This is a genomic window from Bacillus sp. OK048 (assembly GCF_900103525.1).
Classification (GTDB): domain Bacteria; phylum Bacillota; class Bacilli; order Bacillales; family Cytobacillaceae; genus Neobacillus.
On record NZ_FNHN01000004.1, the window covers coordinates 115343 to 230685 of the forward strand.

Consider the following 115343-nt stretch of genomic DNA (forward strand, 5'->3'; position numbering starts at 1 on the left):
GTGGAAATGTTTGATTTAGTTGGATTTTTATTGATTGATCTGTTTTCATATTGTTCTCACTCCAAATTTCGCTACCGTTTGATTTCACCGTATTATAGCATTATTTACAGAGAAAAGCCGAATTCATTCGAATCCGGCATCCCTTTTTATCATTTTTACTTTCTCCAGAAACTTGGAATGAGATGGGAAAGCCCTTTCTTTTTCTGGGGAAACTCATCAAGGCTTTTAAATTTATAGCCTTTCTTTTTCAAATCTATTATTACTTTTTCAAGGGCATCGGCATTATCCTTCGAAACGGTGTGCAGGAGTAAAATACACCCTGGGTGGATTTGTCTCATGATGTTGTCATAGGAATATTGCCACCCCCTTTGCGCATTGGTATTCCAATCCACAAATGCCAACGACCAGAAAACATGAGTATAACCTTCTTCTTTGGCAATCTGCATCGTGTGCTCACTAAAAACACCTCTTGGCGGACGCAAATAACTCATGTTCTTTTGACTGGTAATTTCTTTTGTTTTATCCTTCACTTTTTGAAGTTCTTCACGAATTCGCTCATCACTGATTTGTGTCATATTCGGATGGTGCCATGAATGGTTTCCGATGATATGTCCTTCATCGACCATTCGCTTCGACAATTCAGGTTGAGATTCTAAATAATGCCCAGTTACAAAAAAGGTTGCCGGTACTTTTTCCTTTTTTAGTACATCCAAAACTTTACCTGTATAGCCTGCCTCATACCCATTATCGAAGGTAAGATATAAGGTCTTTGAATTTGGATCGCCCTTATAAAAGGCTCCATATTTTTCAAGTGTTTTTTCATACTCTGCCCCTGCATCAGGCTGCTGTTCATTAACAGCTTTCTTAAATCCCCAGCTTATCGGCTTATTGGGAGCATTACCATATGTAACCTGTGGCACCATTAACAACAGCAAACTAAGGATGCATAGTAATTTTTTCATCCATGTTCCCCCTATTTGTTTTTTATAGTGTTTGTTTCAAGTTGGGAAACATGATTAGTATATTAAGGAAAAAGGATGGGCTGCACCTGATTCGGATACAACCCCCCCAACAAAAAAAGAACAGACCCCCAATTAAATGGAGCCTGCCCGCCAAACCTATTTATACACTCGATCTTTAAACTGTGTTAATTTTTCTAACGAGGATTTGTCCACATCTGCATGTAGGCTGTTTCCGTGTGAGTCCATGGTGACGACGGCTGTGAAGCCCTCCACTCGCAGGTGCCACATCGCTTCAGGAATACCAAATTGCATCAGGTCTACGCCTTCGACTCCCTTGATACAATCTGCATAATACTGTGCTGCTCCGCCGATCGCATTCAGATAAACGCCGCCGTGCTCTTTAAGAGCAGCTAATGTCTTAGGACCCATTCCGCCTTTTCCAATAACAGCACGAATACCAAATCTCTTCATAATGTCGCCTTGGTAAGGCTCCTCACGAATACTTGTTGTCGGACCGGCTGCTTTTACATGCCAGATGCCTTCCTTATCTTTTAACATAACAGGGCCGCAGTGGTAAATAACTTGGCCATTCAAATCAACGGGTGAATCGTGATCAGATAAGTATTTATGAATTGCATCACGGCCGGTATACATCATACCGTTAACTTGGACAACATCGCCGACCTTTAATTCACGAATTTGTTCTTCAGTGATTGGTGCTTGAAGGCTGATGACCTTCTCTGAAATAGCAGCTGCCGCTTCTTTTTCAGCTTCTGTTTGGGCAAAGTCAATGAACTCACCATCTTGGTACATCCACTCATTAATTTCTCCTGACACTGGATCCACACTTACGCCTAAACGACGGAAAGCCCAGCAATTGTACGCAACGGATACATAAAAGCTCGCTGGAATCCGGTTCATAACTCCAACCTTACATCCTAACAAAGTTGCTTCTCCACCAAAGCCCATTGTTCCAATACCCAATTTATTAGCATTTTCTAATACGTACTCTTCTAACTTGCGCAAGTCTTCGTTTGGATTCACGTCATCTAAAGAACGGAATAACTGCTCCTTTGCTAAATCATAGCCAGATGAACGGTCACCGCCAATACCTACGCCAATGAAGCCGGCACTACAGCCTTGTCCTTGAGCCTGGTAAACGGAGTGCATCACACATTTACGAATGCCGTCAAGGTCACGCCCTGCTCTGCCTAGTCCTTCTAGTTCACATGGCAAACTATACTGGATGTTTTTATTTTCACAGCCGCCGCCTTTTAAAATCAGACGAACGTCGATATAATCTTTTTCCCATTGATCAAATTTAATAACCGGTAAACCTGCTCCAAGATTGTCTCCACTGTTCTCTCCTGTAAGTGAATCTACAGAGTTAGGACGAAGTTTACCTTCTTTGGTTGCGATTACAATTGCATTTTTAATGGCTTCTTTTAATTCCAATTGATTCACACCAACAGGAGTTTTAATTTTAAATGTTGGTAATCCTGTGTCCTGACAAATAGGTGATACTTGATCATCTGCCATTTTTATATTATTGGTAATGGTAGCGAGGCTCATCGCTGCGCTTGTTCCTGCGTTTTCCTGCTCCTTTGCCGCTTTAACTGCACGGCGGACATCCTTTGGAAGCTTCGTAGACGTTTCCACGACTAACGTGTACATGCTCTCCTGAAATTTCTCGATATTCACCTAAAGTACCCCTTTCCCCTTGCCCGATTCGTAATCTATTTAAAAATTACAACTATTTGACAAATATTATTATACTCCTATAAACGACCGATTTAAAGTTAAAGGTTTCACTCATAAAAAAGAGCCTGTAGTTAAACAGACTCTGGCGTTTCACGATGGTTAAATTCCTTGCACTTTGATTCTAACTCATCAATCATTTTGATTAAGTTGTCGATATCATCAAGATCCGTATTCTCTGGATCAATTGCATCCAATACATCTAGAAACATGTTCAATCGTTGCTTTAAAAAATCTACTTGTGAATTTTTATCATGTGTCGGACTACCCAAATTGTATCTCCCCCTTCCATCCCAATATCCTAGCACTTTCCGCCAATCATTTCAAAAAAAGAACTCCCTATAAGGAGTTCTTTCCCCTAAATCATCTTGGTCTTTCTGAAGCAGCAAAGCCAAATGATACGTAATCTTGTACTGGAATCCAGGCACCGATTCCTTGTGAGGTTACATTTTTAATGACGATGATTTTCTTATTCCCCTTAAGCATTAAGTAAACTTCCCCATAGGTTACTTTGCCTTTTTCATTTACTGCAGGTGCGTATGCGTATAAGTATCCTAAGCGATTAACAGGGATATTGTAGACGTGATCATTCTTCGTTCCGCCGCCTATTATGGTATCAAAGGAAAGCGGGAGGCGTGTTTTTTCCATAGCCTTTAACAGCATCATTTTTTTAACATCTTCGGCGTTGGCAATTTTAGCCGTCAACCCGCCGCGAATAATCTTTTGTGCTTCTTGAACATAATGAATTTGGTAGGGAACGTTCCCACCGCGGTTGTCGTAATAATTGGTATTAATTTTTTGATATTCCCAGTTAGGAGATGTTTCTGTGGATTCATAATTTAATGGCCACTGACCTAGATAGACGATGGCTCGATAACCAAGTGCAAAAGGGGTGCTGTTGATGCTCGACTCATTTAGCATCCGGATTAAATCTGGGTTTTCAATTTTAACCTTTGACGAGTCAATCAGCTTCTTTGTTAGCTCACTTGGCTGCAGGGTCGGTAAGTCCTGTGTTGAATTGGGATAGGTATTTTCCTTGGTAATATTGCGAACCGAAGGAGGAACTTGATAGGTTGCAGGTTCCTTTTTAGCATTTGCATTTTCAGCCGATGCCGTAGGAAGAAACACGAACAGTAAAAGCAGTGTTGTGATCACAGGGATAAATTTTTTCACAAAGAAAAACTCCTTTCGCACTATAGCAGTAATAAGTCTGCTCATAGTGTTTTCGGAGTTGAAAATTTTTATCCATTTCAGTGAAAAGTTTCAAAATTTCTCCTGAAAAAATGAAAAAATCTTAAAACTTTTCCCGAAAAATTCATCTAATAATTTTCCTGATAACTGCTTTCGATTAGTTTTTTCAGTAATTTTTCAAAATAAGGAAAGCAAAGTTGGACAAATGGTCCAATCAAAAGGGTAATGATGATGGTACCAAATCCAATCGGGCCTTTAAGAAATAGGGCTGGAATTAAAGCGATGATTTCCGCTATAGTTTTTGCCGTCATTAAATTTACTCCAAGACGTGTCCTAATCGCCATCATAAAAGTATCAATTGGACTTGATGGGAACTTGGCCTGCAAGTATATAGCTGCTCCAACCCCAATTATGAAAAGCCCCACAATTAAGGTGACTAATTGTATAATAAATCCATTAAATTCCCATGATTCAAATACAATTAGAATCCAAAAGTCGACCAATGAACCAATAAAGATAATCGTTAGAAGCGATAATATTTCCGGTCTTTTTTTTAGCAAAAGAGCATTAACAAACAGTAAAACAGCTCCATCAATAATGACCCATGTTCCAATCGTTAAGCCAATCCATTCCGTCAAAGCCACATTCAAAGCATCCCAGGCACCAACTCCAAGCTCTGCTTTGATGGTTAAACATATACCAAAGGTCATAATAAATAATCCAAAAACAAAGAATAAAGAACGATAAAATAATGCCATTTTTTTCTCCTTAAAAAATAATAATCAGAACATTTACAAAATTGAAATAATAAGTTATACTAAACTTACCTTTAAAAAAGGAGGGCAGTAATCAATCGACCCACCATTTACCAGTAAGGAGGTTGGGATTCCACTCAGATATGATATTCAACACTCGTGTTTTTCATTTATAAAATAACATGAAGGTTGGTGATTGATGGTCCCAAGAAATGCGATTGGTTTTACCCATATAGAATAATGTTTACTATTATAGCACAGTTAAATGCCTTACTCTTACATCGAAAAAAATAATAAAAAAGACTCCGAGCCTATATTGGCTTAGAGTCTTTTTTTATCGTTCATAGTAGGAAGAATCCTATCCCCATTATGAAATAGGCAGCAAGTAACGTCAGTCCCTCAAACCAATTCGATTCACCGTCATTGGAGATAACCACTATGAGCAGGACTGAGGTTACCATTGCAATTAATTCAGGCATCGTAAATACGAGCGGCATCGTTTTGGTAAAGAAGAGTGACAGGAGAACTAGAACAGGTGCAACAAACATGGCTACTTGCAGAGTCGATCCTATCGCAATCTCAACCGCAATTTCCATTTTATTTTTAATGGCCATGAGAACCGCTGAAGCATGCTCGGCTGCATTACCAACTATCGCTACAATTATTACCCCAATAAACAACTCAGTCCATCCAAAGGATTCTGCTACGTATTCAAACGTATGAACAAGATTTTCAGAAATATAAGCAACGGCTAAAGTAGCAGCCAATAGAACGCCAATTGCCTTGCCCTTGCCCCATTCAGGTTCTTCCTCGTGATGTTTTTCTGCTTTCTCACTTTGATAGACTCCGCGATGGGTAACCAATTTAAAGAATAGCGCTGCAAGATAAAGCAGAATTAAAATAATGGAAATCCCAATACTTAGTGTTAATGTCTTGGACTCATTCATTTCCATCGAAAAAACTTCTGGAATGACAAATGCAACGATGACAGCGAACATGAGCAGACCCGAGTTATGCCGGGCATCATGTACGTTAAAAGTCTGCCTTTTAAATTTCAAGCCGCCGATAAAGAAAGATAATCCCGCAACAAGGAGCAGGTTACCAAGTACAGATCCCGTTAATGATGCAAGAACTACCCCTACTAATCCTTCTCGTAATGCAAAGATAGAAATGATAAGTTCCACTGCATTCCCAAAAGTAGCATTTAACAGTCCACCGACTCTTGGTCCTGCAACAATGGCAAGACTTTCAGTCGCTCTCCCCATATAACTGGCAAGGGCAATGATGGAAACACAATAAATGATAAAGAGTATCATGGTTGGCCAATGCATGAGCGTCCCAATAACGGAAAGTGGAACACCAATAATAGTAAGGAGCATAAATACTTTTCCCAAATTATTCCCTCCTAAAGATAAAAATTGTGAAAATATTAGGCTACGTTAAAGAGATTGTTGATTTTAAAACCTGTTGATTTGAGCGGAAGGCGCTCGACTCCTCGAAAATGCTACGCATTTTCTTCGTGCGGTGATTATTCGAGGGAGTAAATTCAAAGTCCTGCGGGAGGACGGGGCTGGGGAGACCCCGCAGGCGCTTCAGCGCCGAGGAGGCTCCCCGGACCGCCCGCGGAAAGCGTAGCGCCTGGAGCTCAAATCAACTGCCAAGTTTAAAAAAGAACAGATTTTTTTACTTGCAAATGCTTTGTTTTCTCGTTACCATCTTCAATGTAGCCATTTTATGGTGTTACCAATCAATAAATAACGAGGAATCTATTATGAATAAAAATAATTCTCGACTCTGGATTTTAGTAACGATTGTTGCCATTTCTGGTTTTTCACAAGGAATGCTTTTGCCCCTTATCGCGGTTATTTTTGAAAAAGGCGGAGTATCGTCATCCCTTAACGGGTTAAACGCAACTGCACTCTATATCGGGATTCTGCTTGTTTCACCTTTTATGGAAACACCTCTTCGAAAATATGGATATAAACCAACGATTATTCTTGGAGGCGGGCTTGTGGTCCTTGCCCTGGCAATGTTTCCTTTGTGGAAATCCTTTTGGTTTTGGTTCTGTTTACGGGCGCTGATTGGTATTGGTGACCACGCCTTGCACTTTGCCACTCAAACTTGGATTACTTCCTCCTCCCCAACTGAAAAAAGAGGCCGGAATATTTCACTGTATGGATTATTTTTTGGTATTGGCTTTGCGAGCGGACCATTGATGACACCTCTTGTAAACGTCAATGAATCACTGCCCTTTATTGTTTCTTCCATCTTCTGCTTAATCGGCTGGCTATTTGTTTTTGTACTTAAGAACGAGTTTCCAGAACAGGAAGTTGGGATTAATTCATTTTTCAACACCCTGAAGCGCTTTAGTAAAACGATGAAATATGGCTGGGTAGCCTTCCTCCCGCCTTTCTGCTACGGTTTCTTAGAATCCTCTTTAAATGGCAGTTTTCCGGTTTATGCGTTACGAATGGATATTGACGTAGCAAGTGTTTCACTCGTGTTAACAGCCTTTGCGGTTGGTGCTGTCATCACACAGCTGCCATTAGGTGTTTTAAGCGATCAATATGGACGAAGAAAAATCTTAATGATTATTCTTTTACTTGGATTCTTAACTTTTACGTCTGCAAGTATTTTTGAACATTCATTTATCGGGTTATTCGTTTCCTTCCTATTATCAGGAATGGTTGTAGGCTCCACCTTTTCACTCGGTATCAGCTATATGACGGATTTAGTACCACGGAATCTATTACCTACTGGGAATTTATTATGCGGAATCTTTTTTAGTTTAGGCAGCTTAAGCGGACCGATAATCGGTGGGGTATTTATACAGTTTTCCAAAGGAATCAGTTTCTTTTATATTATCAGTACCATGCTGCTACTTTTATCCATCGTTATTTATGTTTTTGGCAAAAAAACTTTCCCGATGGTAGAGCAGCATAACTCCTAAGCTTTTATGGAGAAAATTTATATTCTTAACATAAAATGTATGATAAAATTAAGGTAATAAAATAAACCTTTGAAAGTCCGCTGTCATCACTTTGATGATAGCTCCACAGTCTGTGCTGTCATCTCCTTGATGACAGCTTTCGTGTTTTTTAAGGGTAGTGAAGATGATTATTTTTCTCAATTAGAATAGTACACTTGTCTCTAGACATATCGATAATTCGGGGAGGGAACATAAAATGAGTGCGGATGCGAAGAGATTATCCAAAGGGCTACCAAATGTAGGTATATTTGAAAAAATAAAACCACATGCAGAACTAATTGCAGCTGGTTTAAGCGGAGTATTCATTGCAGCAGGTTGGATAACGGACAAAATGGGGGATCATGTTACTTCGATCATCTTTTATTTATTGGCTTTTGTAATCGGCGGATTCGCTAAAGCCAAGGAAGGAATTGAAGCCACTTACGAAAACAAAGAGCTAAACGTTGAAATGCTCATGATCTTTGCTGCCATAGGTTCTGCGATTATTGGCTACTGGACAGAAGGCGCGATTCTGATTTTTATCTTTGCTGTAAGTGGTGCATTAGAAACCTATACAATGAATAAAAGTCATAAAGAGATCTCCTCGTTAATGAAGCTGCAGCCTGAAGAAGCCCTGCTAATTAATAATGGGATTGAACGGCGCGTGCCTGTTTCCGAGCTAAAGGTAGGAAATCAAATCCTTGTAAAACCAGGGGAAAGAATTCCTTCAGATGGAGTCATTAAGAATGGCTATACAAACATTGACGAAGCTGCTATCACTGGAGAATCTATGCCTGTTTCGAAAGGGCTGGATACAGAAGTGTTTGCTGGTACTGTAAATTTAACAGGCGCCATCACCGTGCAAACAACCAAAGCAAGCAATGAAACACTCTTTCATAAAATTATTGAACTCGTCCAATCGGCTCAAAGTGAAAAATCTCCATCACAGCAGTTTATCGAACGTTTTGAAGGAACCTATGTGAAAACAGTATTAGCTGTTGTTGTTATGATGATGTTCTTACCCTATTTCTTACTTGATTGGAGCTGGAATGAGTCGTTTTATCGGGCAATGATATTGTTGGTTGTCGCCTCCCCTTGTGCCCTTGTTGCTTCCATCATGCCAGCAACACTCTCTACCATTTCAAATGGAGCAAAAAGAGGGATTTTAGTAAAAGGCGGTGTCCATTTAGAGAACCTAAGCCACTTAAAAGCAATCGCCTTTGACAAGACCGGGACACTTACAAAAGGGAAACCTGAAGTTACCGATGTCATTGTAGATGAAACATTCGATAAAGATGAGTTATTATGGAAAGCTGCTTCCATAGAAAATCAGTCGAATCATCCTTTAGCACAATCGATTGTTAAATATGTGAAAGAACATAATAAGCAGGACCTTATTCAACCAGAGAATTTAGAAGATGTAGCTGGTTGGGGTGTAAAAGCGGAAATAAACGGAGAGCAGTGGAAAATTGGAAAAGCGGATTTCGTCGGGAAAGAAGCTGCCGTAGCTTTTGCTGATGGAAAAGCCGCTGAACTTGCCAGCAAGGGGAATACTCTTGTTTATGTCCAAGTTAATGGTGTTCTTGCTGCAATGATGGCTTTAAAAGATGTTGTGAGAGAAGAAACAAAAACTGCGATCGAACATCTAAGAAAACAGGGAATTTACACGGTTATGCTGACTGGTGATAGTGAGAAAACAGCACAGGCAATTGCTGATGAAAGCCATGTAGATCAGTTCTTTGCTGAATGTCTCCCTGAAGAAAAAGTGGAGCAGCTTAAAAAGTTGATGGAAAAATACGAAACGATCGCAATGGTTGGAGATGGAATAAACGATGCACCCGCATTAGCGATTGCAAATGTAGGGATTGCAATGGGGGAAGGCACGGATGTTGCCCTTGAAACAGCAGATGTCGTGTTAATGAAAAATGATTTACCAAGGATTGCTGAAGCTATTAATCTTTCAAAACGGATGAATCGGATCATCAAACAAAATGTTATTTTCTCGATAACCGTGATCATGCTGTTAATTTCATCTAACTTTTTTCAATTGCTTGATTTACCATTTGGGGTAATTGGGCATGAAGGCAGTACTATCCTTGTGATTCTTAATAGCTTAAGACTACTTAAAAATTAACAAACCGGGCTGTAAAAGCCCGGTTTTATTTAATGGTATCCGTTACTGCCGTTTGCAGAACTAGAGGTTTTATTTCCTTTACTTCCTTTACCTTTTTGCTTAGTGCCGCCATCTTTTTTTGTATGTTTTGCCATGATGAACCCCCTAATGATTGTAGTGTTCCCCATCTATATTATTGGCAAATACCTTCATGAAAAAGTCGAGTCATTTTTTAACAATTTGATTTGTTCTTTTCACTATAAAAGGCGTTAATTTCGCCGCCAATGATGATGATAAAACCAGATATGTATAACCAAATCAATAAAACAATAATGGCTCCAATACTTCCGTATGTTAGTGAAAAGTTACCGAAATTGCCAACGTAGAAGGATAACGCATAGGATGAAAGAATCCAACCGATTGTTGCAAATGCTGCACCAGGAAAAGCACTTTTGCAGCGTAATTTTACATTTGGGGCAATCCAATATAAACCGGTGAAAATAACAAATAATATAAGGGCGCTAACCACCAATCTTAACATATCCCAAATCTGAAGAAATTCACTTTTAAACCCTAAATAAGAAAAGAGAAATACCCCAATCTCCCTTCCAAATATCGGTAGCAACACAGCGACGATAAATACTAAGATCATCCCAAATGTCAGCAGGATGGCCATCCCTCTAGAAACGATAAAGGAACGACTTTCTTTCACATTGTATGCCTTGTTAAAAGCCCTAACTAAGGCATGAATTCCATTAGAAGCCGACCACATCGTCCCAATAATCCCAATGGAAAGCAATCCGCCATTTCGATTATTCATCACATAATTTACATTCTTTTCAATTAATTCCATTGTCTGCGGGGGTGCAAACTCGCGAATACTCCCAAGAATGTCATGATAGGGAATCTGCAAATAGGGCATTAACGTAAAAATGAATATAAGGAGTGGGAATAAAGAAAGCAGAAAAAAATAGGCAAGTTGGGCAGATTGCCCTGAAATATCATCTTCTTCAATTCGGTGCCATAGCAATTTCACTAAAGATTTTCGAACATTCACGGCCTTCTCCATTTCTTTACCTCTCCTTTACATGGAAACGAATCATCGAACCTTACTTCACGGCTGGTTCGTCCTCTACTTCGACCTCTTTCAATAAATCTTCCTCGAGTGTTGTTTCGGGATGTTCATAAAAGGTGCTTTGCGTCTCTTTAACCATCTCTTTTACCTGTGGGGTTAACTCACGAAGTTCGTCCACTTTATCAGTAATAAAAGAAATATCCTCGCTCACTTGTTCAATTGTGTTCCTAATTTTTTCAGTCGTTTCTTTTACATTTTCCGTGATTTCTCCAGGGTGCTTAACAACATAAGAAACTTGCTCATATGCTTTTTTCACATTTACCTTCATTGCCTGACGGGTTTGTTTATCCATTAAGCTTATTGCCCCACCCGCAATTGCTCCATATACTATACCCTTTAAAAATAGATTTCTAACCATTTTTTTACCCTTTCCTTTCAATTTGTTTTTATCATTCATTTCACTATGAAAAAAATACCAACATCCGTTCCTTTATATTTTGCTTTAAGCATACTGGTAAATGCAAGTTTAGATTGACATCTATAAGGGAAAATGAAAAGATAAAGTTACCAATTGGGAAAGGGTGACGAGATGAATTTATCAGAAAAGACAACTGAAAATGTAGAATACATGATTGAGCAAATAAAAGAAAAATTAAAGGTATTAAATCTTGGAGCCATTAAACCTTCACATTTTGATGAAGAAATGTACGAGGAATTAAAAGAAATTTATGAAATGGTCATGAAAAAACCTTCTTTTAGTCCAAATGAAATGCAAGCCTTAGTAGAAGAGTTAGGGAACCTTCGCAAAAAATAAGTAAAACAGATCTCGAGGATCTGTTTTTTTTTATTTTACCTGGTCGGTTAGAATGATTGGACCTTCTTTGGTGATCGCAATGGTGTGTTCGTATTGGGCTGAGTATTTCCCATCAATGGTTCGTGCAGTCCAGCCATTATTGTCCATTTTCGTTTGATACTTGCCGACATTGACCATGGGCTCAATCGTAAATACCATCCCTTCTTTAATTCTAGGACCTTTTCCAGGCAGCCCATAATGGGGTACATCTGGTTTTTCATGAATAATAGCGCCAATTCCATGCCCAATAAAGTCACGGACTACCGAGAGGCCTTCGCCTTCGACATACGTTTGTATCGCGTGGCCGATATCTCCGATTCTATTGCCAGGGACAGCCTGTTCAATACCCTTATAGAGTGCTTCCTTGGTTACTTTTAATAAATGTTCTGTCTCCTTAGAAACATTTCCTACTGAATAAGACCAGGCGGAATCCGCCAAACCTCCATTATAATTGACAACCATGTCTACGGTGACAATATCGCCATCCTTTAAAGGTTCCTTTCGTGGAAACCCATGACATACTTCGTCATTAATACTTGCACATGTAGCATATTTATAGCCCTTATATCCCTTTTGCTGTGGGATTGCCTTGTGTTTACTTAGAAACTCATCAACAAATTGATCAATCTCCCAAGTGGTAATACCTGGTTTAATCATTTTTGCAATTTCTTTATGGCATGAGGCAAGAATTTCTCCTGCTTTTTTCATCGCATCTATCTCTCGCTGTGATTTAAGAACAATCATGAACTTCCCACCCTTTATTTTTCATTTTATGTATTCAAATTGGAAATACTCTTTTATATTATCGTTATAATAGCTTTTTTTCAAAAAATATTTGATATTGCTAAATATTTTTTATATAATAGGTCGTTCTTAATATGGAACTTTCCCATTATTTCTGATAAGATTATGATAGTAATTAATATTAGTAGGTGTGTGAGCCCAATGATAGGTGATCGTGTTAAAAAACTACGTTTAGAGAAAAAAATGTCATTATCAGAACTTGCTGAACAAGCAGGAGTTGCAAAATCTTATCTAAGTTCTCTTGAAAGAAACCTGCAAAGTAACCCCTCAATTCAGTTTCTTGAGAAAATTTCATCGGTATTACATGTTCCAGTAGATCATTTAATCAATGAACAGACGAATAAAGAGGAATTAGATAATGATTGGATGAGCATTGTAAAAGAAGCGATGGATTCTGGTGTCTCGAAAGAACAATTTCGTGATTTTCTTGAATTCAATAAATGGCGAATCAATCAAAATAATACCGACGAATAAGAAAAGCGCAAGCGCCCTGGTCAGCGGCGTATGGCCTGGAGCGCTCCAACCGAGATAAAGGAAACACCAAGAGCCGGAGGCGATTCGATGTTGACTTATCGTAGGGCGGAGAGCGAAGGACACTAGCCGTTAGGGCGCTGGAGCTAGACAGTAAACTAATTTCAAAAACTTATACTTTTTTGTCTTTTAAAAGAACAAAGCATACTACCGTTACTTTTGTAGTATGCTTTGTTTTTTTATGTATCTTAGAGATTCTTAACAAATTCAGCACTAATCTCATTTTGATGAAGAAAATCAAGGATTGTTTCCTTTGAAAGACCTAGTTCCTTTGCCTCTACTATAAGAGCAAACCATTCCGCGTCTATTCCATTCATCCTATTATCAGTCATTACCACTTTCCATCACCCCTAAAATACATAGTGTATTCCAGGTAACCCGGCCATCATAGTAAAATCTCATACCTTAGACCCTCGGCTTTGCGTCCCTATTTTTCAATAGGTTTGCCTTTTTCTGTATCCAATTACCCATAAATCATTGATTATTCAGTATATTTAATGGACTCATATTCCTATTTCCACTTTTTATTATATATAGTACTTATTTTAGAGCGTGTAGTTTTTTGTCAGATATTTTTATGTTTTGAACTCCTTTTTCACACAGTTTCTTCCAAAATCCTACAAAAAACTGTTTTCTGCTGTCTTTAATTACTAGGAATTTGGAAGTTAATTGGGTAATAAAGGAATATTTAGTCGAAAATGTATAATTTTACAACAGGCGAACTTTTGTAAAAAGGGATGAAAAATGAATAAAATTTGTTTGTTTTGTGAGAATTGACATATACTATATACAACATTACAATATACTAAAAATTAATAATATTCAAATAATGGTGGTGGACTCAAAATATGACATGGATTCATGTGTTGAATTACGCAATTCCTATTTCCTTTATGGTGTTTTTTGGATTTTTACTTGACCGTATGTGCACCCCAGCCAAATCTGAAGAAAAAATCAATGAAGAATAATCACTCTGCCCCCTACAAATAAATTTCTTTCATTAGGGGAATGATACATTCGTAGACGAAAGGAGTGTTTAATTTGGCACGTGGAGAACATTTTAATCATAAAAAGAAAGGTCATCCTGGAAATTTGCCAAAGGATAACCAAACTGAAAAACATTCAAAGAATGCTATTGGTGATGAAGAGTTCCTTGTAGTCCGTGAAGCATTTAAGAATAGAGTAGAAACCGAAGAAACTGAATGAAAGGTGTGATCATTCACGCCTCTGATTGTCGAGAAAGGGTGTTTCTCGGCAATTTTTTATTTTCTGAATGTATTTTTTGTTTCTGCGAATAGGCTTGTTGATTAGACGAGGAAAAATCACCGAACTGGTCATCATAACCTCAATGATGACCTAAACTCATGGAAAAATCACCGAAATGGTCATCATAACCTCGATGATGACCTAAACTCATGGAAAAATCACCGGAATGGTCATCATAATCTCGATGATGACCAAAGCTCATGGAAAAATTACCGAAATGGTCATCATAACCTCGATGATGACCAAAACTCATGGAAAAATCACCGAAATGGTCATCATAACCTCGATGATGACCACTACTCATGAAAAAATCACCGAAATGGTCATCATAACAACAAGGTGCATTACGCAATGCATTATTAAAAGATAAAAACTGTCGAGACTTTATCGACAGCCTAAGGCGTGATTATTGGCTACGAAAACAGCCCTTGTTTATTTTACAAAGTGTTTTATAAGTTTTTTTAAGTCCATCTCTTTTAGTCCTATTGCTGCTTTCTCGATATCTTTAGAAAAGATTCGATCTTTTTTTATGGAAGGGACAAGTTCTCTTCCTTTCTCATACAGTGCCCTCGTTTGGCCCGCCATTTTTTCGATCCCGCGAATTTCAACTGCTTGCATCGCACATATCAGTTCAATGGCTAGGACTCTGCGAGCATTTTGGATAATCTGGTAAGCATGCCTTGCTGCAATCGTTCCCATACTCACATGATCCTCCTGATTGGTTGATGAAGGAATGGAATCGACACTTGCTGGGTGGGCGAGCGTCTTGTTTTCCGAAACTAGTGACGCCGCAGCATACTGCATAATCATCGCCCCTGATTGTAACCCAGGTTCAGGGCTTAAGAACGGAGGCAAATCATTTAACTGTGGATTCACTAATCTTTCAATTCGTCTTTCAGAGATATTCGCAAGTTCTGCCACTGCAACTTTCATAAAATCCATTGCAAATGCAATCGGCTGACCGTGAAAATTCCCCCCTGATATAACCTTTTCACCATCGTCAAAGATTAATGGATTGTCTGTTGCGGCGTTCATTTCAATTTCTAATTTTTCCTTTACATAATCCAATACTTGCCAGGAAGCACCATGGACTTGGGGTATGCACCGAATCGAGTAAGCATCCTGAACACAGTATTCACCCTGCAACGTAGTTAATAAACTGTCACATAAATAATGACGAATCCTTGCTGCCGTATCAATCTGCTGCTGATAGCCCCTTGCTACATGAACCTCCTCTGCAAAGGCATCAATGATTCCGTTCAATCCTTCCATCGTCATCGCAGCGATGAGTTCACTTTCAAATGCCAACTGCTCAGCCTCTAGATAACCGACAACACCCATTGCTGTCATTGCTTGGGTACCATTTATCAGTGCAAGGCCCTCTTTTGCCTCTAATGTTATGGGATTAATCCCTTCTATTTGCAGTGCATGAATCGAATCCATTCGATTTCCCTTATAAAAAACCTCTCCTTCCCCAATCAACACTAACGCTAAATGGGAAAGTGGTGCTAAATCACCGCTTGCACCAAGTGAACCTTGCTGTGGGATGATCGGAGTGATTTCTTTATTGACCAGCTCTATTAATCGCTCAATAACTACTGGCCTGACTCCTGAATAACCTTTTAAAAGAGCATTTGCACGTAAAAGAACCATTGCTTTTGAAACAACTTCAGGAAAGGGGTCACCGACCCCACAAGCATGTGAGCGAATTAAATTAAGCTGTAGATCCCTAACATCTTCTTTATTTATTAACACATCACTGAACTTTCCAAAACCAGTATTGATACCATAGACTACCTTGTGCTCGGAAACGATTTTTTCAACGGCTTCGCGGCTCTTCTTTACAAGCTCCATGCTTTTTTCAGAAGCAAAAACCTTTTCTTTTCGATATAGAATCCCTTTCATTTGTTCCAATGTTAAACTTTGACCTGTTAGCATAATCACATTTCTCACCTCTACCACTTTATTAGAATAAAGAAAGAGGCTGGATTCCATATCAGATTAGATTTGGAGTCCAGCCTCTTTTATAAATAATTGATTGATTTTTTGATGTCTCATTGGTAATCATCCCATTCAAAAATTCTATTAATTTAATAATTATTGTATGTGATGAAAAGCTTGTTTGTCAATGAAATTATCAGAATTTTAACACAATAAAGCTTTAGCACAATAATAAAGAAGAGTGAGTCTGGTGTTTAAAAAACCTTACTTCAAGTTTAGCTTCTTTAAGGCATCTGCCAAAGCTGTGTTAATAGGCTCCTCTTCCTTGCTTTGGTTCTGCAGGTACTTTTGCACCGTACGTTTATCTACTTTACCACCAGATTCTTTTTTACGGCGTGCTTCGAAAGCAGATAGTTTCTCACGATACCCGCATTTACAAGCGAAAATTTGTCCTTCCCCTTCGCCGCGAAGCTCTAGCTTTTTTTTGCATTGCGGGCAGCGGGCATTGGTGACGCGCGAAACATTTTTGCGATATCCGCATTCACGGTCTTGGCACACAAGCATTTTACCCTTTTTCCCATTTACTTCAAGCATCGGTTTTCCACAGTCCGGACAATTTTTTGTAGAGATATTGTCGTGTTTATACTTCTTATTACTCGCTTTAATTTCAGCTACAATTTCTTTTGTATAGTTTTTCATTTCGCCGATAAACATATCTTTTTTTAACTTTCCTTGGGCAATTTGTTCAAGCTTTTGTTCCCACACTGCTGTTAAGGATGGTGATTTTAGTCCTTCAGGCACTAAATCCAGCACTTGACGTCCTTTCGAAGTAAGGTGAATGTCTTTGCCACGCTTTTCGAGTAAAAAGGAATTGAAAAGCTTGTCAATAATATCAGCTCGGGTAGCGACCGTTCCTAATCCACCAGTCGATTTTAATGTTTCTGCCAATTGTTTATTATTGGTTTCCATATACTTCGCAGGGTTTTCCATTGCTGACAGTAAGGTTGCCTCATTAAATCGGGCAGGCGGACTGGTTTGGCCAGATGTTTGGGCGATCAAATTCAAGGTAAGGGTATCGCCTTTTTCGATGCGAGGCAAAATCTGTTCCTTCAGGTCGTCTGCTGCTTCCTCGTCTTCAAAGCGATTCTCATATACTTCTTTCCACCCCGCGGATAGGATGGTTTTTCCTCTTGCAACAAAGTTCTCTTCACCGATTTTTGCACGGAGAGTTAACTGCTCATACTCAAATGCCGGGAATAACACGGCTAAGAATCGTTTCACCACTAAGTCATAAATTTTCCGCTCTTTATCTGTGAAGGCTGAGAAGTTTACATAACTTTCTGTTGGTATTATCGCGTGATGATCGGATACTTTGCTGTCATCTACAAATGCTTTTGATCCTTTTATCGGCTTACTTAAGATCTTATTGGTTAACGGACGATACTCTCCTACTCCACATGCTCGCAGTCGTTCAGGAAGCGTCCCTACAATATCTGATGAAAGGTAACGAGAGTCTGTACGAGGATAAGTTAGGACTTTATGCTGCTCATACAGTTTCTGCATAATATTTAATGTTTCCTTTGCAGAGTACCCAAAGATTTTATTCGCATCGCGCTGCAATTCGGTTAAATCATAAAGCCCAGGAGAAAAGGACTTTTTCTGTTTTTTCTCAATTTCCTTTACTACTGCATTTTGTTTACCTAGTTTTTTCACAATTACATCGATTTTTTCTTTATCAAAGCTGCGACTATTCCCTTTTGCATCCTGCCAGGTCAATTTTAGATTGCCTGAGGCTTGCGCTTCGATTCCGTAATAGGTTTGAGGTTTGAAGTTTTTAATTTCATCCTCCCGTGCTGCAATCATAGCAACTGTTGGGGTTTGAACCCGGCCACAGTTTAGCTGGGCGTTAAAACGGGTGGTTAATGCACGTGTTGCATTCAGACCGATGTACCAATCGGCTTCTGACCGTGCAACAGCAGAAGCAAATAAATTTTCATAGGCTTTACCTGGCTTCAAGTTCGCAAAGCCATCTTTAATGGCTTTATCCGTTACAGATGAAATCCATAGCCGTTTTGTAGGTTTATTAACCTTTGCCTTAAGTAGGATCCATCGTGCAACTAATTCCCCCTCACGACCACTGTCTGTTGCAATCACAATCTCCCCGACATCCGAGCGTTGCAGCTGGCTTTTCACAGCATGAAACTGCTTACTCGTTTGTTTAATAACCACGAGCTTTAACTCATTCGGCATCATTGGTAAATCTTCTAATTTCCACGTTTTATATTTATCGTCATACACTTCTGGGTCAGCAAGCGTAACTAAATGACCTAATGCCCATGTAACAATATATTTGTCACCCTCTAAAAAACCATTACCTTTTTTATTGCAATTCAGTACGCGGGCAATGTCTCGTGCAACAGATGGTTTTTCAGCTATTACAACACTTTTCTTCACTTTATAAACACCCTTTCTGTAAAACCATTGAATGATAAATATAGCATATAATCCGTTTAATTGCAGACTAGCAGGCAATATTGGTTTAATGGTTTTTCAACATATGTTATATTTCTCGGACCTCTCGGACTGCCCTATCTTTTTTCTTGTATTTTCCTATTTGAGGATAGTATGATGTATTAGCTATCATACATACTGGACTAGGAGGTACAACGTGAGGATTAGAGATTGGGATCCTAATTTAAAGGTTCGGCTATTCAGCGAAGCCATGATGAACATTACCTTTTGGATGTTCTTTCCGTTCTTAACGATCTATTTCGCAGACGCTTTTGGCAAAAATAAAGCTGGGTTTTTATTGGTGTTTTCACAGGTTTTTTCTGTCATCGCCAATCTAATGGGCGGATACTGTGCGGATCGCTTCGGGCGTAAACGAATGATGGTTCTATCAGCCATCGGTCAAGGACTTTCATTTTTACTTTTTGCTGCCGCAAGTTCACCTTGGCTTCAATCACCTTGGATAGGATTTATTGCTTTTGCCATTGCTGGCGTATTTGGTTCATTTTATTGGCCAGCCAGTCAAGCAATGGTTGCAGACGTTGTGGATGAAAAGGATAGAAACAGTGTATTTGCCATTTTTTACACCTCCATTAATATCGCTGTGGTAATTGGGCCTATTTTAGGTGCTATTTTTTATGTGAATTATCGTTTTCAACTATTGCTCGTGGCAGGGATTATTTGTATTTTGTTAGGTTTGATTCTTGCAAAATGGACCAGGGAAACTGCACCGATTCAAAAAGTTGAATCTGTGGAAGCGGATCGGAAATGGTATTATTTCTTACAAAATCAATTAAAGGACTATACATTGATTATTAAAGATAAGACCTTTCTACTTTTTATTATTGCAGGTATATTGGCTGGTCAGACATTTATGCAATTGGACTTATTATTCCCTGTGTATATGAAGGAAGTAATTGATCTTCAAACGCTTTTCTCAATTGGTGATTGGTCATTTACGATTAAAGGAGAGCAAGCCTTTGGAATTGTACTTGCAGAAAATGGACTACTTGTAGCTTTGTTAACGGTTGTGATAACCAAATGGATGGGGAACTTTAAAGAACGGAATGTATTTGTTCTTTCCTCTGTTGTATATGCCATCTCCATACTTATGTTCAGCCAAACCCATTGGATTTGGGGATTTATTATTGCAATGGCTGTCTTCACCTTTGCGGAGTTAATGGGGGCAGGAATTCAACAAAGCTTTGTTTCTAAGCTTGCCCCGGAACATATGAGAGGACAATATTTTGCTGCTGCGAGTCTTAGATTCACAATCAGTCGAACGATTGCCCCATTATCGATTCCGTTGACGGTTTGGATAGGGTATGAGTGGACATTTTTTGTACTATGCCTGCTTGCACTTGCTAGTGCTGGCTTATATTGGTTAATGTTTTATTCTTACGAAAAGGGAACGGCTGTAGGATCCTAAATAGGATCCTTTTTTATTGTCAAAAACTTTCGATTAATTGTACTAAAATGTTCACATTTACCTCTTTTACTATTATAATTAAGGTGTAAACGTTTCCAGCTTATAAGGATGGTGATTTTGGTGGAATTATCCCAATTTATGTCTCCTACTTCATGGTCTGGTATTATTACATTTTTAGTACTGTTTTCTGCAGGTGTTTATCTTAATATCAAAATATATGGAAGCAAATTACAGTAGAGATGAACATCCCTACTATTTTTTTGCCCTTCAACCTACACTGTTATCTGTTTCTTTTTCACAGTAGAAAAGTTAAACTATACATGGAAGATTTTGAAAAAGGGAGACGAAAATATGAGTGATTTTCAAACTAATCTTAAAAAATATGCCGAGCTTGCTGTTAAAGTAGGTGTAAATATTCAAAAAGGGCAAACTTTGGTTGTAATTGCAACACTAGATTCTGCTGAATTTGTTCGCCTAGTTGTAAAAAGCGCATATGAAACAGGTGCCCATAACGTAATTGTAAACTGGAATGACGATGTGGTATCTAGAACAAAATACGAACTTGCACCAGATGATGCATTTACTACATACCCCGTTTGGCGTGCAAAAGAAATGGAAGACTTAGTTGAGCAAGGTGCTGCGTTCATGTCGATTGTTTCTTCTAGTCCCGACTTATTAAAAGGAGTGAACCCTGAACGAATTGCTAACTTCCAAAAAGCTGCAGGAACGGCGTTGTCAAACTATCGCCAAGCGATTCAGTCTGATAAAGTCAGTTGGAGCGTTATTGCTGCTCCATCTCCAGCATGGGCTGCAATGGTTTTTCCAGATGCTCCAAGCGACCAACAAGTTTCATTACTTTGGGACGCCATCTTTAAGGCGGTTCGCGTAGATACGGAAAATCCAGTTGAAGCTTGGAAAAAGCATGATGCAACGTTGCATGAAAAGGTTAGCTACTTAAACGAACGGCGCTATCAAAAACTTCACTATACAGCACCTGGTACGGATTTAACAATCGAACTTCCGGGTAACCACATTTGGGTTGGAGCAGGCAGTGTCAATGAAAGCGGTTTTGAATTCATGGCAAATATGCCAACCGAGGAAGTATTCACTGTTCCACATCGACAAGGTGTAAATGGAACAGTTGCAAGTACTAAACCATTAAGCTACGGTGGAAATATTATTGACCGTTTCTCGATTACCTTTAAAAATGGAAGAATTGTTGATTATCAAGCTGAAGAAGGTGAAGAAGTTCTTAAGCGTCTAATCGAAACAGACGAAGGATCACATTATCTTGGTGAAGTTGCCCTGGTTCCTTTTAACTCACCGATTTCACAATCTAATGTATTGTTCTACAATACTTTGTTTGATGAAAATGCTTCAAACCACTTAGCAATCGGCAGTGCTTATGCTTTCTGTATTGAAGGCGGTAAGAAAATGTCACGTGAAGAACTTGATGCAAATGGCCTTAACGAAAGTATCACCCATGTTGATTTCATGATTGGTTCACAAGAAATGGATATTGACGGTATTACGGCTGATGGCGTAGCAGAACCAGTATTTAGAAAAGGTAATTGGGCCTTTTAAATGGTATAATAACGAGAGCGGCTCCGTTTCGGCAGCTGCTCTTTAGTGATTCTTTAGAATGAACAAGTGGAGGTTTTTTGTATGTTAAATGAATTTAAGAAGTTTGCGATGCGAGGGAACGTAATTGATCTCGCTGTCGGTGTTATTATTGGTGGGGCATTCGGAAAGATTGTTTCCTCCCTAGTGGCTGATATTATTATGCCTTTAATTACAATTCTCGTTGGAGCGGTTGATGTTAAAGATTTGGCATGGGGTCCATTAAAATATGGAGTGTTTTTTCAGTCAATTATCGATTTCTTAATCATTGCGTTTTCAATCTTTTTGTTTATTAAATTCCTAACTCGTTTTAAAAAGAAAGAAGAAGTCAAAGTAGAAGTTAAAATTGACAAGCAAGAAGAACTTCTAACTGAAATAAGAGATTTATTAAAAGCAGAAAAAGAATTTTCTAGAAAAAATGAAACATCTTGACCTTTTGTTCGTATATTCTAGATATAAATAAACTTTTGAGGTGAAGAAAATTGTACGCACAAACATCTACTGAATTTTTACCTTCTGTTATTAGGACGTTTGCTCTTTCACTTGCCATCGCCTTTGTCGGGACCATGGCAGGTACTTTTGTACCACCGGCATTATTTTTACCATTAGCGATCCTTGAATTTGTTATATTGATAATCGCCTTTTTCTTTAGACGTAAAAAAGCCATTTCCTATACTTTCCTGTATATTTTCACCTTTATTTCAGGGATTACCTTATATCCAATTGTTTCTTATTATGCACTGACGGCTGGAGCCAATGTGGTAATAATGGCTTTTGGTACTACCACTGTCGTATTTACGGGTGTAGCGATTTATGCAACCAAATCCAAACGTAATTTCTCCTTTTTAGGTGGATTCCTACTTGCAGCCCTGCTTGCTTTAGTTGTCATTTCCATTTGGAATATTTTCATGCCGTTAGGTTCTACAGCAATGTTGGCCTTCTCATTCATCGGAGTAGTGGTTTTCAGCGGATTTGTATTGTATGACTTTAATCGGATGAAGCATTACGGTGTAAGTGCCGAGGAAGTTCCATTGATGGCGTTGAATTTATACTTAGACTTTATTAACCTTTTTGTAAGTATTTTACGGATCTTTGGTATTCTTTCAAGTAAAGATTAAACAGCAAGCAAAGAGCCGGGCAATGGCTGCCCGGCTTTTTTTATGCCAAAGATTGAAGTTTCGGCCTTAGATGTTCCTTCCCCCTTTTCATTCTTGTTTTCACTGTAGAAATTGGGATATTATTTCTTTTTGATATTTCTATTAAAGTAAGGTCTTTAAAGTAATAGAGAAAAATAGCAGACTTATATATTTCCGGTAACAGCATGACGGTTTCTTCCATTTTCTCTGCTGTGTATTTATCTAATACTTCTTCTTCAGGGAGAGGGGAGGCTTCTACGATGGACGAATAGGAATACACCTCTTCCTTCCAAAATTGCTTTGCTTTATTTTCTTTACGCCAATAATCACGGCATTTATTTCCTGCTATGGTAAATAACCAGTTTTTTATCTTGGCTGGTTCCTTTATTGTGTGGAAAGCCGAATAAGCAGAAATTTGAACCTCTTGGTACAGGTCTTCAGCAAGTTCTTTATGTTTAACTAAAGAAAAAATATAATTAAAAATGGCTTTCCCATGTTCTCTAACTATTTCTTCAAACGAATCGATCATTCTGTCCCGCATCTTTTCCGACCTTCTTTCCTATTAACGCTTCTTACACTAATAGACGGAATATCATGCCTGAACCCCTACACTTGCCAACATTTTTTTAATTATTCTTTTGTATAACACCTTTCATAAAAATAGAAACGCCTATCTTTTTACAAATACTTAAATAATGCAGTAATGCCAGTAACACTGATCCTGTGTTCATGGCTATAATTACCCCTTCCATTCTCCATTCAGGGCGGGGTGCAAGGATAATGATAATAGAAAAGGTAACAATTGTTGACCAAATGCCATGTACAAACGTTTCCTTGATGAGACCTAATCCAATTAAAATAGCCTGCATCGGCATGACAAAAAAGTGAAATAGAAAAAACGGCCATAGCATTTGTAAATAAACGGCTGCTGTAGAAGATTCAAAAAATATCGATGTAAGCTGGGGAGCAAAAACATAGAAAGCAACTATTGCTGGAACCCCATAAAGAAAGGTAAGCATCATTACTTGTGAAAGCATTTTTTGCAAGGTGGGGTAATCTCTTAACGAATACGTCTTTGAAACAGCTGGTATTAGGACCGTCATTAAGGAATGAGCGATAAACGCCGGGAAAAATCCAATTGATACGGCAACACCCATTAGCATGCCAAAATGCTCAGTAGCTATTGTATCAGAGAGTCCAGACCTGACCAATGCTGCCTTAATTAAGAATGGTTGAACGGCACCTGTTAATGCTGAAAATAATCGCAAACCTGTTGTTGGTACCGAGACAGCCATCAAATTTTTACGGACAGCCTTTCGATTTAAATTGGAAAAAGGCACGCGTTTTAGCTGCTGGAATTGAATGATTAGCGTATAGCATAAATAGAGAAACACAGCAATTTCACTGCCAATAAAGGATGCAATCGCAATTAATAGGGAGGTTTCCGCGTCAAAATCAAAGAAGCGAAACAACACAAACAACAGCACGAGCTGGATTGATTTTCTAACGAAGTTGGCAATCGCTATTTTCCCCATCTGGTGCCTTCCCATAAAATATCCCCGTGCGACAGAGGTAAATGAAATGACGGGAATTAACAGAATTACTAACCATCTGGTATAAGGATGGAAACCATCAAAAACAGAGATGAAAGGCATGAGTATGACCGCCAGCACCAACAGGATACTGGTGAAAATGATGGTAATCGTAATCGCATGATAAAGGATATTGCGATGAAACTTTTCCTCTTTTTCAGCAACAAATTTAGAAATCGAAACTGGCAGTTCAAAACTAGACAGAAGAACAAGTAAATAAATAGATGGCAGGATAGACATGTATAAACCTAATCCATGCTTGCCTAATTCTTTTGCAAGAATCAAATTAACTAATAACTCTACACCTTCTCCTAAAAATGCAGAAAGTGCCAAAAATAAAATCCCTTTGTAAAAGATAGCCATTCCGAACTCCCCTTTAAAACAATCTCACTTTTATAAACCTATGAGACAAGTTCTAAGATTAGTAGGGAATTTTTTTTTAGATATATACTATATGTGGAGAGTTTGAGAATGATAGGATACCAGCAGGATGCAGCTGATTAGGAAAACCCAGCCCTTCTTTAGTATCTTTTTGACTAATATCAAAATTATTTTTACATCTTTTTTCCATATCAGGGCTGGAATAAAAAAGACTCTGCCGCTATGCTTAAAGGCGATAGAGTCTTCCTCCCATTCTCAATAAATTCAACTTTTTCTTAAGAAAAAGTCTGTTTATCATTTCACCTATCCGAGCTCCACCAGATTGATGGCAACCCACATTTGTTCTAGTTTTATTTATTTCTATAAAACTCCTGCATGACGTAAAAAGCTGGCTTTTTATAGCTCTTGTCTTCGGAAAGCAGTCCCTTTGTATTGTAATAGTTTTGGGTGGTTGGATGCAGTCTTCGTGGACAGCGAAAATCATAAAGAATCCATGGGCTAGTTCCTTTGACATAAGAAATTTTTCCGAGCACTTCTACCTGTTTCTTATAAATGTTAAGCTGGCAATCCTCGGTCCCCTTGTCATCAATTGTCCCTCGATGTCCTGCCTTAGCGTCAGCACCGAACTCAGTCATGACAACGGGTTTGTCCAGCTTGCTGTTCTCGAATAGCCTGATCAAATCATCGAAATTTGTCTGATACCAACCGTAATATTGATTCGCCCCTATGACATCCAAGTAATCGGCAAGTCTGTCATCAATAATATGGTTGACATGGTCGAGCATGCACGCTGCGGACACAAGCCTGGTCGGATCCAATTCCTTTGCCTTTATGGCAAGCGAACTCATGAACTTAAGCCTTGCCTCCGAATCGGCATTCTCGTTGCCAACTGACCATATGATGACGCTGGCTCTGTTGCGATCCCGTTTAATTAGCTCTGTTAATTGATTCTCGGCATCCTTATACGTTTCCTCATTATGAAATTGGATAGCCCAATAGACGGGAATTTCCTCCCACAGCATGATTCCCATTTCATCTGCCAATTTGGCTGCTTTTTCTGTATGAGGATAATGGGCAAGTCTCATGTAATTACAGTTCATTTCTTTGGCCAGTTTGAAGTTTTCAATAATTTCTTCATCCGTAATGGCCTTTCCGTTCAGCACACTTTCTTCATGCGCGCTGATTCCCTTAAGGAAGATCTTTTCTCCATTCAAAAGAATGTCAGTGCCCTCAACACGAATTTCCCTAAATCCGATTTTTTCGCGGATGATATCGTCCTTAAAAGCTACTGTCACATCATAGAGCTTTGGATTCTCTGGATTCCATAATTCCGGTTGTGCATCAAATACGGCAACTCCTTTTCCGCCAGTCACCTCGAACGCGAAATGAATCCCAAGTTCGTCTATTGACAATACTCCATGACCGTCCCGTTCCGTTCCATTAACAGAGAGTTCCACTTTGATCTTCGAAAACATGCTGCCCGGCACCAAGCTAATGATGAAGTCTTTAATAAACGTTTCGGGAAGCCGGATTAATTCCACATCGCGATAAATTCCGCCGTAGTTAAACCAATCCGTATTCTCTGTAGGAACATTGCTAGGTTTGCGCGTATTGTTTGCTACTACAAGGATTCGGTTGGATTCCTCCAATTGGCCAGTAACTTCTATAAAAAAGGGAGTAGAACCGCCTTTGTGAAAGCCGAGATATTTCCTGTTCAAAAAGATTTTAGCGTCATAATTGACGGCCCCAAATTTAATAAACACCCGTTCTTCACCATTGTTGGCATATAAGAAGGTTCGGGTGTACACCGCGCTTCCTTCGTAGTAAAAAAACTTCTCTTTTTGTGTATTCCAGCAAGAAGGAACCTTGATTTTCTCCCATTCATCAAAGCTGAAATCCATTGGATGCCTTCGACCTTCATCATCCATGTAAATTTCTTCAAACCATTTAGCCCTTAGGCAAGTATCATACTGATCGATTCCAAAATTCCAAAAACCGCTTAGAGATTCTTTCTCCCTTCCGTTATCGTAGACCATGCTATGATGAGTAATACTTTTTGATAGATACGGCTGTTCAAAATTTTCATTATGAAGATGATCTACAAAGTTTGGAGCCTTTTCCACCGAAAACACCTCTTTCTGTTATCATACACTATTAATTAAATCTCATAGGAAAACTAAGAACAAGAAAGAGAATTGACCAAAAATCAAAATATTTTTACTTTCTTATATTTTTTAGGTGGTCCAATGATAGAAGTCAAATTATAATTCAAAATAGTCAAATAAATTCTATTGTTAAGCAGTTACAATAACAATGGAGTATATATGAATATACTCTAAAAAATTCTAAGTGCTGCCCTCTGAAGAAAGCGCTTGCATAAAAAAAGAAAACAAATGTAAAGGTGGTGGATTATTCAATTTAGTGCTTTATGAAGAGTAATTCTATTTGTACGTAGAAATCAGTTGGGAAAATTACACATTCAGGAGGTTGGAAATGCTAAAAAGAAGTTTATCAATCGTTCTATTATTTTCTATGTTCATAAGTCTTTTCACAACTGCACCAGGGATTACCAATGCGGAGTATTCACAAGAAACATCCAAATCAAGGGTTTCAAATTCAGAAGTTACACTAGAAGCATCCACTGGGCCTTTTGGTCCCAATGTTTATGTTTTTGATGATTCAACGCCAGATTCAGAAATTCAAAGAATTAGTAATGAAGTGTTTAAAAAACAAGAATCAAATGAATTTGGAAATGAAAGATATGCCCTTCTCTTCAAGCCCGGTACATACAACACTAACATCAGAGTGGGCTTTTACACTCACGTAGCAGGTCTGGGACAAATGCCCGATGATGTCACCATAAATGGTGGAGTAACGGTTGATGCAGAATGGTGGAATACACCGCCTGGGAATGCTACCAAAAACTTTTGGCGTGCAGCCGAAAATTTCGCCATAAAGCCAACATCAGGCACCAATAAATGGGCTGTTTCGCAAGCAGTACCTTTTAGACGGATGCACGTTCAGGGCAATCTGCAGCTGCATGACGGAGGATGGGCAAGCGGCGGGTTCCTGGCAGATTCCAAGATTGATAATCAAATTACTTCCGGAGGACAACAGCAATGGTTTACTAGAAATAGTGAATTAAAAAACTGGTCTGGTGGACTTTGGAACACTTTTTTTCTTGGGGTAGACAATCCACCTGAATCTACCTGGCCTACGAATTCAAATACAGTCATTAATGAAGCACCAATTATGCGGGAAAAACCTTTTCTTACCATTGACGAAAATAATCACTATCATGTTTTTGTTCCGAATCTTCATACTGACACGAAGGGAACCACATGGGCAAACGGAACAACCGCTGGAAAATCAATACCAATTGAAGAGTTCTATATCGCAAAACCGGAAACATCTGATGCTGCAAGTATAAATGCTGCGCTTGATCAGGGGAAAAATCTTCTATTTACTCCAGGTATATACCATCTCAATGATACGATTCGAGTAACAAGACCTGACACTGTTGTGCTTGGCATTGGGTTTGCTACTCTGATGCCGCACGGCGGCGTTGCCGCTTTATCGGTCGCAGATGTAGATGGCGTAAAAGTTGCTGGACTCCTATTCGATGCCGGCTCAGAAAGTTCGCCCACTTTAATGGAAGTTGGCCCGAAAGGAAGTTCGGCAGATCACTCTGCTAATCCTACGTCTCTTCACGATCTATTCTTTAGAGTCGGGGGGGGAGATGCTGTCGGTAGAGCTGACGTCAGTCTTAAAATAAACAGCAACAATGTCATTGGCGACCATTTCTGGGTATGGCGTGCCGATCATGGCAAAGATGTTGCTTGGGATTTAAACACGACCACAAATGGCTTGGTTGTAAATGGAAACAATGTAACGATATATGGTTTGTTTGTTGAACACTTTCATGAATACCAAACGTTATGGAATGGCGAATATGGCCGGATGTACTTCTATCAATCTGAAATCCCGTATGATGTTCCTGACCAAGCTAGTTGGATGAGCAATAACGGCACTGTGAATGGCTACGCCTCCTATAAAGTAGCAGATTCCGTGACCACACACGAAGCTTATGGGCTTGGCATCTATTCATTTTTTAGGGATGCGGCTGTGAAGCTGAATAGCGCGATAGAGGCCCCATATACCCCAGGTGTTAAAATTAAACATGCGACTAGTGTTTTTCTAGCTGGTATGGCAGGAAGTGAAATCACCCATATTGTTAACAATTTTGGGGAAGCTGTAACCTATGCCGGCCATAGGAAGACAATTACAGAATACAGCGGTCGAATTGTCAATGTTTCTGACATCACCGTAACGGGAGAAGGCGGAGCAACCAATATCACAACGAAAGGCGGCACGCTGCAAATGTCTGCAGCAGTGAACCCTGCTAATGCGGATGTTACAACAGTCTCTTGGTCTGTTGAAAACGGAACAGGCAAAGCAGCTATTGATTCTTCTGGATTGTTAAGAGCACAAAGTGACGGTACAGTAAAAGTCATCGCGACAGCCCAGGACGGTTCCGGTATCACAGGGAATCGGACAATCACCATTAGCGGCCAAACGATGAGTTTGGGCAATGACTGGACATGGGTAAGAGAAAACAAAGATAATTGGGCAATTGACACCAAAAATGCGAACGTAATGAAATTAACAACACAAGAAGGAAGCTGGGGCGGATCGAAACCAAGTCTCCTTTTGAGGGAAACCGGCACAACTGGCGATTTCTCCATTTCCACTAAACTGAAGTTCGATGCAACCATGGGCTTCGAATGGGCGGGATTGATTGTTTATCAGGATGACGGCAACTTTATCTCCTTGGGACGACAAGCAAACGGATCAAACCCTGGTGCTGCCAAACAGATCAGGTTCTCGCAAGGAAAAAGCAGTCCGAACCTTGTTCAAACGGATAAAAATTACCCAGACGCGGTGACACCTGGAGATATCTATTTGAAAATCAAAAAAACAAGCGATACTTACACTGGTCATTATAGCAGCGATGGAATCACTTGGACTCAATTGGCCGATACCTTTACGATTCCACTAACGAATCCCAAAGTCGGAATGTTTGTACGGAAATTAAATACTGGTATTCCTGTTAAGACTGCGGAATTTACGAATTTCACCTTAAACGGTCATATTATTCCGTTCTGGAATCTTGTTGCTTCGATAACTGTTAAGGGTGAAGGCGGAGCTGCAGCCATCACGGCTAAAGACGGTACACTGCAAATGTCTGCTGCTGTGCTGCCTGCAAATGCTGATAATAAAACAGTCATTTGGTCCGTCCAAAATCCGGACGGTACGGAAACGGACAAAGCGACCATTGATGCTGACGGACTTTTAACCGCCGTGAAAGATGGACAGGTGAAAGTCGTAGCAACTGCCATAGACGGTTCCGGTGTCACCGGCAGCAAAACGATTGATATCAGCGGGCAAACAGTACGAGATTATGGGAAGGTAACGCTCACATTGGATAAGACGGAACTGTGGCCTGCAAACAATAAGATGGTTCCGGTTCGTGCAACACTGCAATACGATGGCGACCCGAAAGATATTGCCGGTGTTTCCTTAACATCAATTACAAGCAATGAACCAGCAAAGAACGACATTAGCGGCGCTAAATTTGGCACAGTCGATTACGACTTCGAGTTGCGCGCCACACGTTTAGGGAATGGAAAAGGAAGAGTTTATACGATTGAGTATACGATTACCTTTACATCCGGTGAAGTAACAACGGCAACAGGAATCGTGACTGTCCCGCACGATAAAGGTAAAGGTAAACCTGGCAAAAACGAAGAAGGGTCTGATCCAGGTGACAATGAGGGCGTTATTAATCCCGGAGATCCGATTTACCCACTATGGAAGCTTGTGTGGAGCGATGAGTTCGATCGCAGTACATTATTTTGAGATGAACGGCAATCGAATTTCGTTTTAAAACTAATGAAATGGAGGCTATGATCAATATGATCATGGCCTCTTGTAATAAGAGACCTTTTCTATAAAAATCTCCTATTCGAACCAAATGTGTGATCATTATCCAAGGATTCCAAAAATACTTTACTTAGTTCGTTCTGTTTTTGTTTTGCGCTAGGACCGGAATCCGTTACTGAAAAAGTCCCTTTTTCTTTTATTTTATTAGCGAGTGTTTAAAGGCATAAATGACTGCTTGTGTTCGGTCTTGGACGTTTAGTTTACTTAAGATATTGCTCACGTGGGTTTTAACCGTTTTCAAGGCGATAAATAGTTCGTCGGCAATTTCTTGATTTGCCTTCCCCTCAGCCATTAACAGGAGGATTTCCATTTCACGGGTGGTGAGCTCTTCATGTGGTAAGTTCTGATGTTTTTGACGCATTTTCACCATCATTTTTCCGGTTACTTCTGGTTCGAGAACGGACTGGCCATGGTATGTAGCTCGGACAGCATTGGCAATTTCATCTGCTTTAGAAGTTTTCAGCATATAACTGGTTGCACCCGCTTCTAATGCTGGATAAACTTTTTCATCGTCTAAGAAGCTGGTAACAATGATTACTTTTGCTTCTGGCCATTTTTCAATAATTTGTCTTGTTGCTTCAATCCCATCCATTTCCTTCATCACTAAATCCATTAAAATGATATCTGGTCTGAGCTCAAGTGCAAGTTCTACGCCTTTTTTTCCATCAGCAGCCTCACCAACCACTTCAATGTCTGGCTGGGCTGATAAATAAGCGGATACTCCAATTCTCACCATCTCATGGTCATCGACAAATACTACTCTAATCATTAACACCATCTCCATTTATCATAACGGGTACCTTCACTTCCAGCCGCGTACCTTTACTTTTTACACTAACCACCTTTAACGTGCCTCCAACTTCAACCGCCCGCTCATGCATATTCTGCATCCCATATGAACCAGCATTCATTTTATCGACTTCAAAGCCAATACCGTCATCGACAATTCTTAAGATGACAAGCTCATCCCTCCTTATCAATAAAACTTCAAGTTTGTTTGCTTTTGAGTGTCGTAGGGTGTTTGAAACAGATTCTTGGAGGATACGGAAAAGATGATCCTCAATTCCCTTATCAAGTGGAAACTCTTCCACTTTCCACCTAATTTCCATGGTGACTTTCTGTGATAATTCGATTAATAACTCTTCAATTCCTTCTTGAAGCGTTTTATTTTTTAACGCAACTGGACGTAAATGAAGCAGCAGGGCACGCATTTCAAGTTGTGATTGATGAATCATTTCTTCCACCATTTTCAACTGCTTAGCTTCCCTATCATCTTCACTTGTCCCTTGTTTTGTTGTATTGATCGCAGACATCATCATCGAAGCAGCAAATAATTGCTGACTGACTGAATCATGCAATTCACGGGCGAGTCGATTGCGTTCCTGTTCAATTATTTCTTGAATTCTCGCTTCCTGGTCCTCGACTTTTTCGGTCGCTAATCTTTGTGAAAGCTTGGCTTGTTCCGACATTTGCCTGCCAATCCGCTCTATTTGTACAGCAATACTTTGCATTTCCGAGATGGAAGTTTTTTCATATTGTGGTGTTTGTCTTCCCTGCTCTAACTGGTGCAAAGAATGTTCAACATGCTGAAGCTGTCGTCTCCAATAGATTCCAGAAATAAGTCCCAATAAAATCCCAACGGCGATACTGAAGGCTGGAATAAAAATCACAAATGGAATATCCATAAAATGACGATTCCATAATTCCTCCCATTCAGAAATAGGAAATACAACGATAAAGGTAGCTGTTACACCTATAGCAAGGATGACGGAAAAGCAGACATTCCAGACAATCTGCCTTTGAATGGTGCTCATATCCTAGTCACCTCTAAATTCCCCACCAGCAAGGATGTAAAGATTTTCACCTTTTGTACAGCCTGATCATAGCCTGCTGTCTTAAGGTGGAAAGATTGGTTAAAAACCTGGGACTGTTGATTTTCAAAAACGGTTGTAGAACCAACAATACAAGAGTGATGAACACTTACTTCTACTTCATAAGGTACTTGAATATTTATATTTCCTATAATGTTACGCACGAAAATGACTGTTTCGCCGTTTGGAAGGACCGTGTAACTTAGGTCAATGATCGTATCACCAATTCCAGATTGGATGTTAATGTCATTCCATTCATAAACATCATTAGGTGTTTTTTGCATCCCAAAAAATATATTCTCAAAGAGCGGCTTGCTCTTGATAAGCGTTTCTTCCTGCGGAACTTGTTCGGACTCTTTAATATTCAAAGCAATTTTAGCAGGATTCTTTTTTGAATTAGAATATTGAATAATTAAATGAATTAAGATTGCCAACAATAAAAACTTAAAGGTCATCATACTAAACACACTGATGACTAAGAAAATAATTCCGGCAAAAAAGAGAAATTTCCTGCTTTTTTTCCCTGCCTTTTTTCGTCCATAATAAATCATGGCACCAGAAAAGAAAAGGGAGAATATTAGACCACTGTTGAAAAATAGAATTTCGAGCAGCAGAACGACAATCCCGATGACAACCAGCCATCCCGTGTAATCATTTTTCGCATTTTTTAACATATGGCCCCCCCTCCCTCGAAAAGTTTTATGTCCAAAAAGGTGCAGCAGTTGCGCACCTTTATAGAATACCATGTTTTGGCTATTAAATGGACTTGCTTTCTTCTAATTTCATTTGTTTTTCCAATTGGGCAATTCTTGCATCAATGGTATCACGATAATAGGAGCTATTTACTTGATGTTCTAAACGGTCTAAGTAATTGTCGATTTCTTGAAAACGCTTGGATGCTCCGTTAGAATCATTGTTTGAATCTAAGACCTGATTCATTCTATTATTAGCCCGAGTTACATTCTCACGGCCCATTAATTCCAAACGGCGGATTTGCATATCTTTTAGCTTGTGCTTCATTTCCTCATATTTTCTTTCTAATTCCGCTAACTGACCATTAACTTGCTCGATAGAAACTTTAAGGCGTTCTACTCGGCTTGAATACTGTTGCTGTTCGGCTGCAGCGAACTGATAAAGTTCCATTTCACCTGCTTTAGAAGCTACTTCTGCTTGATATTTCCTTTTATCTGCCAATTCAACTGCTTGGGAATATTCTCTCGTGAATTCTTCTTTCAGTGAATATTGACGTTCCAATAGTGTTCTGACCTTTTCTGTCTCTTGCTCACATTGACGAAGATATTGATTAAGAAGCGCAATTGGATTACTCTTTTCCTTTTGATCAACTGCAGCATGCAAATCAGCCATAATGGTATCCTTAATTCTGGTAAGTAAGTTTGTCATTTTTTCTCGCTCCTTCGAGTTCTATTTATTTATTAATTTCATTCCACTGTTTTTCAAAATTTACAAACGGGTCAGAATCCTCTTTTACAAAAGCTTTTTTGCTGCTATTCCAATTTTTATATACAAGATACAGTACGTAAGCTGCAAGAACACCAATTATCGCAGGCGCGTTATGAATAGAGGCCATTAGAACAAAAAATCCAATAATCCCTAGTACAATCTTGCCTCCAGTTGAATCAGTCTTTAAGAACTGTTTAAAAATGAAGTACAAGATAGCAAGACCCACCACCAATCCTACCATCGGACCTATCGATGAGAGTACTATGATGGCAGCAATTCCACCAGCCACTAGTAAACCAAATTTTTTCATTTTGTTTTTCCTCCTTTCTTTATCTTGATTTCATCTTACCTCTATTCTAAATTTCCCATAACGAACCTGCGCTTTATTTTCATATCGGTCTTAAGACGTAGAAAGGGTCAGTCCCTTGAGTGTGGGCTGACCCGTTGCGCATTTATTTGGAGATAAACATCTGTGTCCAATAATGTCTTTGCGATCCACCTTTGGTATAACCAACGCCGATATAGGTGTAATTACTGCTTAAAATATTTGCTCGATGACCTGGACTGTTCATCCAAGCTTGAACAACTTCCTGTGCTGTAGTTTGCCCTGCAGCAATATTTTCTGCAGCTGAACGGTAGGAGATTCCGAAGTTCTTCATCATGGAAAATGGACTTCCATAGGTCGGGCTATCGTGGCTGAAGTAGTTCTTATCCCGCATATCCACTGATTTATAGCGGGCAACCCTGGAGAGCTCCCAATCTTGCGTCAAAGCTCTTAATCCATGTTTTGCACGTTCCTGATTGGTTAATTGGACAACCTGGCTTTCAATACTTTTGGTTGCATCAAAACTAGGAATCGTAACCTTATCTCCTGGATAAATCAGGTTTGGATTTCTAAATTGCGGGTTCGCAGAAATGATTTCAGAAATCCCTACTTGGTAACGAACTGCTATCTTCCAAAGTGTATCCCCTGGCTGAACGGTGTAAATCTGTTGAGCAAATGAAATGCTTGGTATACAGATAAGTGACAGCAAAAACAGTAAACTAAACCAAAATGATTTTTTCATTTTAACGCCTCCTCCGATATATATTTTTGATTTAAGGCTCAAAATATACAGATGGTAATCATTTTATTTTTCAACTGAAATTTCGGAGGAGAAAATGTGAGAGATATTTCATGGATAACGTATGTGATGTTAATTTTGGCCAGTTATCGTTTAACTCATTTAATTGTTTTTGATAAAATTACTGAATTTATCCGTAAACCGTTTATGAAAAAGGTTCAAGTGGAAACTAATCATGGCATGGTTACAAAGGAAATACCGAAATCAATGATTGGGTATTTATTGAAATGTTATTGGTGTGCAGGGGTATGGAGTGCGATCTTTCTAGGAGGAGGATACTTACTTTTCCCACGGGTAACCTTTGTCATCATTTTGATCTTCTCAATTGCTGGCGGACAGTCGATTATTGAAACGTTTGTTGGAGTAAATATCAAAAAAGTAGATTATTATGCTGATTTGGAAAAGAAAGAATAATAAAGAAAAAATGTCCCCCCTTTTGCATATAAATTACAAAGGGGGGATTGGATGGCTATATGGTGGATTACTTCCATTGGGTTTGTTATATGTCTCGGATTTGTTGGCGGTACTATCTTTTATTTTTTAAGAGGAACACTTCACTCGGAAGACGCCAACCGTATTGATCCAGTAAAAAAAGAAATAGACTAAAAATTTTTTATAACCAAAAAGAACCCATTAAGCCAGGGTTCTTTTCATTATTAAAGAGACTTTTCAATTGCCTGTTCAAACTGTGCAATCATATCTTCTACATGTTCGATTCCTACTGAAATTCGAACAAGCTCACTCGTAATCCCTAACGCCTCACATGCTTCTTGTGGAAGTGCACGGTGAGAAGTCGTTAACGGATGGGAAACAGTTGTTTCAACTCCGGCTAAGGTTGGAGCAATTTTAATCCATCCTAATGAGCGAAAAAACTGATTAATATCAACCTTTTTCGAAAGCACGATCGTTACCATTGCACCATAACCGTTTTTTTCTTGCTCAAATGGGTAATATACTTTTTCAACAAAAGGGTTACTTGATAACGCTTCTGCTAATTTTTTGGCATTACAGGATTGAGCTTTCATTCTTAAAGCTAATGTTTTTAATCCACGGCAAGTCAGCCAGGCTTCAAACGGACTGACATTCATACCAAGGTTAACGATTTTCGCGCGTGCTCTGGCAACTAAATCCTCCCTGCCCGTAAGCACGCCTATTGTTACATCGCTATGACCACCAATGTATTTGGTTGCACTATGAACCACTAAATCAATCCCCATTGCATAGGGCTGACAATGGTATGGAGTGGCAAATGTATTATCAACTATTGTATTTAGCTGATGCTTACGGGCTAATTCCACTACGCCTTTAATATCTTCCACTCTTAATAATGGATTGGTAATTGATTCTGTATAAAGAAGTTTCGTATTTTCTTTAATTTCTTTTTCTACCTCAACTAGATTTTTAAAGGAAACAAAAGTAGTTTCAATCCCATATTGATTTAATTCTTCTTTTAGTAAATGGTAACTGCCGCCATATACATCATCTGCTGCAATAATATGGTCTCCGTTTTTCACCACGGCTAATACACCCGCTAAAATGGCAGACAAACCCGATGACGATGCCACACCTGCTGGAGCACATTCAAGTCTTGCAACCGCCTCCCCAAGCTCATCTGTATTCGGATTGCCAACCCGTGAATAGAGATACTGACCATTCCCTTGATAATACCCTTCTAGTTCATCTAAATCTTTAAAGGAAAAAGCAGAAGTCTGATAAATTGGCGTAACCTTGCTCGAAATTTTACTGTTACTTTTTTTACTGCCATGTAATATTTCTGTCTCAAATCTCTTCCCCATACCTTCCCCTCACCCTCTTTGTTAACAAAATAGTTATTATAGTAAAAAATATCAATACCAAAGTCTTTCGTCAATCAAATTTATTTCCATATGATATTTTCGTACATGACGCTATTACATTTTTTCAGTTAATTTGGAAATACTTAACCTATGAAAATATTACCTGGAGGAATATAAATGAACCCATCTGAAAGTACACATCATTTTCCACGGACATATTGGCGCGAAATAGAATTACCAACTTTTGAGCAACTGAATGAAGATTTAACCATTGATGTTGCGATTGTTGGTGCCGGGATTACTGGCATTACGGCTGCCTATTTACTTGCAAAGGAAGGGGTAAAAGTCGCACTGATTGAAGCAGGCGGAGTGTTAAATGGGACTACTGGACATACAACCGCTAAACTTACCGCACAGCATGAATTGATTTACGATGAATTAATCAATCATTTCGGTGAGGAAAAAGCTAAGCAATATTTTGAATCCGCATCCAATGCCATTAAATTTGTAGAAACCACCGTCAATGAAAAAGGGATTGATTGTGATTTTAGCAAACAGGATGCCTATGCTTATGCCACAACCGATCAATATAATAAGAAGCTTGAAACAGAGTGGACTGCCTATCAAAGGCTGGGGATTGATGGTGATTTAGTTGGGAATATTCCATTTGATATTCAAGTTAAATCGGCCCTGTTAATGCGAAATCAAGCGCAATATCATCCCCTGAAATTTTTAAAAGGGCTGTTAAATGAGGCCGTTAGTGCAGGTTGTGTTGTTTATGAAAATACGGTTGCAGATGGAATTGAGGATGCAGATTCGACCCAGCCAAAGGTTAAGATCAAAGGTGGGCATTGGGTAAGCTGTCGACATGTCCTTATTGCCTCCCATTTTCCATTTTATGATATTCCGGGACTTTATTTTGCCAGGATGTATGCGGATCGATCATACGCTATTGGGATAAAAACAGATCAAAAGTATCCTGGCGGTATGTATATTAGTGTTGACAGCCCAGCACGATCGATTCGCTCGACACCATTGGAGACCGGGAACCTCCTCATTCTAGGTGGTGAAAACCATAAAACGGGACAGGGAGTAGATACCCTTACACATTATCTAGCGCTAGAGTCCTTTGCAAAAGACGTGTTTGATTTATCGGAGTATCATTATCGCTGGTCTGCTCAGGATTTGGTTACCTTAGATAACGTGCCTTATATCGGTCCGATTACGAAAAATAAACAGCATATTTTAGTGGCCACAGGTTATAAAAAATGGGGCATGACAACGGGAATTCTCGCCGCCCATTTACTAACGGATTACGTGTTGAATCGTGATAATCCATATAAGGAATTGTATTCCCCTTCTCGATTTGACGCTGATCCTGATCTTAAATCGATCGTCACCACCAATGCAGACGTTGCCAAACATTTACTTAAAGGGAAACTCGAGTTTGTCCCTAAGGATCCTGGGGATTTAAAAAATGGCGAAGGCTCAGTCGTCATGCATAATGGACAACGTGCAGGTGCATATAAGGATGAAAACGGCAAGCTATACATCGTGGATACCACTTGCACCCATATCGGCTGTGAAACGGAATGGAACCATGCAGAAAAATCATGGGATTGCCCATGTCACGGTTCACGGTTCTCCTATGCTGGTGATGTCATTGAAGGACCAGCTAAGAAGCCACTGAAAAACGTCGGCGACCAGTGAAAAGTTTTTAAAAATGGGTCTTCATATCGTAGATGATGACCAAAACTTATGGGATAATCATGAATTCTGGTCTTCATAACATCAATGATGACCAAAACTTATGGGGAAATCATGAATTTTGGTCTTCATAACATCAATGAGGACCAAAACTTATGGGATAATCATGAATTCTGGTCTTCATAACATCAATGAGGACCAAAACTTATGGGGAAATCATGAATTTTGGTCTTCATAACATCAATGAGGACCAAAACTTATGGGAAAATCATGAATTTTGGTCTTCATAAAATCGATGATGACCAAAACTTATAGGAAAATCATGAATTTTGGTCTTCATAACATCAATGATGACCAAAACTTATGGGATAATCATGAATTCTGGTCTTCATAACATCGATGATGACCAAAACTTATGGGAAAATCATGAATTCTGGTCTTCATAACATCAATGAGGACCAAAGCTTATGGGAAAATCATGAATTCTGGTCTTCATAACATCGATGATGGGAAAAATCATGAAACAGCCTTCATAACAAACTTGAGGACAATTCACACGTATCGCCAGAAGACTTCACGACAGCCTAAAAACGCCCCCTATTTCAGGGGGCGTTTACTTTATTTACCATGTGGACGGTTGCGTTTTAAATCTTCGCCTGTTGAAAACTCAACAAGTTCAGCGCTGTTTTTCATTCCCTTTTTACGATTGTTATTTCGCTGGGCATTGGCATTACCGAGTTTCGTTCTTCCCATACTATCATCTCCTTTTAGAGAAATTCATAAATAGTATGAGTGTAATTATTTAAAGTTATTCTATCCAAGAACGGGTGGTTTTCTAAACCAGGTTAATTGTTCAAAAGCATAAGCTGCCTCGATTAACTGTGGCTCACTATAGGCGGTTCCAGCAAAAGAGATCCCTACTGGTTCTCCTTCCGACGTATAGCCGGCAGGAACAGCTATTGTTGGGTAACCTGCTTTTGCACTAATAATTGAACCCGTATCTCCTGGAAAAAGAATTACATCTAAATCATACTCATCAAGTGCATAATCAATTCCCCTATGAGTCGCATGATATTGATCGAATTCCAATGCCTTTATATATTTTTCCTCAGTTAATGAACCGCTTGTTTTCTCGGATTGGATTAAAACTGCCTGTCCATATTTGAGCATTTTTTCTTCATCCTGCTGATTAAATTCAATTAGATCTTTCAGCGTCCGAACAGGTATGGACGGATGAAGTTTGTTTAAATAGGCATTTAAATCCGGTTTAAATTCATAAGTCAAAACATCATACGACCATTTCTCTTTTGCAGATGGAATTTCGATTTGTTCAATAATCTCTGCACCTGCTGCCTCTAAAATAGCAACAGCATCATGGAAGATCTTTTGCTTCTCTTCCGTTAGCTGTTCAATAAAACCTTCGGTAGCTATTCCGATTCTTTTCCCTTTCAATCCGTCTTTATGCAGATGTTCTGTAAAGTCCCTTTCACAAAGTGGATTTGTTCGTGTAATTGGGTCTTTTTCATCTATTCCCGTTAAAGCATTCAAGAGAATGGCAGCATCTTTAACGGTTCGTGCCATTGGACCTGCTGTGTCTTGTGTATGGGCAATGGGAATGATTCCTCTTCTACTAATTAACCCCACTGTTGGTTTGATTCCTACTAGTGAGTTTCGGCAGGACGGATTCAAAATCGACCCTGACGTTTCCGTGCCAATTGCCGCGGCAGCTAAATTCGCAGCGACCGCTGCACCAGAACCTGAACTGGAACCGCCTACATCATATTTACCAGGGCCATATGGATTTAACACTTGACCGCCACGTGAGCTATACCCGTTTTTCATATCAAAAGCCATAAAGTTTGCCCACTCAGTCATATTTGTTTTACCAATGATGACGGCTCCCGCTTTTCGCAGCCTTTTAGCCACATAGGAATCTTTTAAAGCGATGGAATCCTTTAATGCTAAAGATCCAGCACTGGTATGCATTTTATCGGCCGTATCAATATTATCTTTTATCAAAATTGGAATACCATGCAACTCACTGCGTGGTCCTGTTTCCTTTCGCTCGGCATCAAGGGCTGCAGCGATTTGTAAAGCATCGGGATTGACTTCAAGGATAGAGTTAATGCTTTTATCAAAAATGGAAATTCTATGTAGATACATTGTTACAAGATCTTTTGATGTGAGTTCACCGCTAGACATCTTTTCCTGCATTTTTGTGATGGTTGCTTCTTCCAACCATTCATCCAAGAATTTTTTTAATTTTGGGTTTTCCATTCTCCCCCGCCTCCTATCATTCTAAATTTTATAATAATTATAAAAATTGAGCAATTCTAAAAGGCAGTAGGGTGGAAAATGTCTTGTCCTTAATTGAGTAACACGAGCTAAAGTAAAATAAGCGGAGAGTTTCCGGTTAAATGCAGAATAGAACTCATTTTCGGGAAAATAAGCGGAGGTTTTCCGGTTATGCAAAGCAAAATTCCTCATTTTCACGTTTTTCGAACCAATAGGCGGAATCTCTCCGTCTATATAAGCCTTTTTAAATAATAATTACCAATTAGGCGGAAATTTTCCGTCTATTTACAGATTGGGTGCATACCGTGATCCGCCAATCGTAAGAAAAAGACGTATGCCATTTCATACGTCAATTCTTGTGTCTTTTAATAAGAAGGGACCCTAAAACGGAACCCTATATGTTTTATCCCCCACTGCCTTTCTAACAGATAAGAAAAAGTTTCTGAACTTAGTTTACTGTCCAGCTCCAGTGCCCTAACGGCTAGTGTCCTTCGCTCTCCGCCTTACGATAAGTCAACATCGAATCGCCTACGGCTCTTCGTGTTTCCTTTATCTCGGTTGGAGCGCTCCAGGACATACGCCGCTGACCAGGGCACTTGCGCTTTTCTTATCGGAGAACCTTTTGTTCTGGTTCTGCAATTTGCCCTTTGTAAAAAATTCTTTTTTGAGGCGTTACATTTAACTCGTTGCAATAAAGTTTTAATTCTCTTTCTTCTCGTTCCGTTACTAAAGAAATAACGATACCATCCGCACCCATTCTTCCGGTTCTTCCGGCCCTGTGTACATACTGGGCAATATCCTTAGGGAAATCCACATGGACCACATGGGTGACTCCTTGAATATCCAATCCCCGAGCTGCTACATCGGTGGCAATCAGCATTTTCGTTTTGCCATCTCGGAATGCTTTAAGCTCTGCCTGCCGTTCTAGCTTCTTCATATCACTATGTAGTACTCCCGCTGATAACTCTTTAAAATGGAACTTTTCTTTGAAGACTTGAATCTCACCGATATCATTAATGAACGCCAGGGCTTTGATATCATCCATGCGGACGATTTTTTCAAGCAGCTTGATCTTATCTCTCGGTTCAGCAAGAAAATAGATATGCTCCACTTTTCCAGAAGAAGCAAGCTCATCCTTTTCGATTCGAAGTACTTCAGGATCCTTCGTCATTTCCTTTGCCAATTTCTCTGTTCCAGCTTTCATTGTAGCTGAAAATAAAACAACTTGGCGATCGCCCATCGTTGATTTAACAATATTTTGAACGGTGTTAAGGTGCTCCGGTATCAGCAATTGATCACCTTCATCCAAAACCACCAGCTTTACCTCATGCATTTTTACTTTTTTCTGTTTAATTAATTCAAATAGACGACCCGGTGTTGCAAAAATAACATGGGGACGCTTTTTTAATTTTTCGAGCTGACGTTTTACGTTGGCCCCGCCAATAATAGAGGTCCCTCTAACTCCACTGCCTTCAGACCATTTTTGGAATTCCTGATAAACCTGCATAACCAATTCCTGTGATGATGCTAGAACAACTGCTTGTAATGATTGCGAATTAGGTTCAACTTTATTTAATAATGGCAGCAAATAAGCCAGTGTCTTGCCCGTACCTGTTGGTGATTCAGCGATTAGGTCTTTTCCTTCAAGGATCATTGGAATGGCAGCTTCCTGAATAGAAGTTGCCTGTTGAAACCCAGACTTTTCCCATGCTTCTTGTAAAAAAGGGTTTAAGGTATTTATCATATTCGACTCCTCTTTTTATCTCATTTCTTCATATTATATCCGAACATCTGTCTGATAGTAACTTATTTAAGGAACTGTGTCCATAAAAAGCCCATTCCTTACAAAGGAATGGGTTCACTATCAATTCACTTATCGACTATTATTATTTAACAGGAAGGAAGAATATATTAATCAAATGTACGTCTAACTAATTTATGAATGCTGCGGTTTAATTCCTCACACTGTATTATCGCTGAATCATAGTTAATTTCAATTTTGCCAGTTCCAGATAAAATTTTTACTTTTTCTACACCCCGGAATCTTTTGACTTTCCTTTTTATACTGCCAATACAACCAGTGCAAGCTACTTCGTTTAATGCTAGCAGTATCATACTCATTTAGAAAACCCCTTTCAATTTCGAGTGTTCAGCGCCAAATCCAGATTCTAGTGTTGGACCAACTAAAAAATATCTGAAATGCATTAGATTTCATTGAGTTTGATCGCCATAAGTCGGTAGTGACCAGGTTCGATTTCATTTACGATTGCATTCATCCCCAATGATTGGAAATTTGCAACGAGCGGTTCACCCGGGTGGGGTAAATGAATTTCAAAGATGGTTCCTACTGGTGCTGATTTGACAAAGTTTAAAATTTCCCGTCGTGGATGTTCGCCCTTTAGTACCCTCTCGCGCATATCCATGACGACTCTTTTGTCTTCTATTTTAAAAGTTTGCATCGTTCTATCTCTCCTTTTTTCCATCGAATACTACTTCTTTTAAAATGCTCCTTTCTAGGTGCATTTGTTTAAGTTTACTGCTAATTCGCTTGTAAAGAATTGATATAAATCAAAGGTTTCAGAGAGAATTTTGAACACATTGTGAACATTATCTTGAAATTGATATAACTACTGAATTGATGGTAGAATGAACAACAGTAAGTTTACAATATATCGGAGTTGAATATGATGTTGAACATGAAAATAGGAGGAAACCAATCTAGATGTTTATTGCAGGTATCGTAAGTGAAGCATTGCTGTATAGTTGTTTTTCAGTGTTACTAGGGAGTTTTATTATTTGTCTTATTCCCAAAACGGTACGACCAGAGATTAAAATTCCAAAAAGTGTCCTATTAGGTGCCACTCTAGGTATCGCTGTATTTTCATTTTTACCAGTTTTAAAAATTGTTCTCTATTTATATGAGGATTTTGGTTTGGCTCATACACTTAAGTCGGTGCTAACCAATTTCGAGGTTGGAAAGACATGGATTAGTACTGGGCTTATTTCGCTGATATTATTCATTTATCTTATTCCCATTAGACTCGAACAAAAACCTATATTTGCACTGACAGGTCTAGCATTCACACTAATCTTGGTTGCTACCCTTGGCTTGTCCAGTCACGCTGCCACTTTATCCAAATTGGCAGGTTTTCTAACACACACAGCCCATTTTTTAGCTGTTACAATCTGGGTTGGAATCTTGATGGTGGTAAGCTGGTTTTCTAGGAATCATGACAATTGGCTGAAATTCTTGAATTGGTTTTCCCCTCTAGCGTTTTTATGTTTGGTTATTATTGGGATTACGGGAATATCATTAATGAATTTTCACATGAATGTAACCGATTATGTTAATGTTACAACCGTTTCTTATGGTCAATCGCTGCTAATTAAACATTTGGCGATTATTCCATTACTTGTTTTTGCCTTTGTTAACAGTGTTCTGATTCGGAAAAAACTTCAAAAAAATCCTTCTTATAATCCCCTTCCATGGGCGAGGCTGGAAAGTGTCATTATTTTAGTCGTATTTTCCATCACAGGTGCACTTGGACAAGTTTCACCACCACATGAACTTAGCAGGATGATACTAGCAGAAGGTACCTCAAAGCTATTTAGCTATTTCCATCCTGGTGAAATAAACCTTCCGTTACATTTTTCTCCAGGGATTATTTCTATAAGCTTATTTATATTGGCTTTCCTTTTTCTTGCTTTAATCATTATGACATTTATTAAAAAAGCTCCAAAAGCTTTGTCGTTATTCATGAGCTTACTATTTTTACTTTCAGGCTATATTGCATTTATGTTAAGCATTTCTTAAAAAATAACAGCGAGACATTCCCGCTGTTATTTTTTTTGATATGAACGTAATATAGCTCGAACTGGGCTTCCATCACCTTCGACCAATGGCAGTGGCAGGGCAATTAACTCATAATCACCTGGTTCCACTTCATCCAATACAACCGATTCAAGGATATGAATCCCGTTATGATTAAGACTATGATGGGCATAAAGATCTTCGCTGTCAATTGGGTCAACGGATGGAACATCGACTCCAATGAGACGGATCCCCTTCTCCGCTAAAAATGGTCCGATGTCGGCTTCCAAATGAGGAATCTTCGCAGGAAATTCTGCGGAATTCTGCCATGATAGTGTCCGCAACAACACTCTTTTACAGCCTTCTAAATCTAGATTTTTTAGATCCTTAGCTCCGATACTTTCCTTTCCGGTCATCTCGAGTACCCTTACAGGACCAATGTACAAGTCGAGGTCCAATTCAATGATCCTTTTTCCATTATCATCAAAATGAAAAGGAGCGTCTACATGTGTCCCTGTATGGGTACTCATCGTTAGACTGCCAACATTTGCTGAACCACTTTCCGCTTTGGACCATGACACTTCATAATGAAATGGTGTATCACCTGGCCAAACCGGCATCCCGTTAACTAGTCTTCTTGAAATATCAATTATCTTCATTCATTTCACCCCTAAAGACACGTTTGTTTAATTTAAAAATATATTGCTGTCCAAGCGTTGTCAATTAATGAAAGGAACGCCAAAAGGCTCCATACTTATTCAAGATGCTGTTAATTTCTTCAAATGGGATGGTGAAGGTTGGAAAACCAGCCGCATACGGAGCAATATCATAAGGTTCAAAGTAAAGATTCACTCCGTTATCGCTAATGAAAAAGGGCTGACTCGGTTTTATTCCTTTGTAGGTATTAGGGAAAATATAAGCATATTGATCATCGTTTTTGATTTGTTCCCCGATGATTTCACTGATTACTTTTACATAATCTGCCTTCGGATTAAACAAATCTGTTAATTGGTAAAACTCGCCTGATTTGAGGTTTATATGAGCATGTTTTTTAATAGGCATCCCATGTGCCGCACCAAAAGGGTAATCATATCCTTTTATCGCAATGACTAGCAGGTTCTTTTTATAAAAACTTACATCAAAATCACCGATATAGCTTGAATCCATTTGTTTGTTCTCGGGAATCGGCTTCACTCCAGAAAGGTCCTTTAAGGCTTGATTCACTTTCACCTGATTTTCAATACCCTTTAATTGTAGATAATAGACCCAATAGTCCTTGTTTGGTTTAAATTTGTTTTCAATAACAGAAATATCATCATTTATAGGAATGACCGTATTTTGTTTCCAAACCAGCTTGCCTTTTTTATCAAAATAGAGTCTACGGAGATCAATATCTCCGTTAATTAACGATTTATCAAAGGCGAGTGACCCATTGCCGCTAACCTTTGGAAGATGAGCGATTCTCTGACTATGCTTGTCGATGAAAAAAGTATATTCATCATTATAGGCAGAGGCAATTCCATCCTTGTACTTTGAAACACCATTATAGATAAACCCAGTATATAGTTGACCGCTAGAATCGGCGATTGCATACTTTGGAAAAAGATAAGGCTTTTCTAGGTCAGGCGATTGCCCCAGCGCATATCGGTTCTCATCCAAATTTAGCAAGCTACTATATTTTGGTTTAATGATGAATTTTCCTTGCTTGTCTATCAAACCATAATTATTTTCAACCTTAACAATCGCCTTTCCCTCGATAAACGACTGCGTTTCAGTAAATTGGGGCTCAATAACCATCTTTCCTGATTCGTCCATATACCCCCATTTTTCTTGATTACTTTTACGGAATGACAGCATGCCTTCTCGGAAATCATCGACCATTTCATAATGGTAGGATTTCACTATCTTTCCGGTAAGATCAATAAGAGCATAGCTGCCCTCTTTGATTTTGACTATCGCTATTCCGTCTTTAAAATCACTCGCAAGCTCATAGGATAATGGAATGACTATATTACCCCTCCTATTCAAGTAGCCATATAAATACTCTCCATGCTCATTCGTATTGGCAACTACTGCTCTACCTTCTTTATAATCTCCAATAAAGGAATACGCCTTTCGTGTTATTACCTTTCCGATTTCATCAATAACTTTAAATCCCTCATTGTCGATAACCGTCGCTCGCCCTTCCGAAAACGAATTGATCGTATCATATTTTGGTTTGACAATAAAATAGCCGTCACTGTTGATAATCCCTGTTAGATTATTTACTTGCACAATGGCTAAGCCATTTTCTTGAAAGTCACGTGCCGTTTCATAGTTTGGTGGAAGTACAAAAATGCCTTTTTCGTTGATATAGCCCCACTTGCTCCCGCCTGTCCCCTTTACCGTTGCCGGAAAAAGATACACCATTCTGGATAAGTTTAGGAGGTAGGACATCCAATTTTCATTTTCAAAATTCCTTTTCGTCATCCGTATTACCCCATTTATTTTTTTAAATATATATATGAATAAATGGGCTTGATGTAGCTTATCTTCTAATACAAAAAGAATCTATTTTGGACAAAAAATGTCCAAAATAGATTCTTTTTAGATAAACACATAATTCTGTTGTAATTCTCTCAAGATATTTTCCTTTGTCTTCAAAATAGCTTGAACGATTTCATCTGTTACAGCTGGTGAAATTCGGTAGGATGGGACACTCACACTAAAAGCGCCATATGTTTGGTTATTCATTCTTAGGGATACACCTAAACAGTAAACATCATTTTCACCTTCACTGTCGTCGACTGCATAACCATTTCTTTTTACATCCTGAACCTGTTTTAACAATGTATCATGATCGGTAATGGTTGTTTTGGTTAACGGCTTTAGTTCCACCCGGTTCAAATATGCTGCTACGTCATCCTCCGACATTTCGGCAAGCACGGCTTTCCCCATTGCTGAACAATAAAGCGGCTTGGATAAACCGATTCTAGAATTCAAACAAACAATCGGCTTATTTGTTTCCAGCTTGTTAACTGTTAGAATTTCATCGCCTTCTAAAATACCCAAGTGAATCGTTTCATCTAAACTATTTTGCAATTCTTTTAAGTAGGGATAAGAAATTTTTGAAATGTCTAGATTAGCAAGATACTTATTGGCGTATTTTATGAGAGAACTTCCGAGCTCAAATTTCTTCGTTTCCGGATGTTTTTTTACATAACCAATCAACTGAAGTGTATCTAATATTTTCAAAGCTGTTGAACTAGTTAAGCCTGTTTCCTGCGCAATGATGTTTAATGGCTGCGCGTCTTTTTTTGCCGATAAAAAATCAAGGATACCAGCAGCTTTTATTAGGACCGTTCCATATGGCTGTTTTGCATTCTCCATTACATTACCTCCTTTCATTTTCTAAATTACTTGATAAATTTCTATTTTTGCTTCAGCATTCGCTAAGTATATTTACATATTATACACCAGTATGTTGGTGTTTCCCTCCAGAAAAGAAAAAGAATATAGCTATTACGAATAGCTATATTCTTACTAAATTAATCTCTATATAACCTTTTGAATTAGCGAACTAACCAGCCGCCATCTACTGGGACAATGGCTCCATTCATATAATCAGATGCCTTACTAGCAAGGAAAACAACTACACTTTGTAAATCCGCAGGTGTTGCCCAACGTCCGGCTGGAATACGAGCTGTAATTTCTGCATGGCGCTCTTCATCCGCGCGAATTGGTGCAGTGTTTGCTGTCTCAACATATCCAGGTGCAATCGCATTAGTTTGTACACCATGAATAGCTAACTCGTTAGCAAAGATTTTAGTTAATCCCGCCACACCATGTTTACTTGCTGTATATCCTGGTACGAATTTACCTCCTTGGAATGAAAGCATAGAGGCAATATTGATGATTTTTCCACTTTTTTGTTCGACCATTACTTTCGCAACTTCTTGGCTTAGGAAGTAAACAGCATTCAAGTTAATGTTGATAACCGCTTCCCAGTCTGCTACTGGATGCTCAATAAGTGGAGCGCGTTTAATCGTTCCTGCATTGTTAACCAATACATCAATTTTTCCATATGTTTCTAGGCATTTTGCGACAACATCTTTAATGGTGTCGTGGTTCGTTAAATCACCTTGATAAAATTCAACTTTGCGGCCTTCTGCTTCAATAAGTTCTTTTGTTTCAGCCCACTCATTGTTGTAAGTAGTAATAAAAAGATCTGCACCAGCTTTAGCAAGTGCCACGGCATATCCTTGTCCAAGACCTGTATTTCCACCGGTTACGATCGCAACCTTGCCAGCTAAATTGAAATAATCTAAAGAGAATTGTTGTAATTCATTCGTCATGATTTATTCCTCCATTTATAAGTAGAATAATGTCTAAAATCAAAATAGTTATTTTAAGTCCTTCATTGGAACCATGTCCATATCGGTATAAGTAATGTTTTCTCCGCACATTGCCCAAATAAACGTATAGTCACTTGTTCCCACGCCAGTATGGATCGACCAGCTTGGAGAAATAGCAGCTTGCTCATTGGCAATCACTAAGTGTTTTGTTTCATCCGGTTTGCCCATGAAATGGAATACACGTGTATCTTCCTTCATATCGAAATACAGGTATGTTTCCATACGGCGTTCGTGTGTATGAGATGGCATTGTGTTCCAAGCGCTTCCAGGTGTTAGGATCGTGTATCCTAATTGAAGCTGACAGCTTTCACAGACGTTTGGATGAATATATTGATAAATAGAACGATGATTTAACGTTGCGGTATCACCTGTCACCATTGGTTCAATCTTATCAATACTGATTTTTACATTTGGATATTTATGATGAGCAGGTACAGAAACAGTATAGAATTTAGCTGGATTAGCCGGATCATCTGATTTAAACTGGAGATCCTTTGTTTCTTTTCCAATGTAAAAGCCATCTTGCTTTTTCATTGGCTCTTCCGTACCTTCAATCACGATTGAACCAGGTCCGCCAATATTAATTACACCAAGTTCGCGGCGCTCTAAGAAATAAGTAACTCCTAATTCTGTAGAAAGCTCAATGGTTAAAGGCTTGTCTGTTGGTGTAACACCGCCAAAGATCATTCTGTCGTTATGTGTGTAGGTTAATCTTACTTCTCCTGGAACAAAAATACTTTCAACTAAAAATTCCTTGCGTAGTTGTTCTGTAGAATAATTACGAATATCCTCTGGGCTATGTGTATAACGAGTTTCCATTTTATTCACTCCTATTATTTTTTACGGAACCGCTTTCGGATTTCCAAATAGGAAATCGTATTGTTTATTTGGAAATCTATAAGCCTATTATAGGCGATGATTTTTTGTTTTTCAACTCTTAATTTAAGAAAATAATTTGAAAGTTTTAAATAAAAAAAGTAACCTGCCAGCTTGACAGATTACTTCTTCCTTTTAATCTATAAATTTTGCTTCAGGGATTAATACTTTCCATTCCTCATAGCTGATGATCGTATCCCAATGACCAGTCATCTTTGCGTAGCCAACTATAAAGAAAAATGCTACAAAGAATGATACTGGAATAAACCATTTACTAACCTTTTTATTTGCTACCGTCATATTCAAAGTATCTTTCACAGGGCATGCTTCCACACAGGCCATACAAGCCGTACAATTTAAGTTATTTACGGTTTCTACCTTGTGCACTTTAACCCTTGAAGGACATACCTTTGTACACATTTCACAGTTTGTGCACGTCTCTTCATTTCTACTAATCTTTGATATTCTAAAAATGGAACCAAGACCAATGAAAGCACCATATGGGCAAAGGAAACGGCACCAGAAATTTTTATAGAATAAGGATAGTACGAACATAACAATAAGAAAACCAAGACCAAAACCGCTAATATCTAAGAAAAATGTCAGCATTTTTACATCTGATATGATATTATATGGTTCATTTAGGAATGAAATAGCAGAGTATGTCGGCATTACGATCACCATTCCCAAGAAGAAAAGCAATAGTAGATATTTTATTGGAGTAAGAAGCCAAACGAGCCAGGTTGGAACTTCAAAATTTCTTTTAAACAATTTCTTTCCTAATCGTGCGACCCATTCACCAACTGTTCCAATGGGACAAATCCAACTGCAAAACGATCTTTTGAAAATAATTGCACCACCAACAAAAAAGCTTAACAATACAAGACCTGCTGGGTGAATGACATCAAAATCGCCTGTAGCAAGCCAAACCTTTAATGCCATTAAGGCACTAATAGGAAGGAATCCTTCAACCGCAGACGGTCTTTCAACAAATGTTGTTTCCCCAAGTGTATCAAAATGCATATAAAATTGATAAAACCGTACACCGACGTATAGTAAAAACAACAGAAATAACGCTTGAACAACGTATCTTGTTAGTTGAACCGGCTTTCTTTTCAACTGTTTCTTATACCAGCTCATTGACTTCATTTTGACTCCTCCAATCTTCTTCACCTTTAATATAAGGAACGAAGTAAATCAGGGGATGTGATAAAAGTCATCGTTTATCTCGTTTTCATAAAGATTTCACAACCATATACTTAAAACAGACAAAATTAAAAAGCATTGTAAAAAATCTTGTTGCCATTTTCAGTATCTTTTATCCATTTTACATTTTCATAGGTTATTTGATAAAATTATACTTAGGCTTATTTTTCAAATGAATACATGGATAATTGTCGGCATTTATGATATTTATAATAAATAGATATATGAGAGAGGTTGAATAGAGTGGAAAATCTAGGTTCTAATTTTATAAAAGATGTGATGATTAAGGATTTGGAATCAGGTAAGCATGATAAAATTATCACTCGTTTCCCTCCAGAGCCAAATGGATATTTACATATTGGTCATGCTAAATCCATCATTATTAACTTTGGTTTAGCAGATGAATTTAACGGAAAAACCAATTTACGTTTTGATGACACCAATCCGTTAAAGGAAGATGTCGAATATGTAAATTCTATTAAAGAAGATGTGAAATGGCTTGGATTTGAATGGGATAACTTATACTTTGCTTCAGATTATTTTGAAGAAATGTACAAACGGGCTGTGCTTTTAATAAACAAGGGACTTGCCTATGTAGATGACTTATCCGCTGACGAAATTCGTGAATATCGCGGCACGTTGACATCACCTGGAAAAGATAGTCCATATCGTGAACGTTCAATCGAGGAAAATCTTGATTTGTTCGAACGAATGCGCAATGGAGAATATGATAATGGTCAAAAGGTTCTTCGGGCAAAGATTGATATGAAGTCTCCCAATATCAATTTACGTGATCCAGTTATTTACCGAATTGCACACGCTACACACCACAACACGGGTGATAAATGGTGTATTTATCCGATGTATGCTTTTGCTCATCCACTTGAGGACGCAATTGAAGATGTTACCCATTCGATTTGTACTGTTGAGTTTGAGGATCAACGCCCGCTTTATAATTGGATAGTGGAACAGTGTGAAATGGATAGTCAGCCGCAGCAAATTGAATTTGGGCGGTTAAACGTGACCAATACCGTCATGAGTAAAAGAAAGCTCAAACAGCTAGTTGATGAAGGATTCGTCGATGGCTGGGATGATCCTCGGATGCCAACGATTTCAGGGATGAGACGAAAAGGATTTACCCCAGAATCGATTCGTAATTTTGTGCGTGAAACAGGTGTAGGGAAAGGTTCAGGAGCCGTTGATTCACAAATGCTTGAACACTTTGTCAGAGAAGACTTAAAATTAAAAGTTCCACGGACTATGGGGATCCTAAATCCTTTAAAAATAGTGATCACGAACTATCCAGAAGGACAAATCGAGTTACTTGACGCTGAGATTAATCCTGAAGTTCCAGAAATGGGAATGAGGAAAATTCCTTTTTCTCGTGAAATTTACATTGAGAAAGATGATTTTATGGAAAATCCGCCAAGTAAATATTTCCGCCTCTTCCCTGGCAATGAAGTCCGCCTTAAACATGCTTATTTCATTAAGTGTGAAGAAGTTATTAAGGATATCAATGGAGAAGTCGTTGAACTGCGTTGTACCTATGATCCACTAACCAAGAGTGGGACTGGCTTTACTGGACGGAAGGTAAAAGGAACGATTCATTGGGTGGAAGCAACCAATTCTGTTCCAGCGGAATTCAGGTTATACGAACCACTAATCCTCGATAAAACTGAAGATGAAAATGAAGAGGAAGAAAAAACATTCCTTGATAAAGTTAATCCGGAATCACTCGTGATATTACAGGGATTTGTTGAGCCAAACATGAGAGAAAGCAGGCCACACGATAAATTCCAGTTCTTTAGACACGGATATTTCAACGTCGATCCAAAACATACGACGGTTGATAAGCTCGTCTTTAACCGAATTGTATCCTTAAAAAGCTCGTTTAAAATATAAAAAAATAGAACCAGGCGCCCATGCCTGGTTCTATTTTTCTGCTTTCATATTCATTGTGGCAGGGACTTCTAGAATAACCCTTGTTCCTTTACCAGGAGAGGAATTAATCGTTAGGTCGCCTCCAACAGCCCGTGCCCTTTCATCCATACTGAAGAGACCTACACCACGTGACCCAGTACCAGGTTCAAATCCTTTGCCTTTATCTTCAATCATGACCCGAACTCTCTGTTCATCCTCTCTAATTGTGACAGCAGCCTCTATCACGTCAGCATACTTTCGAATGTTTGTTAATGCTTCTTGAATGATTCTGTATATAGTTATTTCGATACTAATATCCAGACGACAACTTAACATACAATCAAAATAAACATCAATATGATAGTTCTCGGAAAAACGAGAAAGGAAGGATCGAACGGCTGGAACGAGTCCAAGGTCATCCAAGACAGATGGACGCAGTTCCCATGAAATATCGCGGATTTCTTCAATCACTTGGGTTGCTTCCTGTTGCATTTGATCTAGCAGGGGATGGTCGATCTCTGAAAGTAAACGATTGATCGTAATAAGATGACTGTATAAATTCTGACCGATGCCATCATGTAAATTTCGTGATAAGCGCTTACGTTCTTCTTCTTGAACATCAATAATCGTTGTCATCATTTTTTGAAGCTGTTGTTCCACTCGTTTTCGTTCGGTTATTTCGTGCCGGATAGCCAAATATTGATAGGGTTTCCCTGAATCATCTAAGAACGGGACAATCGTAGTATCTACCCAATAGTATGTTCCATCCTTAGCACGATTACGGATTTCACCCTTCCAGACCTTACCTGTACTAATTGTTTTCCACATTTGTTTAAAAAAATCTTTGGAGTGGAGATCGGAATTTAAAATTCGATGATCCTCTCCTATAAGGTCATCTTTAGGATATTTAGAAATTTTGATAAATTGATCGTTCACATATGTAATTTTTCCTCTTGAATCGGTAATAGCCACAATAGAAGATTCATCGAGAGCAAACTTAAAATCCATCAATTCTTGAATTGACTTTTTTAATTCCAATTCAATGCCGGTGAGCTCGCTTGTAGACTGCTTCTTATTTATTTCCACGACTTAAGCTCCTCCACCTAAGATATGACTTCGTAAAAGCTGTTCGAGGGACTCAGCCGAATCCTTCACCATTCGCTGATAGCTTTCAGGAAAAGTATAGGGACTTCTTTTTCCAACAAGCAATACACCTTTTGGGGAGCCGTTAAAAAATAATGGCACAGCATAACAGGAAACAAGTTTTTCAGCGAGCATAATAGGATGGTCGGTTACTTTTCCAAAAATATCATTCGGAAATTCACTCACCATCATTGGACTCCCAGTTGAAATGATTTTTCCAGCGATTCCTTTTCCAAACCGGACGCTTATTCTTTGATATTTATCATTCAAGTTTCCTGTTGCATAATGCCAGCGAACATCCGGTCCCACTTCATTCTGAAAAGCAAGTGCCACAAACTCACAGCCTGCTTTCTTCAGTAATCCATCACAAATCTCCGTAACCGCTGGCAGTTCTCTTATTTCTGTCATAGGCTGGTATTCTCCTTATAGTCCATAACCTAATAACCCCTTCTTAACGGCGTACTCCACCAACTCTGGTCTTGTCTTCATTTTCAGCTTTTCCATTATATTTCCTTTATGGGTTTCAACCGTTTTTACACTAATGACTAACTGCTCAGCTATTTCTTTATTTGCATACCCTTTTGCAACGAGAGTGAGAACTTCTTTTTCGCGATCTGATAAAAGATGGAACGTATCCTGGCTGTCCAGTTTAATGCTTCCTAAATATTCTTCCATTAACCGTTTCGTGGCGGCTGGATGCAGATACGCATTTCCTAAGGAAACAGATTCAATGGCTGACATTAGCTCATCATGTGGAGCACTTTTTAGAATACAGCCTGAAGCCCCCGCCTGGATGGCTCTGAAAAGATATTCCTCATCATTGTGCATGGTTAAGATTAAGATATTCACTTCGGGCATTAGCTTTTTTAATTCAGATGTCGCAGATAACCCATCTTTTCCATGGGGCATACTTAAATCCATCACCACTACATCAGGTTTAAGCTTCATCGCCTTTTTAATGCCCTCATTTCCCTCCGAAGCTTCACCAATCACTTGCATGTCAGGATTTGAATTCAACAGCATCGTCAGACCCATTCTCACTACGGCATGATCATCAACTAAGAGAATTTTAATCAAGTTTTAACTCTCCTTCCCTTCCTAGATAGGAAGAGATATTTCAACCGACGTTCCTCCTCCTATTTTAGAGGATATTAGGCAATGTCCGCCAGTTAAAAGCATTCTTTCCTTCATTGCAGCAATTCCTAAAGAAACAGTATTCATTTCTATTTCATCTGCTGCAAATCCTCCGCCGAAATCAACAATTGAGATTTTCAATCCCGCTTCATTCCAAAGCAAACTCATTTTCACATCCGAAGTATCCGCATGTTTAGCAATATTTGTAAGCGCCTCCTGACAAACACGAAAAACAGCAACACTACTTTGCTCTGGTAATTGTTTTTCTACCCCAGTTGTTTCTAACTCTACCTGTACGCCAAAGGTTGAGGTATATAGTTTAAGATAGCTCTTTAGTGCTGGGACTAATCCAAGTGTTGTAAGAGCAGGGGGGTGAAGCTCTACCGAGAGCAATCGTATCTCAGTAATCGTCTTTTCAATCAACTGCGTCATTTCATGTAAATAGTTTTTCAGATGGTGCTGACCTAAACCTGATTCAACTAACTGTAACCCGGTATAAATACTGTATAGATTCTGGCCGACACCTTCATGAAGCTCCAAAGAAATCCGTTTAATTTCCTCTTCTTGTGCCTGAATAATATACGAACGAATTTGATGCTGTGATACAGAATTCACCATTACATTCCCCCCTGCCATTTCAGATTGCCAATGACTATATTTTTTTAAAAGTGTAAATTAAGCCGCTAATATGATCTAAAGCTGAAAACGATGCTTCTGTCTGAAGGATTTCGCTGTTAAGCGGCACTGCTAAGAAATAGATGGCATCAAAATAAAAACGGATATGTGTACCATCAGGGCAGTACTGAATCTTTTTAATTTTTTTTTGGAGTACTGGGGCCTGATCTCCACCTTTCACATCTTTAATTGCCATTTCAACGGTTGCGCCAATAAAGTGCTCTAGGTCTAGTAAATTAATGGGTTCCACAACTGTTACATCCCTTCGTTACGGGATAAATTAACATTCTGTACCCTTGCAAATACTCCCAAAATTTTGGGTCTGCATTCGTTTCAAGGAAAAGGAGAGTGTCTTCTTCGGAAGACCAGTCACTCATCCCCTTCACTTCGGCAATTACCATGTCAGCACCATCAATAGTCTTTTCTTCTAAAAACCAATTTAACCGCTTTTTACCGAACGTGTTTTTCAATACTTCATCGATCACGAAAGCAAATTCACCAGCTTGTTCACGGATAAAACAAAAGTCGAGATAGGTTTCACTAATCATTGATATTCACACCTTTTTTATAAATAAAGAATGCGGTTGGAAATAAAATGACATTGATGACTGCTGCAATAATCGTATTTGTATAATGTTCATAAAAATACTGATGAACCATATATTGTGTGGCAATAATATTTAACATTAATATAGCTAAAAGAAGAGCAACACTTACGTAACTACGCTTCATAACGCTTCACCCCTACTGCATAAACGGATCCGTTTTCTACTTTCACATAGATTTCAGGAAGCGGGCGTCTAGGAGGACCTGCTGTCGGTGCACCTGTTTCAACGTCAAATTTCCCGTGATGACATGGACAAAGCATTTCCTGCTCTTCCTTTTTCCAAAATACAGGACAACGAAGATGGGTACAAGCATTTTGGTAGGCCACATATTTCTCATCGGAAAGTCTTATTAAAATGGCGCTGTCATGCTCACCAGGAAAGGCAAATTCTACTGCATCCCCGACTGGTATCAACTTTACATCGGTTATTTTTTGCTTTGGATACTTTTTATCTCCCAGGCCGTTCAGCTCTTTTGCCGCCAATACACCCCAAGGGAGGGAGGAAACAGCGAACACCCCTGCAGCACCGACGAGCGTTTTCATAAACCCACGGCGGTCCAATTTTCGTTCATTATTGCGGTTTATATTATGTGTATAGTTATCTTCATTAAATGGGATTTTATTATTTTTATCTGTCATGGTTAATCCCTCCTAAAACAGTTTCGTGACGCCCTGAAGGATACCAGGGAGATTCACTCTAACGTTTGTTTCGCCTTCTAAGTAAGGCAAACTTGTTACCCATTTACCATTATCTAAATTAAATTGCTGTTGTTTTGCTTCAATTTCTTCATCTGTTAACCATTGCAAGGTATTTGACGGACATACGCTTGCACACATCGGAGGAATTCCGTCCTTGGTGCGGTCGATACAAAGGTCGCACTTGTACATTAGATTTTGTTCTGTATCAAACTTAGGAATTCCGTACGGACAAGCAATTGTACAGTTTTGACAACCAATGCACTTTTCAACAAGAGCCGAAAGAACAGCCCCTGTTTCATGAATTTGGATTGCTTGCGCCGGACAGCTTCTGGCACATGCTGGATCCACACAGTGAAGGCACATTAAAGGCATTGTTTGACGGTTAACTAGCGGGTTAACATCGTATACGTAGTTACGGTTACGCTCCTCATGACCACCACACTGCGTGCATGCCGCTAAACAAGAGCGGCAGCCAATACAGTTTTCAAGTTCTAGATATAACCTCTTTTTCATTTACTGCACCTTCTTTATTTCTAGTTTTTCAATCTGTGCGGCACATGCTTTAAATTCTGGCATCCGGGACATTGGATCAAGAGCGCCAATTGTTAGGAGATTAATAGATTTATCATGACCCCAGTGGTAAGGAACAAACACGGTATCCTTACGAATGGCCTCAGTTATTTTTACCTGATAATATGCCTCTCCCCTTCTGGTGAATAGGCGGACGTTTTCTTCGTGGTTAATCCCATATTTTTCTGCTGTTTCTGGATGAACTTCTACAAACGGCTCCGGGCTCATATCGCGTAAGAAGTTGATTCTTCTTGTTTGGTTCCCTGATAGATAGTGATAAACAACGCGTCCTGTTGTTAAGCGTAATGGATATTCTTCATCTGGTTCTTCTGCAGGTGGACGGTATGGAAGTGCACAAATTTTTGCTTTTCCATCTGGATGATAAAACTTTTTATCTAAGAACATATGCGGAGTTCCTGGATCATTCTCATCTTTACAAGGCCAGAATACACCATCTTGCTTTTCGATTTTATCCCAAGTAATTCCGTAATAATCAGCATAGCCGCCTTTTGAAGCTAAGCGGAATTCATCGCCAACATCTTTTGCGGTTTTTAAATGAGAGAAATATTTCCCTCTGCCCAGACGTTCACATAACTCAACATGAATTTGCCAATCTGGTTTCGATTCACCTAGCGGTTCTTGTGCCTTGTTTATTTTTATACAACGGCCTTCAAGATTTGTAACGGTTCCTTCATCTTCAGCCCAAGTAGTGGTTGGCAGGATTACATCAGCAAATTCTGCAGATTCCGATAAGTAAAAGTCAGAGCAAACCATAAAATCAAGGTTTTTTAACTGCTCACGTACGTAATTTAAGTTTGGAGCGGATACTGCTGGGTTGGAGCAAAGTAAGTACAATCCTCGAATGACTTTTTGTTCCATTAATCCAAACATTTCATACGCTGAAACGCCCTCTTTCGGCATCTCTTCTGGTTCAATCCCCCACACCTTTGCTACTGCCTTTACGTGCTCTGGGTTGGCAATTTTCCGGTAACCAGGTAGTGCATCGGCTTTTTGACCATGCTCACGTCCACCTTGGCCATTTCCTTGACCAGTAAACGTAGCAACACCTGCTTTAGGGCGGCCAATTTTACCTGTCACTAACGCCATGTTGGTGTATCCAGAAACATTATCTACACCCTTAACCTGCTGCTCAATTCCACGCGCAAACATAACGATGGCATTGGGTGCTTTTCCATAAATTTCAGCAGCACGAATGATTTTCTCTGGAGCAACGCCTGTAAGCTCACTCGTATATTCTGGTGTAAATTCCTTCACTAATTCCTTCGTCTCTTCAAAACCGTTTGTATGTTTGTTCACGAAATCTTCATCGGCATAGCCGTTTTGGATTAATAAGTTTAAAATTCCGTTTGCTAAGGCAAGGTCGGTACCTGGTCTTAAATCTAAGTGAACATCCGCCCTTCTTGCAATTGGCGTTTCCCTTGGATCGGCAACAATTAAATATCCACCGCGTTCTTGAACTGCCCATATGCGGAACATGGATGTTGGGTGACATTCTGCTGTGTTACTTCCAGCAATGAACAAACAATCTGTTTCATGAAGATCTGTCCAAGGAAGTGTTGACCCTCGATCGACTCCAAAGGATCTCATAAATCCACCAGCAGCACTTGCCATACAGAAACGACCATTGTAATCAATGTAGCGCGTTTGTAAGCCAACACGTGCGAATTTTCCAGTTAAATAGCATTTTTCATTGGTCATCGATACACCGCTATAAACACTTAGTGAATCCTTACCGAAATCATGTTGAAGCTCTTGAAACCTTTTCACGATCAAGTCATATGCTTCATCCCACGTTGCTTCACGGAAGCCTTCTTTCGTTCCTTTTAATGAAGCATCATCTCGAATTAACGGTTTTAAGATACGATCATCATGGTTAGTCTGCTGATAGGCCGTAACACCTTTAGGGCACATTTTACCCACTGTTACCGGCCAATCATAACGAGGCTCAACACCGATAATTTTATTGGTTTTTGTATTTACCCGTAAATTCATCCCGCATTGCATTCCGCAATAGCTGCAGTGTGTTTTTACGAGCGTTTCATTTGGATGAATGACATTTTCGATTTCTTTAAAAAATTTATCCCTTTGCATTCTGGTTTGCCTCCTTGACCTTCACTTGATGAGTTGCGAATCCCGAAAACCTTGAAATACGATATTTCCTACGACATGGGAGGCATAATTCAGCCAGATTAAAGCCATCTTCCATATTAAATTCGATCGCATTTACTCCCAATACATCTATAACATCACTTGACTGTTCAACAGATACAAATTGGTCGCCGCATACTTTACATTCCTTCATTGCTTGCTCACCGTAATGCTCGCGATAATTTCTTGCAAATACACTCACCGGACGGAAAGGAATATGGGCAAGTTTTCCAAAAGGTAAATAGATTAATGTTACAATGACCGAAAACTGATGAATCAGAGACATTTGTGGCTGCATCCAACCATGTAAAAATACGTTTTGAAAGGTTAATAAAAGCCCTGTAACTGATATAAATAACAATAAATAAAGTGGCAGGAAGTCGTAAATAAACTTTTGCTCTGCTCTTGCCTGCATGTTTTTTAAGCGGCGGTGCAAGGCCATACATACACCAGCTGTAACCATAATCGCTGCTATATTTAATGCATTATAGGAGAACCAAGCAATGAGTCCATCTGCTTTTACTACCATTAGGTTCATTCCCATTAACACAATGGTGTAGTAGCCGTTATCACCCATCGTGAAGTACATCCAGCCAAATACAAGCGGGAATGTTACTAAACAGGCAAGGACACACCCCCAGCCGATTAATATGTGTTGAATCCAGCGATACAAACCGCGGTTTTTAATAAAATCATAGATTGCTAAGTGATTAACGGCTGTTTTTGGGGTACTTTTTCTTTTTAATAACTTCATGCCTTTTTTTATAAAAATTTTGGTTGGCGGTCTTTCTCCCCATGCAATAAAGCGATAGAAAAATCCTCCGATAAATACGATCGTCCCCACCATATATCCGTACAGATTTAAATCTACATGTGTGAACATTCTAGTTCCGATAAAAGATAAAACAACAAGCGCGGTTACAGATAAAAACATAGATTTAGCAAATTTTGATGCAAAAGCATCATTAATGGAATGTCCTGCTTTTTTAGTTGTTGACGTATTTGCCTGCATTCTGAGTTCCTCCTCAAAAAAAATAACACTAACGATTTTCTTACTCTTATTGTAAGAAAATCATTAGTGTTCCAAATATCAGGGAACTCCCCCATCTATGGGGAAAAAAACCCTTAGAAATTCAATTTTAGACAAATCTCTGTCACATATTATTTTTCAAGTACTTTTTTCGCCATGAATTTAGGAGCAGGATACATATAACTAAAAATTGTGATAAAAACAGGACTGCATCCCAAAATACAAAACTTGTGGCCGGTTCTATTAAATTGGGGAGTGCTAACTCTAAAGCATAGAGTAATACCGGTATATAATATATTGAAATGAGCAGCAGGGTAATGGACACCCCAAGGACATAAAAGATGGAATAACCGTAGACGACATATTTTTCACCTACGAAAACTTCATCCTTATGAGATGCTGATTTTAGGAATGGAATACGATTTCGAATTTTTTGCTTCGCATTTTCCATGAGATTGTAATAGCCGGTTACATTTTCAATAACATAATATAAATCCGTCTTCATATATACACAGCACTGGTAGATCACTCTAATAAACACATCATATACGACTAAGGATATTAAACTCAGAAAAATCCCTGATGCATTTGGAAATATTAGCTTACTCATAAGCGCAGCAAACAGAATAACAGTATCAAAACAAAGACCTGCTAGATATAATACATTTCGATCTTTTCCAGGGAGTCTCCATACAGATGCCATATCAGTTTCCAGGACAACCAGGAGGAGCCGATGTCCTATTCCAAGCTTCGTGGGGAGATCGTATGCTCTCATCGCCAAAATATGACCGAACTCATGGACTAATACAAGCGAAAACGTTACACCCAAATATGCAATCATATTTATTACCATTACATCAGAAATAAACACATCTTCATAGCTAGGAATTAAGGATGGTTTAGTAATTAAAAGAATGAGGTTTACCAAGAATAAACTTACATAAATCAGTAGCGAAATCTTATTAAAAAAGAATTTTCCTATCTTTGAAGAAATCCATTGGAAGCCTAAATTCTCTTTTTCTTTGACCATTTTTTTGACCTTAACACCATCTATCTCCTCAATCAGCTCCAGCTCAAGAAGCTGTTGAGAAAAATCTAAAAGATCGACTTCTTCATCGGGAAAATTTAATTTCAGAGTCTCCTCTATCTCTCCTAGTTTTTCACCTTCCTCAATTAATTTGATGGCTTCTATACATACTTCTGGCATTTCAAAAAATTCACCAGAGGTTATATCTTCAACAATATAATGTTTTTTATCTCTGCGAATATCAATAGGAGTGATAGAAAGTCGCGATTGGAGTGTTATGTTCAACAAAAAACACCGCTCTCCTTACCAAATTAGTAATAAATAAAAGGATGCATAGCTTTCGCTTGCATCCCGCTTTATTATCGACCTACATAAACGCACCACCAGCAAGTTGTTTTAACCTTCTTAAGTTTGCGAATTTTCATTATTCCACCTCCCTAAGTAATTCCCATTTTTCTGTCCAAGGATAATTTTGATGAAATTTAATCCACTCAGGATAAATTTGTTTAAACTTATCAACTAGTACTGGATCAAATTGTGAACCCCTACCTTCAATAATTCGGTTATAAGCTTCTTCAAATGGCATCGCATCTCGATATGATCTAGATGAAGTCATCGCATCAAAAGCATCGGCAATTGCAGAAACTCTTGCAAGTAAAGGTATTTCTTCTCCCTTTAATTGATCAGGATAACCATTACCATCCCAACGTTCATGATGTGAGCGGATAACGTAAATACTATTCTGTATTCCTTCCACATTCTTAACGGCTTCTGCACCCACAACTGGATGAGACTTTATGATTTCAAATTCTTCATTGGTAAGTTTACCAGGCTTCATTAAAATTTGGTCAGGAATATTCACTTTACCAATATCATGAAGCAAACAGGCATAATAGAATGACTTTTGTTCTTCTTTTGAAAATTTTCCAATTTCATTGGCAAACATTAATGCATATTTAGCTACACGTTCACTATGTCCTCTTGTATAAGGATCCTTGAGCTCTAGAGTAGCGATAACTCCTTTTACAATTCCCTCTAATTGGTTATCGTACGAAGTGCTGATAGCACGAACATAACCTTGGAAGCGGACTAATAAAAAGAAAGACAATCCAGATAAAATTACCAGCAAGACTATTGGCACGACAACTAAAGATGTTTTTAATAATACACCGGTAGCGATGTATTTTAGTGTAAATCCAAGAGTAACTGACCAAAAGTATTTGGAATTTAAGAAAATAGGCAATGATAGAATTAGAAATATCTCTACCACATTTCCACTCTTGTATCCGTGAGTATTACCAAGAAATGAAACAATATCAACAAGGAAGGAAATAACTAAATAACTGAATATAAATACATATTTTATCCAATCTTGTTTATTTACTTTACTAAAATAATACCCAATGGGGAGTATTACCAATAACACGATATAGTTGAGATACCATATATTATTAGGGAGCCCTATGGCTTCATTCGTTTCGATATACTCTGGACTAATGTAATAGTAGAATAGATCCCAACCAACTATTAAAATATATGATATTAATAAATACCATTTAACGGTTCGTTTTTCTTCATGTGGTATCATATAATCCTCCGTATTTCTCATACATGTTTATTTATATTTCTCCATTTTTTTGCATAAAACACGATAGAATAGTATTCTTCTACATTATATCTCATTGCAGATAGGGTTGTAACCATATTATAATGCTGATTTTTGTATAATTATAGAATTTTTTTTTTCAAATTTGCGATATTGGCAGAGTTACTATAACTTTTGTCCCATGACCAAGTTTACTTTCAATTTTTAAATCACCCTTATGATCACCAATAATTTGTTTTGTTACCATTAATCCAAGACCTGTACCATCTTTTTTTGTTGTGAAAAATGGTTCCCCCAGATTTAGAATACTTTTGTCATCAATTCCGGAACCTTCATCCTGAATAGAGATATTCATCTTATTAAGGTCTACAACTTTTACCTTTATCTTTATTTTCCCGCCACTCGGCATTGATTCAATTGCATTTTTTATTAGATTTATAAGAACCTGTTTGAGCTGCTTCCTGTCACAATCAATTGGTGGTAATGGGCCTGCCATCGTTGTTTCGACTGAAACTCCCATCTTCTCAGCCTGCTGTTGAGTTATCGATAATGTATACTCAATAATTTTTTCAATACTCGCCTTTGAAAAATTAATCTCTTTAGGTTTTCCTAGATACATCAAATCATTAACAATGGAATTGATTCGATCAATTTCTTTGATCATAATTGGATAAAAATCATTTGTATTGGGATAACTTTCCTGCTGTAGCTGTGTGAAACCCTTTAATGATGAAAGAGGATTGCGTATTTCATGACCAATACCTGCTGCCATCTGACCAATCACGGCAAGTTTCTCATTTTGTCTAAGCTCTAAATGAACTGAAGTTAAAGCATTAATATATGAAGTAAACCGAGTTAATAGAAAAAAGGCTATAACAGAAAGTATACAGAAAACAATAATTGCAATTACAACAGTAGATGTTTGCAAGATTCCACCAATGATTATGTATTTTCCTATCATACATATTGAAGCAGTCCAAAAGTACTTTTTATTTACAAAGATTGGTGAGAAAAAAACAAATAACAATTCAACAATATTTCCTGATCCAAAGGGTTTGTCCGAACCCAAATAAATAACCAGACTATTTACCGTTTCGATAGCCGCATAACTAAAGAGATAAATATATTTAACAATATAAGGATTTCCCTTTTTGATAAAATAAAGCGCTACAGGAAGAAGTAGTAGAACAGCTAAATGAAAGAACAATCCAAAACCTTCATTAGGTGCACCGATCTCTCCCTCTTTGGTATAAGAAGGCATCAGATAGTAATAATAAAAATCATATGCAAAGAAAAAAATATAAAAAAGTACTAGAAAAAATTTTATTGTTTTTGTTTCTTCCAAAATTAAATTAGGATTTATAATGGTTTCTTTCATTCCTGTTTCCTCTCTTAGGACATACATTTAATATAAATTCAAATTATCTCCTACTATTCTACCACCTTTTTTAAAATATGCTTCCAGTTTTTTTGGAAATTCGATGAAATTCGACAAATTTCATCCAAATAGAATGGACTTGCAAGCTAGGCAAGTCCTTCTAATGATTCAAACCACTCCCCAGAGCGTGAAGCGATTAGAATTAATTTGCGAAAAACAGCATTCCCTGTTACTCCTATCTAAAAAACGGGTTGTTTTGCACTGGGACCCACCATTCAGATTGTTCTAGTATCCCTGCTAGCGAATATAACAGATTTTCCCTTCCTCTTGCTGCCATGAACTGTACACCTACTGGCAGACCAGATTGCGAGTGGTGTAAAGGTACTGTCATTGCGGGTTGACCGGTTAAATTTGCTAGCTGTGTAAACGGAGTTCTTTTTAAGTTGTTTTCAGCTACCTGTTCAACAATTCCAAGTTTTTTCAAGGCTCCTCCAACACCGAGTTTTCCTGCAGCATGCATAGCAAGTTTCTCTGTTTTACTTGGTTCAAGCTCGCCAATTTCAGCTGGCGGCATGGCAGTCGTAGGTGTTAAATATAAATCATAGGTCTCATGAAAGCTTTCCATCGCCATCGCTGCTTTATCCCATTCTCTTATACTTAAGACGAATTCCTCAGCAGATGTAGCCTTACCCACTAACCCGATAATCCAAGTGGTCAATTCTACATCATTCATTGTCACTTTTTTGCCAAGGATATCATCAAGGGACGCCAATTGCGCAGCAACCTCACCGAAATACATCGTTAAGTAACTATGGGCAAGGCTTTTTCCGTCAGTTGGTGCAGCCATTTCCACAACGTTATGTCCTAGTCCATCTAAATATTTTGCCGTTTTATACACTGCCTCCTTACATTCGGGGTGAACCTCTGTTCCGAGGGGTGACTGAACAGTAAAAGCGATCTTTAATTTTTGATTTATTCCTTTGTTTACTTGCTCGAGATAGTTCCCATCGAAAGGGAGAACATGAAAAGCTGCTCCTTTCTCATAAACACTTATAGCATCTAGCATGGCTGCACTGTCCCTAACGGATCTTGATAGGATTAAATCAACGGACGCACCTCGCCAGTATCTTCCATAAAATGGACCCACTGGCGTTCTGCCTCTCGTTGGTTTCATGCCAAATAACCCACAATAAGCTCCAGGAATACGGATTGAACCTCCACCATCATTTGCTCCAGCAATCGGAACCATTCCACTGGCTACGGCTGCAGCGGAACCGCCACTCGAACCACCAGGAGTATAGTTGAGATTCCAAGGGTTTCTTGCTGGTCCATAAATAGCAGGTTCGGTAATTCCCATCAAAGCAAATTCTGGGATATTCGTCTGTCCAAGAAAAACCGCACCGGTCTTCCTCACATTCTTAATGTAATTGGAATCTGCTTTTGCTCGATAGTTTTGATACGCTTTTGACCCTAACGTAATCCTTTCTCCCTCAATTTCCTGTGCTATGTCTTTTACCAGCATCGGTACCCCGGCAAAGCATCCTTCGAGATCTACATTCTCTGCCATTTTTTCTGCTGATAGGTACAATTTATTAATTACAGCGTTTAGTTTAGGGTTATCCTCTTCGATGGTTTTTATCGCTTCTGCTAAAACTTCCTTAGGATGTAGTTCTTTCATTTTTATTAATTGTGCCAGGCCAAGACCATCATAGTCTTTATAGTTAAAACCTTCCACTTTCCCTACACCTCACTTTTTAACTCTTCATTGATTATATTTCTACTAACTATTCTCTTATTCCTTCAAAGTAATATGCATCTCTATCAAAACAACCACTTGACATCTTTTAAAAATACGTGTATTATAAATGTTTGTGCTTAACATACATGTAACTTGTAATAGACGAGATAACGCAATGTAAGAATTTAATTCTGGCATTCTGCTTATGTTTTAAAAGTAACACTATTCACACTGGATCGGCTTCGGAGCCGTAAGGATGTAAGAGAGGTAGGGCTTACGTCGTTTAGGTATAAAACCATCAGGTGGAACAGTAACCGCGGCAAATTGGTCTTTTAATACCATTTATTATATATTAATTTTTACCTTGCAATGGCTGATCATCGAAACAACCATTCACAAGTTACATTTGTGATCTACATGGATCATAAGCAAAAGAAGGCAGAGGAAAATTTCCTCTGCCTTCGTCCAATTTTATACCTTAAAAGTCAAGCTTCCTTTCACTTTTCGAACCACTTGATTGATTACTTCTGAAAAAACAAGCCCAAAGGCAATGGAGCCGGAAAGCAATGTTACCTTTGCACCTAATGCCATTGCTTGTAAAAAATCATCCTCTACAAAATTCCTCATCGTATCATAGGATAGTCCACCTGGCACTAAAGGAATAATTCCTGCAACACTAAAAATAATTACAGGTGTTTTATAAAACTTAGCTAATTCCTGACTTACAATTCCTACAAAAAGAGTAGCTCCTAGTGTTGCTAAAACAGCATCTCCTGTATATTTTTCTAATATAAAATAAATAATCCAGCCGCCCATCCCAACAAATCCGCATTTTACTAATGTTTCCTTCGGTGCATTAAAGATCACTCCAAAAGCTGCTGTTGCAATAAAGCTAGTTATTAACTGTCCAATAATATCCACTTTAAACCTTCTTTCATAAAAAGGATAACACTACGGCTATTCCTGACCCAATCGCGAAGGCTGTCAGGAGGGCTTCCGCTCCTTTTGATAACCCTGACACCAAATGTCCAGCCATCAAATCCCTTACAGCATTGGTGACCAATAGTCCAGGAACTAGTGTCATAACCGAGCCGATAATGATCTTATCTAAAAGCTGACCTATCCCTATTTTTACAAAAATTAACGAAAGTAATCCAATAATGAATGAGGCCAAAAATTCAGAGAAAAACTTCACCGGGATGTAACGGTGAAAGTATAAAAAGCCAAAATATCCTACTCCCCCGGTTAACATGGCAGGGATAAAGTCACTCCACACACCCTTAAACATAATCATAAAGCAGCCGCTGGCGATTGAGGCAGCTGCAACCTGAACCATGAATGGAAAGGTTACATTTAATGCTTCAAGTTCCTTTAAATGAGTTAAAGCCTGCTCCAGATTGATCTCACCACTAGTTATCTTGCGCGATATACTATTTACCATGGCCACCTTTTTCAAATCGGTCGATCGTGTTGATATTCTAATTAGCTTTGTCTTAGCAGGCTCATCACTTTCAGCTGAGAAGATGATTCCCGTTGGTGTTACATAACTATGGGTCTTGTCAATTCCATAGGCTGCAGCAATTCTCATCATCGTATCCTCAACACGATACGTTTCTCCGCCGCTTTGGAGCATGATTTTCCCCGCAAGTAAACAAACTTCCATTATTTCATATGTAAGCTTTCTTTCGTTATCCATCTCTTCTTTCACCACAACAATTCTTTCTTTTTATGATTCCTAAGTCTAATCAAAACACCGCTGTTTATCAATCAAAAAAAGCCATTTCGCTACTCTTATATTTCGGAAAACCAAATAACACCTGAAGGATTTATGGAAAAATACATTTAGAATTAGTAAAAAGCAGAGTTCCCTCTGCCTTTTTATTCAACTATTTTATTTTGAAGTTTAGAAAAGTCAGCGTTCGGATAATAGCTGTTTTTCACTAACATATTGGGGCCTAGGCAGGAGACAGCTGGACAATGACAGCTTAATTCCTTAGCAGTTACGGTGGATTGCCAATTATTATAGGCATCTGTCAGCTTGGTATTTATGACATTTCCTAGTGGTGGGGTATCACCAAAGTCCGTGACAATAATCTCTCCATTAAAAATGTTGACATTCAAACGAGAACGGCCATCGGGATCATTTCTAACTGTTACATTTTTACTTATAAAGAGTCTCTTTAAAAGTCTTAAATCCTCTGGTTCATCGCTGCATGCATAAAAAGGAAGCGTACCAAAAAGCATCCAAACGTTTTCATCGCGGATATCTAATAAGTGGTGAATCGCATCTCTTATTTCATTTAACGTTAACGATTCGAGATTACTAGCAAAATTACTTGGATACATTGGGTGAATCTCATGGCGCTGACAGAGCATCTCATCAACAATTTGGCGATGTATTTTTTCCAGATGAGGCAGTGTTCGTTTGTTAAGCATAGTTTCCGCAGATACCATCACACCTGCCTTCACTAGTTCCCTGCTATTTTCTATCATTCTGGTAAAATATTTTTCACGTTGTTTGTAATCAGGTTTGTTTGCCATCCTTGCGAATCCGCCCTCGACAAAATCATCAACAGTTCCCCAGTTATGCGAGATATGTAAAACATCCAAATAAGGAATAATTAATTCATAGCGTGCTAAATCAAGTGTCAAATTCGAGTTGATTTGCGTCCGAACGCCTCGTTCATGAGCATACCTTAAAATAGGCACCACATAGTTTTTGATAGCTGACAGAGAAAGCATTGGTTCTCCCCCTGTGATACTTAGAGATCGTAAGAATGGAATTTCATCTAACCTACGCAAAAGCAAATCTAGCGGAAGTGCTCTGGGGTCTTTTGATTGAAGAGTGTAACCTACTGCACAATGCTCACAGCGCATATTACATAAGGTTGTTGTCGTGAATTCGATGTTTGTAAGCAGCGACTTTCCATATTGTTTTATATCATTATAAGCTTCCCACGGGTCATGTTCAGGGGTAATTTTTTTCAAATAGGACATAATAAACTCCTTAAAATTATTATAGAAAAACCACTTCATTATAGCTGAAATAATGTTTTTATGGTTAATATTAAGCTTTAATAAAAATCTTATGTTATTATTTAATCTATTATTCTATATATGCATAATTAAAAGCTCCTCGATTGAAACTAAAAAGATAGAAATTGTTAAACAGTGGATGGTGATGAATAAGATGGAAATGCAACTTTTAAGTGAAGTCGAAAAGCTGGCTTTAAAGAAAGTAAAAATCTTTAGACAAAGCCTGTTACGGTATATTTTAAGAGCTATGCTTGCAAGTATGTTTATCGGTTTCGGTGTAATTGTTGCATTTAAGACTGGTAACTACTTTTATTTAGAACATTCCCCTTTTGCCTACCCGATGGCCGCTCTTACTTTTGGCTCAGCGATTATTCTAATTGCCTACGGCGGAGGAGATTTGTTTACCGGTAATACCTTTTATTATACCTACACAGCGCTGCGAAAAAAGATGGCTTGGGGCGAAGTAACCAAGTTATGGATTAGCAGTTATGTAGGCAATATTTTAGGGGCCGTTCTCTTTGCCTTTATTATTTATACTACTGGTCTTTATGATGAATCATCCGTAAATGGTTTTCTATTGAGCGTCGTGGAAAAGAAAATGCAAGTACCAACAGTAGAGTTATTTTTTAGAGCGATTCTTTGTAATTGGCTTGTTTGCCTGGCTTTTTTTATTCCACTCGGACTACAAGGTGATGGACCGAAAATGTTTTCAATGATCCTGTTCGTATTCTGCTTTTTCATTTCAGGCTATGAACACAGTATTGCCAATATGTGTACCTTCGCTATCGCTCTAGTCCTAGATCACCCAGGTACAATCTCATGGGGAGGAGTGATTCATAATCTAATTCCTGTGACAATTGGTAATTTATTCGGTGGCAGTTTACTCATGGCATGGATGTATTACTTTGTTAACAAACCCTTTCTGGACGACTATGAAAAATAGAATAAACAAGAGCCGTATTTATGATACGGCTCTTGTTTTATCGACAAATTCCCGGGAAATAAGTCGGCAGATGACAGAAGTAGTTTGAATATTCTAAAAACACAGGAATATTACTCTTATTTCTTTTTACTAAGAAAGTAGAGATATCCCTTAATCATGAAATAGCTTACCTCTTCTGGTAGCTGCTCTTTAATAGGCTTCAATCGATCTCTGCCAATCACATTTACTACTTCTTCCAATAATACCATGTACTCTTCAGGAATGAGCCGATTGAAATCTACTTCCATTCCTTGTTGAGCACACTGAAGTAAATGACTTTCAACGGTGCTTATAGCTAACTCGCGTTTTTCTGCAATTTCCTTTATGGATAAGTTTTGCTGGTGTAACTGTAAGGTCTCCAAATGAGAATCTCCAACAGCCTTTTTGGCTGCCTTTTTCGGAGCAGTCGCTGTCAGTAGCTCTGGCTGCCGGTCAGGGTGGGTTTCGCAGAACTGTCGTATGGGTTGAATAAAATCAAGACCATATTTCTTTAGCTTGAGTTCCCCTACACCACTCACATTTAAAAATTCTTCACTTGTCTTTGGCAGTTTGGCACACATGTCCTTCAGCGCTGCATCAGAAAAAATGACAAATGGCGGCACATTCTCAGTTTCTGCAATCGTCCTTCTTACCTCTCTTAACACCTCAAATAGTGGGTCATCCTTTGAAATTTCTCTTACTTTCACCGTTTCTCTTCGCTGCACTTGTACCTTTCCAAGTAGCACGTCTTTTCCTTTTGGAGAAACATACATTGTTGGAAATTGTCCTTGTTCAATCGCGATTAAATCCTGTGAGATTAAGAACTCAATAAAATCGGTGACTTCTTTCAACCCTTTGTCCTTCAGGATTCCATAAGTCGTAAGCTTGTCAAAGCCCATTTCCATTACTTTCTTATTTTTCGAACCTGTTAGGACTTGCGCCGTTATGGTTTTACCGAATCGCTGCCCCATCCGAATTACACACGACATCACCATTTGTGCTTCTGTTGTTACATCGATGCTAGATCGTGAATCAAGGCAATTACCGCAATGTCCGCACGACTCCGTTTCTATTTCTCCAAAATATTTTAAAATAAATTCTTGCAGACAGCTTTCTGTATGACAATAATCGACCATCTGCTGTAACTTTTCGAGTTCTTGAGTCATTCGTGTACGGTCGCTTGATTGGTCAATTAAAAAACGTTGAACTTGCACATCCTGGGAGGAATAAAGAAGAATACATTCACTCTCAAGTCCGTCTCGGCCAGCACGCCCAGCCTCTTGATAATAGCTCTCCATATTTTTCGGCAGTTGAAAATGGAGGACATATCGGATGTTGGACTTATCAATCCCCATCCCAAAGGCGGAAGTGGCCACCATTACAGAGGCCTCATCTTTTAAAAATCGATCCTGCTCGCGGATGCGCTCGGCATCTCCCATCCCAGCATGATACCGGGCTACATTGATATTTTGCTTTTTCAGTCTTTCGTAAAGTTGGTCAACATTTTTCCTTGTGGCTGCATATATTATGCCCGCCTCTTTTTCATTCTTTTTTAAATAATCTCTTATAAAAAGCTGCCTGTCTTGGCCTTTAATAACAGAAAAAGTAAGATTCTCCCGTTCAAAACCTGTAATAATTGAATTTTCTTCGTCAATAGCGAGTGTTTCGCAGATATCTTCTCTAACCCTTGGTGTTGCTGTTGCAGTAAGTGCTAGTACATTGGGCTGCTGTGGAAGACTGAAGACCATTTGCTGAATATGCCGGTAGCTTGGGCGAAAATCGTGACCCCATTGAGAGATACAATGGGCTTCATCGACCGCAACCAATGGGATATCCATTTGTTTCAGATCGTCAATAAATTCGCGTGATTCTAAGCGCTCGGGGGCTATGTATAGGAGCTTGTACATGCCTTGCTTCGCTTCCCTGATTCGTTCATTTGCTTCACTGTAGCTTAGTGAGCTGTTAATAAAAGTTGCAGGAATTCCTACCTGTACGAGGGCATCGACTTGATCCTTCATAAGTGAGATTAACGGGGATATAACAATCGTGGTACCTGGTAGAACAAGTGCAGGAATTTGGTAACAAATCGATTTCCCTCCGCCAGTTGGCATCACACAAATCGTATTTTCACCAGCTAATACGGATTGAATTGCGCTCTCCTGCCCATTTCGAAACGATGAATAACCAAAATGAGATTCTAATAACTGTTGAGCTTTTTCAAACAACAAGTACTTCTCCCCCTTCTAGTAATATACTTCTATCATTATACCCCTTTTTAGTTGTATCCGAGAGTATTTTCTGCTATGCGAGAGTATTTTTGCTATCCGCCAGTATTTCCGCCATTTGCAACTAAAGGCTGCCGAGTCTTCCCCGGCAGCCTTCTAAGTACAGTATCACGGTGTAAACAGCTCTTCTAATTGTTTCCGTAGGACAAATTTTTGTATCTTTCCGCTCGCATTCCTCGGCAATGCTTCACAGAAAACATATTTACGTGGACGCTTGTAATTTGCAAGACTATCACTGTTTTTGCAGTAGTCATCTAGCTCTTGTTCGGTCAACAGAGGATTCTTTTTTACGACAAAAGCTGTAACGGTTTCACCCCAGCGGTCATCCGGCTGACCAACGATAGCAACATCGAGGACTCCATCATGTGCATGTAAAACATCCTCGACCTCACGCGGATAAATATTCTCCCCGCCGCTGATAATCATATCGTCCACGCGGTCATTGACAAAAAGAAATCCTTCCGCATCTAAATATCCAATATCTCCTGAATGATACCAGCCTTTATACATTGCTTTCTCAGTTACTTCTTCCCGATTATAGTAACCAACCATCATACAAGGTCCTTTAACAATAATTTCCCCTGTTTCACCAACTGGAACGACATCGTCTGGATTTGATGGCCCATCTTCTCGCGTACGTACCACACGTATGTCGTGATTCAAAGCTGCTTGCCCGGCTGATCCTGCTTTTCTAAGCTGATCATTCTGCGATAGGAATGTAATGGCTGGTCCCATTTCAGTCATCCCATACGCTTGAACTAACCCAATACCGAAGCGATTGTGGAGAGCATGAACAAGTGACGGTGCCATTGGAGCAGCACCATACAAGCCAAGTTTAAGACTTTCTGTATTAAATTGGCTTAGATCTTCTTGTAGCAGCATATTCCACATGGTTGGGGCTGCAAAAAATTTCGTAATTTTTTCCTGCCCAATTAATTGGAGAATTGCTTTAGGATTAAATTGATGAAGAATCACGTTCCGTCCACCTACATGAATCCTTGGTAAAAAGGCACAATGAAGCTCTGCACAATGGAACATAGGGGCAGTAACAAGGCCAACATCCTCTGCTTCAAGCTTTTGCGCAGCAATACAGAGTAGACTTTGATCGACCATGTTGCGATGACTATGCATCACTCCTTTAGGTCTACCTGTCGTTCCGCTAGTATATATAAATGCATAAATGTCATTTTCATTTACTTCTGCCTGAATAGCTTCACTGGAAGCAGCCGTTACTTTTTCCTGATAGCTTGAAGCATAGGCAGGTGTTTCCTCATCAATAAACCAAAATGACGTTGAATCAAAGCGATTTTGAATAGCTGAAATGACAGGCTCTAACGCTTTTTCAAAAATAACCACCTTTGGCGTTGCATCAGTTAGGATAAACGCCACTTCTTCAGGTGTTAAACGGAAATTAATTGGATTGAAAATGGCCCCCAGTTTTGCACAGGCAAAAAAGGCAGTTGCCAATTCTTCGGTATTAAACATAAAGGTGGAAACACGGTCCCCTTTCTTCACACCTTCCAGTGCCAGCGAATTCGCAAGGCGGTTAACCTGTTCACTCCATTCTTTATACGTAAAACGGACATTTTTCCTAACATCATAGATGGCCTCTTTGTTCGGGTATCTTTTCACTGTTAACTCAAAAATTTGTCCAATTGTAGTCGTCATTAAATCTCCTCCAATTTATAATCCTAGATTTTTTGCAATAATCGTTTTCATAATTTCATTTGTACCAGCGTAAATACTTGAAACCTGAATATCGCGAAATCTTCTCGCAATCTCGTATTCTTCCATATATCCATAGCCGCCATGAAGCTGCAGGCATTCTCCCGCAATTTTCTTTGCAGTATCTGTCAGCTTCCATTTCGCCATTGAAACCTTTGTTACCACATTTTGTCCATCGATATGTTCAGCGATTAATTGGTCTAAAAATGCTCTTCCCATCTCAATCTCTGTTGCCATTTCGGCAATCTTAAATTGTGTGTTTTGGAACTGACTGATTGGTTTTCCAAATGCCTCACGACTTTTCACATAGTCAATCGTCGCTCGAATCATAACCTCAGCTGCGGTTTGTGCTGCTATAGCCACAAGCAGTCGTTCCTGCTGGAGTTTATCCATCATGTATAAGAAGCCTTTACCTTCCTCGCCAAGTAAATTTTCCTTTGGTACTCTGCAATCCTCAAAGATTAACTCTGCAGTATCCTGACTATGAAGGCCGACTTTGTTCAACTTTCTTCCCCGTGAAAAACCAGGGGTATCGCGCTCGATTAACAGCAAGCTGACACCTTTATGTTTTGGTACAGCATTAGGGTCTGTTTTACAGGCGACAAGGATCAAATCAGATTGAATCCCGTTTGTAATAAAGGTCTTTTGGCCATTCACGATATAATGGTCACCATCAAGCCTAGCAGTGGTTTTAATATTGGCTAGGTCTGACCCTGTACCCGGCTCTGTCATCGCAATGGCCGTAATCATTTCACCCGTCACACAACGAGGCAGCCAGCGCTGCTTTTGTTCTTCTGAACCAAATGTATTGATATAAGGGACTACAATATCATTATGGAGTCCCACTCCCACCAACCCCGAACCAACTCTTTCTAACTCTTCATTAATGACAACAGAAAAACCCCAATCCACACCGCTGCCGCCATATTTCTCATCTAGATCTGGACACAAGAAGCCCTGCTCGCCCATCTTTCTCCATATGGAACGGGGAATCATTCTATCCTCTTCCCATTGATCATAGAAAGGGACGGCCTCTTTCTCTAAAAACTTCCTCAATGACTTTCGAAATATTTCATGGTCTTCTGTTAAATAAGGATGTTTCACTATCAACGCCTCCTACTCAGCTGCCTTATACTTTCCTAAGCATTTACTTGATTCATTTTTTGACGGAGCTGCCTTGCCAAGGTTTAGTTTATGTCCCTCTGGATCAAGCAGAATGCCATGTTGTCCAGAGGTATACAAGATTTCCAAATCATCTTGTTCAGAAATCTCAATTTTGGGTTCATCCTTTTCTATAAATAAAGCGCTTTCATAAACTCAGAAACCGAAAGTCTGCGGTTCACCAATGATAATTACCGTCCAGACATCACTTCCCTTTTTTTGCGACAGATATTGTCTCCTCAAACTCTAAGTCACAAACCACATGACCTATCACTCCACATTCTATTGTAACAAGGTTATAGAATTTTTTGAATATTTAAATGAAATTCTTCCATATTTCCTTTCTACTAAATTCTACTTTATACCTAGGGCTAATAGGCCTTTTTGCGTAATTTGTAGAATGATATATATTGAATATTCAAAAAATAGAGGATTATAATAGAATTTGGCAATAGAAAATTTATCAATTGGAGGAAATAAAATGAAGTTTAAAAAACTATCGGTTCTATTAACACTCATGCTCGCCTTTAGTACCTTCTTTGCATCATTTGCTTTTGCAGCAGAAGAAAACATGTACAAGCCTAAACTTGTTGCATTAGGAGATTCAATCACATTTGGTTTTAAGCTAGAGGATAATCAAATTCAACCATCACCAAATGCATTTCCTAGTTTAATAGCTGATAGAGCATTTGATGTTACCAACTTGGGTTTCCCAGGCTGGACATCATCGGATTTATTCAATGCAATGAATACCGATGCTAAATTCTCCCCAGCCATCAAAGCCGCTGATATTATTACTTTGAATATCGGAAGTAATGATTTATTAGGAGCAGTGGGAATTAACCAAATTATTGCAAATCCAGGTGCTGTTGACCAAAACGCGCTTCTCCAACAAGTAGTACCAGCTGCAGGAATCTTAAAACAAAATTTAACATCGATTATTACAAAAATAAGAACTGAAAATCCAACTGCACCAATTGTTCTTTACAATATATATAACCCATTTGGCGAAAGCACTGACCCAACCTTTGCTTTGCTACATAACATTGGTAAACAGATTATTAATGATGGCGTGCCAAATGTATTACCTGGTATTAACCAACTATACGCAGCAGCTGGCCAAGTTCCAGGCATTTTTGTAGCTGATGCCTACAAAGCCTTTAATGGAAACCAAGCAAATTATATTTTTGGTTTACCGAAAGATTTAATACATCCAAATGCATCTGGTCATACTGCACTTGCTGGACTTGCTGATGTCATTTTGGATTCTATTTTATCAAAGGAAATTTCGTTCGAATTATCTTCACCTACTGCCGAAACAACTGATCCAGTTACAATTGAAGTGTTAACAGGTTTTCATAAAGTCCTTTCTATGAGATGGTTAGAAGGAACACACACAGCCAAATCCTTCTACGATAATAATGGCGCATTACTTGGGGATGTTATTAATGGAAATGAGTTTAAAGTCCAGAAAAACGGAACATACACAGTCTATATTCTAGATAGCTTATATCGTGAAGCGGTAAGAACAATTGAAGTAAAAAATATTAAAGATAAACCAGAACCTGCACCTACACCTGCACCGACGCCTACACCAGCACCTGCGCCAGCACCAGCACCAGCACCTGTACCAACGCCTACACCAGTTAAAACTACTTCACCTGCACCACAAGCAGTTGTAAAGGGATATGCTCTTCCAAATACAGCGTCTCCTGCTTACAACTTTGTTGCCATTGGTTCAATCGTTCTTTTAGCAGGATTTGTTACTTTACAGGTACAAAAAAGGCGCAGGCAAGATGTTTAGTTTATTATGAAAAAAGGTCAGCCACCTATTTAGGTGCCTGGCCTTTTTTATGGAAATACCCTTAATTCATTTCCTCAAAATTTCCCATACCTATAAATAATGTTTATCATTTTCAGCGTTATCCGTTATCATGAAAATAAGAATTTTTTTTCAAAAGGGGTAAATAGAATGGATTTTACGACTATAAGTATTTTCGCCATTATTTTAGCAGTTGTTGCAAACATGGTAATTGGGGCACTCTGGTATTCTCCTGTACTTTTTTCTACCATTTGGGTGAAAGCGTTAGGGAAAAAAATGGAGGATATCGATCCGAAGGGCGCATATGTGGGGTATGGATTAACCACTCTCGGAGGGATTTTCACCGCAGTTGTTCTTTCCTTACTTATAAATTTATTAGATACTGTGACCATCTTAGATGGAGCATTATTTGGCTTTCTAATTGGTCTGATTGCCGCTTTTAGAGAATTATCACCTACATTTTTTGAAAGACGTAACTATACTCTATTTTTCATAAGTGCAGGCTATCACATTGTAGCCTTAACGATCATGGGAATCATTATTGCCGCTTTCGTGTAAAAGATAAAGGGTGCCTCCTATTATGGAGCACCCCTTTTCTATTAATAAATCGTTTGAATACCCTTGCCTGCAATGGTGGTCCATTCAAATTGACGAAGCCTGACTTCGAATAATGTCAACGGATCGCGGAACATTTCTGGATTTGTATTCATTTTTTTCAAGATATCTTGTTTGGTCGATATTTGGGATAATGATTCGTCAATTGCTTCATTTAATACTTTCAACGGCTGTCTATAAAACATGGTAATGTCTCGTTCCAATGATTTTTCAAATAGCTCAAATTGCTGGAAAAAATGTTGGATGATAACGGCCGTTGTTTCTGAATAGTTATCATTTTTTACAAATGCTTGGTATTTGTTATAAAGCATCGCTTTATTTTGAGATAAAGCTCCAAAAAGTTTTCCTGCACTTTTTAGTAAAAATTGTGAAGGCGTATTGCGAAGTAAAATATTGACCTTCTCTAATTGAAACCTACTCGTCATTCTATCAGTATCACGGCGCCAATCATCAAGCACTTTAAAGTCGCATTCGATCTGAATTCGCTCTTCCCCATACAAGCTATTTAAGCCTTCAGCCATTTCATTTAAAAATTCCCGGCCTTGCTCAAATTCTTCTTTCCCCCTAATAATCCATTCTTGAAGGCATGCATAATACTTGGGCATGATTTCTTGCTCCAAGTAATCTTGTACTCTACGATTCATCACATCATTAAGCTCCAGATGGATCGTACTAAAATCGCTGTCTTCCCTGATTAACTCGGAACTTTCTTGAAGTATTTTCGGGATAGCAATAGAGAGTTCGTTTTGGATGGATTCTTTACTAGCACGATAAGACTTTGTAATGGCCTTAATTTTTTGCGACTCGGCATCCTTGAATTGATTAAGAGCACCATTTAACTTCATGACCACTTCTTCGTTCCAGCGAACAGATTCAATTAGTTGATTCTCAACATCAATTCTCTTTTGCAACAGTCTGGAAATAGTTGTTCTTATGAAAAATAAAAGCTTCGCCAAACGTTTGTCTGCTAAGTTTCTTGTATCTCGTATCGAATGAATAAACCCCTTTAAATCGACTAATTGCTGTCCCCGATCATATTGAGAGGAAAAGGCAAATACTTGTGCCGCTGGCAAATAGGACTGAATCTTTGAACTTGTTTCCTCAAAAATTCTGATTGCCTCTTGCTCATTCACAATTGTATCCATTTTATTCAAGAGAAAATGGACGGGAATATCGGGAGCAAGTTCATGAATTTGTGAAAGTATTGTCTTTTCTTTATCCGCAAACGGTGCATTTGCATCTAAGACAAATAATAATGTATCAGCCATTTGCAGATACTGAAGTACTTCATAACGGTCTTGATGGCTTCCATTTAGACCAGGTGTTTCAATGAGTGCCAGTTTCTGCTCATATAAAAATGGAAACGGCTGTTGAAATTCAATGATTGATTCTAGCGCATTGCGACGTCGGTCCATTCGCTCTTGAAATTGCGCAAAATCTTCAAGTGAAACTGTTTCTTCATCTGTAATTTCAACGATAGTTAAATCCTCGTTGTCTTTAAACATCACGAGTGAAGAGGTAGGACTATCCTGAATCTCATCTCCAAGAATAGTATTAATAAAACCAGACTTCCCGCTGCCGCTAAAACCGGTAATGAACAGGTGATGGGTATCAAAATCATTCAATTGTTCTACCACCCAATTTAAACGGTTATTCTCACCCATATCATGGATTTTAGCCCAACCGATAATTCCCTTAAAGAGATCTAAACACTCTTCCCATTCATCGATGTGGCAATCTGTTTCGCTAATAAGATTTTCAGCTTCACTGACCACTGACATACTAATGCTTGTAGGAAAGAGTTCATTCCATGATAAAACGGCGGCTGATACTATGACAGTCTGCTTTGGGGCAGATAAATGAAGCCAATTCGTCAAAAGGTCTGGAACTAGGTCTTCAAGTGTTTTTATAGAATAGTTTCCATTAATCAAAGCAAAATAGGTTTCATAATGGAGGTCAGAGAGCAATTCCAAATGATTGTTTCGACTAATTTCAAGATTGAGCAGCAGATGATTAACCTCTTTTAGCCAGGTAAAATAGGAATCCTCCCTTTTATACGAGTTCCAAATAGATGTTGTAAGCTCTTCGAACTTTTTCTGATCGATGCTATACAATTCAAATAGTGCTTGCATGAAATAGTTGGGATATAGGTTCCTAGTAACCCCTTTTTGGACATATTCGTTCACTGTTTCAAACCATTCAAGTGAACTAGTTCGTTTTGCTTCGTTTACCGCCAGTTCAATGGCATTTCCCCAATCCAGCTGTTCCTCAAAATAAGCACGGGCAATTGTTGTCACATTAGGATAATCTGGGTTCGAGTCGATTGTTTTTTTAATAATCGCTACAGCTTCCTCAAGCTTTCCTCGTTCAATAAAAAGAGAAAACAACTGAAGTGCCACTTCTGTTTTTAAAGTAAGATTGTTTGTATCGATGGAAAGATAAAGGTCCTCTGCATTAGAAAGAAGACCTGATTCATAGTAGGCATCGGCTATATTTTTCCGTGCCCAACGTTCAAGCTCCCCTGCGATGTTTTCCCATTTAAATATAGCTGCTTCATAATCTCGATTATGAAAATAAATTTCTCCTTGGGCAAAACGAATAGATGTTAAATCCGGTAAATCCTTCTGAAGCTCTTCCTGATACGCGTCCCCTAACACTCGTAAGGGCTGCACATTTTCATGTTCATTTATGTACATGTGATAATATGTTTTTGTTATTAACTGACTTTCCAACGTCATGTCTGTTACCCTCCTATTACCATTACCACCACTTCTATGCATTCATATGGAAAAGAGGCAGATTTATTCCTCTATACAATTCGGACAATGTACTCATTTTTAGTCCCTATTATATCGATTCTACCAAACGATTTTTTTATTCTCATTTCAATTATATGTCAATTTGAATACAAAGGCTTCATTTAGCCCTTCTACTTTTATATGAATTCCAAGTATAATGAATTCAAGCTACTTAAAGGAGAAATCACGTTGAAAAAGGATGAAGCTGCTTATTTGGCAGGTTTGATCGATCAATCAAAACCTGCCCCTTTTGCGATAAATAAAATAGAAACCATTAACGGAACATTGCCTCGATTTCATCAATGGACAAACGGTAAGCAAACTTTAGCCGGCTATGAAGTGACTAGGGTCGAGAGCGATACAAGCTATTACTTCCTTTTCATTGATTGGCACAGGAATGACAACTATTATTTAGTTATTTACCTGCAGAATAAATCAAGCACAGCCGCAGAGATTAGAGTAATCGAGGAAATCGACGGAATTCCTCATATCATTTGGAGGTACACGCCGTTAAAACGCGACGGGAAAAACGATCAAAGGAAAGCTTATTTTAAGCAAATGTTTGGTTCAACAACCGTACAAATCAAAATTCCTAAAACACCTTTAGAAGTGGAAGGATTCTTGAACCAATTATTTCGACTCTGCCAAAACCGGATGAAAGCAGATAAAATCGTAGATGTTTTTGATTTTAATTTAAAAGAATAGGGAGGCTACCAGCTCCCTATTCCTATAAAACTTTACTCAAAAATGCTTTTGTTCGATCTCCTTTTGGATGATCAAATAATTCACTAGGAGTATTTTCTTCAACGATGAATCCGCCATCCATAAAAATTACGCGGTCCCCTACTTCCTTGGCAAAGCCCATTTCATGGGTTACTACCACCATCGTCATGCCCTCTTTAGCAAGCTGTTTCATTACCTCCAAAACTTCGCCGACCATTTCAGGGTCGAGTGCCGAAGTCGGTTCATCAAACAGCATGATTTTTGGTTCCATTGCTAGCGCTCTTGCAATCGCAACACGCTGCTTCTGTCCTCCTGACAAGGAATCTGGAAACGCCTCTGCTTTATCCTCTAATCCTACTTTCTTTAACAATGCCAGCCCTTTTTTTCTTGCTTCTCCTGCAGAAATATTTCTTACCTTCATGGGCGCTAGCATGATATTTTCGATAACCTTTTTATGTGGGAAAAGATTAAACTGCTGAAAGACCATTCCCACTTCTGTTCGAACTTTATTAATATCTGACTTCTTGTCGGTAATATCAATTCCTTCAATATAGACATGACCATCAGTAATCGATTCTAAGAGATTAATACAGCGCAAGAATGTAGATTTCCCTGAACCTGATGGACCAATAACCACGACTACCTCTTGCGGTTTAACAGTAACATTTATGTCTCTTAACACTTCATTTGTTCCAAACGACTTTTTTAAATTTTTCACTTCGATCATTCTGTTGACAGCCTCCTTTCAAGACGACTCAATAAGAAGCTTAAGGATACAGTTAATAATAGATAAATAATTGCTGCTGTGATATATGGCTCCCATACGCGGAAATATTGACCTTGCATGGCTCGTCCCCAATACATAAGTTCGGGAGCTGCGACGATCGAAGCGAGTGAAGATTCTTTTATTAAGACAATAAATTCATTGCCTAATGGTGGAATCATTCGTTTAAACGCTTGTGGAAGAATAACATAACGCATAGCTTGGACATGAGTCATTCCGAGAGAACGGGAAGCTTCCATTTGCCCCTTATCAATCGATTGAATACCTGCACGGAAAATTTCAGCTATGTAGGCTGCAGAATTTAATGACAGCGTCAAAATGGTTGCCGCAATCGCATTCGTCCCTCCAGTAAACAGGGGTACTACCGCAAAATGAATTAACATAATTTGTACGAGCATTGGTGTACCACGGAAAATAGTAATATAAATGCCAAACGGCAAGGATATGAATTTATTTTTCATCATTTTTCCTAATCCGATAAACAATCCAAGTACTGTTCCTATTAATATACCAGCCAACGAAAGTCCAATTGTCAGCAGTGTCCCCTTTAGAAAAAAGGGTGCGTATTCTGCTAAAATATCCCATTGTATCCCCATAAAAATCCCCCTATTACTACGTGTCCCTCTGTATTAATTTTGTAAGATTAATATAAAACCAAAAATTGCGTAACTGCAGGTTTTATGAGTTACGCAATTTTTTCACTTATTGTTGGTCTTTTAAGATTTGGATATTTGGATCAACCTTAAACCATTTTTTATAGATTTCAGCATATGTGCCATTATCCAATATCTCATTTAATGCCTTATTAAAATCAGCTCTTATCTTGCTTCCTTTTACAAACATCATTCCATAAAATTCCTGGTCAAATGCACCCTTATCTTCAATGATGATAAATTTATCATTCGGATTATTTTTTGCATATTCTTCGATAACAGTATTATCTGCGACAACAGCGTCTGCTCCACCAGCCTTAAGCTCAAGAATAGCTAAATTATTGTTTTCAAACTTTTTTATCTGGTCACTATTTTTACCAAGAAGACCTTCGACTGCTTCCTGTCCAGTTGTTGCATTTTGAACAGCCACTTTTTTGTCTTTTAAATCTTCAGCAGTTTTGATAGCGCTTCCTTCTGGTACCATGATTTTATTTGTAGATAAAAAATATGGCACAGAGAATTCATAGGTTTTCTTACGCTCGTCATTAATCGTAATGGATGAAATACCGATATCGGCAATTTTCTTATCTAACTCTACGAAAATTGGATCCCAGCCAGTATGAGCAATATCAACTTCATATCCAGCTTCTTTCGCTACTGCTTTAACTAAATCAATATCAAATCCAACAATTTCTCCTTTATCCTGATACTCAAAAGGTGCATATGCTGCGTCCGTTACAACGCGGAGTTTTTTCTCCTTGTCAGAATTTGATCCATTACCACTCGTTTCACTTGAACCACAGGCAGTGAGAATTAACATGAATGCCATGACCATGAGCGTTGTTAAAAGTTTAATCTTCTTCATTTTTATCCCCCTAATGTTTTTGTAAAAAAATTAATCTTTAAAACATTTGTAATTTTTAGAATATAAATGATTATAACTTTTTTTGATTACTTATTCAATCTTTTATTAAGATAACTTTACTAATTTACTATATTAGAGTGACTAAAAAACAATATAGAAATAATGACTCAATCGAGTCTGAATTGAAGAGATAAAAAATGTTTGTCGTCATTATTCTTCTTTATACACAGATGATCCAAAGGTTGACGAACAAGAAATTCCTATGCGACTTTTTTCCCCGAGTAAAGAGCTGTCTAGGCAGCTGCCCACACTCTCCGCTCATACCTACATAATCTATAGGGTATTAAATCAAAAGGGAGAGTTGCCCCATGTATCCTTATGGCCATTATCAAGCACCGCCAGTACAGTATGATTACAATATGTATGATCCTTATGCCCAGCAAGACCTGTATTCACCACAAGATCAGTTTGACCCGTATGATCCAGATAGACAGCCACAACAACTGGAGCGCAGAGTCAATCAGCTTGAAAGACAAAATCAACTGCAAGAAAGAGAAATCAATCAACTTCAACGTCGCCTTCAACGTGTCAATCAACGCCTGCGCCAAGTCGAAAGAAGACTTAACATCGCATTCACTCCATTTGATGGAGAATTTTAAGATAACCAAAGAACCGGGCCATGCGCTCGGTTCTTTTTATATAAAAAGGCAGGCTAAAATCTAAATCGATGTCAGATAATCTGACATATAGTATTGTAAATATTCTAAATTCTAATAAAATAAATAAAAGAGGAGTGAGAGCAATAATGACAAACGATTTTTCCTATAAAGATAAGAAAGTGATAACCATTGGGATTGTCAGGGATCTCACTGGGCTTTCAGAGAGGCAAATACGCTATTATGAAGAACGCAAACTAATTTTCCCCGAAAGATCTTCAGGTGGAAGCCGAAAATATTCATTCGCAGATGTTGAGTTATTAGTTGAAATTGCCAACAAGATCGAAGATGGGGTTCAGACCCACGAAATTAGAAAAGAAATGCTACGGGCTCAGAAGAAACATAATCAAGAGGATATTCGAAGAAAGATGATCCAAGGACAATTGAATGCACAATTTGGTATACGAAAAGGCCCATCTTCTTAATTAGGAGGATGGATTTTTTTGTTTAGGCTGCGTTAAAGGTGCATGTTGGACCGTTATTGAGGACAAATCCTCCTTGATGCTTCATTTGTTTTGTCCTCAAGCGCTCTTCTTAAGAACAAATCCTCCAGCTCCTAATTGAGTTTTCAAATACTATGTCAGGAAACCTCACTCAATTGTAGAATCCTCACTAAATCCATGTAAAAATACAAATACACAGAATCTCAAGAAGATTATCACAAACTAAAAGGGGGAGAAATGATGGATACTTTATTCTTAATGAATAGCTTATGGGTAATGGTTGGGGCAGTACTTGTCATTCTAATGATTGGAGGTTTTATCCTTCTAGAAACGGGATCAACCCGAATGAAAAATGCCGGACATATCGCCGGGAAAACAATCCTTACCTTTGGCATCTCTTCTATCGTATTTTGGGCAGTAGGTTATGGGTTAATCTTCGGCAAAGGAAATCCACTTATCGGACTTTCGGACTTCTTTTACTCTGGGTATGACATCGATGGTCTAGCACTTTCCGGTTCCGTATACTTTTTATTCCAATTAGCCTTTGCTGGTATATCCTTAACGATTGCATTTGGAGGTTTTGCAGAAAGAGCAAAATTAGGAGCATACCTTGTATTCGCCGTACTATTCTCCGTGATTGTTTATCCGCCTATCGCCCACTGGATTTGGGGCGGCGGCTGGTTAGCAGAACATGGGAAGCAGGACTTTGCTGGTTCTACAGTTGTCCATTTAACAGGAGCGATGGCAGCTCTTGCAGCTACTTTAGTCCTTAAGCCTCGGATTGGAAAATACAATAAAGATGGTTCCGCAAACAATCTAGCAGGTCATAACCAAGTATTTACTGCACTTAGCGTGTTAATTTTATGGGTTGGCTGGTTTGGATTTAATGCAGGCAGTACGGTTTCTGTTGACGCTGCATTCTTCGGCTTCGTAGCACTAAATACCAACTTAGCTGCCGGAGCCGGCGTTATCGCAGCGATGATAATTACTTGGATGGTAATGGGGAAAGCGGATGTTCCAATGATGCTTAACGGTGCGTTAGCAGGTTTAGTAGCGATTACCGCTTCCTGCGCCTTTGTCGACACATGGGCTGCAGTTCTAATTGGGTTCATCTCTGGTATCCTGGTATTTTATAGCATTCGTTTCTTCGAAAGTAGAAAAATTGATGATCCAATTGCTGCCTTGTCCGTTCACGGAACGGCTGGTATATGGGGAACGCTGTCTACTGGATTTTTTGCAACACCAGAATTAGCAACCGTTGGGCAGCCAGGATTATTCTATGGCGGCGGCCTGCACCAGCTTGGAGTTCAAGCATTAGGTGTAGTCAGCAGTGGCGTATTTGCTTTTATTGTATCCTTCATCCTATTAACAATTATGAAGGCAGTGATGAATGGCTTGCGTGTGACCGAAGAAGAAGAAATTATCGGTCTTGATATGAGCGAGCACGGAAGCTATGGTTACCCTGAAATGGTGAAAATGGAAAAAACGATACTAAATCCAAAGACAAAGCTAAATGCTTAATTTCACCTTTCACTCCCCTTTTCAAAGTAGAAAAGGGGTATCGGGGTACTTCGCCAACTACTTGTAGAATCACACGGGTCACATACAGGTTCCTTATATTTGAAGGAAAAAGCTCAATTTCCATTTGTGAATGCAATCTGTCTATTGGCGATAAATGCGAGGATGCTCGAAACCTCTACTCTTTCCCGGCTAGAGATGCTACCTGAAAGTAGACTTCCTTCTATAAAGAAAGAAGTATATAAAAACCAGTTTTTAAAATTACTAGTTTTCCACCTATCGTATTCAAAACCTGACAATTATGAAGATAGCCATTATCTACTTATGAATTCGCTCTCAAAAAAACAATAGGTAGTAGTGATAGATATTGTAGAAAACTAATTGTCTTTTCTTTTGTATGGATTCTCTAATAAAACCAAGCTATTTATCAGTCCACTATAGTAGAAACCGCGCGTAAAATACCTCCTTTTCACCCTTCTTTTGAAACTTAAAAAAAAATTTTTTCACTATTTTTATTCACCCCCAACCTTAATATGACAGGAATGGAAACGCTAACAATAAACTCAATTTATTTGAATTGTCAGATTTTATTGTTGACCCAAATTTGGATTGGGTGTAAGATTACTGAAAATATAATTTGCATTAAATATTCTTACAATTAAACATGCCTTCTGTCATCCATACATAGGAGATATGGCATAGATGTTATTTACATTTAATTTTCGACTATCTAAAGTGTTTTATGACTAAAAGGAGTGGTTAGGTTGGGAAGTCAATGGATATTCCTTGGCGGAGAATACGTCAGGAAAGAGGATGCTGTAGTTTCAGTTTTTGACCATGGTTTTTTATATGGAGATGGAGTATTTGAAGGCATTCGTGTTTATAGCGGAAACGTCTTTCGACTCGATGCCCACCTAAAAAGACTGTACGAATCAGCACAATCCATTATGCTGAAAATTCCTTATTCAAAGGAAGAAATGACGCAATTGATTGTCGATACGATCAGAAAAAATGAACTGGACAGCGCCTATATTCGTGTTGTTGTCTCACGAGGTAAAGGAAACCTCGGACTGGACCCTTCCTCCTGCTCGAAACCAAGCGTTATTATAATCGCTGAGGAGTTGAAAATGTTTCCTCAGGAATATTACGATCGAGGAATCAAAATTGCATCTGTACCAAGTAGAAGAAATCGCCCAGATGTTCTAAGTCCTCAAATTAAATCACTTAATTATTTAAATAATATTCTAGTTAAATTAGAAGCTACTCAAGCTGGTGTAGAAGAAGCACTAATGCTAAACGATCAAGGCTATGTAACAGAAGGTTCAGCAGATAATATTTTCATCGTGAAAAGTGGGGTAATCTATACTCCCCCCGTTTACTTGGGGGCGTTAGAAGGAATTACTCGAAATGCTATCATTGATGTGGCAAGCGCGAAAGGCTACGAAGTTAAAGAATCTCCATTCACTCGTCACGATGTTTATGTTGCTGATGAGGTGTTCTTAACTGGAACAGCAGTTGAAGTCATTGCAGTTATTAATGTCGATGGACGTCAAATTAGTGATGGTAAACCAGGAAACGTTACAAACGACCTATTAGAAGAATTTAGAAAAATCGTAACAACAGACGGAGTGGCTTGTTATCCTGAATCTACAAACCACGCAATTGTCAGTTAGGAGATTAAAAAATGCGAAGCGATATGATTAAAAAGGGAATTGATCGTGCTCCCCACCGAAGTCTATTATATGCAACAGGGGTAACAGTGAAGGACTTAGAAAAACCATTTATCGGTGTCTGCAACTCTTTTATTGAAATTATCCCAGGACATAAACACCTTAATCATTTCGGTGAAATCGTAAAAGCAGCGATACGTGAAGCTGGCGGAATACCATTTGAATTTAACACGATTGGTGTCGATGACGGTATTGCGATGGGACATATTGGTATGCGTTACTCGCTCCCAAGCCGTGAAATTATTGCTGATAGTGCAGAAACCGTTATTAATGCTCACTGGTTCGATGGTGTATTCTACATTCCCAACTGTGACAAAATCACACCGGGTATGTTAATGGCAGCAGCCAGAACCAATGTCCCTTCTGTTTTTGTATCAGGAGGACCAATGGAAGCAGGTGTTTCACCAACAACTGGAAAGAATCTTTCCCTTACCTCTGTATTTGAAGGGGTCGGTGCTTACCATAGTGGTACGATGTCAGAAAAGGAATTACTCGATATTGAAACAAATGCCTGCCCTACTTGTGGATCATGCTCTGGAATGTTCACAGCAAACTCAATGAATTGTCTAATGGAAGTTTTAGGAATGACCGTTCCAGGTAACGGAACGATTGTAGCTACATCTGATGAAAGACACGAGCTCATCCGTCAAGCAGCCAGACATTTGGTTGAATTAGTAAAAAATGATATTCGTCCACGAGATATTATTACTCGCGAAGCAATCGATAACGCCTTTGCACTTGATATGGCGATGGGTGGCTCAACGAATACAGTCCTTCATACATTGGCGATTGCCCATGAAGCTGGAATTGAATATGATTTACGTGAAATTAATAAGATTGCCGAAAGAGTCCCATACCTTGCAAAAATTATGCCTGCTTCCGATTATTCTATGTCGGATGTTCATAATGCTGGTGGTGTCAGTGCTATTCTTAACGAACTTTTCAAGGTAGATGGCGCACTCCATAGAGATTGCATGACGATTACAGGAAAAACTCTTGAAGAAAATGTGAAAGAAGCAACAATCACAGATGAAAGAGTCATTCGTCCAAAAGATAACCCGTATAGCCCTGTTGGTGGACTATCCATCCTATATGGGAACATTGCTCCAGATGGCGGTGTTATCAAAGTTGGTGCTGTAGATCCATCGATTACAACCTTTCTTGGTGAAGCAATTGTTTTTGAATCACAAGAGGAAGCACAAGAAAACATTAATAACGGCACAGTTAAAGCGGGTCACGTCGTTGTAATCCGATATGAGGGCCCAAAAGGCGGACCTGGAATGCCAGAAATGCTGGCCCCTACCTCTGCAATTATGGGTCGTGGCTTAGGTAAAGAAGTTGCATTAATCACGGATGGCCGCTTCTCAGGTGCCAGCCGCGGAATATCAATTGGACACATTTCACCAGAAGCTGCTGAAGGCGGACCGATTGCTCTCGTTGAAAATGGTGATAAGATCCTAATTGACCTTCTGGCCCGAACAATTGAATTGCTCGTTGATGACGAGGTTCTCACAGAAAGACGTCGACTCTGGCAAAAACCAGAGCCAAAAATCAAAACTGGCTATCTAGCAAAATATGCAAAGTTAGTTACCTCCGCTAATACTGGCGGGATAATGAAATTTTAAAATTAATCTATATAATTAATTGCTGTTACTTTAACCTACCTAGGGTTTAGGCTCCCTTTTAATCGCCGAGGTTAAAGACCTTGCAGTAGATTTGAAAAATTAATAGTAAAAATCGATGACGGGAATAAAGGAATAAGATCATGTATTTTCAGAGAGCTGGGGTTGCTGGAAGCCCAGTAATACACCTTATTCCGACATCCTCCCTGAGTATTGAGCTGAACAGTCATTCTTATTAGGCTCAATCAGGTGTTCTCTTTGAGCACCTGTTACCAAAAGAAGCGGTTAGGTATCTTTTAGTCGCTTCAAGAGACAGTATTCGTGAGGATACTGTAAAAACGGGTGGTACCGAGAAATGGAAGGCCATTTCTCCCCGATATATTCTGCTTTTGATTTTGTGACTGCAGTTTATTCGGAGAGGGATAGGCCTTTTTTTACTATTCCCAGACTATATCTTGGTTTATTTTTTAAAAAATTAAAATACCTACAAGGAGGGATTACAAGGTGAAAGTAGAAGCAAAGCCAAACTTCCAAACCAGTACGGCGCCAAAAACAGGTGCAGACCTGCTCATTGATTTGTTAATTAATGAAGGAGTGGATACGCTGTTTGGGTATCCAGGAGGTGCGGTTCTACCAATATATGACGCGATTTATCGTGCCAGAGACACCATTAAGCACGTCCTTTTCCGTCACGAGCAAGGAAGTATCCATGCGGCTGAAGGTTATGCCCGTATCACTGGTAAACCTGGTGTCGTGATAGCAACTTCAGGTCCTGGAGCTACCAACTTGGTTACTGGAATTACAGATGCAATGATGGATTCTTTACCACTAGTGATCTTCACTGGTCAGGTTGCACGAGGTGTCATCGGAACAGATGCATTTCAGGAAGCAGACGTTATGGCCATTACTACACCCATCACGAAACATAATTACCAAGTGCAAGACATTTCCGATTTACCTAGGATTGTAAAAGAAGCCTTTCATATAGCTTCTACAGGCCGACCAGGTCCGGTGCTAATCGATGTTCCAAAAGATATTTCTGCTGGAGAATTATTCGATACCCCTGAAGAAGGAACGATCGATCTTCCAGGATATCAGCCGACAACAAAACCAAATCCGCTTCAGATTAAGAAACTAGCTGACGCAATAACAAAATCAAAAAAGCCGGTTATTCTTGCTGGTGCTGGAATTTTACACGGAAAAGCGTCTACAGAATTAACGGCATTTGCCGAGAAACACAAGATTCCAGTTGTAACCACTCTACTTGGGTTAGGAACATTTCCAGCAAACAATCCTCTCTCTCTTGGGATGGGCGGTATGCATGGAACATATACAGCCAACATGGCTATATATAACGCAGATTTACTTATTAATATTGGAGCCCGTTTTGATGATCGTCTCACAGGGAATTTAAAGCACTTTGCACCAACAGCTAAGGTTGCCCATATTGATATTGACCCTGCTGAAATAGGAAAAAATGTACCTACTCAAATTCCAATTGTTTCAGATTCAAAAGAAGCATTGGTTGAATTAATGAATCAGACCGTAGAATCACCTGAAACTGCAGTTTGGTTAGAGACACTAAATAAGTATAAAGATGAATTCCCATTATGGTATAAGCACGATCCAAATGGAATGTCTCCACAATGGCTGATTGAAGCCATTCATAAAGTAACAAATGGAGATGCTGTTGTTACAACGGACGTTGGTCAGCATCAAATGTGGGCAGCTCAGTATTACAATTTTGAAAAACCACATCGCTGGGTTACTTCCGGTGGGCTTGGAACAATGGGCTTCGGCTTCCCTGCTGCGATTGGAGCACAAATGGCTTCTCCTAGTAGCACAGTGGTAGCTATTGTCGGTGACGCTGGTTTCCAGATGACTTTACAAGAGTTATCCGTCATCTATGAACAGAAACTTCCAGTCAAGATCATCATTGTCAATAACGGTGCCCTAGGTATGGTTCGACAATGGCAGGAATTATTACATGGCAACCGTATTTCGGAGTCGATCCTGCATACGCAGCCAGATTTTGTGAAGCTTGCTGAGGCCTATCATATCAGAGGATTAAAGATTGAAAGCCAAGAAGAATTAATCACAAAGCTTCCTGAAGTATTTGCTTATGATGGTCCTGTTTTACTAGATTGCCGCGTGCTTCAGCAGGAAAAAGTCTTCCCAATGATTGCTCCAGGCAAAGGTATACACGAAATGATTGGGGTGAAACCATCATGAAACGCATTATTTCTTTAACTGTGCAAGACCGAAGTGGTGTCTTAAATCGAGTCACTGGTTTATTGCAAAGAAGACAATTCAATATTTCAAGCATCTCAGTTGGTCCAACTGAAACGGATGGAATTTCAAAAATGACCCTAGTGGTTGAAGTCGAGGATGAGCAGCGGCTCGAGCAAGTTACCAAGCAACTAAACAAACAAATTGATGTTTTAAAGGTTTCCGATATTACGGATAAAGCCATTGTCGCACGTGAGCTTGCTTTAATTAAAGTGGCGGGCAGCTCACAGCTTCGCAGCGAAATTAGCGGCATTATCGACCCATTCCGCGCCCTGATTATTGATGTAAGCAAAGACAGCTTAACCATTCAGATTACAGGCCGCCCAGACAAAATTGATGCATTGATTGAACTGCTTCGACCTTATGGAATTAAAGAAATTGCTAGAACAGGATTAACCGCCTTTTTACGAGGGCATCAACCACAAGTTAACGAGTTAACTACCTACTCTCAAATAAAATAAACATTTTCGAAGGGATGATTATAATGGCTAAAGTATTATATAACGGGGATATTCAAGAGGCAGTTTTACAAGGAAAGAAGATTGCAGTAATTGGTTATGGATCACAAGGTCATGCACATGCTCTTAACTTAAAAGAAAGTGGCTTTGATGTTGTTGTTGGTTTAAGAGGCGGAAAGTCTTGGGATAAAGCAGTTGAAGATGGTGTTGAAGTTACATCTGTTGCAGAAGCAACTGCACAAGCTGACGTTGTTATGGTTCTACTTCCTGATGAAATGCAGCCAAAGGTATATGAAGAAAGCATCAAACCTAACCTAGAAGCTGGTAACTCACTAGTTTTTGCTCATGGCTTTAACGTTCACTTTACACAAATCGTTCCTCCAGCTGACGTAGACGTATTCCTAGTTGCTCCTAAAGGACCAGGACATTTAGTTCGACGCACCTATACTGAAGGCGCAGGTGTTCCAGCATTATATGCAGTTTACCAAGACTACACTGGTCAAGCGCGTGACTTAGCACTAGCTTATGCAAAAGGCATCGGTTCTGCCCGTGCAGGTGTATTGGAAACTTCATTCCAAGAAGAAACAGAAACAGATTTATTCGGAGAACAGGCAGTTCTTTGCGGTGGTACTACTGCACTAATCAAAGCTGGTTTCGAAACGCTTGTAGAAGCTGGTTATCAGCCTGAAGTTGCTTACTTTGAGTGTTTACATGAATTAAAATTAATCGTTGACCTTCTATATGAAGGAGGATTAGAAAACATGCGCTATTCTATCTCTGATACAGCTCAATGGGGAGATTTCGTTTCTGGACCACGTGTTGTCAACGAAGATACAAAATCACGTATGAAAGACATTTTAAAGGATATTCAAACAGGTTCATTTGCAAAGGGCTGGATTTTGGAAAACCAAGCAAACCGTCCACAATTTAACGCAATCAACCGCAGCGAAAACAATCACCAAATTGAAGTAGTTGGCCGTGAGCTTCGTGCGTTAATGCCATTTATTAAAAAGCCAGTAGATCAAAAGAAAGAAGTGGTGGTAAATGGTTCACGTTAACATCTTTGATACGACACTACGCGATGGAGAACAATCTCCTGGTGTTAATTTAAACCAGTTGGAAAAATTGGAAATTGCCAGACAGCTTGAACGGTTTGGCGTTGACATTATGGAGGCCGGCTTTCCGGCTTCCTCCAAAGGAGATTTCGAGGCAGTAAGAGCAATTGCCAGGGCGATTAAAAATAGTTCTGTTACTGGTCTGGCAAGAGCAACAAAATCGGACATTGACATTGCGTGGGACGCTTTAAAAGATGCGGCAGAACCAAGGTTGCACGTTTTTCTTGCCACCTCCCCTATTCATATGAAATACAAATTGTTCAAAACACCAGAGGAAGTCATACAAACGTCTGTCGATATGGTGAGCTATGCTAAACAAAGATTCCCTCATATCGAATGGTCTGCTGAAGACGCATCACGATCAGATCTTGATTTTCTTGTAAAAATTATTACAAAGGTCATTGACGCTGGAGCAACCGTCATTAATCTACCTGACACTGTAGGATATGCAACTCCTGCAGAATATGGTTACATGTTCCGGTATATCAGAGAAAACGTTCCAAATATCCACAAGGTTTCATTATCGTGCCATTGTCATGATGATTTAGGAATGGCCGTTGCCAATTCACTTGCAGCCATCGAAAACGGTGTTACCCAGGTCGAAGGTACGATCAACGGAATTGGTGAACGTGCTGGGAATGCCTCACTTGAGGAAGTAGCTGTCGCTCTAAATATTAGAAAAGATAAATACCCTTTTACTACGAATCTTGTTTTAAAAGAAATCAAGCGTACGAGCGATCTTGTCAGCCGCTTTACAGGAATGATGGTTCCTGGAAATAAAGCTGTCGTAGGAAAAAATGCCTTCGCTCATGAGTCGGGAATTCATCAAGATGGTGTATTAAAAAATACCTTAACCTATGAAATTATTACTCCTGAAATGGTCGGTATTCAATCAAATGATTTAGTCCTTGGTAAGCATTCCGGACGTCATGCATTTAAAGATAAGATCGAAAATATGGGCTTTATCTTATCTTCTGAAAAACTGCAAGAAGCCTTTACTGCTTTTAAACAGCTTACCGATCGTAAAAAAGAAGTGACCGATGAAGATTTATTCACCATTTTAACGGATATCCAAACGGCCGTTGTTGATGTGAAAAAATATGAACTTCTTGCTTTCCAAGTTCATTATGGTTCATCTAACCTCCCTACTGCTACGGTTGCGCTCAACACGCCTGAAGGTGTTCGAGTAGAAACAGCACGTACCGGTTCAGGTAGCGTTGAGGCATTAATGAACACATTAGAAGCGCTAATTAAGGAAGAAATCCATCTGACTGATTTTAAATTAAACTCAGTTGGTCAAGGTCGAGATGCATTAGCTGAAGTCCATGTAAAAATGACAGTCGATGGCGTACAGGTAAGCGGCCGCGGATCGGCACAGGATGTATTAGAGGCTTCTGCTAAAGCATTCTTGAATACTGTTAATCGAGTATTTTTTAACCAAACAGCTGTTGTTCAAGTAGAAACAGCTCAAGCTTAAGAAACTTTTAAGGCGATTTAAAAAATGATGAGGAGGTTGCTTCGAATGAAAAAACGTATTGTATTACTACCTGGTGATGGGATCGGCAAAGAAGTTATTAATTCTGCAAAAGATGTATTGAATGCAATTGCTGAAGAATTTAACCATAGTTTTAGCTTCGAATCCCATGAGATCGGAGGGGCAGCCATTGACCTATACGGCACTCCACTGCCGGAAACAACAGTTGACGCCTGTAAGCAGGCAGATGCTGTACTATTAGGTGCAGTTGGCGGCCCGAAATGGGATAACAACCCCTCCCATTTGCGCCCTGAAAGAGGATTACTCGGTATTCGCAAAGCCCTTGATTTATATGCAAATCTAAGACCCATTAAAGGTTTTAAAAACCTACTGCATGCTTCTCCACTAAAAGAGGAAATTGTTGCAGGAAGCGATTTATTGATTGTCCGGGAGCTAACAGGCGGGATTTACTTCGGTGCCCCAAGTGAACGCCGTGACAATGGCCAAACGGTGGTTGATACCCTTGCGTATACCCGTAAAGAGATTGAAAGAATTGTAGACAAAGGATTCCAAGCGGCACAAGGACGGCGAGGACACCTAACCTCTGTTGATAAAGCAAATGTCTTGGAATCAAGTAAGATGTGGCGCGAAATTGTTGAAGAGAAGAAAGCTCAGTATCCAGATGTAGTTGTTGAACATGTCTTGGTTGATGCCGCTGCCATGAAATTGATTACAAATCCTACTAAGTTCGATGTAATTGTCACAGAGAACATGTTCGGTGACATTCTTAGCGATGAAGCATCCGTTCTAACAGGTTCACTGGGAATGCTTGCATCAGCCAGTCTGAGTGAAGATGGCGTTGGTTTATATGAACCTGTCCACGGCTCTGCACCAGACATCGCCGGTAAAGGTATTGCCAATCCAACTGCAATGATCTTATCAACAGCGCTAATGCTGCGTTACTCATTCCAATTAAAGGATGAGGCACAATTAATTGAAGATGCTGTCCAGTCTGTGTTAGATGCTGGGTTCTATACCGCAGATCTTCATATTCCCGAAGGAAGACAAGTAGGCACAGTAGAAATGACTCGTCTCATTGTCGATTATATTAAGTCACAAAACGCGTCAAAATGTATCATGAACTGTTACGTATAATTTCACGGGGCGATTAAGAAGCCGCTGGGCTTACCGGTCCAGCGGCTTCTCCTCCCACTTTTTACTAAATCTATAAACGTGAGGAAGGACATTATGCAAAAACCAAAAAATATTATTCAAAAAGTTTGGGAGCAGCATGTTGTACATCAAGAAGAAGGAAAACCTGATTTACTTTATATTGATTTGCACCTTGTTCATGAAGTAACCTCACCTCAAGCATTTGAAGGATTACGAATGAACGGAAGAAAAGTACGCCGACCTGACCTTACTTATGCGACGATGGATCACAACGTTTCAACACGTGACCGAAATGTTATTAAAGATCCTGTCTCAAAGAAACAAATTGATACATTAAAAGAAAACTGTCAGGAATTTGGTGTTGAACTCTCTGATCGTCAGCATCCAGATAATGGGATTGTGCACGTCATTGGTCCAGAGCTTGGTCTGACACAACCTGGAAAGACAATCGTTTGTGGTGATAGTCATACTTCTACACATGGTGCATTTGGTGCTCTAGCGTTTGGAATTGGGACAAGTGAAGTAGAACATGTCTTAGCAACACAAACACTTTGGCAAGCTCCTCCAAAAACGATGAATGTAAAAGTAAATGGCAAGCTTGGAACTGGCGTAACGGCAAAGGATTTAATCTTAGCGATTATCGGTAAATTCGGCGTTCAATTTGGAACTGGTTATGTTATGGAATATACAGGTGAGGCGATTCGCTCCCTTTCAATGGAAGAGCGTATGACCGTTTGTAATATGTCCATTGAGGCTGGTGCAAGAGCAGGCTTGATTTCTCCGGATGAAACTACTTTTGAATATATGAAAGGCCGTCGTCATGTACCAAATGGTGAGGAATTCGAGGAAGCAATTGCAAAATGGCGTTCCCTTGCTACCGATGAAGGTGCCGACTATGATGCCGTGGTTGAGATTGAAGCATCTGAAGTGGAACCACAAGTCACTTGGGGAACCAATCCAGGCATGTGTATCCCAATTACTGCCTCTGTTCCAAATCCAGAAGATGAAGAAAAAGCGAATAAAAAGGATGAAATTTCCCGCGCGCTTCAATATATGGGTCTTGAAGCTGGCCAGCCGATTTCAAGTGTAGAAATTGACCATGTATTTATCGGTTCTTGTACAAATTCTCGCTTGAGTGATTTACGCAAAGCAGCAGATGTTATTCGTGGGCACAAAGTTAATCCTAAGGTAAAAGCAATAGTTGTCCCAGGCTCTTTTAGCGTTAAATTGGCTGCAGAAAAAGAAGGTATTGATCAAATCTTTATAGAAGCAGGTTTTGAATGGCGTGAGGCTGGCTGCAGTATGTGTCTAGCGATGAATGACGATATTGTTCCTCCAGGCGGACGCTGTGCTTCCACTTCTAACCGGAATTTTGAAGGCCGTCAAGGAAACGGTTCACGTACCCACCTTGTCAGCCCTGAAATGGCAGCTGCTGCAGCTGTTGCAGGTCACTTCGTTGATGTTCGTCAGTTCACTGCTCAGGGGGTAATATAAATGGAACCATTACGTATTCATACAGGAATTGTTTGTCCGTTAAATCGGAGTAATGTTGATACAGACCAAATTATTCCGAAGCAATTCCTTAAAAGGATTGAACGAAGCGGTTTTGGGCAATTTTTATTTTATCACTGGCGCTTTGATGATGTGGGAAATCTTCGCAAGGATTTTCCCATGAATGATCCAAAATATCAGGGGGCCTCTATTTTAGTAGCTGGTGAAAACTTTGGCTGCGGCTCCTCTCGTGAACATGCCCCGTGGGCGATTCAAGATTTTGGCTTCAAAGTCGTTATTGCCCAAAGCTATGCGGATATTTTTAAAAATAACTGCGTGAAAAATGGCATCCTTACCGTTCAAGCAAGTGAAGAACAGATTCAAAGTATTATGCAGAAAGCTGAATCAGAGGAGTACACGCTTACTGTGAATCTAGAAGACCAAGTGGTTACAGATAATCAAGGGTTAGAGTTTACTTTTGATATTGCTCCATATCCAAAAGAAATGCTGCTAAACGGCTGGGATGAAATCGGCGTTACCTTAAACTATGAGGATAAGATTTCACAGTATGAGCTTGCACATAAATAAGATGTAAAAAATGAGCTTGGATTCCAAGCTCATTTTTTATAGGCCTTTTTACGAAAATGCCTTTTCTGAATGCTCTTCGGTCACTCTAGCTCCGTTGCATTGACCCAAATGCCTTCTCTGAATGCTCTTCGGTCACTCCAGCCCCGCTGCATTGACCCAAATGCCTTTTCTGAATGCTCTTCGGTCACTCCAGCACCGCTGCATTGACCCTAATGCCTATTCTGAATGCTCTTCGGTCACTCCAGCTCCTCTGCATTGACCCAAATGCCTTTTCTGAATGCTCTTCGGTCACTCCAGCTCCTCTGCATTGACCCAAATGCCTTTTCTGAATGCTCTTCGGTCACTCCAGCACCGCTGCATTGACCCTAATGCCTTTTCTGAATGCTCTTCGGTCACTCCAGCCACCCGACAATCCTAATAAAACACGCTTGGATTCCAAGCTCATTTTTTTAATGCCTTGGTGCTAATAACATGACCAAGACACCAACAATACATATACCAGCACCAACCCAGTCATATAAATCTGGGGTCTTTTTATCAATCCCCCATCCCCATAAGACCGAAAGCACGATAAATACTCCCCCATAGGCTGCGTACACTCTTCCAAATGATGGAAAAGATTGGAAAGTCGCAATTACACCGTACAAGGCCAAAACTAGCCCTCCAATGAGTCCCCAATAGGATGGTTTTCCTTCACGTAACCATTGCCAAATCAAATAGCCCCCTCCTATTTCCGCAATCCCTGCAAGAATAAATAAAAGAGTTGCTTGAATCATAATAATCACATCCTTGAATCTTTTTAAAAGAGTATAAATAATTTTATGCTTCATAGAATTTTATAACGGACAAGGTGAGGAGTGTTTATTTGATTAAATTAATTATAGTAATTTTATTTGTCCTACTTTCCATTACTATACTTTTCTTTATCTTAACAAAAAATAAGCAGCAAATGATTCAAACTTATTCTCTTTCAACTTTTTTAGGAGTAAGTTCTAAAGATGAAATGCAGGAACCACAACAATCGTTGATTGAAAAAATTAATGATTATTTTGGTAATAGTGTTGAGGAAACGAATGATGGGGATGAGGATAGCGGTGGTGGGGATGATGCTGGAGAATGAACTAAACCGTTCTGATTAATAATAGATACCAAAAGGAGGTAATCTAATGGATGGAAAGTATAATACAAACAATGATGCAAGTGTGGAAATGAAAAAGGCACTCAGCAAAAGTACACCTAGAAAGAATCCAAATATGAGTGAAGCAGAGTTTAAGATGAAACACCAAGGGAAAGAAATCAAACTCTAACTAGTACAATAAAACAGCAGTGATTTCGAGTGGGTGAAGAGTTCTTTTTTTTGGCGCTTTCTTATTAAAAGACACAAGAATTGACGTGTGAATTAGCATACGTCTTTTCTTTATTTATCAAGGTTTCTACTAAATTCCATTACCTGTTAAGAACCCGAGCTGATAAATAGACGGACAAATTCCGCTTAATTGGTAAATATTATTAAAAAGGGCTAAAATAGACGGAGAGATTCCGCCTATTGATTTAAAAAATTCAAAAATGGGGGATTTTTCTTTGCATAATCGGAAAACCTCCGCTTATTTACCCTAAAACGAGCCCCATTCTGCATTTAACCGGAAAGTCTCCGCTTATATATACCTATAACGATGTCAATACGACTACTGTCATTTCGGCACGTATTTTAAGAAAGCCACCTGAAAACGGAGCCCTTTATCGAGTGGGATTGCACTGCTTTTTTATGTTAACAGGGAAATACTATGTTGAAACTTTTTAAAAGTCATTACATCTCAAAAGGGCCATTATTTGCTACTATTGATTAATAGTACTTAATCCAAGAGGAGATTGTATGTGATGTCTGTAAAAAAAAATGTTCCATTAATTAAAAATCAAAATTTTCTTATCGTTGCTATTGCGTTAGGGGTAATATTAAACCCACTAAATACAACGATGATTACAGTTGCATTGCCAGAGATAAAAAATGAGTTTTTGCTTTCCTCAAAAGATATTGCATGGTTGATTGCATCCTATTTTATAGTAAGTGCTGTTTTTCTACCACTTATCGGAAAATTCAGTGATTATTACGGAAGAAAAAAAATCTTTCTGTTTGGACTACTATTGGTAGGTATTTCTTCCTTTACCGCTCCATTATCACCGAATATGCCGTTTCTATTAGGAATGCGAACAATACAAGCAATCGGAACATCCGCTTTATATCCTGCTGGAATTGGAATTGTTCGTTCATATATTAAGAGAAATCAAAATAGAGTAATCGGTACTCTATCGGTATTTGCTACCACCTCGGCAGCATTTGGACCGACAATCAGTGGGCTGTTAATTCAACAGGGCGGCTGGCATGTTATCTTTTATGTTAATTTTCCAATTATCATTATTTCTGCCATTTTGGCTGCTCTTTCTATTCCGAATGATGAAAAGAGTACAAACAAAATTTTCAAGTGGGATGGCATTGGGATAATTTTGTTTGGTCTTTTAATCTCTTTTTGGATGTATTTTTTCCAAACACTAGAAAGCGGTATAAATTTATGGGCATTAATCGGTTCTTCCGCGTTGACCTTTTTATTTTACTTCTTTGAAAAAAAGAAAGAAGAACCTTTTATCAATGTTATTTTCTTAAAGAAAAACCTCAATATTTCATCAGTGTATATTCAATATATTTTTTCAACCGTGATATTTTTTTCCCTGCTGCTTTCAATGCCAATTTATTTACAGTCTGTATTAATGCTTAGTTCCAAACAAACGGGTATCATTATGCTCTCTATTTCCATATTTGCCATGATTATTACGCCACTTGCAACGCGTTGGATTGAAAAGTCAGGATATAGAATCCCTTTACTAACAGGGGTGTTGATTGGAGTAGTTGGGGTTGCTTTATTACTGACAGTCAATTATAACTCTCCACTTTACTGGATATTTATTGTGTTATCGACCATCGGATTGAGTAATGGTATTCTAAACATAGGGTTACAAACTCTGCTCTATTCATTTGTTTCTGTATCGGAAAGTGGAACGGCTTCAGGTCTATTTATGACATCAAGATTCATAGGTAATATCCTTGCTTCCAGCATATTTGGTGTCATGTTTGCCACAGGAGTCAATGATACTAACCAAAATTGGATAACCATCATTTTAATCGTTGTGTCAATTATTTTACTGCCAGGAATACTGTTCGTAACAAAAAACAAACCTGCAACAAATACTCCATAGCTTATTAAAAAGCAATGCGAATTCGCATTGCTTTTTTGTTTTAATAGCTCCAAAAGGATAGCTTAAGGATCCGCAAATCAGTTCATCCATTTGGCTTAATGTTTCCCCTTTCTCCTAATCCAAATGGAATACAATTTCAAGACCAGTTGATTTACCCTTATAAAAGTCATGAAATTCTTTAAAAACTAGCTTAAGTCCAGAAGGGTCATCTGGAATGGGAGGAGATACAATATAATTTTGACGGAAGTGTCCATCAGAACCGCTTCCACTGTCTTGTCGACATTCGTAGTTTTCTCCTAAACTTAGCTCTAGAAATGGGTGATGACTCATGTGCCGCAAGTGGCGATGATTATCTATATCATCAGTCTTTTCTTCCCAATCAATATTTAATTGGACTATGCTGGCATTTTCAAATTGACGAATAAAAGTTATCGTGTACAACCTATCATTTTTTTCAATCGATTTTAGGATGGGTAAATGCTTAATAAAATTCTCTGGTTCAACCCGAGGTTTAAATTCCTCTTCCATTCTTAATGTCGAAAATATCGAATTTAATACATCCTCATATTGATCGTACTTTTTTGCCCATTTCGCGATTTGTTCTGTCGGAGGAAATCCTGGATTATTGTTTGCTATATCCTTTCTCTCCTTCAGTAATGCACAGATTTGTTCATCAATTGGAAGGACCCGTTCATCATAATGTTCAGTTGGCCGTTCAAAAGGCATTCGCTTCATTAATAACCCCTCCATCTTAAAAAATGTCCTAATACCGTTTTCTCATTTATTTATTCTTTTTACTTTTTGCTTCTGTTTTCTTCTTATTTTCAGCAACACGAAATTTAACGATTTCACTAATTACTCCATATGGTATCGGTTTATCTTTAGGAAACTGAACCGCCCCTTTTGAACTTTTATATTCAGATAATTCCTGTTTAAATGCCTCAATCCCACTTGGAGCAGGATAAAATCCTATATGATTTTTATTGGCTGCGAAATGCACTAGATTTCCATGTAGATAAAAAGTAGGCATTTGATAACTTATTTTTTCTACCGCCTCTGGTGCCGACTCCTTTATTACACTCCTTACCTTTTGTAGGACTTCTTGAACTTCAATTGGAAATTGGACTATGTATTCATCGATTGAATTAATTGTTTTGTTAGTTTCCATGATTGCTCCTTTCGTATTCAAATTTCACCACTTACTATATTATTGCTCAATCCAAAATCTCTTAATAATATTTCCATCATCTTCGATAAAGTCTGAATCTGGAATACCTCCGTTATTAATAATCGTTTTAAAGGAGCCAGTATTATCTTCATTACACACCACAAGAGCTTTTCTAATTCCTAACTCTTTAGCTTTTTCAAGTGATAGTGACAATAATTTGGTCGCATAACCTTTCCTTCGCTCTGAAGGACGAATACCATAACCAATATGTCCACCACTATTTAATAAAAACTCCGTTAATTGATGTCTAATATTCACCACACCTAGTATTCTCTTATCTTGGTTTATTAGCCAAAATGTCGAATCTGGAACCCATCCTTGAGGAAGGTTCTCGCCTTGCTCATTATCATTTAAAAATTGGACCATTGCTTCAAAGTTTGATGGATCTTTTTTAATAACCCAAGGTACCATACTCTCTTTGCTTTCTACCCATTCGTTATAGAATGAGAGGTATTCATCCTTTAACGCGGCCGTTGGTTTAATCAAGGATAGTTGATATTCCATTAACACTCTTTCATAGGAAACCGTTTCGTTCTCTATTTTTAAAAGAAAGACATCCGGATTACGTAAACTTCTCCAATCTTCGAAACCGAATTGATTATTATAATGATTTAAAAGTAATGACAATAAATTTCCATGAGTAACAATAATCGTATTTTGAGTTGCAGACTCCCTAACATCCTCTACAACTTCTACAATTCGTTTCATCGCTTCCTTACTTGACTCCCCGCCCTCGAATTTCAAATCCTGATTATCAAAGGTGTCTTTTAGTTTTTCAAGCCAATCGTCAAGGTTCTGATTACTTAATACTCGTTCTGTTAAGAGCTCATTTTTTTCAATCTCAAGATTCATTCTTTTTGCAAGTGGTTCAACCGTTTGAACAGCGCGCTTATAAGGACTAGAGATAATGCGGTCTATTGAAATATCTCTAAAAAATTCGGATAAATGGGTAGCTTGTTTGAAACCATTGTCTGTTAGTGTTGCCTCCGCTGGCTGCCCTCCAGCCTCACAATGCCTGATAAGATAAATGTTCTTCATCACACTTCTCTCCTATTCTTCAAATGTCTTTCTGAACCCGTAAAATGGACGATAGCCCTGATCTTCATAAAATGTATGTGAGGTACTAGAAGCAAGAAGTTCCATTCTAGTTTTGGGATACAGACCATGGACGTGCTGAAGTAACTCTTTCCCAAGACCTAATCCCCGATACTTCTTATCTATTAATAATTCACAAATAAATAGAGTGATATGCCTGTCGGTAAGACCTCTAATATAACCCACTATTTCGCCACCTTCGACTTCAACAACGAAGGATACATTTGAATTTTCCCATGCTTCCTTCGTATCTTCGATCTTTTCTACTAAGTTATTCCATCCCTCTTCCTGGTTTAACTCTTGAATTCTAGGAAAATCACTTTCCTGATACCGACGAATATGTATTGATGTTTTATTTTGTATGTTTAGATTCATTTGATGACACCTCGTTAAAATGGTTACCATTTAATATCAGCCACGGAACGACTTTCATTCTAAAAAGCCTCACCTCCTTTGGAAGTAAGGCTCTCTATCATTTATTCTATGATTAACATATCATTTTCATCAAATTTCCAGCTTTCAGCATAAGCAACTTCCCAATAGTACCCATCTGGATCTGAAAAATAGCCGCTATATCCTCCCCAAAAAACCCGTTGAGGAGCTTTTTTTATTGTTCCTCCTGCTTGTTCTACCTTTTCAAAAATTTGATCAACCTCTTGTGCCGATTTTGCATTATAAGCGAGAGTAATACCAGAAAAACCTTTTCCTACAGGAGGCTCATGTTCATTGATATCCTTTGCTAATTCCTCTAATGGATATAAAGCTAATTTTGTTCCCCCATTTTTAAAGAACACAATTCCTGGATTTTCTTCATTTACTGATGTTTCAAAACCAAGTCCATCTCGATAAAATTTAAGTGAATGAGAGATGTCTTTTACTCCCATAGTAATTAAATTAATTCTGTTCATATTTAAATCCTCCTATTTAATCTATTGTTGCTGCTTCTTTCTTTATTAATTCTTGAATTTCCTCACTCCCAATTTTCTCATTTTTCTTTTTGTCTGCTATATACACTTTATCGTTTGCAACAACCATGAGGGAGGACGGGTAGCCTTTTACTGCATATACAATCGTATTCTTTTCTAAATAAGCTGCATCGCCATTTCTCATCTTATGATCACTGCAGGCATTGTCCGCCATTTTATACGTTACTTTTCCGACTTGCTCTCCTTTTTCAATGCTCGTGCTTAATGGTTCATCTGGTGCTTCTTCGAAATGGTGTTGATAGGTGACGTCATCAATCTTTAACAAATCAACCCACTCAATGGCTCCATCTGGGCAGCCTATATCAAGCGGTGAATTACAGGAGGTTAAAAATGTTAAAAAGAATATCAGTACAGTTAACTTATTCATCCAACCATCACACCTCTTTGTGTAACAAATTCAGCATTTTATCCTGTTAATCCTTCCCGTAAAAAACGTATTTACCATATTTCTTACAGAACATTTGTATTGTATGGTACAATCGTTTTTAATATCAATTAAACGAGGAGCCCAACAATGAAAACTGAAAAAGAAAAAATGATCGCTGGTGAACTTTATCTGGCAGCAGATCCACAATTACTAGAAGAACGATTAAACGCTAGAAGACTAACTAGGTTATACAATCAAACTATTGAAACGGACGAAACAAAAAGGACAGAACTTTTAAAAGAACTGTTCGGCTCCACTGGAGAAAATCTTTACATAGAGCCAACATTCCGCTGTGATTATGGGTACAACATTCATGTTGGCGAGAATTTTTATGCTAATTTTGATTGTGTATTATTAGATGTTTGTGAAATCCGCATCGGCGATAACTGCTTTATTGCCCCTGGTGTACATATCTATACAGCAACACATCCGCTACATCCAACCGAAAGAATATCTGGAGCTGAATATGGAATTCCGGTACATATCGGTGACAACGTCTGGATAGGTGGTAGTGCGGTTCTTAATCCTGGAGTTAAAATAGGTAACAATGTAGTGATTGCATCAGGTGCAGTCGTAACAAAAGATGTGCCGGATAATGTGGTCGTCGGAGGAAACCCTGCAAAAATTATTAAAGAAATTAAGGTATAGATAGCTGTTACTTTAATTCACTCTCTACCTAAAGAAAAACCATCAAAAAGCCGTCCTCCATGTGGTTTCAGGATATTATCTACCAATTGAATAATTTTACTTTTATCACCGGTTTTATAAAAAATATCAAAAACCTCGACTAAAAGTTCTGCAAACTTTTCGTCGTATTGTCTTAATGATCTTATTACCCATTTAGAGGTACCAACCCATTTACAATTTGTTCTTAAAACAAATTCACTTACCAATTCAACAAGTGCATTAGCAATAAATATTTCTTCTGCCCTATTTGAACAGCCAATGAAATCATCAAGTACATCTGTAATGAAGTATCTCTTTATGTTAATCGTTTCTTGGGTCCATTTTGCTGGACCCTTTTGTAATAACTCTCTAGCCTCATGTTTTATAAAGTCAATTATTCCATTGTCTTTCAAGACAACCCCTTCGGAAACCATCCTCGGCATCGAAGGTCTTGCTCTTTCATAGTCACTTTCAAAAAAATGCTTATAAGAGATTAAGTTATGTACAAAAACTTCTATATTCCAACCAAAATCAAAGATTGACTCTCTATATGACGATTTGACATTCTTATCAAAAATAACAATATCAAGATCAGATGTTTCTGTCGCTTGTCCTCGAACAACACTTCCAGCTAAAAGTGCTCCATCACAGTTCGGGAATTGCTTTTGAATAAACAATTTTGCAGATTCCTTTGGATTCAGCTTTTCCATCCTTCTCATTCCATCACCTTTGACATAATTTTTTTGAAAAATATTAAAGTTGTATTTTCATTTAACTTCTTTTTAACATCTGTTTTAATATAACCCATTTTTTCATACAAATAGCAGTTACGCTCTTCCTCTAAGATGGTTGCTAATTCCCAACTAGTTGCTTGTGGAAACATCTCTTCAAGTAACGTTATTGCCTTCTGGGCAATCCCTTTCCTTTGAAAGTCTGGAAGAATAAACATGGGACTTATCCAAAATTGTACGCCCTCTTTCCAGAGAATACTGATAGCACCCACCAGTTTGTTATCCACTATAATTCTATAAAATCCACCATTAGGATTATTAATTCTAGTAATTACACGTTCAATAGTTTCGTTAGCCGGATTTGTATGGTAATCCTGATATTTCTCCAATAAGGGCATAAAAGCCATGACCTGTATATCAAAAATAGCCTGTGCATCTGAATTTGTTGCTTTCACTAATTTAATGTCCATTGCCTCCACATCCTGTTCTATGTAAAATTAACAGATTCCCGATGAGAAATATCTCCTTCTAACACCATTCTGAATCCGTTTTCAGTCAATTCTACAACTGTAAGACTCGTATCGTGTATATAAGGTGGCCCCCATAAAGTATCAATTGATGTATCCTTAAATATGGAAAATAAACATTTTATAACGATTGAATGCGTTACAATCAATATATTACCAGATTGGTACTCTTTTTTTATCCTATTTAACACCTTACGTACTCTTTCTCTCGTTTGTTCAAACGTCTCGGCACCATCACGCAAAAATAAATGTGGAGCATTCCAGAAGGCATCATATTCTAATGGATACTTTTCTTTAATGGATGTATGAGTACTCCCTTCCCAGTCACCCATATTAATTTCCTTTAGATTTTCATCATTAATGATTGGAATATCTCTATCCCCACAAATCAACTCTGTGGTAGCTTTTGTCCTTCCACTGGGACTTGAAAAAATGGCTACAAACTCTGTTTCCTTCAGTCTTTCACCTAAAGAAATAGCATTATTTATTCCATTTTCCGTTAGACTAGAATCCAACCAGCCTTGTATTCTTCTTTCATTGTTCCACTCTGTTTCCCCATGCCTTGTTATGTATAATGTGATCATTAACATCCCTACTTTTTTTTACTTTTTTAAGAAAGATATTCGTTTATGGTTTCTCTAAGTTTTCTTTCCGTCTCTTTTAACTTCGTTTCATCTTCTATGTATTCTGCTTCATCATTTGAATAGAAAGTAGCAAATGATTGATCTTTATATCTAGGTACTACGTGCATATGATAATGCGTTAATTCATTAAAAATTCCGCCATTTTGACATATAGTGATTCCATCCGGATTAAACAATTTTTTTATTGCTTTAGATAAAAGAATCGACGCCTTCATAATTGATTTTGCAGTGACTTCATCAAGTTCATCATGGTCATAAAGATGTTTCTTAGGCAAAATTAACACATGATCCTCGTTGTATGGTTCATGATCTAAAAAACAGCAAACAAAATCATCTTCGAAAACTATATGAACTGGCAGCTTTTTATTAGCCAAATTACATCCTAAGCATTCCATATTTTCACAACCTTTAAATTCTACTATTTCCACTTTAACAAAAAAAAGGCCGATACTCTCGACATTTATAATAAATTTTGTAGCATTTCTAAAATGTATATAATAAATTGATAAATCAGAGTAAATAACTGTTTAATAAATTCAAACAATGAATCAAGCATCAAGCACACTTCCTTCCAAATAGGAAAAAGCGTTTTTACTTTTTCCTCGTCCTATATTATTTAATGCGTTTTAGGACGAGTTTGAAATGGATGAAAGTGTACTTTTTTACAACAAAATCGAAATAATAAATTGGCTGATACTAACGATCATTAAATAAAAAACTTAAAAGGATACTGAAATTGTTACCTATGACCATTAATTCTTTCTGCCGCTAAAATTCGCATTCCGCAACTTCTATGTATTAAAAAAACTAATCGAAAGATCCCGATTAGCTTTTTTACGTTTATTTTGTAGTTCGTTTCATGAACCAATTCTATTTCAAGCTTTATGACGCTTCATGATTAGATGTCATAAAATCCTCAAATGCGGATGGCTTCAATGGTCTGCTGTAGTAGTAACCTTGTCCTTGTACGTAACCATCATTGCTTAGTTCATCAACATGTTCCTTTCGTTCGATTCCCTCTGCAATGACCGTTAATCCAATAGATTTTGCTAAGTTTATGATAGCCTTTGCAATTTCCTTACTTTCTTTATTCGTATGAATATCTTTTACAAACGATTGGTCGATTTTTAATGTATCAATCGGCAGTTCTTTAATATAACTAAGAGAACTATATCCTGTTCCAAAATCATCGACAGAAATGTGAATACCTAGATTTCGAATTTCCTTTAAAATCGATACCGTACTTTTGACATTTGCCAAGACACTTTCAGTTATCTCAAATTCAAGCCATTTTGGATCTAGTCCTGTTTCATGTAAAATCGTTTTCACCTTATCAACAAAATTAATGTCCTCCAGCTGACGTACCGAAACATTTACAGATAAGAGTAAAGGTGGATAACCTTGGTCTTGCCATGCGGATGCTTGCCGGCAACTTTCTCTAAGGATCCATTCTCCCAAGGGGACAATTAATCCCGTTTCTTCTGCTAATGGAATAAATTTTCCTGGAGGAATGATTCCTAAATCAGGGTGATTCCATCTGACCAATGCTTCCATACCGATTAACTCATTAGTAGACAGGTTAACTTTCGGTTGATATTCCAAGTAGAATTGGTGCTCATTGATCCCTTGTCTTAATGCATTTTCAAGTAACCGTCGCTCTAATGATTGATGTTCCATGAGTTGATTGAATACCATAAAATCATTCTTACCACGTTCTTTCACATAATATAGTGCAGTGTCCGCATTCTTGATCAGGTCTTCAGGAGATTCTCCATGGTCAGGATAGTGCGCCACACCAATACTACATGTGAGTGTATATTCTTGTTCACCATCTTTTATTGGGGTTTGAAACTGCTCTATCATCCTTTGGACAATTGTTGTTGCATACTGTTCATCCTGCACATCTTTTAACATGACGACAAATTCATCTCCGCCAATTCTAGCTGCTATATCTGCTGGACGAATAACAGATTGAATTCTTTTAGCAGCTTCCTTAAGCACAAGGTCTCCTGCATCATGCCCCCATTGGTCATTAATTTGCTTAAAATTATCGAGATCAATAAAAAATATTGATAGTTTAGATTTGGGTAATTTTCGGTCCATGACTTCACTGCACAGTTGATTCATAAACGACCTTCGATTTGGTAGATTTGTCAAAGAATCATGGAATGCTAATTGATAAATGGCTTTTTGTACTTCTTTTCGTTCACTAATATCCCGCATAACGACTAACATTAATTCATTTTTTGAAAAAGAAGGTTCGTTAATACCAACAATATCTGCCTCGACATCGATATAATATCCTTCTTCATGAAGGAGACGAAATTCGCTTTTCAATGCCCTTTTTAGGGTTCTTCCACAATAAGATAGTATCTCATTTTTAACGGTTTTCTGGTCATCCTCTTGAATCTTTTCAAAAATATTGGTCTTTTCCAGTAAAGGAAGGTCATAGTTTAACACTGTTTTGAATGATGGAGAGACATAGTGAATGACGCCATTCCTATCTATAATCGAAACCAGGTCCGTTACGTTTTCGGCAATCATCCGGTGAATTTCATTGCTTGTTATTTCTTGTTTCAATAGCTTATTTTCAAATAGAGATTTCTTCTCTAGACTGGAGGTTTTCGAAAAAGCACTATATTGCTGGTTTAATTCTAATTCAACTTTAATTTTAACTTCTTTCCCAACCAGTACGCCGCCAGTTTCCAGTGCTGCATTCCAGGTGAGACCAAATTCTTCACGGTTAATCGTTGCTTCTGCTTCATAACCGTAAACTTCCACTCCCTCTGGGTCGGTACCTTTACCGCCGAACGCAACATCAAATGTTACTAGTTTTGTTATCCCTTTAATCGTTACATCACCAGTAACTTTATAACGATCACGACTTTTTGTAATTTTAGTAGATTTGAAATCGATCGTTGGATAATTTTGAATATCAAAGAAGTCAACTGATTTTAAGTGTTTATCGCGTTCTAGGTTACGAGTATTTATACTATCTACATCAAACTTGAATACAATTTTTGCAGTTGTTAAATCTGTTAAATCTTCAGCCTCTACATCGGCTGTAAAAGAATCAAATTGGCCCCTTACCTTTGATACCATCATATGTTTCACTTCAAATCCTACTGTGGAATGCGCTTGATCTACAAACCAGTTTCTCATCTATAATCTCTCCCAGTGATTTACATTTTGCAAATAACCTCATAAAATTAATCTTGAATTAAAATATCTCGACTTAAGAATATATGTTTTTACTTTTTTCGTCAATACCTTGAATAGTAAGGTTAGGTTGCCTAAACGATAAAAATGACTATCAAATGTATACATTTTGATAGTCATTTTCCCTTGCATTTTAAATGCTTTCGATAGGTAATCCAAACCGTTGATTTCTTGTGCCACTCTCTTTGCTAAACTAAAATTCAGGAAGTTGATCAAGATTGTTTTCTTTAATCCCATCTGGTTCACTGCGAATGATGTCTCTGCCGTATTTATGGAAAACATCAACACGGGCAATTTGACCTGATTTGGCTTCCGTTAACGCAGTGATATAGTCCAGTTCTCTGCCAGTACTGGTTTTGAAGGCAATAATATCCCCATCATTGTTCTTTTTCACAGCAATAAATTCTTCTTTTCCATCTGGGTTGCTTTGACCAGCCTCAAACTGTGCTTGCTGCTCACTTTGCTGCTTGTATTCTTCATATATTTTTTCGAAATTCTGCTCTTCCATCTTTCCACCTCCGAACGTACGTTAGTATTTTTAGGATAATGGTAAAATAATATACAAATTACACAAAAAAGACAAAAAATGCTGATTACCTATCGTGGTATAATTTACCTAATTAGTGGCGATAAATGGAAGCAAATAAGGGAATTGTTTGGTTTTTTATTAAAGATTCTCAGCAACACTCCATTACTGCCTAGACTTTGTATTGCATGCTGCTTTCCTGTTCTGATGTTGGCTGCCGGGATTACTGTTTAAATAAGAAGCTGCTTATCGTTGTCTTAATCAACAATAAGCAGCTTTTTTTGATTGTTAATTTATTGTCACATCAGGGCGTTCTACCAATTGGCGTTCTGAATATAAATTAAAAGAGTCAGGTTACTAGAGCTTTTACTTCAAATTAGGGATAATAACTTTATAAAATTTTTTCTTGGAGTGTGAACGGATGCTGTTTTTGGATAAATACCATGACCCTCGAAAAAATGCACAGCTCCTCTCGCAAATTACAGAGAATCGACTAGATTATAAACAGGCACTCCATGAAACAGATGAGCTTTTTCAACAATGTCTGGATAAAGTGCCAGTTCCACAACCAAATAATAGCCCCACACCGCTATCTTTTTCAAATAAAGTCAGTGAGAGTTTGTTTAGACTGTTTGCTAAACCTTTCTCGTTATTGGAACCGACAAAAGCATATGTGGATGCTGAAGGACACGTAGTGCCTGAATGGAAAACAATGTTGGATCATGAATACAGTCACTTACTCAATACTATTACGAGAGAGGTAAATATTGAAGATTTCGGCGGAATTGGTGATGGAAAAACGGACAACACTGTTGCATTTAAAAAAGCAATAGGTAACGGCCGGGTAAAGGTAATTGTTCCTGAAGGCGTATTTATTACGAAAGGAATTCGTCTGCCATCTTGGACCTATCTAGTGGGGGCTGGAAAATGGAAAACAACGATTAAACTGCATGACCATGCTTCAAAAGAATCAAGATTAATCACTAACGCCGACCATTGGCAAGGAAATCATCATGTTTTTGTTCAAGGGTTAAGTTTAGACTGGAATGTCGAAAGGCTCGGTATTGTAACAAAGACAAGTACCTGGGGCAATTATTCAAGCTGCTTAACTTATGCAAATGTTACATTTGGCTGGGTAAAGGATGTGGAAGGCATCAATCCTGGTCTCCATTGCTTTGATATTTCCTCTACCTTGTACAATTATGCTGGCGATGGATATCTTGGTAGAGGTGGAAGCAAATACGTTTGGCTGGATAATTTGAGTGGACATGGTTTCGGAGATGATGGGATTACCACCCATCATAGTGATTACATTTTTATTTCTCGCTGTCATATGTGTGATCCAAGCGGCCGTGCCCACCAGAGAGATTTTTCCAATTCTAATGGGTTTGAAGTTGATGATGGTTCAAGGAATGTGCTATTAGTCCATAATTCATCTGCAAGGTGTTTTGGTGGAGTTGAAATTAAGGCGCATCAAAATTCATCTGCCGCCTCTAATGTTAAAATCGTTGGGCATATTTCTGTTAACGATAACCGCAGCTATAACTTCCGCCATATCGGACATCACAAAAGCACGGATACCGAATCAAAATCTGCCTATAATATTACAGCGGTCAATCTTGTAGCGATTGCACCCATTTTTACAGATCTATATAAATATTCCACACCGCGCGGATTGGTTGTTTCCGCTTATAAAAATGTCGTTATTAATCACTTCACTTTAATTGGGGACCCGAATTATGACTATAATGGAAATCCCGTATTGGCTGTTCAGTATCGTGCGAGGAATGTTGTACTAAAAAACATTCTAATCAAGGATTTTAAAAGTGGTAGTGCAGGTATTAAAGTTTATGGTGGGAAAAACAAGGCTGATTCTGTCACAATATGCAACCTTGAGATACGAGATTCAACCCTAAAAGCGATTGATGTAGGTGCATGTGTTCAGGATATTATAGTTGAAAAGGTGATAGCAACAGAAAAGGCGTCAAAGAAATAATCATCTATGACGCTTTTCATCTTTTTCAATCACGATTTCATCGACCAGCTTTTCTGCGACTTTTCGATATAAATTACTCATATGTACGAGCGAGGAAATCATTAACACTTGCTCTAAGTACGGTGAATGCCGATCCTCCATTTTCGTCACTTCATCCATAACATCCTTAACCCTTTCATCAATATCCTCATTGAAATCAGCTACATTCTTTTTAGAAAGAGATAAATAACTAGTATAAAAAGAATCTAACTCGATATCCTCTTTGATGATCCTTTTGTTAATCCCATCAAGCGTTACCTGGATATCGTTAATCGACAGAGATCCTTTTAGCTGATAGATCAAGCTCATCAAAATTAAATGCTCTTTGGAGTATTTCTTATTTTTTATTGGGAAGATCAGCTTCCCTTTTGCGTAGTTATTGATCATTGTTTTGGTAAGAACTTTTTCATCTTCGTTTCGCTTTGAATCAGCAAATTTGCTCTCAAATAGCTGAATAACCTGGTCCATATATAAATCGATAGCTGGTATTTCATTTAGTTTAAGATTGGATTCTAGCCCTAGTTCTTCAATAATTGCATGAATCTTTTCCATTAAAAATAACCCCGTTCCTAGTGGTATCTATAAAACATTATATCGTAACAATTTCACATTGACTAGATTATGTTTTACTAGTATGATTACAAGTAGTTATCAAAACTACTTGTTGTTTTAGGAGGGTTATTATATTGAGCAATTTTATTCGTGAACCAATTAATGGACTTACTCATTTAACAGGGGCACTCTTGTCGTTTGTCGGACTTCTCGCGATGGTGATTAAAGTGTCGAGCACCACCTCGTCTACGATGGCAATAACGGCAGTCATCATTTTTGGCGTCAGCATG

The 115343-nt window shown here is 38.6% G+C and carries 112 protein-coding genes, 1 pseudogene, 1 riboswitch and 1 other annotated feature (2 of these 115 running past the window's edge); of the genes and pseudogenes, 38 read left to right on the forward strand and 75 right to left on the reverse strand.

Features of this window, described 5'->3' with window-relative positions:
- From rlmD to cax, 7 genes are all read right to left on the reverse strand, one after another.
- Positions 1-49, reverse strand: the beginning of a protein-coding gene (rlmD, locus tag BLR86_RS09155; protein WP_090760555.1) for a 23S rRNA (uracil(1939)-C(5))-methyltransferase RlmD. 1340 nt of this gene lie to the left of the window's left edge; only the first 49 of its 1389 coding nucleotides appear in the window; its start codon is at positions 47-49; its stop codon lies off the left edge, out of view.
- 106 nt (positions 50-155) lie between these two features.
- Positions 156-962, reverse strand: coding sequence for a delta-lactam-biosynthetic de-N-acetylase (gene pdaA, locus BLR86_RS09160; protein ID WP_090760557.1), 807 nt, complete (start codon positions 960-962; stop codon positions 156-158).
- A gap of 156 nt (positions 963-1118) precedes the next feature.
- Positions 1119-2663, reverse strand: a complete 1545-nt coding sequence (locus tag BLR86_RS09165; protein ID WP_090760559.1) for a fumarate hydratase — start codon at positions 2661-2663, stop codon at positions 1119-1121.
- A gap of 131 nt (positions 2664-2794) precedes the next feature.
- Complete coding sequence (locus BLR86_RS09170) at positions 2795-2992, reverse strand: SE1561 family protein (RefSeq protein WP_090760561.1); 198 nt, start codon at positions 2990-2992, stop codon at positions 2795-2797.
- 91 nt (positions 2993-3083) lie between these two features.
- The gene (locus BLR86_RS09175; RefSeq protein WP_090760563.1) at positions 3084-3893 is read right to left on the reverse strand and encodes a YfkD famly protein; all 810 of its coding nucleotides are present in this window, start codon (positions 3891-3893) and stop codon (positions 3084-3086) included.
- Positions 3894-4039: 146 nt separating this feature from the next.
- Entirely contained in the window at positions 4040-4669 is a 630-nt protein-coding gene (locus BLR86_RS09180) for a YczE/YyaS/YitT family protein (RefSeq protein ID WP_090760565.1), read from the reverse strand.
- 338 nt (positions 4670-5007) lie between these two features.
- The gene (cax, locus tag BLR86_RS09185) at positions 5008-6060 is read right to left on the reverse strand and encodes a calcium/proton exchanger (protein WP_175492834.1); all 1053 of its coding nucleotides are present in this window, start codon (positions 6058-6060) and stop codon (positions 5008-5010) included.
- A 377-nt stretch (positions 6061-6437) separates the two neighbouring features.
- Here cax and BLR86_RS09190 point away from each other — a divergent pair, with 377 nt between their 5' ends.
- Together BLR86_RS09190 and BLR86_RS09195 are read left to right on the forward strand one after the other, a co-directional pair.
- Positions 6438-7616, forward strand: a complete 1179-nt coding sequence (locus BLR86_RS09190; protein ID WP_090760567.1) for an MFS transporter — start codon at positions 6438-6440, stop codon at positions 7614-7616.
- A 235-nt stretch (positions 7617-7851) separates the two neighbouring features.
- Entirely contained in the window at positions 7852-9768 is a 1917-nt protein-coding gene (locus tag BLR86_RS09195) for a heavy metal translocating P-type ATPase (protein WP_090760569.1), read from the forward strand.
- A gap of 211 nt (positions 9769-9979) precedes the next feature.
- Here BLR86_RS09195 and BLR86_RS09200 read toward each other — a convergent pair whose 3' ends face one another.
- Positions 9980-10816 carry a YihY/virulence factor BrkB family protein gene (locus BLR86_RS09200; RefSeq protein WP_090760571.1) on the reverse strand — a complete coding sequence of 279 codons (837 nt, stop codon included), beginning with the start codon at positions 10814-10816 and terminating at the stop codon, positions 9980-9982.
- Positions 10817-10856: 40 nt separating this feature from the next.
- Complete coding sequence (locus BLR86_RS09205; RefSeq protein ID WP_254782284.1) at positions 10857-11279, reverse strand: YtxH domain-containing protein; 423 nt, start codon at positions 11277-11279, stop codon at positions 10857-10859.
- A 132-nt stretch (positions 11280-11411) separates the two neighbouring features.
- On the opposite strand from BLR86_RS09205, the gene BLR86_RS09210 reads away from it, so the two are divergent.
- Positions 11412-11636 carry a DUF1128 domain-containing protein gene (locus tag BLR86_RS09210; RefSeq protein ID WP_090760573.1) on the forward strand — a complete coding sequence of 75 codons (225 nt, stop codon included), beginning with the start codon at positions 11412-11414 and terminating at the stop codon, positions 11634-11636.
- 30 nt (positions 11637-11666) lie between these two features.
- On the opposite strand, the gene map is transcribed toward BLR86_RS09210, so the two are convergent.
- Complete coding sequence (map, locus tag BLR86_RS09215) at positions 11667-12419, reverse strand: type I methionyl aminopeptidase (protein ID WP_090760575.1); 753 nt, start codon at positions 12417-12419, stop codon at positions 11667-11669.
- A 201-nt stretch (positions 12420-12620) separates the two neighbouring features.
- Here map and BLR86_RS09220 point away from each other — a divergent pair, with 201 nt between their 5' ends.
- Positions 12621-12953, forward strand: coding sequence for a helix-turn-helix domain-containing protein (locus BLR86_RS09220; protein ID WP_090760577.1), 333 nt, complete (start codon positions 12621-12623; stop codon positions 12951-12953).
- A 245-nt stretch (positions 12954-13198) separates the two neighbouring features.
- Here BLR86_RS09220 and BLR86_RS09225 read toward each other — a convergent pair whose 3' ends face one another.
- Positions 13199-13342 carry an anti-repressor SinI family protein gene (locus BLR86_RS09225; protein WP_254782296.1) on the reverse strand — a complete coding sequence of 48 codons (144 nt, stop codon included), beginning with the start codon at positions 13340-13342 and terminating at the stop codon, positions 13199-13201.
- 37 nt (positions 13343-13379) lie between these two features.
- Positions 13380-13468, reverse strand: a riboswitch (cyclic di-GMP riboswitch).
- Between the two features lie 583 nt (positions 13469-14051).
- Here BLR86_RS09225 and BLR86_RS25980 point away from each other — a divergent pair.
- Positions 14052-14216 (forward strand): hypothetical protein, encoded by a 165-nt coding sequence (locus BLR86_RS25980; protein WP_175492835.1) that lies wholly within the window; start codon positions 14052-14054, stop codon positions 14214-14216.
- 139 nt (positions 14217-14355) lie between these two features.
- Here the strand turns inward: BLR86_RS25980 and BLR86_RS09230 are convergent, their stop codons facing one another.
- From BLR86_RS09230 to BLR86_RS09240, 3 genes are all read right to left on the reverse strand, one after another.
- Complete coding sequence (locus BLR86_RS09230) at positions 14356-14580, reverse strand: hypothetical protein (RefSeq protein WP_090760581.1); 225 nt, start codon at positions 14578-14580, stop codon at positions 14356-14358.
- A gap of 128 nt (positions 14581-14708) precedes the next feature.
- A complete protein-coding gene (gene hutH / locus BLR86_RS09235; protein WP_175492836.1) occupies positions 14709-16220 on the reverse strand; it encodes a histidine ammonia-lyase in 1512 nt (503 codons plus the stop codon).
- Between the two features lie 261 nt (positions 16221-16481).
- A complete protein-coding gene (locus BLR86_RS09240; RefSeq protein WP_090760585.1) occupies positions 16482-18671 on the reverse strand; it encodes a DNA topoisomerase III in 2190 nt (729 codons plus the stop codon).
- 214 nt (positions 18672-18885) lie between these two features.
- Between BLR86_RS09240 and BLR86_RS09245 the strand changes: the two genes are divergently transcribed.
- The 4 genes from BLR86_RS09245 (at position 18886) to BLR86_RS09260 (ending at position 22892) form a co-directional block, all read left to right on the forward strand.
- Positions 18886-20154 carry an MDR family MFS transporter gene (locus tag BLR86_RS09245; protein WP_090760588.1) on the forward strand — a complete coding sequence of 423 codons (1269 nt, stop codon included), beginning with the start codon at positions 18886-18888 and terminating at the stop codon, positions 20152-20154.
- 351 nt (positions 20155-20505) lie between these two features.
- Entirely contained in the window at positions 20506-21738 is a 1233-nt protein-coding gene (locus BLR86_RS09250; RefSeq protein WP_090760590.1) for an aminopeptidase, read from the forward strand.
- An 81-nt stretch (positions 21739-21819) separates the two neighbouring features.
- Positions 21820-22206 (forward strand): large-conductance mechanosensitive channel protein MscL, encoded by a 387-nt coding sequence (gene mscL, locus BLR86_RS09255; protein WP_090760592.1) that lies wholly within the window; start codon positions 21820-21822, stop codon positions 22204-22206.
- Positions 22207-22256: 50 nt separating this feature from the next.
- Complete coding sequence (locus tag BLR86_RS09260) at positions 22257-22892, forward strand: Bax inhibitor-1/YccA family protein (protein ID WP_090760594.1); 636 nt, start codon at positions 22257-22259, stop codon at positions 22890-22892.
- A 40-nt stretch (positions 22893-22932) separates the two neighbouring features.
- Here the strand turns inward: BLR86_RS09260 and BLR86_RS09265 are convergent, their stop codons facing one another.
- From BLR86_RS09265 to BLR86_RS09275, 3 genes are all read right to left on the reverse strand, one after another.
- On the reverse strand, positions 22933-23451 hold the full coding sequence (locus BLR86_RS09265) for an RNA polymerase sigma factor (RefSeq protein ID WP_090760596.1): 519 nt from the start codon (positions 23449-23451) through the stop codon (positions 22933-22935).
- An 85-nt stretch (positions 23452-23536) separates the two neighbouring features.
- Positions 23537-24865, reverse strand: coding sequence for an oligosaccharide flippase family protein (locus BLR86_RS09270; RefSeq protein WP_090760598.1), 1329 nt, complete (start codon positions 24863-24865; stop codon positions 23537-23539).
- Positions 24866-25233: 368 nt separating this feature from the next.
- Positions 25234-27006: a glycoside hydrolase family 2 protein gene (locus tag BLR86_RS09275; protein ID WP_217642374.1), complete on the reverse strand. Its 1773-nt coding sequence runs from the start codon at positions 27004-27006 to the stop codon at positions 25234-25236.
- 370 nt (positions 27007-27376) lie between these two features.
- Here BLR86_RS09275 and BLR86_RS09280 point away from each other — a divergent pair, with 370 nt between their 5' ends.
- Positions 27377-30802: an Ig-like domain-containing protein gene (locus tag BLR86_RS09280; protein ID WP_090760600.1), complete on the forward strand. Its 3426-nt coding sequence runs from the start codon at positions 27377-27379 to the stop codon at positions 30800-30802.
- A gap of 220 nt (positions 30803-31022) precedes the next feature.
- Here BLR86_RS09280 and BLR86_RS09285 read toward each other — a convergent pair whose 3' ends face one another.
- The 6 genes from BLR86_RS09285 to safA form a co-directional block, all read right to left on the reverse strand.
- Positions 31023-31655: a response regulator transcription factor gene (locus BLR86_RS09285; RefSeq protein WP_090760602.1), complete on the reverse strand. Its 633-nt coding sequence runs from the start codon at positions 31653-31655 to the stop codon at positions 31023-31025.
- Positions 31648-32700, reverse strand: a complete 1053-nt coding sequence (locus BLR86_RS09290) for a sensor histidine kinase (protein ID WP_090760604.1) — start codon at positions 32698-32700, stop codon at positions 31648-31650. Before BLR86_RS09290 ends, BLR86_RS09285 begins: the two co-directional genes overlap by 8 nt.
- On the reverse strand, positions 32697-33431 hold the full coding sequence (gene liaF, locus BLR86_RS09295; protein WP_090760606.1) for a cell wall-active antibiotics response protein LiaF: 735 nt from the start codon (positions 33429-33431) through the stop codon (positions 32697-32699). Before liaF ends, BLR86_RS09290 begins: the two co-directional genes overlap by 4 nt.
- 82 nt (positions 33432-33513) lie before the next feature.
- On the reverse strand, positions 33514-34158 hold the full coding sequence (locus BLR86_RS09300) for a PspA/IM30 family protein (RefSeq protein ID WP_090760608.1): 645 nt from the start codon (positions 34156-34158) through the stop codon (positions 33514-33516).
- A gap of 25 nt (positions 34159-34183) precedes the next feature.
- Entirely contained in the window at positions 34184-34528 is a 345-nt protein-coding gene (locus tag BLR86_RS09305) for a lmo0954 family membrane protein (protein ID WP_090760610.1), read from the reverse strand.
- A gap of 142 nt (positions 34529-34670) precedes the next feature.
- A complete protein-coding gene (gene safA / locus BLR86_RS09310) occupies positions 34671-35285 on the reverse strand; it encodes a SafA/ExsA family spore coat assembly protein (protein ID WP_090760611.1) in 615 nt (204 codons plus the stop codon).
- Between the two features lie 96 nt (positions 35286-35381).
- Between safA and BLR86_RS09315 the strand changes: the two genes are divergently transcribed.
- Both BLR86_RS09315 and BLR86_RS25985 read left to right on the forward strand, forming a co-directional pair.
- On the forward strand, positions 35382-35756 hold the full coding sequence (locus BLR86_RS09315) for a DUF1360 domain-containing protein (RefSeq protein WP_090760613.1): 375 nt from the start codon (positions 35382-35384) through the stop codon (positions 35754-35756).
- Positions 35757-35807: 51 nt separating this feature from the next.
- Entirely contained in the window at positions 35808-35948 is a 141-nt protein-coding gene (locus BLR86_RS25985) for a hypothetical protein (protein ID WP_175492837.1), read from the forward strand.
- Between the two features lie 50 nt (positions 35949-35998).
- Here BLR86_RS25985 and BLR86_RS09320 read toward each other — a convergent pair whose 3' ends face one another.
- Positions 35999-37138 (reverse strand): trans-sulfuration enzyme family protein, encoded by a 1140-nt coding sequence (locus BLR86_RS09320; protein WP_090760615.1) that lies wholly within the window; start codon positions 37136-37138, stop codon positions 35999-36001.
- A 177-nt stretch (positions 37139-37315) separates the two neighbouring features.
- On the opposite strand from BLR86_RS09320, the gene BLR86_RS09325 reads away from it, so the two are divergent.
- A complete protein-coding gene (locus BLR86_RS09325) occupies positions 37316-38848 on the forward strand; it encodes an FAD-dependent oxidoreductase (RefSeq protein WP_090760617.1) in 1533 nt (510 codons plus the stop codon).
- 615 nt (positions 38849-39463) lie between these two features.
- On the opposite strand, the gene BLR86_RS26790 is transcribed toward BLR86_RS09325, so the two are convergent.
- The 5 genes from BLR86_RS26790 to BLR86_RS09345 form a co-directional block, all read right to left on the reverse strand.
- Positions 39464-39598 carry a hypothetical protein gene (locus BLR86_RS26790; protein WP_302847211.1) on the reverse strand — a complete coding sequence of 45 codons (135 nt, stop codon included), beginning with the start codon at positions 39596-39598 and terminating at the stop codon, positions 39464-39466.
- Between the two features lie 60 nt (positions 39599-39658).
- Entirely contained in the window at positions 39659-41122 is a 1464-nt protein-coding gene (locus BLR86_RS09330) for an amidase family protein (RefSeq protein WP_090760619.1), read from the reverse strand.
- A 625-nt stretch (positions 41123-41747) separates the two neighbouring features.
- Entirely contained in the window at positions 41748-42884 is a 1137-nt protein-coding gene (locus BLR86_RS09335) for a DEAD/DEAH box helicase (RefSeq protein ID WP_090760621.1), read from the reverse strand.
- Between the two features lie 167 nt (positions 42885-43051).
- Positions 43052-43261: a heavy-metal-associated domain-containing protein gene (locus BLR86_RS09340; RefSeq protein ID WP_090760623.1), complete on the reverse strand. Its 210-nt coding sequence runs from the start codon at positions 43259-43261 to the stop codon at positions 43052-43054.
- A gap of 83 nt (positions 43262-43344) precedes the next feature.
- Complete coding sequence (locus BLR86_RS09345; protein WP_254782285.1) at positions 43345-43623, reverse strand: amino acid decarboxylase; 279 nt, start codon at positions 43621-43623, stop codon at positions 43345-43347.
- A gap of 239 nt (positions 43624-43862) precedes the next feature.
- Here BLR86_RS09345 and BLR86_RS09350 point away from each other — a divergent pair, with 239 nt between their 5' ends.
- Positions 43863-44954 carry a copper resistance D family protein gene (locus tag BLR86_RS09350; RefSeq protein WP_090760627.1) on the forward strand — a complete coding sequence of 364 codons (1092 nt, stop codon included), beginning with the start codon at positions 43863-43865 and terminating at the stop codon, positions 44952-44954.
- A gap of 26 nt (positions 44955-44980) precedes the next feature.
- Here the strand turns inward: BLR86_RS09350 and kynB are convergent, their stop codons facing one another.
- From kynB to BLR86_RS09380, 6 genes are all read right to left on the reverse strand, one after another.
- Positions 44981-45610, reverse strand: coding sequence for an arylformamidase (gene kynB, locus BLR86_RS09355; RefSeq protein WP_090760629.1), 630 nt, complete (start codon positions 45608-45610; stop codon positions 44981-44983).
- A gap of 64 nt (positions 45611-45674) precedes the next feature.
- Positions 45675-47420: a WG repeat-containing protein gene (locus BLR86_RS09360; RefSeq protein ID WP_090760631.1), complete on the reverse strand. Its 1746-nt coding sequence runs from the start codon at positions 47418-47420 to the stop codon at positions 45675-45677.
- Between the two features lie 117 nt (positions 47421-47537).
- Positions 47538-48320 (reverse strand): IclR family transcriptional regulator, encoded by a 783-nt coding sequence (locus BLR86_RS09365; protein ID WP_090760633.1) that lies wholly within the window; start codon positions 48318-48320, stop codon positions 47538-47540.
- A 182-nt stretch (positions 48321-48502) separates the two neighbouring features.
- The gene (gene kduD / locus BLR86_RS09370; RefSeq protein ID WP_090760635.1) at positions 48503-49285 is read right to left on the reverse strand and encodes a 2-dehydro-3-deoxy-D-gluconate 5-dehydrogenase KduD; all 783 of its coding nucleotides are present in this window, start codon (positions 49283-49285) and stop codon (positions 48503-48505) included.
- A 48-nt stretch (positions 49286-49333) separates the two neighbouring features.
- Positions 49334-50164, reverse strand: coding sequence for a 5-dehydro-4-deoxy-D-glucuronate isomerase (gene kduI, locus BLR86_RS09375; RefSeq protein WP_175492838.1), 831 nt, complete (start codon positions 50162-50164; stop codon positions 49334-49336).
- Between the two features lie 192 nt (positions 50165-50356).
- Positions 50357-51370, reverse strand: a complete 1014-nt coding sequence (locus BLR86_RS09380) for a 4Fe-4S binding protein (protein WP_090760639.1) — start codon at positions 51368-51370, stop codon at positions 50357-50359.
- A 300-nt stretch (positions 51371-51670) separates the two neighbouring features.
- Between BLR86_RS09380 and BLR86_RS09385 the strand changes: the two genes are divergently transcribed.
- Positions 51671-53329: a glutamine--tRNA ligase/YqeY domain fusion protein gene (locus tag BLR86_RS09385; protein ID WP_090760641.1), complete on the forward strand. Its 1659-nt coding sequence runs from the start codon at positions 51671-51673 to the stop codon at positions 53327-53329.
- 30 nt (positions 53330-53359) lie between these two features.
- Here the strand turns inward: BLR86_RS09385 and BLR86_RS09390 are convergent, their stop codons facing one another.
- The 18 genes from BLR86_RS09390 to yfkAB all read right to left on the reverse strand — a co-directional run bounded on the left by BLR86_RS09390 (position 53360) and on the right by yfkAB (position 70120).
- Positions 53360-54433, reverse strand: a complete 1074-nt coding sequence (locus BLR86_RS09390; RefSeq protein ID WP_254782286.1) for a PAS domain-containing sensor histidine kinase — start codon at positions 54431-54433, stop codon at positions 53360-53362.
- A gap of 3 nt (positions 54434-54436) precedes the next feature.
- Positions 54437-54898: a GAF domain-containing protein gene (locus BLR86_RS09395; protein WP_090760643.1), complete on the reverse strand. Its 462-nt coding sequence runs from the start codon at positions 54896-54898 to the stop codon at positions 54437-54439.
- A gap of 15 nt (positions 54899-54913) precedes the next feature.
- A complete protein-coding gene (locus BLR86_RS09400) occupies positions 54914-55567 on the reverse strand; it encodes a response regulator (protein ID WP_090760644.1) in 654 nt (217 codons plus the stop codon).
- Between the two features lie 21 nt (positions 55568-55588).
- The gene (locus BLR86_RS09405) at positions 55589-56242 is read right to left on the reverse strand and encodes a sensor histidine kinase (RefSeq protein WP_090760646.1); all 654 of its coding nucleotides are present in this window, start codon (positions 56240-56242) and stop codon (positions 55589-55591) included.
- Between the two features lie 34 nt (positions 56243-56276).
- Positions 56277-56549 carry a hypothetical protein gene (locus tag BLR86_RS09410; protein ID WP_090760648.1) on the reverse strand — a complete coding sequence of 91 codons (273 nt, stop codon included), beginning with the start codon at positions 56547-56549 and terminating at the stop codon, positions 56277-56279.
- Positions 56536-56847: a hypothetical protein gene (locus BLR86_RS09415; protein WP_090760650.1), complete on the reverse strand. Its 312-nt coding sequence runs from the start codon at positions 56845-56847 to the stop codon at positions 56536-56538. The genes BLR86_RS09410 and BLR86_RS09415 overlap by 14 nt, the downstream gene beginning before the upstream one ends.
- The gene (locus BLR86_RS09420; protein WP_090760651.1) at positions 56840-57031 is read right to left on the reverse strand and encodes a hypothetical protein; all 192 of its coding nucleotides are present in this window, start codon (positions 57029-57031) and stop codon (positions 56840-56842) included. Before BLR86_RS09420 ends, BLR86_RS09415 begins: the two co-directional genes overlap by 8 nt.
- Positions 57021-57545: a Rieske (2Fe-2S) protein gene (locus tag BLR86_RS09425; protein ID WP_090760653.1), complete on the reverse strand. Its 525-nt coding sequence runs from the start codon at positions 57543-57545 to the stop codon at positions 57021-57023. Before BLR86_RS09425 ends, BLR86_RS09420 begins: the two co-directional genes overlap by 11 nt.
- A 12-nt stretch (positions 57546-57557) precedes the next feature.
- Entirely contained in the window at positions 57558-58118 is a 561-nt protein-coding gene (locus BLR86_RS09430; protein WP_090760655.1) for a 4Fe-4S dicluster domain-containing protein, read from the reverse strand.
- On the reverse strand, positions 58119-60287 hold the full coding sequence (locus tag BLR86_RS09435) for a molybdopterin oxidoreductase family protein (protein ID WP_090760657.1): 2169 nt from the start codon (positions 60285-60287) through the stop codon (positions 58119-58121).
- Positions 60274-61356 carry a hypothetical protein gene (locus BLR86_RS09440; protein WP_090760659.1) on the reverse strand — a complete coding sequence of 361 codons (1083 nt, stop codon included), beginning with the start codon at positions 61354-61356 and terminating at the stop codon, positions 60274-60276. The genes BLR86_RS09435 and BLR86_RS09440 overlap by 14 nt, the downstream gene beginning before the upstream one ends.
- A 142-nt stretch (positions 61357-61498) precedes the next feature.
- The gene (locus BLR86_RS09445; protein WP_254782287.1) at positions 61499-62689 is read right to left on the reverse strand and encodes a hypothetical protein; all 1191 of its coding nucleotides are present in this window, start codon (positions 62687-62689) and stop codon (positions 61499-61501) included.
- Positions 62690-62825: 136 nt separating this feature from the next.
- Positions 62826-64010 carry an HD-GYP domain-containing protein gene (locus tag BLR86_RS09450; RefSeq protein ID WP_254782288.1) on the reverse strand — a complete coding sequence of 395 codons (1185 nt, stop codon included), beginning with the start codon at positions 64008-64010 and terminating at the stop codon, positions 62826-62828.
- 136 nt (positions 64011-64146) lie between these two features.
- Positions 64147-65385: an ATP-binding protein gene (locus BLR86_RS09455; RefSeq protein WP_090761091.1), complete on the reverse strand. Its 1239-nt coding sequence runs from the start codon at positions 65383-65385 to the stop codon at positions 64147-64149.
- A 235-nt stretch (positions 65386-65620) separates the two neighbouring features.
- Complete coding sequence (locus tag BLR86_RS09460) at positions 65621-67120, reverse strand: amidase family protein (protein WP_368086774.1); 1500 nt, start codon at positions 67118-67120, stop codon at positions 65621-65623.
- Positions 67121-67594: 474 nt separating this feature from the next.
- Positions 67595-68044: a threonine/serine exporter family protein gene (locus tag BLR86_RS09465; protein WP_090760663.1), complete on the reverse strand. Its 450-nt coding sequence runs from the start codon at positions 68042-68044 to the stop codon at positions 67595-67597.
- Positions 68045-68057: 13 nt separating this feature from the next.
- Positions 68058-68819, reverse strand: a complete 762-nt coding sequence (locus tag BLR86_RS09470) for a threonine/serine exporter family protein (RefSeq protein ID WP_090760665.1) — start codon at positions 68817-68819, stop codon at positions 68058-68060.
- Positions 68820-69001: 182 nt separating this feature from the next.
- Positions 69002-70120, reverse strand: coding sequence for a radical SAM/CxCxxxxC motif protein YfkAB (gene yfkAB, locus BLR86_RS09475; RefSeq protein WP_090760667.1), 1119 nt, complete (start codon positions 70118-70120; stop codon positions 69002-69004).
- Between the two features lie 193 nt (positions 70121-70313).
- Here yfkAB and BLR86_RS09480 point away from each other — a divergent pair, with 193 nt between their 5' ends.
- Complete coding sequence (locus BLR86_RS09480) at positions 70314-71102, forward strand: formate/nitrite transporter family protein (RefSeq protein ID WP_090760669.1); 789 nt, start codon at positions 70314-70316, stop codon at positions 71100-71102.
- Positions 71103-71218: 116 nt separating this feature from the next.
- Here the strand turns inward: BLR86_RS09480 and recQ are convergent, their stop codons facing one another.
- From recQ to BLR86_RS09495, 3 genes are all read right to left on the reverse strand, one after another.
- Positions 71219-73345: a DNA helicase RecQ gene (gene recQ, locus BLR86_RS09485; RefSeq protein ID WP_090761095.1), complete on the reverse strand. Its 2127-nt coding sequence runs from the start codon at positions 73343-73345 to the stop codon at positions 71219-71221.
- A gap of 168 nt (positions 73346-73513) precedes the next feature.
- Positions 73514-75073: a fatty acid--CoA ligase gene (locus BLR86_RS09490; protein ID WP_090760671.1), complete on the reverse strand. Its 1560-nt coding sequence runs from the start codon at positions 75071-75073 to the stop codon at positions 73514-73516.
- A 15-nt stretch (positions 75074-75088) separates the two neighbouring features.
- Positions 75089-76234: an acyl-CoA dehydrogenase family protein gene (locus BLR86_RS09495; protein WP_090760673.1), complete on the reverse strand. Its 1146-nt coding sequence runs from the start codon at positions 76232-76234 to the stop codon at positions 75089-75091.
- A 538-nt stretch (positions 76235-76772) separates the two neighbouring features.
- Between BLR86_RS09495 and BLR86_RS09500 the strand changes: the two genes are divergently transcribed.
- Complete coding sequence (locus BLR86_RS09500; RefSeq protein ID WP_090760675.1) at positions 76773-78095, forward strand: SGNH/GDSL hydrolase family protein; 1323 nt, start codon at positions 76773-76775, stop codon at positions 78093-78095.
- Positions 78096-78263: 168 nt separating this feature from the next.
- Complete coding sequence (locus BLR86_RS09505) at positions 78264-78671, forward strand: DUF1761 domain-containing protein (protein WP_175492839.1); 408 nt, start codon at positions 78264-78266, stop codon at positions 78669-78671.
- Between the two features lie 41 nt (positions 78672-78712).
- Here BLR86_RS09505 and BLR86_RS09510 read toward each other — a convergent pair whose 3' ends face one another.
- A complete protein-coding gene (locus BLR86_RS09510) occupies positions 78713-81466 on the reverse strand; it encodes a dynamin family protein (RefSeq protein ID WP_090760679.1) in 2754 nt (917 codons plus the stop codon).
- Between the two features lie 249 nt (positions 81467-81715).
- Here BLR86_RS09510 and BLR86_RS09515 point away from each other — a divergent pair, with 249 nt between their 5' ends.
- The gene (locus BLR86_RS09515) at positions 81716-82231 is read left to right on the forward strand and encodes a hypothetical protein (RefSeq protein WP_090760681.1); all 516 of its coding nucleotides are present in this window, start codon (positions 81716-81718) and stop codon (positions 82229-82231) included.
- Positions 82232-82253: 22 nt separating this feature from the next.
- Here the strand turns inward: BLR86_RS09515 and BLR86_RS09520 are convergent, their stop codons facing one another.
- From BLR86_RS09520 to BLR86_RS09530, 3 genes are all read right to left on the reverse strand, one after another.
- The gene (locus BLR86_RS09520) at positions 82254-82976 is read right to left on the reverse strand and encodes an amino acid ABC transporter ATP-binding protein (protein ID WP_090760683.1); all 723 of its coding nucleotides are present in this window, start codon (positions 82974-82976) and stop codon (positions 82254-82256) included.
- Positions 82973-83629 (reverse strand): amino acid ABC transporter permease, encoded by a 657-nt coding sequence (locus BLR86_RS09525; RefSeq protein ID WP_090760685.1) that lies wholly within the window; start codon positions 83627-83629, stop codon positions 82973-82975. The genes BLR86_RS09520 and BLR86_RS09525 overlap by 4 nt, the downstream gene beginning before the upstream one ends.
- 106 nt (positions 83630-83735) lie before the next feature.
- On the reverse strand, positions 83736-84551 hold the full coding sequence (locus tag BLR86_RS09530; protein WP_090760687.1) for a basic amino acid ABC transporter substrate-binding protein: 816 nt from the start codon (positions 84549-84551) through the stop codon (positions 83736-83738).
- A gap of 368 nt (positions 84552-84919) precedes the next feature.
- Between BLR86_RS09530 and BLR86_RS09535 the strand changes: the two genes are divergently transcribed.
- The 13 genes from BLR86_RS09535 to leuD all read left to right on the forward strand — a co-directional run bounded on the left by BLR86_RS09535 (position 84920) and on the right by leuD (position 99168).
- Positions 84920-85210: a hypothetical protein gene (locus tag BLR86_RS09535; protein ID WP_090760689.1), complete on the forward strand. Its 291-nt coding sequence runs from the start codon at positions 84920-84922 to the stop codon at positions 85208-85210.
- A 146-nt stretch (positions 85211-85356) separates the two neighbouring features.
- Positions 85357-85692 (forward strand): MerR family transcriptional regulator, encoded by a 336-nt coding sequence (locus tag BLR86_RS09540; RefSeq protein ID WP_090760691.1) that lies wholly within the window; start codon positions 85357-85359, stop codon positions 85690-85692.
- Positions 85693-85950: 258 nt separating this feature from the next.
- Positions 85951-87231, forward strand: a complete 1281-nt coding sequence (locus BLR86_RS09545; protein ID WP_090760693.1) for an ammonium transporter — start codon at positions 85951-85953, stop codon at positions 87229-87231.
- A 39-nt stretch (positions 87232-87270) separates the two neighbouring features.
- Complete coding sequence (locus tag BLR86_RS26945) at positions 87271-87579, forward strand: putative nucleotidyltransferase substrate binding domain-containing protein (protein WP_090760695.1); 309 nt, start codon at positions 87271-87273, stop codon at positions 87577-87579.
- 413 nt (positions 87580-87992) lie between these two features.
- Entirely contained in the window at positions 87993-88901 is a 909-nt protein-coding gene (ilvE, locus tag BLR86_RS09555; protein WP_090760697.1) for a branched-chain-amino-acid transaminase, read from the forward strand.
- 11 nt (positions 88902-88912) lie between these two features.
- Positions 88913-90583: a dihydroxy-acid dehydratase gene (gene ilvD / locus BLR86_RS09560; protein WP_090760699.1), complete on the forward strand. Its 1671-nt coding sequence runs from the start codon at positions 88913-88915 to the stop codon at positions 90581-90583.
- 106 nt (positions 90584-90689) lie between these two features.
- Positions 90690-90959: a binding site (T-box leader), on the forward strand.
- A 125-nt stretch (positions 90960-91084) separates the two neighbouring features.
- Complete coding sequence (ilvB, locus tag BLR86_RS09565; protein WP_090760701.1) at positions 91085-92812, forward strand: acetolactate synthase large subunit; 1728 nt, start codon at positions 91085-91087, stop codon at positions 92810-92812.
- Positions 92809-93330, forward strand: coding sequence for an acetolactate synthase small subunit (ilvN, locus tag BLR86_RS09570; RefSeq protein ID WP_090760702.1), 522 nt, complete (start codon positions 92809-92811; stop codon positions 93328-93330). The genes ilvB and ilvN overlap by 4 nt, the downstream gene beginning before the upstream one ends.
- Positions 93331-93353: 23 nt before the next feature.
- Complete coding sequence (ilvC, locus tag BLR86_RS09575; protein WP_090760704.1) at positions 93354-94385, forward strand: ketol-acid reductoisomerase; 1032 nt, start codon at positions 93354-93356, stop codon at positions 94383-94385.
- Positions 94372-95919: a 2-isopropylmalate synthase gene (locus tag BLR86_RS09580; RefSeq protein ID WP_090760707.1), complete on the forward strand. Its 1548-nt coding sequence runs from the start codon at positions 94372-94374 to the stop codon at positions 95917-95919. The genes ilvC and BLR86_RS09580 overlap by 14 nt, the downstream gene beginning before the upstream one ends.
- 45 nt (positions 95920-95964) lie before the next feature.
- The gene (gene leuB, locus BLR86_RS09585) at positions 95965-97071 is read left to right on the forward strand and encodes a 3-isopropylmalate dehydrogenase (protein WP_090760709.1); all 1107 of its coding nucleotides are present in this window, start codon (positions 95965-95967) and stop codon (positions 97069-97071) included.
- Positions 97072-97164: 93 nt separating this feature from the next.
- Entirely contained in the window at positions 97165-98583 is a 1419-nt protein-coding gene (leuC, locus tag BLR86_RS09590) for a 3-isopropylmalate dehydratase large subunit (RefSeq protein WP_090760711.1), read from the forward strand.
- Positions 98584-99168 (forward strand): 3-isopropylmalate dehydratase small subunit, encoded by a 585-nt coding sequence (gene leuD, locus BLR86_RS09595; protein ID WP_090760713.1) that lies wholly within the window; start codon positions 98584-98586, stop codon positions 99166-99168.
- Between the two features lie 449 nt (positions 99169-99617).
- Here the strand turns inward: leuD and BLR86_RS09600 are convergent, their stop codons facing one another.
- Positions 99618-99944 (reverse strand): YnfA family protein, encoded by a 327-nt coding sequence (locus BLR86_RS09600; protein WP_090760716.1) that lies wholly within the window; start codon positions 99942-99944, stop codon positions 99618-99620.
- Positions 99945-100033: 89 nt separating this feature from the next.
- Between BLR86_RS09600 and BLR86_RS09605 the strand changes: the two genes are divergently transcribed.
- From BLR86_RS09605 to BLR86_RS09610, 3 genes are all read left to right on the forward strand, one after another.
- A complete protein-coding gene (locus tag BLR86_RS09605) occupies positions 100034-100288 on the forward strand; it encodes a hypothetical protein (protein WP_090760718.1) in 255 nt (84 codons plus the stop codon).
- 46 nt (positions 100289-100334) lie between these two features.
- Positions 100335-100475, forward strand: a complete 141-nt coding sequence (locus tag BLR86_RS25990; RefSeq protein WP_175492840.1) for a hypothetical protein — start codon at positions 100335-100337, stop codon at positions 100473-100475.
- A gap of 571 nt (positions 100476-101046) precedes the next feature.
- On the forward strand, positions 101047-102417 hold the full coding sequence (locus tag BLR86_RS09610; protein WP_090760720.1) for an MFS transporter: 1371 nt from the start codon (positions 101047-101049) through the stop codon (positions 102415-102417).
- Between the two features lie 114 nt (positions 102418-102531).
- Here BLR86_RS09610 and BLR86_RS09615 read toward each other — a convergent pair whose 3' ends face one another.
- The 7 genes and pseudogenes from BLR86_RS09615 to BLR86_RS09640 all read right to left on the reverse strand — a co-directional run bounded on the left by BLR86_RS09615 (position 102532) and on the right by BLR86_RS09640 (position 106093).
- On the reverse strand, positions 102532-103152 hold the full coding sequence (locus BLR86_RS09615) for a hypothetical protein (protein ID WP_090760722.1): 621 nt from the start codon (positions 103150-103152) through the stop codon (positions 102532-102534).
- 46 nt (positions 103153-103198) lie between these two features.
- Entirely contained in the window at positions 103199-103585 is a 387-nt protein-coding gene (locus tag BLR86_RS09620; RefSeq protein ID WP_090761097.1) for an iron chaperone, read from the reverse strand.
- Positions 103586-103624: 39 nt separating this feature from the next.
- The gene (locus BLR86_RS25995) at positions 103625-104149 is read right to left on the reverse strand and encodes a GNAT family N-acetyltransferase (protein ID WP_175492850.1); all 525 of its coding nucleotides are present in this window, start codon (positions 104147-104149) and stop codon (positions 103625-103627) included.
- A gap of 33 nt (positions 104150-104182) precedes the next feature.
- Positions 104183-104683: pseudogene (locus tag BLR86_RS26000) on the reverse strand (histidine phosphatase family protein); the annotation flags it as partial.
- Between the two features lie 12 nt (positions 104684-104695).
- Positions 104696-105115 (reverse strand): GNAT family N-acetyltransferase, encoded by a 420-nt coding sequence (locus BLR86_RS09630; RefSeq protein WP_090760726.1) that lies wholly within the window; start codon positions 105113-105115, stop codon positions 104696-104698.
- A 101-nt stretch (positions 105116-105216) separates the two neighbouring features.
- On the reverse strand, positions 105217-105648 hold the full coding sequence (locus BLR86_RS09635) for a VOC family protein (RefSeq protein WP_090760728.1): 432 nt from the start codon (positions 105646-105648) through the stop codon (positions 105217-105219).
- Positions 105649-105664: 16 nt separating this feature from the next.
- Positions 105665-106093: a hypothetical protein gene (locus BLR86_RS09640; RefSeq protein WP_090760730.1), complete on the reverse strand. Its 429-nt coding sequence runs from the start codon at positions 106091-106093 to the stop codon at positions 105665-105667.
- A gap of 147 nt (positions 106094-106240) precedes the next feature.
- Between BLR86_RS09640 and BLR86_RS09645 the strand changes: the two genes are divergently transcribed.
- On the forward strand, positions 106241-106801 hold the full coding sequence (locus tag BLR86_RS09645; RefSeq protein ID WP_090760732.1) for a sugar O-acetyltransferase: 561 nt from the start codon (positions 106241-106243) through the stop codon (positions 106799-106801).
- A gap of 17 nt (positions 106802-106818) precedes the next feature.
- Here the strand turns inward: BLR86_RS09645 and BLR86_RS09650 are convergent, their stop codons facing one another.
- From BLR86_RS09650 to BLR86_RS09675, 6 genes are all read right to left on the reverse strand, one after another.
- Positions 106819-107538 (reverse strand): nucleotidyltransferase domain-containing protein, encoded by a 720-nt coding sequence (locus tag BLR86_RS09650; protein ID WP_090760734.1) that lies wholly within the window; start codon positions 107536-107538, stop codon positions 106819-106821.
- Complete coding sequence (locus tag BLR86_RS09655) at positions 107535-108020, reverse strand: GNAT family N-acetyltransferase (protein ID WP_090760736.1); 486 nt, start codon at positions 108018-108020, stop codon at positions 107535-107537. Before BLR86_RS09655 ends, BLR86_RS09650 begins: the two co-directional genes overlap by 4 nt.
- Positions 108021-108037: 17 nt before the next feature.
- A complete protein-coding gene (locus tag BLR86_RS09660; RefSeq protein ID WP_090760738.1) occupies positions 108038-108661 on the reverse strand; it encodes a histidine phosphatase family protein in 624 nt (207 codons plus the stop codon).
- A 26-nt stretch (positions 108662-108687) separates the two neighbouring features.
- On the reverse strand, positions 108688-109116 hold the full coding sequence (locus tag BLR86_RS09665) for an HIT family protein (protein WP_090760740.1): 429 nt from the start codon (positions 109114-109116) through the stop codon (positions 108688-108690).
- Positions 109117-109603: 487 nt separating this feature from the next.
- On the reverse strand, positions 109604-111883 hold the full coding sequence (locus tag BLR86_RS09670) for an EAL domain-containing protein (RefSeq protein ID WP_090760742.1): 2280 nt from the start codon (positions 111881-111883) through the stop codon (positions 109604-109606).
- Positions 111884-112133: 250 nt separating this feature from the next.
- Entirely contained in the window at positions 112134-112448 is a 315-nt protein-coding gene (locus tag BLR86_RS09675; protein WP_090760744.1) for a DUF3892 domain-containing protein, read from the reverse strand.
- A gap of 439 nt (positions 112449-112887) precedes the next feature.
- Between BLR86_RS09675 and BLR86_RS09680 the strand changes: the two genes are divergently transcribed.
- The gene (locus tag BLR86_RS09680) at positions 112888-114462 is read left to right on the forward strand and encodes a glycosyl hydrolase family 28-related protein (protein WP_090760746.1); all 1575 of its coding nucleotides are present in this window, start codon (positions 112888-112890) and stop codon (positions 114460-114462) included.
- Here the strand turns inward: BLR86_RS09680 and BLR86_RS09685 are convergent, their stop codons facing one another.
- Positions 114463-115053 carry a DUF1836 domain-containing protein gene (locus BLR86_RS09685; protein WP_090760748.1) on the reverse strand — a complete coding sequence of 197 codons (591 nt, stop codon included), beginning with the start codon at positions 115051-115053 and terminating at the stop codon, positions 114463-114465.
- Positions 115054-115187: 134 nt separating this feature from the next.
- Here BLR86_RS09685 and BLR86_RS09690 point away from each other — a divergent pair, with 134 nt between their 5' ends.
- Positions 115188-115343, forward strand: partial view of a PAQR family membrane homeostasis protein TrhA gene (locus BLR86_RS09690; RefSeq protein WP_090760750.1) — the 5' portion only. The gene runs 492 nt beyond the window's last position; the window shows 156 of its 648 coding nt (coding positions 1-156); the start codon lies at positions 115188-115190; the stop codon falls past the right edge of the window.

Excerpts from the sequence above, each read along its gene's own strand:
- ilvN (WP_090760702.1), top strand. The coding sequence starts at position 92,809 with ATGAAACGCATTATTTCTTTAACTGTGCAAGACCGAAGTGGTGTCTTA.
- BLR86_RS09420 (WP_090760651.1), bottom strand. The coding sequence starts at position 57,031 with ATGAAGCGTAGTTACGTAAGTGTTGCTCTTCTTTTAGCTATATTAATG.
- BLR86_RS09630 (WP_090760726.1), bottom strand. The coding sequence starts at position 105,115 with ATGAATCTAAACATACAAAATAAAACATCAATACATATTCGTCGGTAT.
- BLR86_RS09365 (WP_090760633.1), bottom strand. The coding sequence starts at position 48,320 with ATGGAGAATGCAAAACAGCCATATGGAACGGTCCTAATAAAAGCTGCT.
- BLR86_RS09670 (WP_090760742.1), bottom strand. The coding sequence starts at position 111,883 with ATGAGAAACTGGTTTGTAGATCAAGCGCATTCCACAGTAGGATTTGAA.
- safA (WP_090760611.1), bottom strand. The coding sequence starts at position 35,285 with ATGAAAAAATCATTTTGGTTTAGTTTACTGTTTTTGCTGTCACTTATC.
- BLR86_RS09545 (WP_090760693.1), top strand. The coding sequence starts at position 85,951 with ATGGATACTTTATTCTTAATGAATAGCTTATGGGTAATGGTTGGGGCA.
- BLR86_RS09190 (WP_090760567.1), top strand. The coding sequence starts at position 6,438 with ATGAATAAAAATAATTCTCGACTCTGGATTTTAGTAACGATTGTTGCC.
- BLR86_RS09530 (WP_090760687.1), bottom strand. The coding sequence starts at position 84,551 with ATGAAGAAGATTAAACTTTTAACAACGCTCATGGTCATGGCATTCATG.
- yfkAB (WP_090760667.1), bottom strand. The coding sequence starts at position 70,120 with ATGTCCTATTTGAAAAAAATTACCCCTGAACATGACCCGTGGGAAGCT.
- BLR86_RS09300 (WP_090760608.1), bottom strand. The coding sequence starts at position 34,158 with ATGACAAACTTACTTACCAGAATTAAGGATACCATTATGGCTGATTTG.
- BLR86_RS09685 (WP_090760748.1), bottom strand. The coding sequence starts at position 115,053 with ATGGAAAAGATTCATGCAATTATTGAAGAACTAGGGCTAGAATCCAAT.
- BLR86_RS09230 (WP_090760581.1), bottom strand. The coding sequence starts at position 14,580 with ATGAGTAGTGGTCATCATCGAGGTTATGATGACCATTTCGGTGATTTT.
- leuC (WP_090760711.1), top strand. The coding sequence starts at position 97,165 with ATGCAAAAACCAAAAAATATTATTCAAAAAGTTTGGGAGCAGCATGTT.
- BLR86_RS09220 (WP_090760577.1), top strand. The coding sequence starts at position 12,621 with ATGATAGGTGATCGTGTTAAAAAACTACGTTTAGAGAAAAAAATGTCA.
- BLR86_RS09425 (WP_090760653.1), bottom strand. The coding sequence starts at position 57,545 with ATGACAGATAAAAATAATAAAATCCCATTTAATGAAGATAACTATACA.
- BLR86_RS09330 (WP_090760619.1), bottom strand. The coding sequence starts at position 41,122 with ATGGAAAACCCAAAATTAAAAAAATTCTTGGATGAATGGTTGGAAGAA.
- BLR86_RS09500 (WP_090760675.1), top strand. The coding sequence starts at position 76,773 with ATGAAGTTTAAAAAACTATCGGTTCTATTAACACTCATGCTCGCCTTT.
- BLR86_RS09360 (WP_090760631.1), bottom strand. The coding sequence starts at position 47,420 with ATGACGAAAAGGAATTTTGAAAATGAAAATTGGATGTCCTACCTCCTA.
- BLR86_RS09615 (WP_090760722.1), bottom strand. The coding sequence starts at position 103,152 with ATGAAGCGAATGCCTTTTGAACGGCCAACTGAACATTATGATGAACGG.
- BLR86_RS09505 (WP_175492839.1), top strand. The coding sequence starts at position 78,264 with ATGGATTTTACGACTATAAGTATTTTCGCCATTATTTTAGCAGTTGTT.
- map (WP_090760575.1), bottom strand. The coding sequence starts at position 12,419 with ATGATTGTTCTTAAATCACAGCGAGAGATAGATGCGATGAAAAAAGCA.
- BLR86_RS09340 (WP_090760623.1), bottom strand. The coding sequence starts at position 43,261 with ATGAGTATGATACTGCTAGCATTAAACGAAGTAGCTTGCACTGGTTGT.
- BLR86_RS09380 (WP_090760639.1), bottom strand. The coding sequence starts at position 51,370 with ATGAAGTCAATGAGCTGGTATAAGAAACAGTTGAAAAGAAAGCCGGTT.
- BLR86_RS09195 (WP_090760569.1), top strand. The coding sequence starts at position 7,852 with ATGAGTGCGGATGCGAAGAGATTATCCAAAGGGCTACCAAATGTAGGT.
- BLR86_RS26790 (WP_302847211.1), bottom strand. The coding sequence starts at position 39,598 with ATGGGAAGAACGAAACTCGGTAATGCCAATGCCCAGCGAAATAACAAT.
- mscL (WP_090760592.1), top strand. The coding sequence starts at position 21,820 with ATGTTAAATGAATTTAAGAAGTTTGCGATGCGAGGGAACGTAATTGAT.
- BLR86_RS09660 (WP_090760738.1), bottom strand. The coding sequence starts at position 108,661 with ATGATCACATTATACATAACAAGGCATGGGGAAACAGAGTGGAACAAT.
- BLR86_RS09435 (WP_090760657.1), bottom strand. The coding sequence starts at position 60,287 with ATGCAAAGGGATAAATTTTTTAAAGAAATCGAAAATGTCATTCATCCA.
- BLR86_RS09305 (WP_090760610.1), bottom strand. The coding sequence starts at position 34,528 with ATGAAAAAATTTGGTTTACTAGTGGCTGGTGGAATTGCTGCCATCATA.
- leuD (WP_090760713.1), top strand. The coding sequence starts at position 98,584 with ATGGAACCATTACGTATTCATACAGGAATTGTTTGTCCGTTAAATCGG.
- BLR86_RS09200 (WP_090760571.1), bottom strand. The coding sequence starts at position 10,816 with ATGGAGAAGGCCGTGAATGTTCGAAAATCTTTAGTGAAATTGCTATGG.
- BLR86_RS09285 (WP_090760602.1), bottom strand. The coding sequence starts at position 31,655 with ATGATTAGAGTAGTATTTGTCGATGACCATGAGATGGTGAGAATTGGA.
- BLR86_RS09265 (WP_090760596.1), bottom strand. The coding sequence starts at position 23,451 with ATGCGGGACAGAATGATCGATTCGTTTGAAGAAATAGTTAGAGAACAT.
- BLR86_RS09345 (WP_254782285.1), bottom strand. The coding sequence starts at position 43,623 with ATGGAAAAAAGGAGAGATAGAACGATGCAAACTTTTAAAATAGAAGAC.
- BLR86_RS25985 (WP_175492837.1), top strand. The coding sequence starts at position 35,808 with ATGGCTATATGGTGGATTACTTCCATTGGGTTTGTTATATGTCTCGGA.
- BLR86_RS09470 (WP_090760665.1), bottom strand. The coding sequence starts at position 68,819 with ATGGATAACGAAAGAAAGCTTACATATGAAATAATGGAAGTTTGTTTA.
- BLR86_RS09490 (WP_090760671.1), bottom strand. The coding sequence starts at position 75,073 with ATGACGACTACAATTGGACAAATTTTTGAGTTAACAGTGAAAAGATAC.
- BLR86_RS09510 (WP_090760679.1), bottom strand. The coding sequence starts at position 81,466 with ATGACGTTGGAAAGTCAGTTAATAACAAAAACATATTATCACATGTAC.
- BLR86_RS09480 (WP_090760669.1), top strand. The coding sequence starts at position 70,314 with ATGGAAATGCAACTTTTAAGTGAAGTCGAAAAGCTGGCTTTAAAGAAA.
- kduD (WP_090760635.1), bottom strand. The coding sequence starts at position 49,285 with ATGACGAATGAATTACAACAATTCTCTTTAGATTATTTCAATTTAGCT.
- ilvC (WP_090760704.1), top strand. The coding sequence starts at position 93,354 with ATGGCTAAAGTATTATATAACGGGGATATTCAAGAGGCAGTTTTACAA.
- BLR86_RS09205 (WP_254782284.1), bottom strand. The coding sequence starts at position 11,279 with ATGAATGATAAAAACAAATTGAAAGGAAAGGGTAAAAAAATGGTTAGA.
- liaF (WP_090760606.1), bottom strand. The coding sequence starts at position 33,431 with ATGTTAAAAAATGCGAAAAATGATTACACGGGATGGCTGGTTGTCATC.
- BLR86_RS09610 (WP_090760720.1), top strand. The coding sequence starts at position 101,047 with ATGTCTGTAAAAAAAAATGTTCCATTAATTAAAAATCAAAATTTTCTT.
- kynB (WP_090760629.1), bottom strand. The coding sequence starts at position 45,610 with ATGAAGATAATTGATATTTCAAGAAGACTAGTTAACGGGATGCCGGTT.
- kduI (WP_175492838.1), bottom strand. The coding sequence starts at position 50,164 with ATGGAAACTCGTTATACACATAGCCCAGAGGATATTCGTAATTATTCT.
- ilvD (WP_090760699.1), top strand. The coding sequence starts at position 88,913 with ATGCGAAGCGATATGATTAAAAAGGGAATTGATCGTGCTCCCCACCGA.
- BLR86_RS09455 (WP_090761091.1), bottom strand. The coding sequence starts at position 65,385 with ATGAAAGAAACCATTATAAATCCTAATTTAATTTTGGAAGAAACAAAA.
- leuB (WP_090760709.1), top strand. The coding sequence starts at position 95,965 with ATGAAAAAACGTATTGTATTACTACCTGGTGATGGGATCGGCAAAGAA.
- BLR86_RS09290 (WP_090760604.1), bottom strand. The coding sequence starts at position 32,700 with ATGAGCACCATTCAAAGGCAGATTGTCTGGAATGTCTGCTTTTCCGTC.
- BLR86_RS09645 (WP_090760732.1), top strand. The coding sequence starts at position 106,241 with ATGAAAACTGAAAAAGAAAAAATGATCGCTGGTGAACTTTATCTGGCA.
- BLR86_RS09520 (WP_090760683.1), bottom strand. The coding sequence starts at position 82,976 with ATGATCGAAGTGAAAAATTTAAAAAAGTCGTTTGGAACAAATGAAGTG.
- BLR86_RS09320 (WP_090760615.1), bottom strand. The coding sequence starts at position 37,138 with ATGGGGAAGAGATTTGAGACAGAAATATTACATGGCAGTAAAAAAAGT.
- BLR86_RS09650 (WP_090760734.1), bottom strand. The coding sequence starts at position 107,538 with ATGAGAAGGATGGAAAAGCTGAATCCAAAGGAATCTGCAAAATTGTTT.
- BLR86_RS09665 (WP_090760740.1), bottom strand. The coding sequence starts at position 109,116 with ATGGAATGCTTAGGATGTAATTTGGCTAATAAAAAGCTGCCAGTTCAT.
- BLR86_RS09450 (WP_254782288.1), bottom strand. The coding sequence starts at position 64,010 with ATGAGAAATACGGAGGATTATATGATACCACATGAAGAAAAACGAACC.
- BLR86_RS09325 (WP_090760617.1), top strand. The coding sequence starts at position 37,316 with ATGAACCCATCTGAAAGTACACATCATTTTCCACGGACATATTGGCGC.
- BLR86_RS09415 (WP_090760650.1), bottom strand. The coding sequence starts at position 56,847 with ATGATTAGTGAAACCTATCTCGACTTTTGTTTTATCCGTGAACAAGCT.
- BLR86_RS09640 (WP_090760730.1), bottom strand. The coding sequence starts at position 106,093 with ATGAATAAGTTAACTGTACTGATATTCTTTTTAACATTTTTAACCTCC.
- BLR86_RS09180 (WP_090760565.1), bottom strand. The coding sequence starts at position 4,669 with ATGGCATTATTTTATCGTTCTTTATTCTTTGTTTTTGGATTATTTATT.
- BLR86_RS09270 (WP_090760598.1), bottom strand. The coding sequence starts at position 24,865 with ATGGCTATCTTTTACAAAGGGATTTTATTTTTGGCACTTTCTGCATTT.
- BLR86_RS09655 (WP_090760736.1), bottom strand. The coding sequence starts at position 108,020 with ATGGACATTAAATTAGTGAAAGCAACAAATTCAGATGCACAGGCTATT.
- BLR86_RS09405 (WP_090760646.1), bottom strand. The coding sequence starts at position 56,242 with ATGGTGAATTCTGTATCACAGCATCAAATTCGTTCGTATATTATTCAG.
- BLR86_RS09280 (WP_090760600.1), top strand. The coding sequence starts at position 27,377 with ATGCTAAAAAGAAGTTTATCAATCGTTCTATTATTTTCTATGTTCATA.
- BLR86_RS09600 (WP_090760716.1), bottom strand. The coding sequence starts at position 99,944 with ATGATTCAAGCAACTCTTTTATTTATTCTTGCAGGGATTGCGGAAATA.
- BLR86_RS09580 (WP_090760707.1), top strand. The coding sequence starts at position 94,372 with ATGGTTCACGTTAACATCTTTGATACGACACTACGCGATGGAGAACAA.
- BLR86_RS25995 (WP_175492850.1), bottom strand. The coding sequence starts at position 104,149 with ATGGAATATCAACTATCCTTGATTAAACCAACGGCCGCGTTAAAGGAT.
- BLR86_RS09525 (WP_090760685.1), bottom strand. The coding sequence starts at position 83,629 with ATGGGGATACAATGGGATATTTTAGCAGAATACGCACCCTTTTTTCTA.
- BLR86_RS09620 (WP_090761097.1), bottom strand. The coding sequence starts at position 103,585 with ATGGAAACTAACAAAACAATTAATTCAATCGATGAATACATAGTCCAA.
- BLR86_RS09680 (WP_090760746.1), top strand. The coding sequence starts at position 112,888 with ATGCTGTTTTTGGATAAATACCATGACCCTCGAAAAAATGCACAGCTC.
- BLR86_RS25990 (WP_175492840.1), top strand. The coding sequence starts at position 100,335 with ATGGATGGAAAGTATAATACAAACAATGATGCAAGTGTGGAAATGAAA.
- BLR86_RS09250 (WP_090760590.1), top strand. The coding sequence starts at position 20,506 with ATGAGTGATTTTCAAACTAATCTTAAAAAATATGCCGAGCTTGCTGTT.
- BLR86_RS09535 (WP_090760689.1), top strand. The coding sequence starts at position 84,920 with ATGTATCCTTATGGCCATTATCAAGCACCGCCAGTACAGTATGATTAC.
- BLR86_RS09430 (WP_090760655.1), bottom strand. The coding sequence starts at position 58,118 with ATGAAAAAGAGGTTATATCTAGAACTTGAAAACTGTATTGGCTGCCGC.
- BLR86_RS09350 (WP_090760627.1), top strand. The coding sequence starts at position 43,863 with ATGTTTATTGCAGGTATCGTAAGTGAAGCATTGCTGTATAGTTGTTTT.
- pdaA (WP_090760557.1), bottom strand. The coding sequence starts at position 962 with ATGAAAAAATTACTATGCATCCTTAGTTTGCTGTTGTTAATGGTGCCA.
- BLR86_RS09675 (WP_090760744.1), bottom strand. The coding sequence starts at position 112,448 with ATGGAAGAGCAGAATTTCGAAAAAATATATGAAGAATACAAGCAGCAA.
- BLR86_RS09395 (WP_090760643.1), bottom strand. The coding sequence starts at position 54,898 with ATGACAGAAATAAGAGAACTGCCAGCGGTTACGGAGATTTGTGATGGA.
- BLR86_RS09540 (WP_090760691.1), top strand. The coding sequence starts at position 85,357 with ATGACAAACGATTTTTCCTATAAAGATAAGAAAGTGATAACCATTGGG.
- BLR86_RS09335 (WP_090760621.1), bottom strand. The coding sequence starts at position 42,884 with ATGATAAATACCTTAAACCCTTTTTTACAAGAAGCATGGGAAAAGTCT.
- BLR86_RS09440 (WP_090760659.1), bottom strand. The coding sequence starts at position 61,356 with ATGCAGGCAAATACGTCAACAACTAAAAAAGCAGGACATTCCATTAAT.
- BLR86_RS09210 (WP_090760573.1), top strand. The coding sequence starts at position 11,412 with ATGAATTTATCAGAAAAGACAACTGAAAATGTAGAATACATGATTGAG.
- BLR86_RS09225 (WP_254782296.1), bottom strand. The coding sequence starts at position 13,342 with ATGACTGATAATAGGATGAATGGAATAGACGCGGAATGGTTTGCTCTT.
- BLR86_RS09635 (WP_090760728.1), bottom strand. The coding sequence starts at position 105,648 with ATGAACAGAATTAATTTAATTACTATGGGAGTAAAAGACATCTCTCAT.